The organism is Sphingomonas oligophenolica (assembly GCF_039522915.1).
Classification (GTDB): domain Bacteria; phylum Pseudomonadota; class Alphaproteobacteria; order Sphingomonadales; family Sphingomonadaceae; genus Sphingomonas; species Sphingomonas oligophenolica.
Genome location: NZ_BAAAEH010000002.1, coordinates 223206 through 317050, shown reverse-complemented (window position 1 = coordinate 317050; position 93845 = coordinate 223206). Strand labels below are relative to the sequence as shown.

Genomic DNA, 93845 nt, shown 5'->3' with positions numbered 1-93845 from the left:
CGTCGGACGGCTAAAGCCTCTTACCGGCTGAAGCCGGTGGTTTTGACCTCAAAAAATGACAATAAAACATCGCGAATAACAGCGGGGAACAGCGGGAATCGGGGTCGCGGCCGGGCTCGCGGAGGCAAAGCGGATGCGAGCATCACCGGCATCCTCCACTCGACCCGGCCTTCACCGGACAAGGCGAGCGGGAGGTGACGCCGGCCCGCCCGCCCGCTAACAGCCCCCGGATGAGCATCACCGCAACCATCATGAACACCGTCACCGGCCGGCCGATCCAGAAGATGGTCTTCGGCCGCATGCCGCAGACCGGGGCCGGCTTCGTCCTCGAATCCGGCGAGCGCGTCACCGCGCAGCGCATCGATGTCGGCAAGCCGGCGCCCGGCAAGTTCGTCGCGCCGGTCGATATCTGGGTGACGGCGAAGGGCTGAGCCCGCCCGGCTTACAGCGTGTGCCGGATCGCCCTGATCTGGTCGAGATGCCCCTGCACCTTGCCGACGATGTCGGCCGCCGCGTCCTTCAGCGGGCCAGCCTGGCCCTTGTCGGCATAGGTCTGCATCAGCGTCAACGCCGCCTCGTGCGCCGAGACCTGCCCATCGGCATAGCGGTCGTCGAACTCGCCGCCGGTGAGCGCGCCGAGATCCTGCAGCCTGTTGCGCTGGTCCTCGCTGAGCGTCGCCCTGGGGGTGAGCGCCGGAGCCGACGCCGCCGCTGCTTTCCTGATCTCGGCGGTCGTCGCTGTGTGCTCGGTGATCATCATCGCCGCGAAGCTGCGCACATCGGGCGATTTCGCCAGCTTGAGCGCGAGATTGGCGGCTGCGATCTCGAACGCGTCGCCGCTCGCTGCCTGGTCGACGAATTGCTGCGCGGTCGGCGCCGCCTCCGGCGCCTGCCGGGCCTCGGCGGCCACGTTGGTCGCCGCTGCGGCCGAGGTGCCGGTGTCAGTGCTTGTTTCGGTCGGTTGCCCGCCAAAATGCTTCCCGCAGCCCCCGATCAGGAGGGCGGCAGCGATCGCGATGGTCGAAACAGTCTTGCGCACGGGCATTCCCTTGAAGTGAGCGGCCCCTGTAAAGAAGCCGCCCATGAAAATGAAGCGCGCGCTGAACGCGCTGGCCGGCGGGGGCGTTCCGTGCCGTGGATGGTGTACGGTGCCCCTATTCCGACCGTTGCGCATTGTGGCGGATACCGAGCATGAAGACGGCTCGCCGTCGAACCATATCGGATGATATGGGGCGCGATCGTAAGTGAATGGCTCGAGACTTGCGAGAGCGTCGCGCGTCCAGACTATTCGAGCCATTCGGGTGGAACTGGCTTCTCGTCGGGCGTTCCCCAGGTCGCCAGCCACGCAGCGACATCTGCGTGGTCGACGACGCGGCCTGCCTTTATGTCAGCTTCCGCGCGCGCATCGGCCGCTGCCTCTGCCTCGAGGTCATGGTGGTCGTAGATCGCGCGTTCAGCGTTCATAGGCTCAGTCATAACAAAACAGCCCGCGAATTGCGCGCCGCGCGCTCCGCCAGGATTATTCGCACGCTTCCGGGAATAAACCCCGGCCCCCACCGGTCTTGCTCTCCGAACCACCCGACGGAGCCCTGCATGACCGACCATCCCGACACAGCCACCACCCGCCGCGAGGCGCTCAAATGCATGGCATGGGCGGGCACCGGCGCGCTCTGGGCGCTGAACGGCGGCATCGCCTCGAGCAGCATGCTCGGCGCGGGCCCGGCAAGGGCGGTCGGCTTCACTTTCCTCCAGCTCAGCGACAGCCATGTCGGCTTCGCCAAGCCGGCCAACCCCGATGCCCGCGCCACCCTGCGCGAAGCGGTCGCGAAGATCATCGCGATGCCGGTGAAGCCCGATTTCATCATCCATACCGGCGACATCACCCAGCTCTCGCGCGACAGCGAGTTCGACGATGCCGACCAGATCCTGCGCGAAGCCGGCCTGCCGGTCTTCTTCGTGCCCGGCGAGCACGACATGGTCGACGAGGGTGCCGGCAAGGCATTCCTCGCCCGCTACGGTAAGAACACGCTCGGCGCCGGCTGGTACAGCTTCGATCACAAGGGGGTGCATTTCGTCGGCCTGGTCAATGTCGCCGACCTGAAGCCCGGCGGCATGGGCCGGCTCGGCGCCGACCAGATCGCCTGGCTGGCGAAGGACCTTGCCGGCCGCCCGGCCTCGACCCCGATCATCGTGATGGCGCATATCCCGCTCTGGACTGTCTATGCCGATTGGGGCTGGGGCACTGACGATGCCGCCGAGGCGCTGAAGCTGCTCGCGCGGTTCGGCTCGGTCTCGATCCTCAACGGCCATATCCACCAGATCGCGCAGAAGGTCGAAGGCCGGATGGTCTTCCACACCGCCCGCTCGACCGCCTTCCCCCAGCCCGCCCCGGGCACCGCCCCCTCGCCCGGCCCGCAGACAGTGCCCGCCGGCCAGCTCCACGCGCTGCTCGGCATCACTGATGTCGCCTTCCGCCGCGGCGCCGAGCGCATCGCCCTGGTCGATTCAACCCTCGCCTGAACGAAAGGTCCTTCATGAAACGCCTGATCCTCGCGGCACTGCTCGCCGCCACCCTGCCCCTCGGCCTTTCGGCCCCGCTCGCTTTTTCACAACCGGCGGTCTCGGCGCCCGCCGCCGCCGCGCCGATGGTCCATATCTCGAACTTCACCTTCGGGCCCCAGGCGCTGAAGATCCGCGCCGGGCAGACGGTCACCTGGGTGAATGACGACGATATCCCGCACAGCGTCGTCGCGGTCGACAGGAGTTTCAGGTCGAAAGTGCTCGATACCGGCGAGCGCTTCTCCTTCACCTTCGCGCACGCCGGCTCTTTTGCCTATTTCTGCGGCCTTCATCCGCATATGACGGGCAGCGTCACCGTCACGGGATAGGCTGGGATGTGAGCGAGAGAGGCGGCCTGTTCAGACCGTATCTGGTGCGCGGCACGCAGCGCACCAGCCCCGCGCCCGACAGCGCGGCGCGCTTCCGCGCGACCATGCTCCCGCATCTCGACGCTGCCTGGAATCTCGCCCGCTGGCTCGCGGGCGACCCTGCCGTCGCCGAGGATGTGGTCCAGGAGACGTTCCTGCGCGCCTTCCGCGCCTTCGACACCTATCAGGGCGGCGCGCCGCGTGCCTGGCTGTTCGCGATCCTGCGCAATTGCTGGCGGGACCGCGCGGGCGGCGACCAGGCGCGCGGCCAGGTGATCGTCAGCCATGCGAGCCTCACCGAAACCCAGGCGGCCGCGATCGAGGCGATCCCCGACGACGCCGAGAGCGCCGAGGCAGCGCTGATCCGAACCCAGGAGAGCGAGGCCCTGCGCGCCACCATCGCCGCGATTCCCGAGCCGTTCCGCGAGGCGCTGGTGCTGCGCGAGATGGAACAGATGCCCTATCGCGAGATCGCCGCGATCACCGGCGTGCCGATCGGCACCGTCATGTCGCGGCTCGCCCGGGCGCGCGAGATGCTGGCGAAGCTGCTCCTGCCCGAAGCGGAGCGAGAGGAACGCGCATGACTGCCTGTGCCGACCGCGACCATCTCCTCCACGCACTGCTCGACGACGAGCTCGACGCAGCCAATGCGGCCGCCTGCGAAGCGCATCTCAAGAGCTGCGCGGGCTGCGCCGCCGAATATGAGCGGCTCCTCGCGCTCCGCGAGATGCTGGCCGATCCGGCGCTCAGGCAGCCCGCCCCCGAGGGCCTGCGCGAACGGATCGAGGCAGCGCTGCCGCGCGAGGCCCCGGCCGCTCACGCCGCCCCGCCGTCGCGCTTCGCCTGGGCGGCGCTCGGTGCCGGCCTGTCGGCGGCGGCGAGCCTGGTGCTGGTGGTGGTCACCCGGCCGCCCGCCGCGCCGGGCCTCGAGCAGCAGGTCGTGGCGAGCCATGTCCGCTCGCTGCTCGCGAACCATCTCGTCGATGTCGTGACCTCGGACCAGCATGTCGTGAAGCCCTGGTTCAACGGCCGGATCGATTTCGCGCCGCCGACCCCCGATCTCAAGGCGCAGGGCTTCCCGCTCGCCGGCGGCCGGCTCGATTATATCGGCGGGCGGGTCGTCCCGGCGATCGTCTATCGCCGCCGGCTCCACACCATCAACCTGTTCGCCTGGCCGGCAACCGCCCCCGCGAAGCCCGCGACGGCGCAGTTCGAGGGCTATAATCTGCGCCACTGGCAGCAGGGCGGGCTCGATCTCTGGGCTGTCTCCGACGTCTCGCAGGCCGATCTCGCCCTGTTCGAACGCGATTTCGAAGCGGCGCGCTGACCCTTTTCAGCAGACACCGCCACCCCTTGACTGGCCATCCCCCCTCAACTCGGCTAGCCGCCCGCAATGCCCCGCATCTTCATCCTCGGCGATATCCGGCGCGGCGGATTGCTCGCCATCGCCGCCGCCTTGCTGTTCGGGCTCTCCACCCCGGCCGCGAAGCTGATCGTCGGCAGCGTCGATCCGCTGCTGCTCGCCGGCCTGCTCTATCTCGGCTCGGGGCTCGGCCTCACATTGTTCAGGCTGTTCAGGCGCCGCGACGGGCTGCATCTCGCCCGCGCCGATTATCCCTGGCTCGCCTGCATGGTCCTGTTCGGCGGCGCGATCGGGCCCGCCTTGCTGATGCAGGGGCTGACCGCGACGACCGGATCGGCCGCCTCGCTGCTGCTCACGCTCGAGGGCGTGTTCACCGCGCTCATCGCCTGGATCGTGTTTCGCGAGCCGTTCAACCGCCGCATCGGGCTCGGCATGGCGGCGATCTTCCTCGGCGCGGTGCTGCTCGGGCTGCGCGGCTCGCCGGGCCATGCCGGCCTGCTCGGCGCGCTGGCGATCACCGGGGCGTGCCTCGCCTGGGCGATCGACAATAATTGCACGGCCAAGATCGCCGATGTCGACGCGCTCACCCTCGCCGCGATCAAGGGCGTGTGCGCCGGCATCTTCAACATCGCGATCGCGCTTGCGGTCGGAAGCCGGTTGCCGGCGCTGCCCGAGATCGGCGCCGCCGCGACGGTCGGCTTTCTCGGCTATGGCCTCAGCCTCGTCCTGTTCGTGCTGGCGCTGCGCGAGATCGGGGCGGCGCGCACCGGCGCCTATTTCTCGACCGCGCCCTTTATCGGCGCGCTGATCGGCCTGGTCGCGCTGCGCGAGCCGCTGACCGTCACCCTTGCCGTCGCCGGGCTGCTGATGACGATCGGCGTATGGCTCCACCTCACCGAGGCGCCGGCGGCCCCCGAGCCTACATCGCCGCCTTGATCGCCTTGATCTTGTCGAGATGCGCCTGCACCCTGGGCACGATATCGCCCGCCGCCTTCTTGAGCGAGGGGGTTTCGCCCTTGTCGGCATAGACCCGCATCAGCGACAGCGTTGCGTGGTGCGCGGCGATCTGCTGATCGGCATAGGCCTTGTCGAAATCCCTGCCCGTCAGCGTGCCGAGATCGTCGAGCTTGCCCTTCTGGTCGTCGGTCAGCATCGGGTCGGGCTTGAGCGCCGGCCTGGCCGCCGCGGCGGCCGCCTTGATCTTCGCGGTCGAGCCATTGTGGTCGGCGATCATCATCGCGGCGAAGCTCTTCAGGTCGGCCGAGCCCGCTTTCTCCTTCGCGAGCCTGGCCGAGGCGATCTCGAAGGCGTCGCTTCTGGCTGCCTTGTCGACGAATTCCTGCGCGGTCGGGGTCGGCAGCACCGCCACCTTCACATCGTCGGCCGCGTTCGACAGCAGGTCGCCGGTCTTGTCGGCGCGCTGCTCCGCCTTGGGGCCGCACGCCCCGAGCGCGAGCGCGGCCGAGATCGCGATGATCGAAACGGTGTTGCGCACGGTGTGTCTCCCTTGAAGCCCTTACGGCAGCGTGAGAAAAAACTGCGCCCTGAACGCGCCGCGCCGCACGGTCGTTCCGGCCGTTTCGGATCGCCGCTTGCCCATTGGCGCGATTGCGCCCATAGCGGTCGCATCGAGTTTCGGCCGAACGACCTGGCCCCGCCGCAAAATGCGCGCCTCTTCCCGAATCCAGATCTCGACCCGACCGCCGTGCACCCTGTGCGGCGGCACTATCACTATCAAGGAATACCCCATGGCTACGGGAACGGTAAAATGGTTCAATTCGCAAAAGGGCTTCGGCTTCATCCAGCCTGACGACAACAGCACTGACGTGTTCGTTCACATCAGCGCCGTCGAGCGCGCCGGCCTCAACGGCCTCGATGAGAACCAGAAGGTCTCCTACGAAGTCGTCGCGGACAGCCGCAGCGGCAAATCCTCGGCCGAGGAACTGCGCGCCCTCTGATCGGCGGTCAGCGGTAACGATACGCCCCGTGCCCGGTCAGCGGTCGCGGGGCGTTTTGCCGCCTATTTCACCGCCCGCACCGACCGCGGCGCCGTCGCCATGATGTCGCGCAGCGCGCCCAGGGAATGCCGGGTGCCCAGCATGTCGGCCACCGCATCGGCCGGCAGCGGCTCGCTCAGCAGGAAGCCCTGAATCTCCTCGCAATGCTGGCGCTCGAGATAGTCGAGCTGCGCCGTGGTCTCGACCCCCTCGGCGATGCAGCCAAGGTCGAGGCTCTGCGCGAGGTGAAGGATGCTCTGGACGACCGCGGCGGCGTTGGGATGCGTGATCACGTCGCGCATGAACGACCGGTCGATCTTGATCCGGTCGAGCGGAAAGCGCCTGACATAGGCAAGCGACGACCAGCCGGTGCCGAAATCGTCGAGCGACAGGCTGACGCCGAGCGCCTTCAGTCGCCGCATCGTCTGGATGGTGGTCTCGGTGTCGTCGAGCGTCAGGCTCTCGGTGAGCTCGAGCTCGAGCCATTTCGCCTCGAGCCCGGCCTCGTCGAGCGCGCGCCGGATGGTCTCGACGATATCGCCGCGATAGAATTGCTGCGCTGACAGGTTCACCGCCATCCGCACCGGCGGCAGGCCTTTCGCCTGCCATGCGGCATTCTGGCGGCAGGCGGACATCAGCACCCATTCGCCGACATCGACCATCAGCCCGAGTTCCTCGAGCAGCGGGACGAACAGCGTCGGCGAGATCTGCCCATGGACCGGGTGGTTCCAGCGGATCAGCGCCTCGACCGCGGTGATCTGGCCCGAGGCGAGCGCGAGCTGCGGCTGATAATGGAGCGTGAATTCGCCGCGGGCGCAGGCCTGATGGACGTCATTGACCAAGATGTGCCGGCGCTGCGCCGCCTCGTTCAGCGCGGGCGTGAAGAAACGGTGGCCGCCCCGGCCATTCTCCTTGGCGTCGTACATCGCCGTGTCGGCGGCGCGCAGCAGGGCGCCGGCATCCTCGCCATCGGCCGGGAACAGGCTGACGCCGATGCTGCCGCCGATATGCAGGCGATGCTGGTCGATCGGAAAGGGTTCGACCAGCGCCGCCTGGATCTTGCGCGCGACCACCGACGCATCCTCGCCGCCGGTGACGTCCGACAGCGTGATGACGAACTCGTCGCCGCCGACCCGTGCCGCCGTGTCGGTTTCGCGCAGGCACTGGCGCAGCCGCACCGCCACCGCTTCAAGCAGCTGGTCGCCGACATGGTGGCCGAGCGAATCGTTGATGTGCTTGAAATGGTCGAGATCGAGCATCAGCACCGCGACCTGCTTGCCGCAGCGGCGCGCCTGCGCGATCGCCATGGCGAGCCGGTCGGCGAGCATGATGCGGTTCGGCAGGCCGGTCAGCGCATCGTGCAGCGCCATGTAGCGGATCCGCGCCTCGGCCTCGCGACGATCGGTGATGTCGCGGATATTGCACTGGATGATGCCCTTGCCGCCCGCCTGGTAGAGCGTGCCGATCATCTCGACCTCGATCGACGACCCGTCGCCTCGTTCGATCACCCAGTCGTCATAGCGGATATGCTCGAGCAGCTTGATCTCGGCCACCAGCGCCTTGCAGGTGGAGACCTTGCGAAAGGGCGCGAGCTCCGGCAGCCGGTGGCCGATCAGCGCGGCATGGCCATGCCCCAGCATCGCGGTGATCGCCGGGTTGGCGTCGGTGACCTGCCCGGTCTCGCTGTCGAGCAGCAGGATGCCGTCGGTCGCCGTCTCGAACAGCCGCCGGTAGCGCAGCTCGGAGAAGCGCAGGGCGGTTTCCGCGCCGCGCCGCGCGACGATCTCCTCGCGCAGCTCCTGGTTCTGCGCGACCACCCGCAGCTGCGCCGCGCGAAGCGCGAGATGGGTGCGGACGCGCGCGAGCAGCTCCTCGATCTGGAAGGGCTTGCTCACATAGTCGATGCCGCCCGCCTCGAAGCCGGCCACCTTGTCGTCGATATCCGACAGGGCCGTCATGAAGATCACCGGGATATCGCGCGTCGCCGGATCGGCCTTCAACCGGCGGCAGGTCTCGAAGCCGTCGATGCCGGGCATCATCACGTCGAGCAGGATCAGGTCGGGCTGGCCGAACGCAGCGCGCTTCAGCGCTTCCTCGCCGCCCTGGGCGACCGTCACCTCGAAGCCGTGATCCTCGAGATGATCGACCACCACGGCAAGGTTCACCGGATTGTCGTCGACGATCAGGACCGTCCTGGACAGGAGGTCGACGACTGAAATCTTGCTCATGGTGCTCATGATGCCATCGCTTTTTCGGGGTCTAGATATTGTTCGACCAGGTCCTGGATCGCCTGGGCGTTGTAGATCCGCGCGAAGCGCTGCAGCGCGTCGGCGAAGGGGCGGTAACGCGGGTCGAGCGTCACCAGATAATCGGCATGCGTCCTGATCGCGCGGATGTTGCCCGCCTTGGCGAGCGCGTGGAGCACCGCGATCTCGGCCGCGGGCGGCGGCAGCAGCGCCTCCGCCGCGCGCGCGGGATCGTCGCGCGCCGCCTCGCCGCCGGTCCAGGTCACGCCGAGAAGCCGGCCGATCGCGGCGATCAGCTCCTCATGGTCGACCGGCTTGGTCAGGAAGCCGTCGGCGCCGGCGGCAAGGCTGCGCTCGCGGTCCTCGGGCGTGGCGCCCGCCGAAAAGGCGATGAGCGCGACCGCGCCGAGCGTGTCGTGCGCGCGGATCAGCCGCATCGCCTCGATCCCGTCCATCACCGGCATCCTGATGTCCATCAGGATCAGGTCGGGCCGCACCGCCTCGGCCTGGGCGATGCCCTCCAGGCCGTCCGCAGCCTGATGGGTGACAAAGCCGAGCGCGCCAAGCGTATCGGCCATCACGTCGCGGTTCTCGGCGATATCGTCGACGATCAGCACGCTGCGCCGCGCGCCTTCATATCCGGTCGCGGCGATCGCGCGCGGCACCGCGCCCGGCTCGGCCGCCAGCACCGGCATGTCGAGCGTGAAGCTGAACCGGCTGCCCTCGCCCTGCCGGCTCTCGACCTCGATCCTGCTCTTCATCAGCCCCACCAGCTGGCGGCTGATGCTGAGGCCGAGGCCGGTGCCGCCGGTACGGCGCGCGCGCGCGCCGACCTGCTCGAACGGCTGGAAGATGGCCGGCAGGTCATCGGCCGCGATGCCGACGCCGGTATCGCTCACCGCGAACAGGATCCGCGCCGCGGTCGCGGTCTTCGATGCCAGGCCGACATGCAGCACGATTTTCCCGCGATCAGTGAACTTCACTGCATTGCCGAGCAGGTTGAGCAGCACCTGGCGCAGCCTCTTCTCGTCGCCGAGCACGAAGGCCGGCAGGTCGTCGTCGATCTCGCAGGCGAAACCGAGCGCCTTCTCCTCGGTGCGCACGCGGATGATGTCGCTGGCCCCGCGCAGAAAGTCGCGCAGGTTGAACGCCGCCGGGGTGAGCTCGAACTTGCCGGCCTCGATCTTGGAGAGATCGAGGATGTCGGTGATCAGGGTCAGCAGATGCATCCCGCTCTGGTGGATCGTGCGGGCGGCATTTTCCTGGCGCTCGTTCAGGCTGTGGTCGCGGCCCAGCAGCTGGGCATAGCCGAGGATCGCATTCAGCGGCGTACGCAGCTCGTGGCTCATATTGGCGAGGAATTCGGATTTGGCTTCATTGGCCGTCTCGGCCGCCGCCTTGGCGAGCGAGAGGGCGCGGTTCTTCGCCTCGATCTGCCCGAGCCGCCGCGCTTCGAGCGCCTGGATGCGAAAGGTCTCGAGCGCGCTCACCACTGCGCCGAGCTCGTCGGCGCGGGCAAGGCGGGCAATATCGACGTCATAATCGGCCGCGGCGAAGCGGGCGGTGGCGTCGGCGATCGCCCTGATCGGCCTGACGGTTGCGAGGCCGATGCGCCAGGTCGCGAGCGGAACGCCGATCAGCGCGATCAGGATGACCAGCGCAAACGTCACCCGGCTCGCGGCGACATGCATACCGACCACCCGCACCCGCTCGTTCGTCTCGGCGATTCCCCGGCGGGCGACATGATTGATATTGGCGACGACGCGCTCGGCATTGGCGTGGAACGGCTTGAGCATCGCCTCGGTGGCGGCGAAATTGACGCCGAGCATCGTCGTGACGACACCGACGGCCTCCGAATATTGCTCGACGTCGCTGCGGGCGGCGCGGACATGGTCCAGATTCTGGCGGCCGATCTCGGTACCCTCGAACTCTTTCAGGTTGCGATCGACGACCGCCAGCGCGGCGCGGATGTCGCGGGCGCGCGCCGCGATGTCGTTCCGCCCCGGATGAAGCGCCTCGTCGCTCACCAACCGCCCGAAATTCGCATCGGCGCGTTCGAACCGCGCATCGGTATCGGCCAGCTTCGCTGCATCGGGCATGGCGACCTCGACGACATAGGCCGTGTTGTTGCGCACGTCCTGCAGCAGCCAGACCTCCATTGCCGCCGTCAGCATGAACATGGCGACGGTGAGCGCCGGGATGACGCCGAATTTGGCGAGCAGCGGCCAGTCGGCAAGCCGGCGCCACCGGCCCGCCGGCGCGGTCGCGAAGCGAAGCACCGAGCGCATCAGAAGTGCAGCCTCAGGCCGGCGCGCAGCCGCCGCTCGGCGGGGATCGGCGAGAGGCCGGCGCCGGCCGCATCATTGAGGTTCTCGCCGGCCAGCTCGAGCGTCACGCCGTGGCGAAGCTCGACCGCCAGCTTCGCGTCGAACGTGAGGGTTGCGGGAATATCGACCAGCGCAAAGGGCCCGTTGCTGCCCACGAGCTGCCGGATGCCGCTCCTGTAGCGCGCCGCGACGCTGGCGAGCCAGGGGCCGTGCTCATAGCTGATCTGCGCCTTGATCCTGTGCTCCGGCGTCGAGCGCGCGAGCGAGATCGGCCAGGCGAAGCTGCCGGGGCCGGCGCCGCCATTTCCCGAAATATCCTGCCGGGCATGAGTCCAGCCATAATTGGCCATCCAGGCGACATGCGTGCCGACATGGCCGGACAGCGACGCCTCGAGGCCGAAGGCAGTGAAGGAGCCGACATTCTGCGATGCCAGGGCGATGAAGGGATAGGCAGGCGGCCCGGCGAGCGGTGGCGACGGCGTGCCGGGCGAGCTGATCAGGTCGCTGCTGCGATTGTAGAAGCCGGTCAGCTCGAACCGGCTGCCGGAATCGCCGAGCGTGCGGGTATAGCCGATCTCGCCGCTCCACACCGGCGACGGATGGATGCCGGGATCGCCGAGGAAGACGAGCGGGATCGACAGGCCCGGAATCGGGAAGACGAGGCGCGAGGACAGATCGAACAGCGACGGCGCCTGGACGCCCCTGGCGAGGCTCGCCCGAACCGAGCCCGACGCGCCGATCTTGCCGACAAGCGCCCCGTTGAAGCTCAGCTCGTTGCTGATGCGCGCGAAATCGGCATTGGTGAAAAGGCTTGGCTGGTCGACCGGGCCCTCGCGGCCGAGCACGAGATGGTCGAACCGGCCGGCGACCGTCAGCGTGACCGCGTCGCTCAGCGCGCTCTCCCACATGCCGCTCAGCGCATAGACCTTGTAGAAGGTCGCGTCGGGATAGCCCGGCGTCTGCACCAGCGCGTTGTCGCGATATTCGATCCCGCCGCGCACCGTGTTCGACGTGCCGATCCGGACGAGCGCGTCGGCCGAGGCGACGAAGACATTGTTGTGGAACCGGAGCGGGTCAGCCAGCACGTCGACCGGTGCCGTGATGTCGGACTGGTTGCGATAGGCCCGGGCCGACAGCGCGCCCCAGCCGGTGTCATGCGAGATGCGCGCGCCGACCGAGGTGAAATAGTTGAGGCTCTTGCCCATCAGCAGCACATGGATGAATTCCTGCTGGCGGCTGTAGCTGTGGCTGGCGCTGAGCACTGCCTCGGTGCGGTCGTCGATCCTGGCATAGAGTTCGCCGGCGACCGCGACATGCACCGGGTCAAGGGCATATCCCCCCGGCACCGGGCTGACCGGCGCGCCCGCCAGCCCCTCGAGCTCGCGCGACCGGCCATAGCCGCCCGAAAGCCGGAGCCCGAGATGCGTGCCGAGCTTGAAGGCGGCGCCGGCCGAAAGCTGGCTATAGCCATGGTCGCCGGCCTCGACGGTCGCGGTGAGCTGCTGGGTCTGGAGCGGGTTGATCGTGATGATGTTGATCACGCCCGAGACGGCGTTGAACCCGAACAGCGCGCTGTTGGGCCCGCGCACGACCTCGATCTGCTGGATATCGTCGAGCTCGACGCCGAGCCCGGCCCAGTTGGTCATGCCATAATGGTCGAGATAGACCTGGTGGCCGTTCACCAGCACGAGCAGCCGGGCATTATAGGGCTGGACCCCGCCGCGGATGCTGACGTCGGACTGGCCGGCGGTCCAGCGGGCGACGTCGATCCCGGCATAGGCGCGGATCAGCCCGACAATGTCGCGCGCCGGCGAGCGCCTGATATCGTCGCGGGTGATGATGGTCAGCGCGGCCGGCGCTTCGGAGGCGCGCTGCGGCTTGCCGGTGACGCTGGTGGTGACCGGCTCGCCGAACAGCGCCTCGAGCTTTTCGTGATCGACGCTCTGCGCCGCCGCCACCCCGGGCAAGCCGGACAGGATCAGGCACGCCCCCATCAGGCGGCTGCGGGCTGCGGTGCGCGATCGGCGATGCTGGCTGGCGCGCGCCATGTCAGATTTCCTTGATGAGCATGAGAAAGGCCGAACTGAATTTGAGCTTCGCTGCCCGGGTGGCGGCTCGGCTGACGGTGATCTGGACCCGGTTGGCCGCGCTGATCGTCACCACGCACTGCGCGGCGCGGGTGCAGGCGGGATCGCCGCTGATCGTCAGGATCGAGCGCGATGCCGCCGCCGCGGCGACCTCCCGGTAGTCGGTGCCGACCGTGACGAAGGCGACCCTGGCGCCGGCGAGTTCGCCCAGCGCGGTCGAGGCCACCCGGCGCGGCCTGAGCGTCAGCGATCCGACCACGAGCCCGCTGCCGAGCGCACGTTCTATCCCGCGCGCTTCCCGTTCGGAGGCGCCGTCACCGGGTCTGTAGACGATGGCGGCGGTGACCGTCCCGCTGAGCGCCGGCTGCAGAAAGGACGCGACTCTTCCCGCGACGAGGACGGCGCTGCTCGCCATCTGCGCCGATGTTGCCTCGCCTGCCATCAGGCACATTGCGAGGGCGGTGGCATGCCCAAGCCAGAGGCGCGATTTCAGCACATATCTTCCCTCTCCCCATCGTCCGGACGGGGTCGGGAGGAGCTTGCGCCGGAAAGGTGAATAATTGCCGCGCTCCCCGCCTAGGTATAATTACTATGCGCAACCCTCTCTTTCCCCTCGGAAAATAGCGCTGTCGGCGTGCCCCCGGGGCGCGGCCCGTCCGCGGCCCCGGGATGGTGCGCGGGCCATCCGAAAAGCCGCTGGCGATAATATCCTATATGTGACACGATCCCGTTGGGACGAGGATCAAGAGGAGGGTGCCATGAGCATGAACAAGCGTGATTTCCTGACAGCGAGCGCGGGCCTGGGCGCCGCCTTCATGGCCACCGGCGCGCTCGCCCAGGCCGGGCCCGGCCCCCGCTCCGCCCCGCCGGTCAACAGCGGCGTTCAGCCCTCCTCGGTCGATCCCCATTACAAGCCGCGCCGCATCAACAAGGCGATCGAGCTGTGGGAGGATGGCCAGGCGGTCTATTATACCGGCACCGGAACCGGCCCCGGCGTCGATCCCTATGCCCAGGGCGTCAGGATGGCGCGGACCTGGGCTGATGCGCTCTGCTATGAATGCGAGCATGGCGCGCTCGATTTCACCGCGATCCGCGAGTTCATGCGGGGCCTGCGCGACGGCGGCCCGACCCGCAGCGGCCATCGCTTCCCCGCCGTGTTCGTCTCAACCCCGATCATCGGCCTCGACGAAGCCTATATGCGCGCCAATAGCTGGGTGCTCGGCCAGCTGCTCGATTGCGGCGTGATGGGCATCCATATCTGCCACGCGCGGGACCCCAAGGCGATCCAGGTCGCGGCGCAGATGGCGGTGCGCTATCCGTTCGATTATCCCGACACGCCGAAGGTGCCGATGCGCGGCCTGCGCGGGTCGAGCGCCGGCTATGCCGCCGAGATCTGGGGCGTGACCGGCAACAAATATTGCCACATCGCCGACACCTGGCCGCTCAACCCGCGCGGCGAGCTCTTCTTCGGCGTGAAGATCGAGGACACGATCGCCGACATGAACGTCGCGCAGACGCTCGCCGTGCCCGGCATCACCATGGCCGAATGGGGCCCGGGCGACCATAATTACTGGCTGAAGGGCCTCGACGCGATCCCCGAGGACGAACCGATGCCGCGCGACATCGGCGCCCGGCCGGACATGCAGGCGGTCCGCCAGCGCGTGCTCGACCTGTGCAGGAAGAACAATTTGAAGTTCCTCAACTCGGGCACGCCCGATGCGAGCATGTCCGACTATATTATCAAGCAGCTCCAGGACGGCGCGATGGTGATCGAAAGCCGCGAGGATACGGCAATCATCGGGCGGGAGTTCAGCAAGCGGAAAATGCCGGTCTAGCTCAGTTTAGAGCACCGAGCCTTAATATTACCCGTTCGTCCTGAGGTGCCATCGAGGTGACGCGTAGCGGCGTATCGAGAGGGCGTATCGAAGGACAGTTGTCGCGCGGGACCTGTCCTTCGATCCGCCTTCGGCACCTCGGTCCATACTCAGGACGAACGGATCATATTCAGCGGTCGCCGAATGGCCTGCAACGTGGCGTACCTGCCCGCCAGCTCGGAGCGCGAACCGCTACGACGTCGCCGGCAGCGCCAGCACCGGGCAGGTCACTTCGCGGACCACGCGATCGGTCGTGCTGCCGCGCACGAAGTCGAGCGGGCCGCGGCGCACGGCCATCGGCATCACCACCATGCTTGCCTGCCGCGCCTGGTCGAGCAGCGTCTCGACCACCGGCCCGTCGATCCGGCGCACCGAAAGCGGCTCCTTCTGACCGTCGAGCAGGATCGGCGCATCGGGCCCGACATGGAGGAAATCGATCGCGACATCGAGGCTTTCGACCAGCCCCTTCAGGTGCAGCACCGCTTCCTGCGGGGCCGGGGCATGATCGACCGGCACGAGGACCGATTCGATATGGACCCGGCCGGTCAACGAATCGACGAAGGGCCTGGAAAGCGGGCCGAGGATCAGCGTCGGCGTAATCGCCTCGCGCGCCACGCCGGTCGAGACAGACGGGTGAAGCCACCGGCTCGGGCCCGAGCGGCCATGGCTCGCGATGACGATCAGGTCGGGGCGGTGGGAATGGATGAAGCGCGACAGGCCATCGCCCGGCTCGATATCGCTGATCTCCACCTTGCGGACATCGACGCCGGTCTCCTTGAGGATATCCTCGGGCATGGCGTCCGGCGACAGGCGCCCCCAGCGCTGCAGCGTCTTGCGGACATGCGGGAAGCGATCCCATTCCTGCTTGGCGCTCGGGTCATGGACATGGAGCAGGTCGAGCCGGCAGCGATTGGCCAGCGCCAGGTACAGCGCATGTTCGAAGGCCGCCTGGCCCTCGGGCGAAAAGTCGGTCGGATGAGCGATTGAGTGGATCATGAAGAGAGTGTCCGCCTGTGTCGATGGCATCCGGATAAGGCGGATAGCGCGGGCGCCGATATGCGTACAACACCGTAGTCCGCGTGCCGGCTCGGCGGCAGCTTCCGGGCATTTGTGCCGAGCGACGTCGTGCACGGCACGGGTCTCGGCGGGCAGAAGATGGGAGAATGCCCGGGCGACCCGATTGCGGACCTTCGAATTTGTCGGCAGGATCGCTACATCAGGCCTGAAATGATCGAGCCGAGACCCGGCTGACCTGATCTATTTGCGGGATAGCGAGGAATGCGGCGCGTCAGGCAATTCATGAGCTTCAGCGGCCGATCAGGGCGAAGCGAATTTTGGGTCTTCCTTCTCGCCAAGCTTGTCGTGGATCTTGCCGTGGAGATTCTGCAAGCCACGGCCCCGACGGGAATCGGGTCTTCACGGGGGGACTATCCAAATGTCCCTCTGGGTTTTCGCCATCCCCCTCTTCGCGAGGCGGCTGCACGACCAAAACCGCTCGGGGCTGCTCGCGCTGATATTGCCGTCGGTGATTATCATGAAGCTGTACGCGCAAAGCCTCTACGACGCGGGCCAGCTTCCCGTTCCGACGCTCGGTCCTCCGCTGAACGCCGTCGAAATTGTGCTGGTCGTCGCCTTCTGGATATTGTTTCTCTGGCCCGGCACCAGGGGCGACAACCGGTTCGGACCGGACCCGCGCGCAGCGCCCCCGCCGGCGGTGGCGCCGTTGATTGCCCCATAGCAAAGCGGCATCCGGTCAATACGGGCGAGGGTGGTGTCTCAGTTTGAATTTTTGCGCTCATAAAGGAATCGCGAGATCATATCCGCCCGGAGCATGAAAAATAGCCCGATGGCCGAGAGCACGATGGCATCGATCATATCTTCTGCTGGAGTATATCGAACCAGCATCGGCAGTCCGGCAATTTTGGATACCCCTTGGCAGAGATCAAAAATCCCCAATTGAAGTAGATACAAACCGAGTAGTCGACAGCCGGCTCCAAACACATCTCGCGCAGTCATAACTTCCCCTTTTCTCGTTATGAGGCCCGCTTCTTGTGAGGCCCGCGCGGCTTGGCTGATGGGGCTATCATATCGATCCTAGCAACGACATGCTCAAGCGACCAGAGCCGATTGGTGACGCCTGCCGGCCGTCCGCACTGGCGGGATATTCACCCGAAGGCGCGAAGAGCGTGCCAATAAAGAATTGCCCGGATTCTTCTTAAAAAAACCGCGACTGGAGGAGGGAAATGCCCGCCCGGCGTGGGCCTCTTCGCGCCTTCGCGCCTTCGCGTGAATCCCCTTCTGCGAAACGAGCTGTCGCTCGGCCTGAGCGCCTGGGCACGCGTGCCCCATTCGCCGCTTCAGCACTGCCCCCCGGACGAATAGAACCGGACTGGCTGCATACCCGCCCGCAGCCCCTTGCGGCATCGCCCCGCGCGGCTACGCTGATGACCGTCCGGGGGTCGTCGGGCAATCGTTTATCGAAGATGCACGCCGGGCGACAATCGGCGGCATCCCGGGGGATGAAGATGATGGCTCGCCAGCGTGCAGGCCGCCGCGATCCTTGGTCGCGGTGGGCCGCCTCCCCCCTTTCATCAGACCGTCCCGCCGCGCGCAACGCGCCCATGCCGCGCGCCGCCGCGCGCGCGACGCCCGCCTGATCCGCCCCGAAAGGAAACCGCCTTGGCCTCCATTCTCTCCATCGGCACGAAATCGCTCGATCTGCTCGAGGATGCCGAACTGATCGTCGCCGCCGGCAAGCTGATCGCCAAATGGCCGGCAATGCCCGATGTCAATGACGGCCGCAGCCTGATCGCCTTTCTCGACGATGGCGGCGCGAAATTCCGGGCGCCGGCGATCAAGGCGGCGTTCGACGCAGCCGGCCTCGGCGCCGCGTACAAGACCGTGTCGGACGGTCTCGGCACCTTGCTCGGCAAGGTCGATGCGGCCGGCGCCAAGCCCATCGCCCGGCTGTTCGACCGCCTCGACCGCTTCCAGGACGACAGCGTCACCAACACGCCCTCGGATCCCGGCCTGGTCAGCTGGCAGCCGCTCGCCCTGTCGGAGAACGCGCCGGTCGCGACCGGTTTCGCCCTCGGTCTCGAGGCAAGCGCAGCGATCGAGTTCGAGGCCGGCGACCAATGGCCCTATGCGCAGGATTCGAAGGACGATCCGAGCCTCACCAACCTGTTGCGGATCGGCGCGAGGGGCTCGCTCAAGGGCACGGCCGACGCATCGATGCCCTTGCCGATCGGCTCGCTGAAGCTCGGCGCGAGCGCGAGCGGCAGCACCACCCTCGCCTGGTATTTCCGCCCCGCCAATGGCGGCGAACTGTTCGGCCTGGCGGTCGCCGAGAGCCTCCCCAAAATCCCGAGCCCGGTCGATTTCGACCAGGTCTGGAATGCGCTGGCCGCGACGGACGCGACCGGCGCCCGGCTGAGCGATCTCAAGGGAATCGATCTTCACCTCGATGGCTCGGTCGAGTTCGCCGCCGAGGTCGCGCTTGCGCTCGGCAGCAAGATCCAGGGCGTCGGCGCCGTGTCGGCCGGCCTCGGGGTCAGCGCGAGCGTCAGCCGGGCGTCGCGCCTCCAGCTCTCGATGCGCGCCATCGGCAAGGGCGGCTTCGCCATCACCCTCACCCGCGGCGCAACGCGCAGCTCGACCTTCGGCATGGATCTCTCGGTCACGCTCGATGCCACCGAGCTCGCCGAGAAGGTCGCCGGAATCGTCAACCAGGCGCTCGACAGCTGGGACAAGGCGCTCGACCCGCTGCGCCCCTATCTCTCGCCGGGCACGCTGCTGCGCACCCTGCTGGCCGACCGGCTCGAGGCGAGCATCGCCACGCTGACCGCCAATGCCGGGCTGCAGGCCGCCCTGCTCGGCGATGCGCAACGCGCGCTCGGCCTGTCCGCCGATGCGGCCGGCCTGGTCGACTGGGTGAGCAAGCAGATCACTGACGCGGTCAGCCGCAACGCGGCCGCCGTGCGCAAGGGCGGCGACACCGCGATCGACGCGATCGTCGCCGATCTCGGCCCGACACTGGCCGGCGCGCTCGCCCATGACACGGCGGCGATCAGGGCCGGGATCGGCACCCTGGTCAGCGCGGTCGAGACGAAAACCAACACGGCGATCAAGGAACTGTTCAACACGCCCGGCGTGAAGCTCGGCGATCTGCTCAACCGGATCGGCGTCCAGGTCTCGGGCGCGGTGACGAAGCTCGACGACGCGACCGCCGCCGTCCGCAAGCTGTTCGACCTGTTCGACGAGAAGGTCGCGCTGATCCGCGCGGCGACCGCAAAGGTCGCCGCCGCCAAGCTCCAGCTTTCGGTCACCGCCGAGACCAGCCTGACCGACAAGAGCGACTATCTCATCGCCGGCACCTTCACCCGCAACAGTGACGAGACGCGCGCGCTGTTCGCCGCGATCCTGGCCGGCAAGGGGCCCAGGATCGTCGATCTGCTGATGGGCGACACGCCGCTCCAGGGCTTCACGCTCGACAAGGATCGCTCCTTCCTCACCCGCTCCTCGGCCTGGCAGGACCGGACTGCCTATAGCCTGATCGTCTTCGGCTTCGGGATCAGCGGGTCGCTTCTGCTCAGCGCCAGGGCAGCGGTCACCATCAACGCCAGGAACGAGATCAGCGTCGTCGCCGAGGCCGATGCCGAGTCCGAGGCGAAGCGGGCCGACGGTTCGCAGATCCTCAGTTTCTCGAGCCCCTATGCCTGGTCCTCGGCCTCGGGCCCGAGCGAGCCGGTCATGACGGTCAATATCGGGGTCGACCGGTTCGAAAAGGACCTGCAGATCAGCGAACTGACCGGCTTTCTCGGCACGCTTCTCCCGCCGACCGATCCGAAGCCGGCCGATCCGGCCGCCGAACCGCCGCTGCCCTGGCCGAAGTTCATCGACCAGCAGGCGATCGACCTGGCGACGGCGAAGCTCGGCGAATGGGGCCTGGCGGCGGGCTCGAACCGCAAGGTGCCGGCGCGGGTCAAGCTCGGCATGGTGCTCGATTTCGCCGCGGTCAAACGGCTGATGCGGCTCAGCGCCCGCAACAATGGCGACCTGCCCGAAGCGACCAGGATCGAGATCGTCCATCTCTGCCTCCAGGCATTCGCCCGGGTCAGCCCGTTCTGGCGCCAGGAGCTCGCGATGGGGATCGCGGTCGTCAGGCCGGTTGTCCCCGGATCGCAGTCGATGAGCCAGGCCGAGATCGCCTATCGCTACGCCATCCTGCCGCGCAGCTCCGAGCTCATCCCGACCGGCACGGCCCAGACCGCCTTCCAGTTCCTGATCGCCCTGATCGGGGGTTTCGGCGTCGGCACCGATTTCACGACCTACAAGCCGACCGTCGGCAAGGCGTTCAAGCTGATCGACGCGCTCGCCGCGCTGGGCGATCTCTACGAGCATCGCCCGGTCCCGATCGGCACATGGACCGAGCGCGACTATCGCAAGGCCGAGCAGCGCGTGGCCGACGGCGTCGGCGCATGGCTGACCCAGAGCGATCTGCTCAAGGGCGTGTTCAAGCTCAACGACACGCTCAGCCGGGAAATGACCGCCTTCCTGCTGCTGGTGGCGACGCTCGGCGAGGTCAGGCCGGTCACGGGCGCCGGCGGGCTCATCCATATCGAGCTGTCCAATGGCGCCGACGGGCAGGACAACCGCACGATCATCGTCTGAGGGGGCGACAGCGATGTCGCGAGGGGGAGAAGGAAGATGTTCAATTCGGTATTTCTCGATGTCGTCATCGGGCTCGCGTTCCTGTTCTGCATGGTCAGCCTCGCTGCGACCTCGGTGCGCGAAATGATCGAAGGGCTGTTGAAGACGCGCGCGATCATGCTCGAGCGCGGCATTCGCGAGCTGCTCAACGAAGGCAAGACCGACAGCGCCGACTCAGTCACCAGGGCGCTGTTCGACAACCCGCAGATCGCCGGGCTCTTCGCCGGCGGATATCCCGACAAGCTTGCCCGCTACTGGACGAGCTGGTCAGCGAAACGGGCGCCGCTGTTCGGCAACCTGCCATCCTATATCCCGTCGCGAAACTTCGCGCTCGCCGTGCTCGATCATGTCGTGCGCGGCGCCGTGGCGCCCGCCGCGCCCAACACCACCGTGATCGACGTCGCGGCGGTTCGCGCGGCGATCGGCGGCGTGCCCAACCCGACGCTGCAGCGCATCCTGCTGACCGCGCTCGACGAGGGCGCCGACGATATCGAGCGGGTCAGGCAGAGCGTCGAGCAATGGTTCAACAACAGCATGGACCGGGTCTCGGGCTGGTATCGCCGCGAGACCCAGATGATCCTGTTCGCCATCGGGCTCGCCATCGCCGCCCTGCTCAACATCAACGCAATCTCGATCGGGCAGAGACTGCTGGTCGATGATACATGGCGCTCGTCGCTAGTCGCCAGCGCTGCGAACCAGGTTCCGGCGGGCTCGACCCAGGCCGTACCGGCTGCCGCCGACGCGAAGGCCGGCGGCCCCAGGGCGCCCGTCGCCGTCCCCGATCTCAAGTCTCTCGAAGAGACGCTGAACCGGAACGGCTTCATGATCGGCGCGCCGCTGGCGCCGGCAAAGCCATGGTCCTTCACGCTGTTCGGCCTGGTTCCGATCACGATCTGCGGGTGGCTGATGGCCTTTCTCGCTGCCCTGCCCGGCTATCTGATCGTCGCCTTCGCGACGACGCTCGGGGCGCCCTTCTGGTTCGATCTGCTCAATCGGCTCGTCGTGGTGCGCTCGACCGTGAAACCGCACGAAAAGAGCCCCGAAGAAGGCTCGAAGGACAATGGCCGCGCGCCGCCGGTGAAGCCGGGAGAACCCGGGAAGGAACCGCTGCCGGCCTGACGGGACCGTCGTTCCGGGTTCGGCAAGGGCTCTTTCACCCGAACCCGAAGAGACGCGAAATAAAATTCCGGCCAGCCGAACCGGTCCATGAAGGCATTGAACCGGTACGCAAAAGTGCCGAGCCGGTCTTCGCCCGAAATCAGCCTTACGCTCTTTTCATTAGCGAATAGAATTTCACTTGTGAATCTTGGCGAGGCAGTTATCCGTGGCGGCACGCAGTGCCTCCCCGGCCGTTTTCCGCGGTTCCAGGGTCCCGGGCACCCATAAGCACATGCCCAGGACGAGGGAGGAACGCGGATGAAAATGGGAAGGCGTCAATTCATGGCGTCGACGGTGGTGCTGGTCGCCGCCGGTTGCAGCGGGGGCGCGGGTTCGTCCTCCTCGTCGCCTGCTCCGTCCCCGGCGCCGTCCCCCTCCCCATCCCCGTCGCCGTCCCCCTCGCCCACCCCCACCCCGTCGGGCCTCTATCCAAGCTATAATGTCAGCCCGATCCCGGCGGATTCCTCGGGCATGGCGGGCACCGCGGTCGATATCGCCGGCCATATCGGGCTCGGCTGGAACGCCGGCAACACGCTTGAAGCCATCGGCGGCGAAACCGCCTGGGGAAACCCCCTCATCACCCAGGATCTGATGAACAAGGTCAAGGCCCTGGGCTTCGATGCGGTGCGCCTGCCCTGCTCCTGGGATCAATATGCCAACCAGGCGACGGCCAGGATTTCCGACACCTGGCTCAAGCGCGTGAAGGACGTGGTGCAATATTGCATCAACGCCGATCTCTACGTGCTGCTCAACATCCACTGGGACGGCGGCTGGCTCGATGGTCATATCGATACGGCCGACGAGAACGCTGTCATCGCCAAGCAAAGGGCGTTCTGGGAGCAGATCGCCACGCAGTTGCGCGACTTCGATGAGCGCCTCATGTTCGCCAGCGCGAACGAGCCCCCGGCCGACAAGGCGGACCAGGTCGACATCCTGCTTGCCTATCACCAGGCCTTCATCGACGCGGTGCGCTCGACCGGCGGCAGGAACGCCTATCGCGTGCTCGTCGTCCAGGCGCCGAGCACGAGCACGGAGGAGGCGGTTTCCCTCTGGAAGAAAATGCCCGTCGATTCAGCGGCAAACCGTCTCATGCTCGAAGTGCACTGGTACACGCCCTCCCAGTTCACGCTGATCACATCGGATCAGTCCTGGGGGAAGATGTTCTATTACTGGGGCAAGGACTATCACTCGACGATCGAGCCCGATCGCAACGCGACATGGGGCGAGGAGGATTATGTCGACCAGCAGATGCTGGCGATGAAGCAACATTATACCAGCATCGGCATTCCGGTGATCATGGGCGAGTTCGGCTGCATACGCCGCAGCGACCCCAGGGACCTGGCCCTGCACAACGCGTCCGTGACGCACTGGGTGAAATATATCACCCAGCAGGCGCGCGCCAACGGCGTCATGCCCTTCCAATGGGATACAGGCGGGCTTATCGACCGGCGCACCCTGGCGGTCCTCGACCAGGCCACACTGGACGCCCTGCTCGAAGGCGCCGGCAAGAAATAGGCCGGCCGGGGCACCGGACACGTCCGCCACCCTTCTCCTTCCCTTCTCCTTCCCCGGCGAAGAGTTCCGGGTCGGATCGTCCTTTCGCTCACCCCGGCTCAGGCCCTATGCTCGCGGCATGGCCCGCCTGATCCCCCTCGCTCTCGCCCTTGCCGGCATCGCCCTGCCCGCCGCCCGACCCGCCACCGCCGCCCCGATCTGGCCCAACACCCCGCTCGCCCGGGTCGAAGCGCTTGCGCTGCTGCAGAGCCTCAATGCGGCACTGCTCAGCAACGACAGCGCCACGCTGACGCTCGATCGCTGGTGCGCCGGCCACCATCTGGCGCCGCCCGGCACCACCATCGTCGCTGACCGGCTGCGCGACCAGGACAAGCCCGCCACCCCCGAGATCCGCGCCGCGCTCAACGTCGATCCGGCCGAGCCGATCCGCTATCGCCACGTCAGGCTGGCCTGTGGCGGGCATGTCCTGTCGGAAGCGGACAATTGGTACGTCCCCGCGCGCCTCACCCCGGCGATGAACGCCGCGCTCGACACGACTGACATCGCTTTCGGCCGCGCCGTCCAGCCGCTCCATTTCCGCCGCCGGACCCTCTCGGCAAGGCTGCTCTGGTCGCCTTTGCCCGAAGGCTGGGACGGCGGCGCCCCGGTCCCGGCCATGCCCGGCGACAGGCTCGCCATTCCCGACAGGCTGATCGAACACCGCGCCATCCTCGCCACGCCCGACGGCGTGCCGTTCAGCGAAGTCGTCGAGACCTATACCGGCGAGGTCCTCGCCTTCCCGCCGCCTGCCTTCGCGCGGCCGTGAGAAGGCTCTGTTTCGGCGCCGTTCGCTGCGGCTCCCTCAATGGGTTCCGGGCAGCTCATCGCCAGCAAGGGGCGGCCGTTCGGGCGCTCGCGCCAGGATCGCCAGCGCCGCAGCCGGATTGGCACGCTCAGCCCGGACCCGGATGTCAGCGATAGCCCTCAATTCTCCCACCCGCTCCGCGATCAGCGACGACAGAAACTGGTTGAGGGAGGTTCCGCTCAACTCGGCCAGGTGCTTGGCCTCAGCCATCACATGGTCGGGCAGCCGCAAAGGATAATTGCTCATTTCATCTCTCTTCGCTCGAGACGCAAATAGCTGATTGCAGCCGCCGGAGCGATTCAACCGTTCGGAAAATCGGTCCATCGTCATCGTGGACGAAGCGCATCTGCGCCAGATCCCGCTCTTTCTCAGCGTCGAACGATAGCCGGACAGGCGGCTCCCTGTTCCTCCCTGTTCCGGCCAGATCCCTCCCTGTTATGCGGAACAGGGAGGGTGCCGATAATGCATTGATTCAAAAGTGATAATATCCGCATATTCGGCGCTGAAGCGGTCAGGTGAAGGGCAAAAAAATATGCCTCCCTGTTCCTTCCCTGTTATCCGCCCGGAACAGGGAGCCGACGCATCCAAAGCCCGACACGAACGTTGCCGCAGGCCATGACTGCAAGCCGAGCAGAAACCCCGACCGCCCCGCGCCATGATCGCGCCTCGGGCGGGGTCGCGCTGCTGATCATCGACATGATCAACGGCTTCGATTTCGAGGGGGCCGAGCAGCTGAAGCCCGCCGCGACGAAAGCCGCCGGGGCGATCCTCGCCTTGCGCGCCGATGCCGAAGCGGCCGGCTGTCCGGTCATCCATGTGAACGACAATTTCGGCGAATGGCATTCGGACAAGGATCGGATCGTCGCCCGCGCGATGGAAACCGATCGCGAGATCACCCCGAGGCTGAAGCCGGGCGACGCCGATTATTTCGTGCTCAAGCCGCAATTTTCGGGCTTTTATGCGACCAGCCTGCCCGTATTGCTGCCGAAGCTCGGGGTGAGCCGGCTGATCCTCACCGGCGTCGCCACTGACATCTGCATCCTGTTCACCGCGGCCGACGCGCATATGCGCGACTATAGCCTGTGGATCCCCGAGGATTGCGTTGCGGCCGAAGACCCGGCGCGCGGCCGCTGGGCGCTGTCGGTCATGCGCGAGACGATGAACGCCGAGACCCGGCCGACCGGCGCGCTGGCGCTCGCCGACTGGCTGAAGCGATGATCCCGCTCACGTAACCGAGAACCCCGCATCCACCGCGATCACCTGGTTGGTGACGTAGCGCGCGGCCGGGCTCGCGAAGAAGGTGACGGCCGCGGCGATGTCGGCCGGTTCGCAGATCGGGCCGAGCGGCAGCGCGCGGCGCGCCGGGCCGTCGGGCGCCGGGCCCTTCGCATTGCGCGCGCCCGGCGTCGCGACGGCGCCCGGCATCACGGTGTTCACCGTGATGCCGTGCTCGGCCAGTTCATAGGCGCTGATCCCGCTCAGCGCGAGCAGCGACCCCTTCGATCCGACATAGGCGGCGAGCCCCTTCACCACCGAGCCGCGCAGGCCGGCGGTCGCGATATTGACGATCCGCCCGCCCTCGCCCTTCTCGACCATTGCCTTGCCGAGCTCGCGCGTCAGGAGAAAGGGGCCGCGCGCGTTGACGGCGTTCATCCGGTCCCACTCGGCGGCGCTCGCCTCGAGCAGCAGCGCGCGGTCCTGGATGCCCGCATTGTTGACCAGGATCCAGGGCGTGCCGAACCGCGCGATCGCCTCCGCGCACGCGGCGACGATCGAGGCCTCGTCGGCAAGGTCGACCGCGATCGCGGTTGCGATATGCCCCGCTGCGTTGAGACTCGCGGCAAGCGCCCGTGCCGCCGCTTCCTCCCGATCGGCGATGATCACCGCCGCGCCCGCCTCGGCCAGCATCGTCACGATCCCGACCCCGATCCCGCCCGCACCGCCGGTGACGAACGCCACCTTGCCGGCGAGACTGAAGGCGGAAAGGGGCGGCTGCGACATTGAGGAGGTCCTTGGGCCAGGCGCCACCATCGCCGCAATGAGGCGCCCCGGCAATCATCCTCTTGCGGCCGCCGGTCAGCCAGCGCTGGTGCGATATGGGCAGCGGGGCGACGCTGTATTCAGGCGAAAATCTCCGCCAGCGCGTCGGTCGGCGCCCCCTCCTTCCAGGTGCGCAGCTCGACATAAAGCGAGGCAAAGACGGAGCCCGAGATGATTGTCGTGATGGTGCCGACCAAGCCGCGCATGACGAGAATCTCGTTCCCGGCGCCGAGAGCCCGGCCTGTCAGCCGGGCCGCAGCATAGTTCAGTGCGCTGAAACCGACGGTGGTGGCGAGGACGATGCCGAGGATCTGGAAGCGCGCGCCTTTGGTCAGCATGCGGCTGCGGCCCAATGCCTCGAAAATGCCGGTTCGCTGGTCGACCAGCGCTGCCGACGCCACCACCCAAAAGAGCAAAAGCATGACCCCCGGCACGACCAGCGCGACCAGGCCGAGCGTGATGAGGATACCCTTGATCAGGCCGAGCATGAACAGCATCGGTGTGGCGCGCAGGCCGGCGCCGAGCAGCCCGCCCATGCCCATGCGCGTCCCGCTATCCTGCGCGACGGCAAGGGGCAGGAAAGCGCCCTGCGCCAGGGTGCCATGCACCGCGCCGACCACCAGGCCGACCAGCGGTGCGGCAATCGCGATCGCCGTCGGCTGGTCCACTGTCCGGAGAAGCGGCCCGCGGAACAGATAGTCATAGGCGGCGAGCGGGATTGCCCCGAACACGAGCCCCAATGCCAGAGCCGCGCCCGGATTCGCGCCGACCATCCCGACGGCACGCGAGAACACGCCGCCGATCGGGAAACCGCCCTGCGCGCCATTGGTTTCGCTGTACGTCATGACTTCCCCCCGGAACGGGAAGCTAGAGAATCAGCCGCTCGGCGGCAACGGCCTCAATCGACCTTCCACACCCCGTCTTCGCGGGTGAAATCATAGGCGCTGCCGTCGGATGTCACGACCGATAACGGTGGGGCGATTATCCTCCCGGCTCAGGCGAAAACCTCAGCCAGCGCATCGACCGGCGCGCCCTCCTTCCAGGCGCGCAGCTCGACATAGAGCGCGCCGTACAGTGCCGCCGAGAAGACAAGGGTTGCCGTATCGGTGACCAGCTTGGCCAGCACATATGCCGCCGGAAAGCCGCGCTCGAACAGGTGCACGAAAGCGACGTCGCCATAATATGTCGTCGCCAGCTGATCGACGAGCGCGCTGACGGCGATCGATACGGCACCGATCACAAGCATCAACCCGAAGATCCCGCCGCGCGCGCCCGAAGTCAGCGCCCGGCTTCGCGCGAGCGCGGCACGGATACCGCATCGTTCGGCGACCAGCGCCGGCCCGGCGACCGACCAGGCCAGCATGAGGATGATCCCGGGGATGATCAGGAAGAGCGACGCGATCATCGTGCCGATCCCCGTCACCAGGCCGAGCAGGATGAGCGGCAGCAGCGCGCCGAGCCCCGCCCGGGCGGCATCGGCAAACCCGGTCGGCCGTCCGGCCTGCTGCGCGACGACGAGCGGAACGAACGCGCCCTCCGCGATGACGTTCACGACGGTACTCAACACAGCGATGGCCGGGATCATGAAGAATGCCAGCCAGAACCCCGGCGGCAACCCGGGCTGGCCGACCGCTACCGTCGTGGGAAAGCTGTGCTCGAGATAATGATAGCCGATCATCGGCACGGCGCCGAACAGCAGGGCGATGCCGATCGCAGCGCCCGGGTCAGCGACGATGGCGGCAAAGGCGCGGTTGAAGACCCGGCCCACCGAAAAACTGTCGACCGGCTCGGCCCGGACCTCATATACCATGATTTCTTCTCCCCGAAGCACAGGCTAGGCGGTCGCGCGCGTGCCCGCAACCGGCGCCTCAATCGACCTTCCACACCCCGTCTTCGCGGGTGAAGTCATAGGCGCTGCCGTCGGGCGTCCTGATCGAGGCGGTGTCACCGCGCACCACCACCCGGTCGAGCTTCGGCATCGCGGCGAGCAGCGCCTTCATGTCGGGCCCGGCCTGGGCGGCAAGCTGGGCGCGCTCGGCGGCGCTGTAGCCGTCGATCTCGGCTTGTTTGCGGTGGGTCACGGTCGCCTTCACCGCGGCCAGGTCCCCCGCGATCCAGGCGTGGGCATTGGCCGTCAGCACCGCGAGCTGCGGGCTCGCCTGCGCCGCCGCGCCGTGGAGATCGGCGGTGATCGGGTTCTCGGCGATCGGCAGGTCGAAGCTGAAATGCGTCTCGCCCGAAAACAGCGTGCCGCTGATCCGCGTCGGCCCGACCACGAGCTTGTCCCACAGTTCGGGCGTCTTCGACAGGCTGAGCGTGCGGAACGAGCCCTGGTTGCGGTCGCGCGTCGCCAGCACGCTCACTGAAAGGTCAGTGCGGTTGCCCGGCTTGACGACGAACAGCACGCCTTGGAGCTTGCCCTGCTTCGCCATGTCATAGGCCGGCGGAAAGAGCCCGCCCGCCAGCGCCGACGGCCCGGCCTCGGTGTCGCTCAGCAGCACCCAGATGCCGGCCTCGTCGAACAGGATGCCCTCGCTGTCGTCCTTGCGCAGCGCGACGCCGTGGCTGAGCGGGATCGTCACGCCGTCCTCCGAATAGGTGCCGGACGCGGTCGCCCCGGCCCCGCTTTGCGCCATCAGCGGCGCCGGGCCGAGCGCGAGCAGGCAGGCCAGGATCACGGTACGCATCGATCGGTCTCCCCGTGGCGAAAGCGGGAGAATGGGCGCTTTCCGAAGAGGCAGATAGGATGAAAGCGCCGCCCGGCCCCGCTCAGTCGATGCCGGTCGCAAGGATCGGGATCAGCCCGGGCGACACCGAGGCGAAGCGCTGCGAGATCAGCGGCGGGGTCGCGGAACCGGTTGGCCGGTCGCCTGACTGGCGTCGTCAGACCTTGGCGGAAAAGAGCATCCGGTCCTGGCCGAGCCGGTCGAACACCTGGGCGAGATCGCCCTCGCCGACGGCGAAACAGCCCTCGCTGCGGCCGAGCTGGCCCCAGGTGGTGAGCATGTCCGGATTGGCGTACCAGGCCGAGTGGATCACGATCGCGCGATCGAGCGCGTTGCTGTTCGTCGCGTCGAGCCCGATCAGCCGCTGCGAGGTGCCGTGCTTGCCCTCATAATAATCGGCGGCGAGAAACGCGCCGTCGGACGAGGCGTAGGAGCCGGGGTCGTTCGAGAAGAGCTGCAACCAGCCGGTCCGCGCGGGATCCGACCCCTTGCCGTGCGAGACCAGGAAGGTCGTCGTCTCGAGCGTCGCGACGTCGACCAGATGGAACCGCCCGGCCGAGGAGGGCGCCGAGAAATCGGCGATGGCGATGCGATCCTGGCGGGGAACCCTGTCGACATGCCGGGCAAGCGCGACGAGCGCCGCGCGGAGCAGTTCGGGGCGAATCACGCGCGACGAGGTGAGCGGGCCATAGGGGCTCGCGAGCTGGGCCGCCGCGGCGCCGGAAAAGGTGCCGGCGACCGCCGCCGCGCCGGCAACGGCAAGCCCGGACTTGATCAGGGTGCGGCGCGAAAGCGCCCGATCATGATGTGCCATCGACCCCAATTGCTTGGTTTCCTTTGGAGCAACGATATCATGCTACGGACGATGTGCGATTAAGGCTTTCGCCGGAAGGTCCGCAGTTCGGCGCATTGCCGCACCATTTCACCGCAACGCGAGCCGTTTTCGGGACAGGTCGTGAAAGCATTTCCGACCCGCGAACGCGCCGGGCATGCCCGCTTCAATACAGCGTCGTCAGCACCACCCCGATCATCACCGCCCCGCCGGAGAGGATCTGGCGCAGGTGGAGGCGTTCGCTGAACAGCCGCCGGCCCGCCCAGGCGGCGATCGGCGCCTCGACCACGCCGAGCGCGCGCACCGGCGCCGCGGGCGACAGGGCAAGCGCGAAGAACCATCCCGCCGAGGCGCAGGCGCCGCACAGACCGGCGCCGAGCGATCCGCGCCAGCCGGCCATCACCGCCCTGAGCGCAGCCCGGTTCCACACCAGCAGCGCGAGGGTGAGCCCGGCCGCCTGCATGGCCTGGACGATCGCGACGCTCGCCAGCGCCGAGAAGACCGGATGCGCCGGGTTCAGCGCCAGCGCCGCATGGCGAAAGGCGTTGAGCGAGAAGCCGAAGCACAGCCCCGAGGCGAGCCCGAACGCAGCGCCCGACACCGGCCGCGGCCCGGTCGCTGCCTGGGCCGAGGGCCAGGTCAGGACGGCGAGGCCGGCCGTGGTGATCGCGACCCCGGCCCAGGCGATGCCGCTCATCCGGTCATGATAGACGACCAGCCCGAGCAGCGCCGCGAGCGGCAGCGAGCTTTGCTGGAGCGCGGTGCCGACCGCGAAGCCGGCGCGTTCCATCGCGATCAGCAGGCAGGCGGTCGCCGCCACCTGGCTCAACGCGCCGCCGCTCGCCGCCGTCCAGAAGGCCGGGCCGAAATGCGGCGCAAGCTGCGGCGTCCACCACCAGGCGAGCGCGACGAAGGCAAGCGCGAAGGGCAGGCCGAACAGGAAGCGCACCAGCGTCGCGCCCCATGGCCCGGCCGTCCCCATGATGCCGCGCTGGAGCGCATTGCGCCCGACCTGGAAGAAGGACGCGGCGACGGTGGCGGGGATCCAGAGCAGGGAGAACATCGCCGCGGCCCTCGGGGCGGAGAGGCGCGCGTGTCAAGGTCCGGGCCATGGGTGCCGACGGAGCTGTAGCTCGGGCGGGCTGCAGCGGACAGCGATCGGACCGGCCGGGGCGTGCCGGCCGCCGGCTTGACAAGGGCATGAAAGCCATCCCCCTTTCCTGCCATCATGCCGAGCCACGCCGGAGAGGAAGCGATGACCGACTCGACCCTGCCGGTGGAAGGAGGCTGCCGCTGCGGCCGGGTACGCTTCCGCGTGACCAGGCCCGCGCTCCTCACCGCTGCCTGCCATTGCACCGGCTGCCAGAAGATGAGCGCGAGCGCCTTTTCGCTGACGATGAGCGTGCCGACCGACGGTTTCGAGGTGATCGCGGGAACGCCGGTGATCGGCGGCCTCCACGGCGCCGAGGTGCGCCACCATCATTGCGACTGGTGCAAGAGCTGGGTCTTCACCCGGGTCGAGCCCGATATGGGCTTCGTCAATGTCCGCGCGACCATGCTGGACGACCATGCCGGGTTCGTGCCCTTTGTCGAATTCTGGACCCGGGAAAAGCTTCCCTGGGCGACGACGAGTGCAAGGCACAGCTTCGAATCCCAGCCTGACTCGATGGAAGCATTCGGCCCGTTGCTCGCCGAGTTCGCGGCACTCGGCGGGTGATGACGCGTTTTGTCGCCCCGCCGGCCCCTCCGCCCTGCCGATCCCCTGAACCGCCACCCGTTCGAACCAGGAACAATCGATGCTGATCGTCGCCCTCGCCCTCGAGGCAGTGCAGCCCCCGCCCGCCGATAATGGCTGGGCGCGTTTCTCGGCGCATCAGGCGCGCTCCCGCATTGCCGTCGACGTGGCGATCGGCACGACGCGCTCGGCCAGCGGCAAACCGGTCTACTGGGTTCGCCGCACGACGAAGCGCCCCGGCCAATGGGCTGAAGTCTCGCGCACCGACAGCGTCCGCTGCCCCGCGGTCCTGACGATGCTCCGCTCGATGCGCGACCTGCCAGCGCCGCGGCCGGCGCCGCCGCTGCTGGACAATGCCGATATCGTCGTGACGGCCGACGGCACCGGTTATGAGCTCCACGCGCCGGCCGCCTATCCGGGAAAGGGCGAGGGCGAGATGACGCTCAGCTCGAATATCGGGACGCCGCTGGCCGATTGGGTCGAACGGTCGCTGGCGGCATTGCGGCCGTGCCTGCCGCCCGTCCTGTAGCCGCAGGGGCGCCGGAGACGCCGGGCTCAGTAAACATCCGCATGGAGCCGCCCTCGCCGTCGCGGTAGAATCCGGCCTTATCCAGGGAGGCCGCGATGACGAAGGATACTGATGCCGCGCCGGGTTGCGACCCGGCCGTGCCGGGCGCGATGCTGTTTCCCATGTTTCCGCTATGGGAGATGCCGATGGCGTTCGGCACGGCGTGGTGGAATGCGATAACCGCCTACTACTGGCCGCCATCGCCGATGGAACGCCGCGCCGCGCATCATCTCGTGCATCACGAGCCGCATCACCAGCTCGTCGTGCCAGACCCGATCGAGGAGGAGGGCGAGCGCGCGCTGCTCGCCTAGAGCCGCCAGCGTAAAATCTGATCCGTTCGTCCTGAGTAGGGACCGAGGTGCCGAAGGCGTATCGAGGGCCCGTATCGAAGGACAGGTTGTCGCTCGGGGCCTGTCCTTCGATACGCCCTCTCGATACGCCGCTGCGCGGCTACTCGATGGCACCTCAGGACGAACGGGGTGGTGTTCCCGACTTAATGCTCTAGGGGCGTCGGCGCGCGCCTCAGGGCACCAGAACGGCCGCCCCTTCCAGCGCGCCTTCGCGCAGCGCGGCGAGCGCGTCATTGGCGCGCTCGAGCGGGAAGATGGTGGTGCTGGTGCGCACCGGCACCTGCGGCGCGATCTCCAGGAAATCGCGGCCGTCGGCACGGGTGAGGTTCGCGACCGAGAGCAGCGAGCGCTCGCCCCAGAGCAGGTCATAGGGAAAGCTCGGGATATCGCTCATATGGATGCCGGCGCAGACGACACGGCCGCCCTTGTGCACCGCCGCCAGCGCGAGCGGCACCAGCGCGCCGACCGCGGCGAAGATGATCGCCGCGTCCAGCGGCACCGGCGCCGGCGCGTCCGACCCGCCCGCCCAGGTGCAGCCCAGCGAACGCGCAAAGGCCTGCGCCTTGTCGTCGCCGGGGCGGGTGAAGGCAAAAACCTCCCTGCCCTGCCACAAAGCGACCTGAGCGACGATGTGCGCCGCGGCGCCGAAGCCGTACAGGCCGATCCGCTTCCCTTCCCCGGCCATTACCAGCGAGCGGTATCCGATCAGCCCGGCGCAGAGCAGCGGCGCCGCCTCGACATCGCCGAAACTGTCGGGGATGCGCAGGCAGAAGCGCGCGTCCGCCGCCATATGCGTTGCATAGCCGCCGTCGCGGGTTGCGCCGGTGAAGACCGGGCGATCGCAGAGATTCTCGCGGTCGGCGCGGCAATAGGGGCAGGTGCCGCAGGCGCCGCCGAGCCAGGGCACGCCGACCCGGTCGCCGATCCGGAAATCGGCCACGCTTTCGCCGATCGCGATGACGCGGCCGACCACCTCATGGCCGGGCACGATCGGATAGTGCGCTGCGATCTCGCCGTCGGCGACATGCAGGTCGGTCCGGCACACCCCGCAGGCAAGGACCTGCAGGACCAACTCCTCCGGGCCCGGGAGCGGCACCGGACGCCCGACGCGGCGGAGCGCCCCGTGGGGCTGGTCGAACTGCATCGCATAGCCTTGAGTCATGGCGCCTTCCTGGAACGGCCCGGGCGGGTGTTGAATAGGGGATTTTCCCAAGTCCGGCGTGCCCGCCATCTCGCTACGGTCCACGCGGCCGGTTCAATTCCATCGTCACCCCGGACTTGTTCCGGGGTCCACGGTCCCGCGTATTAGAGGCCGATGAGGGCGAGGGGCGGTGGAATGCCGGAACAAGTCCGGCATGACGATTGGGGTGTCGACCGGCGCCAGATGATGACGGGGAATCACGCAATGCCGATCGCCGCCGCACTCAAGGCAACCAGATGACCCCGCCCCGCCCCGCTCGATCGATGCGCCACCGTGTCGCCGTGCGGCGCAGCCACCCCACTCACCCGCAGCGCGAGCGCCCCGAAGGACGCTCGCCGCTCGCCGCCTGGCTGTTCGGCCTGGTCGGGATCGGCGCGCTCATCTTCGTCGTGTTGCGGTCGGGCGACCTGCACCGCTTCCAGCTGCTGGTCAGCCGCGCCCAGCCCCTGTGGCTGCTCGTCGCGCTCGCGCTTCAGGGCGGCACCTATGTCTTCGTGGCGCTCGGCTGGGGCGCGGTATTGCGCCGCGCCGGCGCGCGCCAGCCGCTCGGCAAGCTCATCCCGATCGCGGTCACCAAATTATTCGCCGACCAGGTCGTGCCGAGCGCCGGGATCGGCGGCAATCTGGTACTGGTCGACCGGCTGGTGGCGATCGGCACGCCGCGCGGCACCGCGGTCGCCGCGCTGCTGGTGTCGATGGTCGGCTTTTACGCTGCCTATGCCCTGCTCGCCATCGCGATGCTGCTCGTCCTGTGGCTGCACCACCAGGCGACCCCCTTGCTGGCCGGGCTGGTCACCGCCCTGCTGATGGTCGCGATCGCCATCCCGGCGCTTGCCCTGTGGCTGCGCCGGCGCGGCAGCCGGCCGCTGCCGCGGCGGATCGAGCGGATCGCGGTGGTGCGCAATCTCGTCCGGGCGGTCGGCGAGGCGCCCGCGGCGCTGGTCGCCGACCGCCGGCTGATCGCCCAGGTGGCGGGCTGGAACGCGCTCGTCTTCATCGCCGATGCCGCGACCCTGGAGGCGTGCCTCCTCGCGCTCGGCGCATCGCCATCGCCCGGCACGTCCTTCGTCGCGGTGATGGCGGCGTCGATCGTCGTCACGCTCGGGCCGATCCCGCTCGGCCTCGGCACTTTCGAGGCGACCTCGACCGCGATGCTCCGCCTGCTCGGCGTGCCTGTGGTGGCGGCGCTCGCCGGCACGCTGCTGCTGCGCAGCATGACCCTGTGGCTGCCGCTGATTCCCGGCCTGTTCCTGATGCGCCGCGCGGTCGCACACCCGGCGCACGGTCACAAAGAACATGCAAGGCACCATGGCGACAGGCCGGGCGATGCGAGATAGACAGGCGAGACGGCGCGCCCCGTTCGGAGGAGTGACGATGGACGATCCCTGCGCGACCTTCTGGGCCCAGCCCCCGGCGGCGCTGTACGCCGCGCTCGCCGGCAGCGAGACCGGCCTCACCAGCGCGGCCGCCGCGGAAAAGCTGGAGCTGCATGGCCCCAACATCGTCGGCGGCGCCGGCGAGACATCGGCGATCCGGCTGCTGCTCAAGCAATTCGCCAGCCCGCTGGTGCTGATCCTGCTGTTCGGCGCGGCGATCTCGCTCGCGCTGCGCGAATGGCTCGACGCCTCGATCATCCTCGCCATCGTGCTCGGCAGCGCGCTGCTGAGCTTCTTCCAGGAATATCGCGCCAGCCGCGCGGTCGAGGCGCTGCGCGGCCGGCTCGCGCTGATGACCCGCACGCTGCGCGACGGCGCCGAGACGCGCGTGCCGGCGACCGAGCTGGTGCCCGGCGACGTGGTGCTGCTCGCCGCGGGCAATCTCGTGCCCGCCGACGGGCTCGTGCTCGAGGCAAGCGACTTCCTCGTCACCGAGGCAGCGCTGACCGGCGAATCGCTGCCGGTCGAGAAGAGCCCGGGGATCGTCGCCGCCGCCACGCCGATCGCAGGGCGGACCAATGCGGTGTTCACCGGCTCCTCGGTGCGCAGCGGCACCGCGCGCGTGCTGATCGCCGTGACCGGCGACCATACCGCCTATGGCGCGATCGCCGCGACGCTCGGCGTGGCCGAGCCCGAGACCGAGTTCGCCAGCGGCATCCGCCGCTTCGGCCTGATGCTGCTCAGGGTGATGATCGTGATCGTCATCGCAGTGCTCGCGGTGAACCAGCTGCTCGGCCGCTCCTTCGCGGAATCGCTGCTGTTCGCGGTCGCGCTTGCCGTCGGGCTGTCGCCCGAGCTGCTGCCGGCGATCGTCAGCGTCACGCTGGCGGCGGGCGCGCGGCACCTGGCGAAAGGCGGCGTGATCGTCCGCCGGCTCGATGCGATCGAGAATCTCGGCAGCATGGACGTGCTGTGCACCGACAAGACCGGCACGCTGACCGAGGGCACCATCCTGCTCCACGACGCGGTCGACCCGGAGGGCCGTCCCGACCCGGCGGTGAAGCTGGCCGCCTTCATCAACGCCAGCTTCGAGACAGGCATCGCCAACCCGCTCGACGAGGCGATCGTCGCGATGGGCACGGCCGGGAAGCTGTCGACCGGCGCCCTCACGAAGGTCGCCGAAATCCCCTACGACTTCTCGCGCCGCTGCCTCTCGATCGTGGTCGAGGAGGCGGGCGCGCGGCGGATGGTCACCAAGGGCGCCTGCGCCGAGATGCTGGCGAACTGCACCCGGGTCAGGATCGGCGGGAAGGACCTGCCTTTCGACGCGGCGCACCGGGCGACCGTCGATGCGCTGTTCCGGGCGCAGGGCGAGGCCGGGTTCAGGACCCTCGCCATCGCTGAACGCGTGGTCGATGCGGCGCCGCGCTACAGCCGCGAGGACGAGCGGGACATGACCTTTATCGGCCTGTTGCTGTTCGCCGATCCGCCCAAGCCCGAAGCCGCGGCGACGATCCGCGATCTCGCCGCGCTGCAGATTTCGATCAAGGTGATCAGCGGCGACAATCGCCATGTGACGGCGCATGTCGCCCGCGCGGTCGGGCTCGATCCGGCGAAGATGCTGACCGGCGAGCAGATCGCCGCGATCAGCGACGATGCGCTGCCGCGCGCGGCGAGCCGGACGATCCTGTTCGCCGAGATCGAGCCGCAGCAGAAGGAAAGGCTGATCCGCGCGCTCCAGAAAGCCGGCCATGCCGTCGGCTATATGGGCGACGGGATCAACGACGCGCCGGCGCTCCATGCCGCCGATGTCGGCATCTCGGTCGACCAGGCAGTCGATGTCGCGCGCGAGAGCGCCGATATCGTGCTGCTGCGCCGCGATCTCGACATCCTGCGCCAGGGCGTGATCGACGGGCGCAGGACCTTCGCCAACACGCTCAAATATATCTCGATCACCACCAGCGCCAATTTCGGCAACATGGTGAGCATGGCGCTGGTCACGCCCTTCCTCCCCTTCCTGCCGCTGCTGCCCAAGCAGATCCTGCTCAACAATTTCCTCTCCGACCTGCCGTCGATGGCCATCTCGAGCGACCGGGTCGACGAGGAAAGGCTGGCCACGCCGCAGCGCTGGGACGTGCGCGAGGTGCAGCGTTTCATGATCGCCTTCGGGCTGATCAGCTCCTGCTTCGACGGGCTGACCTTCGCGCTGCTGCTTGTCGTCTTCCATGCCGATGCGGCGACCTTCCAGACGCTCTGGTTCGTCGTGTCGGTGCTGACCGAGCTCACCGTGGTGCTCGTGCTCCGCACCCATCGCCTCGCCTGGCGGAGCCGGCCGTCGACCCTGTTGCTGTGCAGCACCGCCGCGGTCGTCGCGGCGGTGATCACCCTGCCCTTTCTCGGCGAACTGAGCCGCGCCTTCAGCTTCGTGCCGGTCGACGCGGCCGAGCTCGGCGCCGGGGTGCTGGTGGTGCTCGGCTATGTGCTCGTCACCGAGCTGGCCAAGGCCTGGTGGTTCCGCCGGCCGGCGAAACCACGGCGCGTGCGCAGGAGAAGGCGGGTCTGAGAGTCCGTTTGATAATGGCTCAGGTATCGAAGGTGCGGCTGTAGATGAGGGTGCGATTGGTGGCGAAGGTCGGGTCGATGACGGCGTCGCGCCATTCCCGATTGAAGCCGGGCAAGTTTTCGAATTTGGCCATGGCGGCGTCAAAGCCGGATAGTTCCTCGTGGATAGTGCGTATCTGCTCACCGTCGCCTGCACCTGTCACGATGTCGCAGCAGACGAGATCGGTCGTGAGTTCATCGAGCTTGTAGGCGATGATCGCCCTCACCTCGTCGAGGGATACGTCATCGGTCCCTTTGGCGGTGACGATCGCGAAGCCGTCTGGGCTAGCGATGATCTCTGGCTTGCGCATCGGTTGTCCATTCAGGGAGTGAGCCGCCGGAGCAGGTTACTTGCCATCGCAAGATGGATCATCGCTTCCGACACGTCGAGGCGCTTCTCATAGTCGCGGACCAGCCTGCGCCAGCGCGTCGTCCAGCCAAAGGTGCGCTCGAAGTTGAACACGCTTGCCGTTGTTGCTCAACCCATTCTCAAACGGGCTCTGAGGCCCGGCGCCGCGACAGGCGCCCGACCGCGAGGCTCAGTGCGCCATCAGCACGGGAAGCTCGGTCTTCTCGATCAGCCCCTGGGTGACCCCGCCGAGCACGATATCGCGGACGCGGCTGTGCGCGAAGCCGCCGACCGCCAGCAGATCGGCGCCGCGATCGATCGCGAAGGCCGAGAGCTGGTCCGCCTCGACCCCGTCCTCGTCGAGCCGGTGCAGCTCGACCGCGAAGCCGTGGCGGGTCAGGTGCCGCACGATCCCGCTGCCCGGCACCACGCTGTCGGGCTCGGGTTCGACCGCGCGGCCGATCGTGACGATATCGATCCGCGCGCCCGGTTCGGCGAGCGCGACGAGATCATGGACGACCCGGTTGGCGTGCGCCGAGGGCTTCCAGCCGAGCATTGCGTGCCCGACCTTGCCCGACCATCCCGAAGGCGGCAGCAGCAGCAGCGGCGTGCCGGCGGAGAGGACCAGCGTCTCGATCATCCGCCGCCGCAGCCAGCCATGGAGCCAGGCATCGGAGGCGCCGATCACGATCAGGTCGGCGATCTGGCGGCTGTCGCGGACATCGGCGGCGAGCCAGCCGATACTGTCGTGAAACCCCCAGACATTCACGCGATCGGCCGCGGCGGCGACCTGCGCGCGCACCCGGCTGAGCTCGGCCTCGCCATCGTCGCGAAGCGCGATCTCGGGAAGGTAGAGGCTGGTATAGGGGGCGAGCGCGGGAAACATCATCGGGCCGGCGGTCAGCACGCCGAGCTCGAGCTGGGCATCGAAGCGCTCGGCAAGGCCGAGCAGCGCCTTGACATGGGCGGTGCCGGCTGCGGCGTCGTCGATGAACGAAAGAATGTCGCGGATCATGAATGCTCTCCTCGTCGGCTCGTCGGGGGTCGCGCCATCAAGCCGGGATGGGGCGCGATTGCATTGCGTTAATCTACGTATTCGGCGGAGCGAACTCAGTCGAAATCGAGGTTGATGATCCGGGTGATCAGATGCTCGTTTCTGGAACGGGGTGTCCCACGGTTGGCGGATAGCGCCAAATTTTAATCCGCGGTTCAGCTTCGCTTTCCTAATTTTATCCTCCCTCTTCAACACCCAAGCGGAGGATGAATCGATGAGGAAAACCCATATCGGCCTTCTCGCCGGTATCGCATCGCTCGCCCTGGCGGGGAGCGCGATGGCCGCGACCGCCAAGAACCATGTCCTGAACATCGCCCTGCCCGACGGATCGATCGAGCAGATCCATTACAGCGGCGACGTCGCCCCCAGGGTGGCGATCGCGCCGCCGCGCGAGATCGCGCTGCCGGTCGCCTTCGCGCCGTTCGAGATGGCGCCGTTCGCTGATTTCGACCGGATCGCCGCCGCCATGGACCGCCAGATGGACGCGATGATGCGTCAGGCATCGACGATGGCCGCGCTGCCGGTCTCGCCCGACGGCAGGATCGACACCGCTGCGTTCGGCAAGATGCCTGCCGGCACGGTGCAGTATTCCTTCGTCTCGACCAGCTCGGGCAAGGGCATGTGCAGCCGCAGCGTCCAGGTCACCTCGTTCGGGCCGAACCAGCAGCCCAAAATGGTGTCGCAAAGCTCGGGCGACTGCTCGGCCATGGGCGTGCAGCCGACACCGGCCAGCGGCACCCCCGCGGCCGCCGGAAAGACGATTCCGGTGAAGCAGGACGCGGCGCCGCCGGCGCCCAAGGGGCCGACGATCTGAACGCGACGGGGCGGCCGGTTCTTCCGGCCGCCCTATTCGGGCGCGTGGCAGACAGCCTCGACGTTGATCCCGTCGGGATCGAGCACGAAGGCGGCATAATAATTCGGGTGATAATGAACGCGCAGGCCGGGCGCCCCATGGTCCCGACCGCCCGCCGCCATGGCCGCTGCGTAAAAGGCGTCGACCTCGGCCCGGGTCGCGGCACCGAACGCGACATGCATCCCGGCGCCGCGCTGCCCGTCATTGCCGATCCAGAAGAACGGCTTGCCGTCCCTGCCCATGCCGAGCCCGTGATAGCCGCCGGTCTGCTCGGGGGTGACTTCCATCATTACGCCCAGGCCGAGCGGCGCCAACGCTGCCTCGTAGAAGCGCCGCGACGCCTCGAAATCGCCGGCGCCGATGCCGATATGATCGATCATGATTGCCCGCCTTGCTGCCAAAGGCCTTGATTTCCGCGAGGCACGGCCAGCGGGGAATCGGTAAAACCCCGTAGCGTCGCTTATCCACAGATAGTTCCTCGCTTCATCGGAACCAGAGCTCGTCTCCCCTCGTTTCAGGCCCAACGAAAAGGGGAAGAACGATGACGATGCGCGATCTGATGCCGCGGCCCTGGCAGCCCTATGCCGGCGCCGGCCTGTTTGCCGCTTCGCTCGCCGGGCTCGCGGCGGTGGCGCCCAATCTCGTCGCGATCGCCTGCGCGCTCGGCGGTGGCGCTGCCCTGCTGCTCTTCTGGTTCACCCGCTCGCGCTTCGCGCTGACCCTGATGACCCTGCTGATGCTGGCGATCGCCGGATGCGCGCTGCTCGCCGCGATGATCCTGCGCGATTTCTCGCTGCTGCCGGTGGGCGTGGCGCAGATCGTCGCCATCCTCATCCTCGAAGGCCGGGCGGCGCAATCCTGGGTCGAGGCAGCGCCTTCCTTCGCGCGAGACCGCCGGGCGGCAAACTGATCAGGCGCTAAAGGCTGGCGACAAACACAGTTGATCCATCCGTTATTGTTGCAATTTAACCTGCATCATATGTTGATTTCCATGATAAGAGGGTCTGGCTGATCGGAGAGGTGCCTGGAGGAAAGGCGACCGATCAAACCTTCATGCCGGGGATGGCTTTCGCGTTGCGAGCCTCCGGCCCCCTGAAGGGGGCCATATCGATGACTGAGCAGACGCACATTCACCCGGAAGCAGCAGGCAGCCTTGCGCTGGCGGTGATCGCGTCATCCAGGACGCCCCTGTTGCTGCTCGACGGCGACCTGACCGTGATCTCAGCGAGCGATTCCTTTTGCCGCGACTTCGAGATCGATCCCGCCGATGCGCGGGGGTGCAAGCTCGCCGAGCTCGGCGCCGGCGAATGGAATGGCCGCCAGTTGAACGCGATGCTGAAAGCGACCGTCGCCGGCAATACCGAAATCGGCGGCTATGAAATGGATCTCAAGCGCGAGGGCCGGCCGCCGCGATGCGTGGTGCTCGAGGCCCACAAGCTCGATTATGCCGATAGCGGCAATGTCCGCATCATCCTCTCGGTGCTCGATATCACCGAAGCCCGCCACGCCGAGAAGCTGAAGGAAGCCCTGCTGCGCGAAAAGGCGGTGCTGCTCAAGGAACTGCAGCACCGCGTCGCCAACAGCCTGCAGATCGTCGCCAGCGTGCTGATGCTCAGCGCGCGGCGCGTCCAGTCGGAGGAGACGCGGATTCACCTGCGCGATGCGCACCAGCGGGTGATGTCGATCGCCGCGGTGCAGCGCCACCTCGCCGTGTCCGATCTGAAGGATGTGCGGCTGCGCGGCTATCTCACTGAATTGTGCGACAGCCTGGCCGCGTCGATGATCCATGATCATGACCAGCTGTCGATCGTGGTGCAGGCTGACTTCAGCATCACCAGCGCCGAGGAATCGGTCAGTCTCGGGCTGATCGTCACTGAGCTCGTCATCAACGCGCTCAAACATGCCTTTCCGATGCATCGCAACGGCAGGATCGTCGTCGCCTATCAGGCGACGGGACCGGCATGGATCCTGTCGGTTGCCGATGACGGCGTCGGGATGCACGGCGGCGGCGTCGTGAAGCCGGGCCTGGGGACCGGCATCATCGAGGCGCTTGCCAGCCAGCTCGACGCAACGGTTCACACCGCGTCTTCCCATCCCGGCACCAGGATCTCGATCGTTCACGCGTGAACCCGCCCGCAATGTCGCGCGGGGCCGTATCGCGGCGATATCAGCCGCCCGCAGGCGAGGCCGGGTCGAGGTGGAGATAGAGCGCGCTGAAATCGGCCACCTGCCTGATCTCCTCCCAGTTCTCGAGCGAAATATGGCGGCGTTCGCGGCGGATCAGGCCGTCGGCGGCGAGCGCGCGCAGGGTGCGGTTGACATGGACCGGCGTGAGCCCGACGGCATCGCCGATCTGCTCCTGGGTCATCGGCAGCTCATAGCGGTGGTGCTCGGCGATGCCGGCGGCTTCCATCCGCAGCGCGAATTCGCACAGCAGATGCGCGACCCGCGCCCGGGCATCGCGGCGCCCGATATTCAGCACCCATTCGCGAAAGATCGAGGCATCGACCAGCGCATCGGTCCACATCGCGCGGCCCACCGCCGGGCGCTGCAACACCAGCTCATGAAGGGCGTCGCGATCGATCTCGGCGACATCCAGCCGGGTCAGCGCCTGGACGCTGTGGTCGGCATAGGTGAGGAACAGATGCTGCAGGTCAAGGAAATCGCCGGCCATATGGATCGAGACGATCTGCCGCGCCCCTTCGGAGGTCAGCTTCTGCCGATAGGCGAGGCCGGAAACGACGAAGTTGCAGACCTTCTTCGCGGGCTCGCCCTCGCGCAGCACATAAGCCGGCGCCTCATAGGCACGCCGGACATAAGGCAGCGCATGGATCGCCGCACGATCGCCGTCGTCCAGATCGCCCCTGGCACTGAGCTTTCGAACGATCTGGTCGAGAACAGCTTGGTCGGACACGAGAGAACTCCGCTGGGCGGGAGCTCACGCATCTCTCAGTCGCCTCGACCCGAATAATATGTCGGCGATCTTTTTACCTTATCACAGGCTTGGCCGAATAAATAAGTAAATGTTGTTGGATATATACTGATATATGTTAATTTAATTGTCGATCGCCTCGGTACCTGATATTTCAGTTCGATCGCCGAATAATGATTTCAGGCTTCGGCGGCTGAGAGTCGATGCGCTCCCGCCTGATGGGGCGCCGCATGACAAGAGTCTTTTTTCACTATCACGATGGCGTTGAACGCATTCTCGACCATGAAGGCGCCGACCTCGACGTGGCTGAAGCCAGGGCGCGGGCGCTGCGCGAGGTGCGCGCCCTGATCGCCCATGACGTGCTGGCTGGCCGCATCGACCTTCGCCAGCGGATCGATGTCGAGGATGCGGAGGGCATTATCCTGGACACGATTGCCTTTGCCGACGCAGTCGAGATCATCGGCCTGCCGGTGGCCCGGCTCTCCGGGAACGGTTCGGACGCTACGGAACCAGCGGGTTTTCCGAGACCACGACATTCGCGACTGCCTTGAGGTTCGCCACCCTGGCGCCGGCCTCGTCGTCGATCATGATCGTGAGATGCACGATGTCGCGGCCCGCCCCCACTTCATGGGCGATCAGCTCGCCGGCCGTCCGCCGCGCCACCGCGCAGGCCGCCTCGCGATTCGCCAGCTCCTGCCCCTCCTTGTCAGGGATGGACGAGCTGTCGTTCACGAGGTGGAAGAAATAGCGGCACATGCCGGCAGTTGAGCAGATGCCGGCCGTTCACGCCATAAAGTGGGTTATGTCGGATGCCGCCCGTCAGCCATTCCGGGGCGGCTCGGACGGAGGGCAATCACCGCCGCACCGCCCCGGAGCGGCGCACGGTCGCCAGGAACAGCAGGATCGCCATCACCATCAGCCCCGCCGCCGCCACGAACGGCGCGCCGGGAAAATAGACGCCGCTGGCATTGGCATAATGTTCGAAGATCCGCGTCATCGCGACCGGCCCGATGATCGCGGTGAGGCCGATCGTGCTGGCGATCGCGCCCTGCAGCTCGCCCTGGCATTTCTCGTCGATCCGCATCGTCATCAGGCTCTGCATGGCGGGAAAGGCAATGCCGGTCATCGCGCCGAGCATGATGCCGAGATACACCATCCACCCCGAGGTGGCGAAGGCGAGCACCGCATAGGCCGGGAGGCCGAAGGCGAGGCTCGCCGCGACGCTGCGCTTCTCGCCGAGCCGGGCGATGACCGGGCCGGTCAATATCCCCTGCGCGATCGCCATCAGGATGCCGAAGGTCGCGACCGAAAGACCGATCTGGAGCGGCGACCAGCCGAATTTCGCGATCAGGAAATAGGGCCAGGTCGCGAGCTGGGATTGCGCCGCGAGCTGCATCAGGAAGATCGTCACGAGGATGCCGAACACGAAGGGCAGCTTCGCCATGCGCGCCAGGGTGCCGAACGGATTGGCATGGGCCATGGTGAAGGGACGGCGGCGGTCGAGCGGCAGGGTCTCGCGAAAGGTCACGAAGCCGATCGCGGCGCCCGCCAGCGCAAGCCCGCTCGCCGCCATGAAGGGCAGGCGCAGGTCGATCGTGCCGAGCACCCCGCCGATCGCCGGGCCGAGCACGAAGCCCGAGGCGCCCGCGCCGCCGAGCAGCCCGAACTGCCGGCCGCGCTGCTCGGGCGGGAAGATGTCGGCGATGCAGCTGTTCGCCGCCGCCCAGGTCGCGCCCATCATCCCCGAGAGCAGCCGCCCGGCGAACAGCCAGCCGAGCGTCGGCGCCCAGGCCATCACGCCGTAATCGACGCCGAGCGCGGCCAGCGTGCCGAGCAGCACCGGCCGTCGCCCGAAATGGTCGCTGAGGCCGCCGATCACCGGCGAGAACAGGAACTGCATCGCCGCATAGGCGAACAGCAGCTCGCCGCCGATCACCGCGGCGCGATCGACGCTGGTATGGCCAAGGCTTTCGACGAGCGACGGCAGGATCGGGATGATCAGCCCGATCCCGGCCATGTCGATGAACACGATGAAGGCAATCAGCAATAACCGGTTATCGGCTTTGGGCATTTCTGGTTCAGGCTCCCCCGGGGACGGCGTTTTACGCATTGTTGCCGGCATTGGAAGGGCGGGCCGCGCACCCCTCCAGAAACCGGGCGCGCCGCCCCGGGGCTTGTTCCCATCGGCGCCTCGTTAGGGAATGATCGTGGTATCCCACCATCTTACCGTCATCCCGGACTTGTTCCGGGATCTACCGGGCCACATTCTCCACGCTTCGACCGTACGAGACGCCGGCTCCGTGGATGCCGGAACAAGTCCGGCATGACGGCTTTGGAAACAGATCACGATGATTTCACGCGAAGACGCGAAGACGCGAAGAGAAATTGGTGTCCGGCACCTCCTCCCAAATCTCTTCGCGCCTTCGCGGCTTCGCGTGCAGATTGGCAACGCCCGCGGCACCCACGCCCTATCTCAGCACATTGCTCCGCTCGGCCGCAGCGACGATCCGTGCCGCGTCGTCGGCCAGCAGCCACCCGGCCGCCCGCTGCCTTGCCACCGCCGCCCGGATCTTCATGACGAAGCCAGCATGGTTCCCGTACCGCTCCTCGAGCGACGGGCGCGGATCGTGCGTCGCGAAGCGCTCGGCCCGCGTCCGCGCGAAGGGGATGAAGCCGCCGTTGAAGCCGCAATTGCCGCCCTTGTCATGGCCCGTCGCCATCACGTTCCAGCCGGTATAGGTGCCGAGCGGCACCTGAAGCTGCACCGAGGGCACCCCGGCGGTCTCGTTGCCGTCGCCGTTCACCCGCGGCACCCGCGACGGCAGGATCCTGCGCACGGCCGGCGGCAGCAGCGTGACGACGCCGCTGAGATCCCGGCGCCGCAGTTGCGGGCCGAAATCATAATCGTCGAACGGGTTGAGCTTGCCGTCGGGCACCGGCGCACCGGGAATGCGCGGCCACCCCATCGCCGCTGCGTTGGGCGCGACGAGCTCGCCCCTGGCGATTGTCGGGTAGCGGCTCGGCGGTGGCGGCGTGCCCCGCTTCACCCAGGCGACCAGCATCTTCTGCGCGACCCGCAAGCTGTCGCTCGACGGATTGGGGTTGCCGCGCAGCACGCACGGACCGGGCACGCTGTCGCCGGCGACCGGGAAGCCGGTGCCGTTCGAACCACCATGCGTCACGCCCGGGAAATAGTAGCGGCGCACATTGGCCGGCAGCGGGATATCGGCCTTCGCATCGGTGCCGACCAGGCCCGGCGAGGCGCGCAGGCCCCAGAATTCGGCGGCGCCGAAGGTCTCGACCACCTTGGGGCAGGTGTTGCTTGCGGTGCAGCGATCGAGCAGGCTGGTCACGCCGAGGCCCCGCGCCGCATCGTCATAGCGGCCCCACCAGAGCGTGCCTTCGCTGCCCGGTTCGTCCGGGTCGGCGGCGCCCTCGGGCTGGCCGAAGCGGAGATTGAGGACGATCTGCCGCGCCGCGATGTTCGGGTTGATGCCGTCGAACACCCGCCTGCCGCCTTCGTCGGCGTTGAAGCCGAGGGTGGTGAAGCTGCGCAGGAAATTGCCCGATTGCGACGTGCCGCTCGCGACCGTCCAGCGCACCGCCCTTCCCGCCGGGTTCGGGGTGCCGGCATCGTCGGGCTTGCCGCTGCGCAGGAAGGAGACAAGATCCCGCGTCGCGGCAAAGCCGAGGCCGAGGACGAGCGGATCCTTCACCTCATAGACGATCGTATAGGCGGCCTCGGGGTCGAAGCCGTCGCGCAGGCAGAGCCTGGCCGGATCGGGCTTGCCGGGGAAGGGCGTGACCGAGCAATCGGCGAAGGCCCAGGCGCCCGGCGCGACGCGGACCGGCGCGGCGCCGCGCACTGCCTTCACCAGCCGCGCCCTGGTCGTGTCGAGCGCGATGGGCAGCGGGTGCTGCGCGGTGCGGCTGTACGCGCCGCCGATCACCACGCTCTTCGCCGTCGCCGGGATATTGGTCATGCGGGTGAGCAGTGCCCCCCTAATCGCGAGCCCGCCCTGGCCATGCGCGACCGGCACGGTCACGGTCTGCAGGGCGGGGCCTGGCGCGATATTGCCCTGCCACCCGCTGATCACGCGGATATGGCCATCCGGATCTGGCAAGGCCGCACCGTGCCCGCGATTGGGCACATCATAGAACAGGACACCGCTTGCCTTGGACAGGTCGATCGGCCGCGCGATCTCGAACGTGGCCGAATAGCCGACCCGGTGGCGGCGGTTGAGGGCCGCGAAGCCAATGTCGGTGATGATCGCATTGTGCCGGTCGCGGGGATCGACCTCGCCCGAAAAGGTCCCGCGGACGATCTCATAGGGCTGGATGCCCGGCCTTGCCGGTGCCGGCGTCACTGACGCGATCCTCACCCTGGTGAGCCGCGCCTCGGCCACCGTCGCCACCGCCAGCGCGGCCAGCGACACCAGTGTCAGATACCGCGTCCGCACCATCAGCTGTCCCCTGTCGATCCCGTTTCGGCCATGGTGACAGGGTTTGCGGGCCGGTCAATCGCCCCGGCGCGATGCCGCGATCGCCTGAAATTGACGGATTATTAGGATGTTCGGCATAGCCCTCGACCGGTAATGACCTGTTTCCCCCGGTGTCGATGAACCCCTATCCGCTGGCCCATAGCTGGCCATTGTTCGAGCGCGACCAGCGCTTCGATCTCGGACGCGTCTTCGATTGGGACGATGCGCCCGCGAGCGACCTCGCTATCGACGCCGCTGCGCTCGCAGCCCAGGGAATCGGGGTCTGGGACTGCGATCTGAGCGATGGTTCGCTCACCTGGTCGGCGGCGGTCTATGATCTGTTCGGCCTGCCGCAAGGGCGACGCGTCCCCAGGGTGATCCCGGTTTCGCTGTACGCCGAGCCCTCGCGCGCTGCGATGGAAAGGCTGCGCGCTTATGCCATCAAGCATCGCCGGGGCTTCACCCTCGATGTGGAGATCCTGCCGGCCAATGGCGGCCATCGCTGGTTACGGCTCGCCGCCGCCCCGCTATGCGTCGACCGCAAGCCGGTGCGGCTGCGCGGCTTCAAGCGCGACGTCAGCCACGACTATTCGTGAGGCGGGCGCCCCGCCTCTCCTCACTCCGCTGCCTCTTTCTCCTGCCCGGCCCCCTCGACCACTTGCGCGAGCGCGCCCGCCAGCTCGTTCTGGCGGAAAGGCTTGGCGAGCTTCGGGATATCGCCTGAAAAGCCGTCAGCGACATCGGCGAAACCCGAGATCAGCAGCACCGGCAGGCCGGGCACGATGCGGCGTGCGTCGGCGGCGAGATCGAGGCCGGTCATGCCGGGCATCAGATAGTCGCTGACCATCACGTCGTAGCGCGCCGTGCGGAGCAGCCGCAGCGCCTGCGCGCCCGAGGCTGCCTGGACGACGCCGTGGCCGAGGTCAGTGAGCATCTCGGCGGTGCCGCGGCGCACCAGCTCCTCGTCATCGACCAGCAGGACATGGAGCCGGGACATGCGCGGGATCGGCTCGTCGCGGTGCAGTGCGATCTGCTCGGCCGGCTGATGCGCGAGCGGCAGCAGCAGCTCGGCGGTCGTCCCCTCGCCCGGCGCTGATTGCAGGCGCAGCGCGCCGCCCGATTGCGCGGCAAGGCCATGGACCATCGACAGGCCCAGGCCGGTGCCCTTGCCGATGCCCTTGGTCGAATAAAAGGGCTCGATCGCGCGGCGCAGCGTCTCTTCGTCCATGCCGGTGCCGGTGTCGGCGATGCGCAGCGCGATATAGCCGCCGGGCGCGAGCGCCCAGGGGTTTGGCGCGCACAGCTGCTCGAGCGCGACCGAGATCGCCAGCCTCCCGCCCTCGGGCATTGCGTCGCGCGCATTGACCGAGAGGTTGAGCAGCGCGAGCTCGAGCTGGTTGGGATCGACCATCGCCGCCGGCAGGCCGTCGGGCACGTCGAGCGCGACATCGATATGCGGGCCGATCGTGCGGCGGATGAAATCGAGCATGCCGCCGATCACGGCTGCCGTATCGATCGGCCGGGCCTCGAGCGTCTGGCGCCGCGCGAAGGAAAGCAGGCGGGAGACAAGGGTCTTGGCGCGCTCGGCCGCCTCGAGCGCGCTGCCGAGCAGGCGCTGGCTGCGCTCGTCCTCGTGCAGGCGGCGCAGCATGTCGAGATTGCCGATGACCGGGGTCAGCAGGTTGTTGAAATCATGCGCGACGCCACCGGTGAGCTGGCCGAGCGTCTCGAGCTTCTGCGCCTCGTGGAGCTGGGCCGAGACTGCCTCGCGCTCGGCGGTGCGCTGCTCGACGCGTTCTTCCAGTTCCGCTGCGAACATGACCAGCGCATCCTCGGCATCGCGCCGCTCGGTGATGTCCTGCGACACGCCGACCATGCGCAGCGGCTCGCCGCCCGGCCCGCGCTCGACGCGGCCGCGGGTCTGGATCCAGTGTTCGCTGCCGTCGGGCCAGATGCAGCGATATTCGCCGAGATAATCCTCGCCCGTCTCCAGCGAGTGCCGGAGCGCGTGCTGGCGATGGTCGAGATCGTCGGGGTGGATGCTCGCGACCAGCACGTCATAATCGACCGGGTCGTCGGGGCGGCGGCCGAACTGCGCCCTGAACGTCTCGGAGCCGGAGATCGCCCGCGTGGCGATGTCGAACACCCAGGAGCCGAGCCCGCCGGCATCGAGCGCGAGGCGAAGCCGCTCCTCGCCTTCGCGGATCGCCTCGAGACGCGTGCGCGCCTCATATTGGCGACGCCGCGCCCTGAGCGCCGAGCGGGCGAGGCTGATCAGGGTGGTCGGGTGGAAAGGCCGTTCGAGGAAGGTGACGTTGCCGAGCGTCTCGAGCAGACGCACCGCAGCCGGGTTGCGCTCGATGCCGCCACCGCGCTCGGTCAGCAGGATGAAGGGGAAATCGGACCATTCGGCCTGGTCGGTGAGAAAGGCGGCGAGCTCGCGCAGGTCGGCGCCGCGCACTGCCTCCTCGGTGACGACCGCGAAGCCGGCGCCGCCGCGCAACAGGCGCACCAGCCCGGGAAGATCGGACGTGGTCGCAGCCTCGAGCCCGGCCTCGCGCAGCATCGACTGCGCCACGGCGGCGTCGCGGCCACGGGGCGCGAGGATGATCGCGCCTTCTGCGATGGTGCGGTTCAAGGCCCCGTCACGCTCGCTGCACGTCGAGCAGGCTCGCCGTTTCGCTCACCAGCGTCGGCACGCCGCGCAACACGCCCTGGAAAGCGGTCAGCGGCTCGCCGAGCGTGATGCCGTTCCCGCCGATCATGAACTCGCGGATCGTATCCTCATGCGCGCCGGTCCGCTTCTTGACCACCGAGATGGCGCGGCGGACGCGGCCAAGCGCCTCGAAATAGCGCAGCAGGATGACGGTGTCGGCGAGATAGGTCACGTCGACCGGCGATTTCATGTCGCCGACCAGCCCGTGCTGCGCGACGGTGAGGAAGGTCATCGTGCCCCGGCGGTTCAGATATTGCAGCAGCTCGTGCATGTGGAGGATCAGCGCCTGTTCCTCGGGCATCGCCGACTGGAATCCGTTGAGGCTGTCGATCACGACCGTCCGGGCATGGTGAGACTCGACGCATTTGCGCACGCGCTCGGAGAATTCGCCGGGGGTCAGCTCGGCTGCGTCGATCTGCTCGATCGCCAGCTTGTTGCTGTCGACCATTTCCTCGAGATCGATGCCGAGCCCCTTCGCGCGCTCGAACAGCAGCCCGAGCTCCTCGTCGAAGATGAACATCGCTGCATTCTCGCCGCGGCGGATCGCCGATTGCACGAAGCTCAGCGTCAGCAGCGACTTGCCGGTGCCCGCCGGGCCCAGGATCAGCGTGCTCGCGCCGCGCTCGAAGCCGCCGCCGATCAGGTCGTTGAGCGCCGGATTGTCGATCGGGATCGACTCGCGGGTGAAGCTGGTGCGATATTCGGCCGAGACGAGGCGCGGGAAGACGCGCACGCCGCCGGTATCGATCACGAAATCATGATAGCCGCCACGATAGCGCCGGCCGCGATATTTGAGCACGCGGATGCGCCGCCGCTCCGCGCCGTAATTGGGCGAGAGCTCCTCGAGCCGCAGCACCGCATGCGCGACGCTGTGGACTGTCTTGTCCATCATGTCGGCGGTGAGATCGTCGAGCATCAGCACGGTCGCGTCGTGGCGCGAGAAATAATGCTTCAGCGCGAGGATCTGGCGGCGATAGCGCAGCGAGCTTTGCGCGAGCAGGCGGATTTCGGACAGGCTGTCGAGCACCACGCGCGCCGGCCTGACCCGCTCGAACGCCTCGAAGATCCGCCGCGTCGTCTCGCCGAGCTCGAGATCGGAGGAATAGAGCAGGCTCTGCTGCTGGTCGTCGTTGAGCAGGCTTTCGGGCGGGACAAGCTCGAACACCTCGAAATTGTCGGGGAAGCTCCAGCCATGCGAGGCGGCGCCGTCCCGCAATTCCTCCTCGGTCTCCGAAAGCGTGATGTAGAGAACCTTTTCGCCCGCCTCGGCGCCGGCCATCAGGAACTGGCTGGCGATGGTCGTCTTGCCGGTGCCGGGGCTGCCTTCGAGCAGGAAGAGCCTGCCCGGGGAAAGGCCCCCGGCCAGGATCTCGTCGAGCCCGGATACGCCGGTCGCACTATCGGTCATTCACCCTCCGAAACCCGTTTCGCGACCGGTAGCATCGTTGCCCGGCCTTGCCCTTGAGGGAGGTCAATGCGGCAATCGGCAAAAGGTTTCGGCGACGTTACGGGTTGCCATGGAGCGCAGCGGACGGGAACCTCCGCCGGATCAGCGCCGCCAGGCCAGCCTGTGCGCGAGCCTCCGCAGCCGCGAGGCGACCGGGTGAGCGGGCTCCGGACGCGGCGCCAGTTTCCGCGCGATCTCGGCGCGCAGCCTGGCCGCCTCCTCGGCGCTGATCTCGCCCTGCACGCCGCGCCGGGCGGGCGGGAGGTGCGCGCCGGGCGCGCCGTCGTCGCCGAACACATAATGGCCGAACAGCGCGCGCCAGGCGTCGCGCCGGCTTTCCGGCAGGTTCTTGATCGCCATCATGGCGAGCAGCAATGCCTCCGACCCGAACTCATGGGTGCTGCCCGAGACCTTCCACCAGAAATTGACGAGCAGGTTGATCCGCTCGAGCGAACGGACATGGTGCCACCAGAGATAGGGGATGTAGAGCGCGTCGCCGGGCTCGAGCTCGGCCACCAGCGATGCCGCCATCGCCTCGGCGAACAGCGGAAAGCGATCGAGATCGGGCTTCTCGAAATCGACCATCGAGACGATCGGGCCGGCCGGCGTCAGCTCGAACGGCCCGGGATAGAGCCCGCGCGCCTGCGATGGCGGAAAGAGCGTGAACCGCCGCCGCCCGGCCACGCAGCAGGCGATGTTCTCGGTCGTGTCGTAATGCGCGGCGACGGTGACCGCGTTGCCGATCCACAGGCGCGCCGCGACGCTGTCGGGCAGGACGGGCAGCCGGTTCTCGCGCTGGAAGCCCGGGAAATAACGGCGCGCCCGGGCTGACTGGATCGCGAAGGCGGGCGGCGATTCCTCCGTCGACAGCGCGACCAGCCGGTCGAGCGCATCGCTGACCGTCATCCGCTCCTTGTGATAGTTGAACCCGGTCATCGCCGCGTCATAGGCGAAGCGCCCGTTGACCGCCGCTGGCGCCGTCTTGGTCGCGACCGGCAGGCCGCCGTCGAAGCGCTTGAGATAGGCAGCGAGCGCCTCGCCCCCCTCGGCCGCCGCGCGCGTCACCGGCCAGTCCCGCACGAGCCCGCGGATCACGACCGGGCGATAGGCCGGGACGATCTCGTCATGGAAAAGCGCGGCGTTGAAATCGCCGGCATTGATCTCGCGCACCTGGTGCCCCATTCACTCATCGCTCTCGACCAGACCTGAGCGCCCTGCCCGGCAAGGTCAACATCCCGGTGTGGCTGCGGCGCGGCGAGCCGCGTTGACGTGGCGCAAACCGGGCTGCACGATGATCCTCGACAGGGGGTTGTGATGAGACTGGGCGGACTGCTCGCGTTCCTGATGGCGGCACTGGGCGCGGCGGCTCCTGCCCGGCCGGCGCCCCAGCCTGCCGACCAGCACCCGGCTGCCCTGGTCGGCCATTATGACGGCCACCAGATGGAGATGGGCGCCGAGCTGCTGCTCAGGGCCGATGGTCGTTTCCAATATGGCGTCGCTTACGGCGCGCTCGACGAGGAGGCCGAGGGGACCTGGCTGGCCGAGGGCGGCCAGGTGCTGCTGACCAGCGACAAGGTCACCCCGCCGCGCTTCGTCTTTCTCGGCCAGAAGCCGGCCCCGGCCGGCGTGCTGACGCTCTCGGTCGAGGCGCCGCGCGGCATGTCGCTGCAATATTTCGACGCGGCGATCCGGCTCGCGAAGGGCGGGGATGCGGGGCGACAACTGACTGACGACGGGCTGACAGTGCCGTTCGCGGCGGGCGATCCGCCGGTGAAGGTCCAGCTGTTCCTGCCGATGTTCGAACAGAAGAGCGATGTGATCGCGATCGATCCGGCCAAAGGCTATTGGCTGAGCTTCCGCTTCGAGCCCAACGATCTCGGCAAGGCCGATTTCCGCGGCGAGGCGCTGGCGATCGACAAGGGCGATCTGCTGCTGCAGCGTTTTGGCCGGACGATCCGCTTTCATCGCGACGGGGACGGATCGGGCGGGTGAGGCGTGCGGCAATAATTGGAAGATCAGCAGAAAGATCCGGCGCAAAAGTCCTTGCACGCCATTCCGCGCAAAAACGAGGCCCGGCGCTGGCCGGGCCTCAGTTTCTAATCACGGGTCCGGGTCGCGGTGCCCGCCCGTCGCAAACTAGTTCCGCATACTCACGCCGATATACGTAATTTTCCCCATTCGTCGCGTTTGCCCTCAACGGGACCGCGGATATGGCAGGCGGCAATGTCGCCGTTATTTGCGCACCCCTGCCCGGGCGACCTTGGCGGCGGATTGCCGGAGCATAGGCGATATTTCAGCCGCCCTCCCCCGTGCCGGCGGCGATGAACATGCCTTCGCCAGCAGCACCGGGCCGATCGCAGCGGCGGCGGCATTTGTCGCGGCCGCGGATTCTCCGCTCAAGCGAGCCCGGCTCACCCCGCCGGCCCGTCGCTCGCCGGAAAGTCCAGCTGGCCGACCGTGAACCCGTCGTGGCGCGCAAGGCTGAACATGCCGCCGAGCTGCGAGGCTCGCGCCTTGATCAGCTTCTGGCCAAGCCCGGTGCCGACGCCCGCGTCGCTCAAGCCGACGCCGTCGTCGACCACCCTCAGCTGCCAGATGCCGGTCCGCGCCGGATGAGCGTGGAGCGATACCGTGATCGTGCCCGGGCGATCGTCGGGAAAGGCATATTTGGAGGCGTTGGTCAGCAGCTCGTTGACGACCAGCCCGATCAGCACCGCCCGCCCAGCCCTGACGCTCACCTCCATCACGTCGACCGTGAGCCCGATCGGCCTGACGCTCAGATGCGCGAAGCGGAGATCCTCGCACAGCCCCTCGATAAAGGCCCTGAGGCCGATCGTGGCGCTTGGGCTGCGCTTGGTATCGAGCCGGGCATAGACCGAGGCGAGCGCAGTGATGCGATCCCCCATCGCGCCGAGCGCGGCGCGCGTTTCGGGCAGCTCCGCAGTGGCCGAGCGCAGCTGGGCGGTCGCGATCAACCCGCTCAGGTCGTTGCGGAGCCGGTGGGAGAATTCGCTGGTGATCGCGCGAAGGCCGGCATTCTCCTCGCCGAGGAAAGCGGCATGGTCGCGAAAAAAGGCGGCGCGTTCGCGCGCGCGGCCGAGGCCGATCACGATCAGCAGGCCGGCCGCGATCAGCCCGACCAGGCCGGTCGCATCGTCGGGATCGGCCACCGCGAAGCCGGCGCCGCGCAGCGCGAACAACGCGACCGCAAGCGCGCCGAAGCCAAGCGCCGCATAGCCCGGGCCACGCCCGGCGATCATCGTCACGCACAGCCACGCGGCGAGCAGCCAGGGATAATATTGCGACGGCGCGTCGGGCACCTGGGCGACCATGCCCCACACGATCAACCCGGTCACGATCAACGACACGCCGTAGCGAGCCGCGACATCAAGCGCTTTTCTTCTCATCGACACCCACCCATCAGGAATGATGTGCTCCCGGGTGGGTCGCCGATGAACCGGGCAAGCTGAACGCCAGAGAAACGACCGCCGCCCGGCGCCGCGCATTAAAAATTCGTCATTTGATCTTTAGGGGCAGCGCTCGCATTTTGCCCGCGGATGTTCCCCCCCGGAAACATCCCCTTTGAGGGCCCGGCGAGCTCCCTTTTCTCGCCGGGCCTTTATTTGCCCGGCGCCGGTCGCCCGCCTCCCGGCAACCCGGATCGTGTCGTACATAAGCGACACTATTGCCGTCAGGTTACTGAAAGACAATGAGCTTCATCCTCGCGGCAATACTTGCGAGAAAAGAGACGCCCATGTCGTTTCCGAACAATACAGGATCATGAAGGCGCGATAGTGCCGCGATCCGAGGCGGATTGATCGAGTCGATACTTGATACCGCCTCCTTCCACAGGGTCGCATCCCAGGGCCGGGGTCATTTATCCTGAGGAACCAGACATGACTGACCATATGCAAGATATCGAAGTGCTGGGCGATCTGCTCGGCCAGTCCGACGCGATTGCCGATCTGCTCCAGGCCAAAGGCGCATTCGAGGCTGCCTATGCCGCGTTTCGCGCCGAGGACGCGAAACAGTTCCAGGCAGTGATCGGGCGCGCGAACCTGCAAATCCACTGCGAGCGGATCTGCCACTGGATCCGCACCAAGGAATGCGTCTTCCTGTGCCTCGAGCTGGCCGGCCCGCCGACGGCCGCGACCGGGCTCGATCCGCGCGTGCTGGCGAAGGCGATCGCCCGGATCGGCGACGATCCGAAGCTGGCGCAGCATCTCGCCGACATCCTGGTCAAGCGCGACCGCGCCGGCTTCGCCGAGGTGCTGAAGCAGCTCGACATCCAGCCCTATGCCCATCTCTTCTGCCATTGGCTGTGCATCATCCGCTACCGGCTGGTGTGCCGCTGGATCTGCCATGTCGGCGCGATCGAGCGGCCGGTGCTCGCCGCCGAGCTGCAGAATGCGGCGCGGGCGATCGCCGTGCTGTTCAGGGACGAAAAGTCCTTCCGCGCCGCGGTCGCCGCCTCGACGGCGGGGGATACGGCGAAGCTGGGCGCGGCGATCAGCGCGGCGCGGCTCGGGCTGCGGTGCCACTTCGTCTGCGAATTCTTCTGTTCGTGGCGCTGCGTGCTCGTCTGCCTGACGCTGGCGCGGCCCTGGCCGTTCAGGATGATCGAAGGGCCGGCCCAGATCCGCGAGGCGCATGCCTTCGCCGCCGCCTTGGTCAGGCTGGCGCAGAACCCGACTGACCTGATGCGCTTCAGCACCGCCGTCGGCACCGGCAATGCCGATGCCTGGGCCGCGCTGGTCAAGCAGGACAAGCTCGACGCCTTCGCGCTCCAGCTCTGCCACTGGATCTGCGGCTGGCGCTGCGTGCGCTTCTGCAAGCTGGTCTGCGTCAATGTCGATTATCATCCCTGGTTCACCCATATCGGCGATTTCGGCGTGATCGGCGGCGGCGATATCGATGCGGGGACCGGCCTTACCGTCGCCGCGCGCGGCGGCCATGGCGGGCCCGGTTTCGGCTTTTTCGGCGGGCTGAGCCTGCGCGGCTTCTGCCCGAAGAAAGACCCTGCCCATCCGGCCGAGAATATGGCGTATCGCTTCCTGTTCCAGCCGGCGGGCGCGGCGCAACCGACCCCGATCGGGCCCGGTTTCGTCTCCGAGGTGCTCGTCGGCACGCGCCACTGCCTGTGGAACGGCGATCCCAACACGCTGCAGACCATCCGCATCCGCGGCACAAACCCCACCCCGACGCCGCCAACGCCGACGCCCGATCCGACCCCGCCCGACCATTTCATCGTGCCCGATCCGCAGGGCTGGATCGCAGTGGATCAGGACGCCCTTGACGATGCCTTCAGCGGCTATCTGATGGGCTTCAACTCGGCTGCCGGGATCGTGCCCAACGGCCCCGCCCCGACCAGCGTGCTGGCCGGAACGGCGGTGCCGGTTGCCGAGCAGAAGAATGGCGTTGATTGCGCGATCATCTTCCAGGCGACGCGCGTCAGCACCATCGCCGCGGTCAATGGCGGGGCCGCGCCCGACTATACCAACCAGATCGGCAAGGTGCGGATCAACAACTGGAGCCAGGTCGCGTTGCTCGACCTGCTTCAGTTCCACAGCGGCGGCGGCACGCCCTGCTCGCCGCTCGGCACTGATCTCGACATCGAATATACCGTCGATCACGAGCTGATCGCCGGCTGGGGCATCAGCATGACGACCGCGTCGGGCGCCACGCTGACCAACCCGCCGCCGCCGCCCTCGACGCCGCGCGGCGGGGCCGGCACGCATCATGAGGACATTTCGGGCTGGCCGACCTGTTCCTACACGATAACGCTGACGACCAGGCGGCGGCTGACCAACGGCCTCAACGACGACACCGACTGGCCGGTGTCGAAGACCTTCTGCATCGGCCGGCGCGTGGTGAAGCCGGCGCCCTGAAGGTAACCCGACGCACCCCATCCTTCCGCCCGGCGCCATCGGGCGGGAGGATGGAAGCTGTGTCGCAGCGCGATCAGCGTGCGCTTATTCGATCAACCCCTTTTGCTTCCCCGGGGAGAAGAGACGGCCAGAGCGCCGAACGCTAAATCTCATCCGTTCGTCCTGAGGTGCCATCGAGGTGCCGCGCAGCGGCGTATCGAGAGGGCGTATCGAAGGACAGGCTCCGCGCGACAACCTGTCCTTTCGTCGAAGCACGCGTTTCACCATTCCCGGCCATCCCGAATAAATGCTCCCAAGCGACCACGATTCAGGTCAGTATGGAATGTCAAAAGGCGACCGGCAGAGGCGCGGCACCGCCATCGAGGAGAAATGCATGATCCGTTTCGCACCGACCCTCGCGATCATCGCGACCAGCCTCGCGATCGCAGGCACAGCGCATGCCGCCGCCCTGCAGGTCACCATCGCGACCGGCGCGCTCAAGGGGGTCGAGGCCGATCACATCGTCTCCTTCAGGGGAATCCCCTTCGCTGCCCCGCCCGTCGGCCCCCTGCGCTGGCGGGCGCCGCAGCCCGCCCGGCCCTGGAAAGGCGTCCGCGATGCGAGCGCCTATGCCAATGATTGCATGCAGCTCCCCTTCCCCAGCGACGCGGCCCCGCTCGGCACGCCGCCGGCCGAGGATTGCCTCTACGCCAATGTCTGGAAGCCGGCCGGCGCCCGGGGCAAGCTGCCGGTGCTGGTGTGGATCTATGGCGGCGGCTTCGTGAATGGCGGCTCCTCCCCGCCGACCTATTCGGGCGCCGAGCTCGCGAAGAAGGGCATCATGGTCGTCAGCTTCAACTATCGGCTCGGCCGGTTCGGCACCTTCGCCCACCCGCAACTGACCAAAGCTGATCCGGACCACGGATTGATCGGCAATTACGGCTATATGGACCAGCTCGCCGCGCTCAACTGGGTGAAGCGGAACATCGCTGCTTTCGGTGGCGATCCGGCGAAGGTGACGATCATCGGCGAAAGCGCCGGCGGCATGTCGGTGCACATGCTCCTCACCTCGCCCATGGCGAAAGGGCTGTTTGCCCGCGCGGTCATCCAGTCGGGCGGCGACGGCGCCGGCATGGGCGCAACCGATCTCGCGACGGTCGAGAAGATCGGCCTGGCCTTCGCCGCCTCCAAGGGCATCGCCGGGCAGGATCCGGCAGCGCTCGAGAAGCTGCGGGCGCTCCCAGCGCAGGAGGTGGTCGACGGCCTCAACCTGGCGACGATGCAGCGCCCCGGCCCGCGCACCGCGAGCGGGCCCTTTGCCGACGGCAAGCTCGCGGTCGATGTGAAGGCAGCCTATGCCTCGGGCCGCTTCGCCCCCGTGCCCGTGATGATCGGCGCGACCAGCGACGATATCGGCGGCAAGGACGGCTTCATGATCAAGGGCGCGCGAGACCTTGCCGGCGCGCTGGGCGCCAGGGGCGTGCCGGTCTTTTACTACCGCTTCTCCTATGTCGCCGATTCGCTGCGCGGGCCCGACACCCGGGGCGCGAGCCATGCCAGCGACATCCCCTATTTCTTCGACACCGTCGCCATCAAATACGGCGCGGCGACCACCGCGCGGGATCGCGCCGTCGGCACCTCGATCAGCGGCTATCTCGTCAACTTCGTGAAGACCGGTGACCCGAACGGCAAAGCCCTGCCCTCCTGGCCGCGTTTCACCCCGGGCGGCGGCGAGATGATGGATTTCACCGCCGACGGCGCGCCCGCGATACGGAGGGATGACGGCACGGGCGGGTGACTCATCAGCGTTGAAACGTCGCCCGGCGAGCCACTCCCTTCTTCTTCCTTCACTTCCCCTTCCCTGGCGAAGAGTTCCGGGTCGGATCGTCCCCCGGACGATCCTTGAACATGCGGGGCATGTTCAACCCGGAACTGGGCCCGGTTGGGGGACGACCGGGAACGGAGAAAAGGGGACACTATACTTAACTGAGCCGAAGCCACAGTCGAGCTTGGTCGCGAAAAGAGTTAAGTATAGTGTCCCCTTTTCTCCCCTTTTCTCCATGACGACGGAAATCCCAGAGATTTTAAGGCGCTTGCTTTCAAGAAGCTTGATACGGCGGTCCAAGGGCTGACAATCGCGGAGGCAAAAGCAGGGTTAGCGGTGGCGTTCGGCGTACCTGAGTCCGCGATCCAGATCACAATCCATGCTTAAGGCCCTGAACGTAGCATCCGCCGCGCCCCGGCAGCGTTCATCGCAATCCGCTCACCGGATTGACCCTGAAACGGCACAGGTGCGGGCCTTTCTTGCCGCCGGTCACCCGACGCCGCCTTCTGTGTTTTGGTTGTCAGACGTTTGCGGGCCTGCATTGTGATCATTTCGGCGATCCATTTCTTGCTATGACCACTAAGCCTGCCACGCGTTCGACGCCATCTTGATCGGCGCAATTTCCCGTTACAGCATCGCGTTTGGCGGCGCATGTATTTCTCAACGTATTAGTTGGGGCACAAACCTGACAGTAAACTACCGAGGGTTGCAAGGGAGCGCTTACTTGCCTCCCAGCCCTCCTGTGCGCCTGGATTCTTCCGTAGGGTTTCAGCGAAATCGGGTTGGTTTTCAATTTGAGGAAATGCCACCTCTGCCATGTCTCTGAGCCGGCAGGCTGCGGGCGGATGATCGCCAAAGTTATCAGGGTCCGGGTCAGTTTCACTGTAAGCGAATAAGGTCATTATTGGAATAGCACCCATCACTAGAGCGCCAGTCTTTGTGGTCACGTCGATTGCGTATTGATCTGCAGCGGCCTCCTCCCTGCGGATTAAAGAAATTCTTTCAGCTTTTGTCAATCCGGAGGGAAATTCCCGAGTTGTATCGCCATGAACATGATGAGCGAGCTCATGAGCAAAAATGAAAGTAAGATTATCGATCATCATTTGCACGGCGGGGCCGGATGTTTCGGCAACGGCTTGGGTAATTTGCTGAGTCGGTTCATGGAGGTAATTCAAAAATGGCGGGGTATCAATTATACTATCGCCCCTTACATAACGCTCCCCATTCTCCTCGGAAACTTGAACCGTGTCCGACAAGAACTGGCCAAAGGCATCCAATTCATTTAACTTATAAGCAACCAGATAGTCTTGGCACATAACGTAAGACAACATCATGAACCCATCCCCGAATTCAATCTCTCTGTTATCACTGTTATTGACAAAGGCATGCGCTAGCGCGAACTCGGAGCGATGCTCGGTTACTTCAACATCAATCGTTGCGAGCAAACGTCTTTCATTTTCTGGGATGACCTTGCTAATATTAGGGATCACTACCCTTTGCAGGGTTCGCCTGGCTGCGAGAGCGACCTGATGCCGATACGCAATTTCTTGATCTTTCGTCATCGGGCGCAATGTTTCAACTTGCGCGAAGGAAGGCGGCGCCAACACCACTGCTCCGAATAACACTAACGCCGTTATCGCTGACCGGACACCTGCGGTTCGGCGCTCATTGTATCCATCCACGGAGAAATCTCCTCAATCGCTTGGCGTTCTGTAGGAATTTCGGTTTTGGTGGGATCGCCGCCGGTTCGCTTCCAGGCTGCAAGTGCGGTCGCTTTCCCAGTTGCGCTAATGATCAGACTGTCGCGGTAGGCAGATAGTGGCGAGATCGCCCTTTGCGCGTCTTCCGCCGTTGCTGGATCAAGGCCTTGGAGCTTGAGAGCCAAAAACGTGTTGATTGCGCGAACTAACCGGCGAGTCTGGAGAATATTTCCCGTGTCGAGGTATCGCTCTGTGCGAGCCACATAAGCCTTAGGCACAGGTGCCTCATGCTGCGTGTCCGGCGCCGACATAGTGGCAGAGGAGGGAAAGACCGCAGGGTAGTATGGCTGAGCTTGGGGAACTGCAACCGGCTGGGCCGTTGGGGGTTCTTTGCCGCGTAGCTCCTTCTGATTTTGAACGGGGCTTGAACCAGTCGTCTGCGAGACCTCTAAAGGCATCGCTAGAGCAAGGCAGATGATAATCGATCCAAAGAGCGCAAAGAAAACACCGGGGCCAACCTTCTGCAACCGGACCTTCCAATTAAAAACTGATATGTCGCCTGCCTGTTCGGTTACAATCCCTTTCAAAAATAGATTTGAACCGAGATACAAAGACATTCCTGCGATCAGTATGATGCTGATTCTTTCGATTGCTCTCGCCCAGCTCGCGACTTCCATATCCATCATGCAGCCTCGATATTGTTGCAGAACTCGCTATCGATCTGGCCGCGCGATCGAAGAGGGGCTACCGCACCGTACGAAACGCAGCTCCAGATCACAATTATACGGGTTCGTAACATTTTCAAATTTTTGATATACATCCGAATTGGATCAATTTCCTCGTCCTGAACTTGATCACGGCCATGAACCCACAGTGACCGCCGGTAGTGTGAGGTTCGGGCATGTTAAGGTAGGTCCCGCGTAGGTCCGATTCTGGCGAGTGACCGAGCCAAGGCACCTTCGCTAGGCAATCCTCGATGCACGAGTTTGCTTTAATTTGGGTGGGGCTTCGAGGGATAAGGGAGGAGATAAGGGAGGAGATAAGGGGACACTATACTTAACTGGGAGATAAGGTGGGAGATAAGGGGACACTATACTTAACTGAGCGGAAGCCACGGTCGAACCTGGTCGCGAAAGCAGTTAAATGGAGTGTCCCCTTATCGTACGTAGCTTCCGACCTGGCGGTTGGCTAATTGACGGTCATTGCAATAGGTTCGTCCCAACGAAGGCCAGGCGAGTGGTTGGGCATGGAGTTCATATTTGAGATATTGCTCCAATTTTTGGGCGAGATTCTGCTTCAGGTGTTTTTCGAGTTTCTCGCTGAACTGGGCGTTCACAGTCTCGCTGACACTTTGAAGAAGCCAAAAAATGCGGTGCTGTCCACTATCGGCTTCGTCTTGTTGGGGGCGATGGCTGGCGGGGTCAGCCTGTTAATTCTTCCAAAATCGCTGATACCCAACCTCGTCTTCCGTAAAGTCAACCTTCTCGTAACCCCGTTGGCGGCCGGCGGGGTGATGATGCTGATCGGACGGCAGCGGGGCAAACGAGGGCAGAACCTGGTCAGGTTGGACCGATTTGGCTATGCCTTTGTCTTTGCCCTTGCGATGGCAGTTGTTCGCTACATTGGCGCGGAATGACCTGGCTTTTCGAGCATCATCTGGATTGTAGAATTTCCGCGTACGTCCTCGGCCATGGCGCCCGAGGCCCCCAGTGACGCCAACAGGGCGTTGGCGCTGACGGCCACGAGGCGGAAGCAGCTTTGCGGTCATCGCCCGATCCTGATTGCCCTCGCGCGACGCCGGATGGCGATATGCCGCTGCGACGATCAATCCGGCCGCCTCTTCGGCGGTATCCGTCATTGCCACCATAATGGTCACAATGTCGAATCAACATTAACCAGATAATGAGCTCGTCATGGCAGAGCAGCGACCGGGGGAGACCGCAATGCAGGCCGTACAGCACGTACAACAAGTGTCAGTCGAACAGAGCAAGCTGAGCCTTACTGACGAGGAGATCAGTTCACGGGCGGTGTTGTACAATTCGGATCCCGATTTCGGGGCTGACCTGCGCACCTTCTGGTCGCTGGGCAAGCCCGCGGCCGAGGAGATCATCCGGTCCTATTGGCACGACAAGGTCTGCGCCAGGATCCGCCCGGAAATCTGGCGGGACAATCCGCAACTGACCCCGGAGGGCGTCACCAACCGCGCTCTGGTCCGCTTCGATCGCCTGCTCGGCGGGCCGATCGACAGCGCCTGGGTGAAATATTCGGCTGAGCGCGCCCATCGCGTCAAGGTGCTCGGCCTCTCGCTGATGCAGTCGATGATTCAGCTCGCTGACCTGTATCGCGACATGGCCAGCCTTGCGCGCACCCTGTTTGCCGACGATCCGGCGCGCGGCGAACGCGTCGCCAGCGCGATCGGCAAGTTCGGCATCATCGAGACCGAGGTGACCGTCGCCGAGCTCGCCGCGACCGAGCGCGCCGGCGCCACTGCGCTGCGCTCGACGATCGGCGACAGGTTTCACGCCATGTCGCGCGACCTGCTGAGCGCGACCGTATCCGACGCGCATGATCTGCATAAGCGCGCGACGGCGACTGCCGCCTCGGCGCGCGGCATGCTCGGCCACACCGCCGACGTGGCCGCGGCGGCCGACCAGTCGGCCGTGGCGATGAACGACGCGGCGCGGACCGCCGCGATCCTGATCGACACCATCTCGGTGACCGAAAAGGAAGTCGCCGCGGCGACTGAAGTGGCCGCGCGCGCCGCCAACCAGTCGACCCGCGCGGTCGATGCCTCGCAGCTTCTGTCCGATCATGCCAAGTCGATCGAATCCATCCTCGGGCTGATCCGCGACATTGCCGGGCAGACCAACCTGCTCGCGCTCAACGCGACGATCGAGGCAGCGCGCGCCGGCGACGCAGGCCGCGGCTTTGCCGTGGTGGCGCAGGAAGTGAAGACCCTGGCCAGCCAGAGCGCCCGCGCGACCGACGACATCGCGCTCAAGATCGCGGCGATCCAGGCGGCGACCGGCGAAGTGGTCGACGCCAATGGCTCGATCCACCACACGATCGACGAGGTCCAGGCGCATGCCGGGCGCATCCAGGACGCAATGAACCGCCAGACCCAGACGGTGACGGCCATCACCAGCGCGGTCGATGAGACTGCGCTCGCGGCGCGGTCGATGGCCGAGAATGTCGCCGTCATCCGCTCGGCGACTCAGCATGTCGCGTCCGAGATCGAGGAGGTCGAGAATGGCTTCCGCCTGGTCGACGAGCGGCTGATCGCGCTCGAATCCGAGACGGCCACCTTCATCGAGCGCATCGCCGCCTGATCCGACCGGCGCCGGCGCGCCCTTTACGCGCCGGGGCGGGCCCGCAATAAAAAGAAGATACGGGGACAGACCGACGGGAAAGTCCCAGGGGCCGCCGATCCGCCCGATTGGCTGCTCACGACCACTTGTTGTCGTTCCCAGCTCATTTTCGGGGCCCTGAAAGCCGCGGGTCCGCTCTCACCCCTATCCTGCACTCCCGAGGGATTCCCAATCGGCGGGCTCTGGTGGTCACGCGTTACTGGGCTTTCCGGCGCACGGCCCTCGCATAACTGCCGTTCTCCAGGACGATTTGGGTTGGCAATCAGCGATCACCATAGCGCCGGGCTATGCGCTCGGTACGCTGAGCTATCCCCTTGGCAGGATCGAGCTGGACGATCTTCGCGCCCGTACGATTCATCGCGGCCAAGGCGGCTGGCCAATGTTGGTCGGACAGCGCGATGAAGACAGTCACCTTCGACAACGACCGATCAGGCAGCGTCGAGGCTATCTTCTTCAAAACAGTCAGAAGGTTCGGTTCGGAGAGCGATGCCAGCGCCACCTTGTCGGCGTAGCTTTCGGTCAGCGCGTCGTGGACCCATGTCTCCGATACGGCATAGTCATCCGCACTCGGGAGGCGGAGGACGGTGGTGGACGGCGTTTCATTGTCACCGATCAAACGACCGACCGCCTCGCGCAGATAGCCGTGCCATTCACGTTCGGTGTTGGTTTTTGGCCCGAACAGCGGAGCAAGAAACGCTGCCTTCGTGGCTGCTTCGTCGCCGATCTGCGCAGCGAGAACCTTGCGGCCCGTTGCCAATGCATCATCCCAAGAGATTGGATTGATTGGCGAAACCTTTCCATCGATGAGATCAACCGCAATGTCGATCGTGGCGGGATCGGACACAAAGTCCTCGGCAGGGATCACGACGGGAATTATTACCTGCTTGCCGGCGGGCGAGAAGCGTGGATCGCCCCGCCAATGGATGGAACTAACTGAATGGGGCAGCGCCTTGATGTAATCGACCGGGACGATATCGGACAGGGCGAGCGCACGAACCAGCTTGCCCCCCGCACCGTAAATTACCACGACGTTCGGCCCATAACCCGTGCCATGCCAGTCATCGAACGTGACGGCATACGCGCCATCGTCCCGAACGAGAGCCGATACCGGGGCGACGTCATTTGCAATTTGATGCTCCCAGGCCACCTGCCAGCGCTTGCCCACCAGTCGCTCCAGCCGCGCGTTCGCAACCGGTACGCCGCCCTTCCTCTGTCCGGCGGGATCGACGTTTTTGACCTTGTCCTGGAAATAACCGAGCTGGCTCTTGAGATCGCGCGGAGTGACGATGATGCGGGCGTGGCCAGCGCAGGAGGTATAGGTGGTAGTCGTCGGCAACATCCAGCTATCGGCACATGATGGTGCGGGCGTGATGGAAACCAAGATCGTAGCCAGGGCCAACAAACCCGGTGCGCGAGATATCCTCATTAGCTCACCCTTAAAGATACAATGTATCATTCCCGAGTGATGTCGCGCAATCCCTGCCCCGGTCGAAAACCATTGCCAGCGGCAGGGGATCGAACCCGCACCCGTTTTCGGGATCGCTGTAGCGATACGTCTACCAATTCCGTCACGCTGGCACGTCGATTGTGGCGAACCGGCCGGGGCATCGCAATAGCCGCCTTCGGCGCGTGCGTGGTGGAGACTTGTCGGGCAGCTTCAAGATGCAGAACGATGAAACACGCCGTTGAAGTACGATTTTTCATCCTACCCGGAGATAAGGGGACACTTTCACCCGGAGATAAGGGGACACTATACTTAACTGAGCCGAAGCCACAGTCGAGATTGGTCGCGAAAGCAGGTTAAGTATAGTGCCCCCTTATCTCCTGGGCCGCCTGCAGTCAGGCAGCTTTCCAACCGGATAACCTGCCGTTCGACTATTAGGCAGGCCGTATAGATCGATGGCGCCGGAGCGGCCAAAAGTGTCGGTTAGCTACCGTTCGCAGATGGGGGAGCCACCGGTCCAGTATATTTTTGTAGCGCGCCTTGTTCAACCAGCCCGTTAAGAGCTTCCGTGAATGCTCGGTTCCACATGCCGGTCAAGCCAACGCGCGAAAACTTTTCCTGAATGCCGTGGCCAGACGTCGTCAACGTTGCGACTACCGTATGAGTCGCACGGTCGTAAATCTGCCAATCGATCGAAAGTGTCACATCGCCCTTCTCGCCGTTCACTGACGAGCAGACGTTGAGCGTGTCGGGATGGACGACCGCACCGATGAGAAGGTCGGCCTTGTTCTTGTCGCTATCGTCGGCGAACAGGTTAGCCGAGACCGTCACAACGTGGAAACCAAGCGCGCTCATTTTCTCGGCAAAGAGCTGGTCGTATCGCTCGTAATCCTCAGACTTCTTTTGCTTGGGAAGGATTGCTTCGATCTTCGAGGGAAAGACACAGAGCGTGCCGCCCTTCAACTTGCCGGCGACGGGGCGCGATTCTGTGTCAAGGATAACCTTGCTCAGTTGAACCGTTTTTGCTCCGGGCGAGGGCTCCTCTGCCGAGCAAGGTGGTGCGGCAAAAGCCAGCGCCGAGCAGGACAGCGCGAATAGAAAAGACTTCATGTAAATTCCCCCCGGAAACTTGTTGTGTCGGCTTAGTCTCGCACGATTTCGCGATCAAGTACCGGGTGGGACTCGGCCGAAACGGCCCGACCGACCAGGCTGGGAACGACAAGGCGGGATAAGGGGACACTATCCTTAACTGAGCCGAAGCCACAGTCGAGATTGGTCGCGAAAGCAGTTAAGTATAGTGTCCCCTTATCTCCTCGATCGAGATTGGTCGCGAAAGCAGTCAAGTATAGTGTCCCCTTGTCATTGGTTTAGACCATGGGCCACCATCCGCATTCCGAAAACCCGACGCCATTCCAGAATAGCTAACCCATGCCGTTCATAAGTTCGCGGTTCGCCACATCCAGAAGACTGCAAACCCGACTATCAGTGCATCCCCAATCATGACGCCCCAGAAGTCATTGGGCTCTGCATTGCGCCAAACCTCGTGTCCACGAAACCTGGTATGACCTCGTCTCATCGCTTTGGCGATCCGCCAACAGGCCCATGCGCCCAGAGCGACATATACGATCTCAAGAAGGATGGTCTTGACCAGTTCGGCCTCCCCGACATGCGCACATACAGACCTGATTTAGCCAGTCATCCCGCCCCGCGCCATGCGGAACGGCGGCAATTGGGTCGGCTGCCGTCAGACCGATTTCCTCCGCAGCCTCCCGCCCCGCTGCCGGCGCATCGGGAAAGAGGCATCGGTCGGCGAACAAGCTGACGGCGCGATACCCTGATTCAACCTCATCGCCGCCCGTGCCACGGCGCGATCCGACGCAGCACCTCTCCGGCGCACCGCGTCGCCGCTCTTTCTCAGCTTGAATATCTTTCGATGACCGGCGCCGGCTGTCAGTCCGCCTAACGCCCGGCGCGCTGGCTGTTAGCTGGCTGATACCTGGCTGATACCTGGCTGATAACTGCCGGAACAGCCAGAAAGCTGGCTGATATGCTGGCTGTTACCTGGCTGTTACCTGGCTGTTATCGGGTAACAGCCAGCCCGGCCACAACCATCTGAAAATACGCCGGAAATCCCGTTCTGAAATCCAACATAACAGCCAGAAAAACAATGTTCGCGAATAACAGCCAGCTCGTCGCCGCTTTCCCGCGCGAGGGGCGCGCCTCAGATCCGGTTCGCCTTCGCAATCGCCCCGAGGTGAAGCGCGCTCGGCCGCGGCGTGCGGCTGAAGCTCTCGCGGTCGACCGCGACCAGACCGAACGGCACGCCATAGCCCGAGGTCCATTCGAAATTGTCGAGCAGCGACCAGTAGAGATAGGAGTGCACCGGAATGCCCTCGTCGATGCATTGCCGCACCCCGTCCAGCGCCTGGTCGATAAAGGCGATGCGGCGGGCATCGTCATTGGTCGCGATGCCGTTCTCGGTGACATAGATCGGCTTGCCGATCGCGGCATGCGCCCAGCGGATCGTCGCGGCGAGCGCCTGGGGGTAGAATTCATAGCCCGACAGGGTCAGCTCGGCGCCGGCGGGCGGCGGCACGAACCCGTTCGGGTCGACGCGGAAGCGGGTATAGGTCTGCACCCCGAAGAAATCGGCATGGCTGCGCGCGACCTTCACCCAGTCGCCATAGAGCCGGTCGCGATACTGGTCGGCGAGCGCGGCCGGGCCGACCGCCTGGATGTCCTGGGTGGTGAGCGTGATGCCGACGGGGAGGTCGGGCCGCGCCGCCTTGATCGCGTCATGGCCCTTGCGGTGCGCCTCGATCATCACCGGCGTGACGATCGCCGGATCGGCATAGGCAAGGCGCGAGAAGCGCGGTGAATCGATCGCCTTCGCCGCCGCGGCGATCGCCAGGCGCGCCTTGGGGATGCCGGCGGCGAATTGCGGGAAGAGGTTTACCAGCAGCGCGATATTGGCTTCGTTGAAGGTCGTCGCGAGGTACATCAGCCCGCCGAGATGCGCCGCCGCCCTGCCGCAATAGCGGGCGAACAGCTTGGGCGCGTCGCTTGCCTCGAAGCCGCCCCGCGCCGCGAACCAGAGCGGCACGGTGAAATGGTTGAAGGTGACGACCGGCCTCAGCCCATGCGCGCGGCAGGCCTCGAGCACGCGGGCATAATGGTCGAGCTCGGCGTTGGAGAAAAAACCCTCGCTCGGCTCGATCCGCGCCCATTCGATGCCCATCCGGTAGCAGTTGAAGCCGAGCCGGGCGGCGAGCGCGATATCCTCCTCATAGCGGTGATAGCTGTCGCAGGCGTCGCCCGAGCGCTCCTTGAACATGCTCGGCTTGAGATTCTCCATCAGCCAGGCATCGGTGTTGGTGTTGTTCCCCTCGCTCTGATAGCCCGAGATCGCGGTCCCCCAGAGGAAATCGCGCGGCGCGGGTCGCCGCTGCGCCGAAGGCATCGCCGCCGCCGGGGCCGCGACCCCCGCCGCCAGCGCGCCCGCCGTCACGATCAGCTCGCGCCGCGATACGTCACCCGTCTCGGCCATTCCTGCGTCCTCCCATGCCATGCTGAAGCCGGCCTCTGGCGGGCGGCTTTTTCCTCACTCACTCTATTGTTAATGTGAGCCAGCGCGAATGCAAAGCAAAGAGATGGCAGCGAAAATGCCGGGGCCGCTCTTGATATCTATTATCGGCGGGCTAACATTCCCTCCGGAGGTAGCCATGGCCAGCAGCGTCGATCTCGGTGAGAAGCTCGAAGCCATTGTCGGCCGGCTCGTCAAGTCGGGCCGCTACAATTCCCGCAGCGAAATCCTGCGGGAGGGCGTTCGGCTGATCGATGAGCGGGAAACCCGGCTTGCCGCGCTGGACGCATCGATCGCCCGCGGCCTCGACGATGCTGCGCGCGGTCGGGTCCACGACATCGATTCGGTCGCTGCCACGCTCGATGCCAGATATGCGGACGCGGCCAAGGCCGGCTGAACGCAGTGAAGGTCGTCCTGACGGCTGAAGCGCTTGGCGACCTCGAGCGGATCGGCGACTATATCGCACGGGACAATCCGATGCGCGCGCGCAGCTTCGTCGCGGAACTACTCGACAAGGCGCGCGGCCTCGCCACCATGCCCCAGGGCTTTCCGGTGGTGCCCCGCTTCGCCCATCTCGGCGTTCGTCGCCGGGTGCACGGCGGCTATCTGATCTTCTACCGGGTGGAGAAGGATCGCATCACCGTGCTTCATATCCTCCACGGCGCGCGGGATTATGAGGCGCTGCTGTTCCCGGACGAATAGGCGGGCGGCCTATTTGGCCGCATATTGCCCGGGCTCGGCGCCGAAATGCTCCTTGGCATGGGCGCGGGCGGCGGTGGCGGTCGGGAAGATCTCGTCCTGCAGGGTCGAGGTCACGATCGGGTAATGCTGCGAATTATAGCGGGTGTCGCGCACTGTCAGGCGATAGCTGCCTTCCTCGTTCTTCTGGATCAGGAAAGGCTTTACGGGGATTCTGGACATGGGAAGCTCGATTCTTCTGGCCCTCTCCCGCTGGCGAGAGGATCGGGATGGCGGCCTTGTCTTCCGACACAGGGACAAGCCCCCGACCATTGCGTCTCATCGCGGCTTATGTTCACAAGCGTAAAAGCCAGTGCTGCCGGACGCGATCCAGCGCTCGCGATGCGGGAGCGCCAACCCGGTTGATATCGGCGCTCGGGGCAAGCACGTCAAGGGCGGGCCCTGCGGGAAGAATGCCCGACGGGGTCGCCGGAGACGGCGTGCAGTTGAATCGCTTCCCGTTTGGCCGCGACGGCCGTAATGCAGAATATCGTTGTACGGCGACGAGACCAGTCAATCTGCCCGCGTTGGGCGTCGCCAGGTGATCCAGAGAGTCGGGGGGGGATTGTCCCGGATCGACTCGCCGCCGCACTTCGACATGATAGTCTTTCGTGATCCAATTTACTTTAACAATCTCAGCATTTACCATTAATATGGTTGCATCTTGATCGTTCCGTCAGTGTACTGCTTCACACCGCCCGCGAGCCACCTGCAAGCCATCGCGCGCAGACCGGGCCCAGCTCGGCCACGCTGCGCGTTTCATAGTCGGTGACGTCGCGCAGGGTGAGCGTATCGCGCCAGCGGCCGTTGATCCCCTTGTTGATGAAGGTCTCCGCGCCGCCATCCCAGAAGACGCCGCCGAGCGGCGCTGCCTTGCCGGCATTGGCCTTCATCCAGGCAAAGCCGCAATGCTCCACCATCGCCGGAAATCGGGCCGGGTCGACCTGGATGCCGAGGAAATCGGCGATGCGCCGCATCTCGCCCGGCAGGTCGCGCTTCAGGTCCTCATAATGGACGAGCAGCACATTCGGCAGCTCCTTGATCGCCCACCAGCTGCGGACATGGTCCCAGAAGGGCCAGAAGGGCGCGCCATCCTCGTCGAGCCAGGTGCGGAAATAGCGGCGCAGATCGGGGTCGGCGGGCGGGATCGGCGGGCCGACCCGGCCCGGGCTGTCGTTGATCGCGGCATACCAGGCCTGGTTGGCGTTGGCGTGGTGGTTGTGCATGCTCCAGATCACGTCGCGGCCGTCGCGGGCGACATAGATGTAGCGGGCGATATGGTCGACGACGAGCGCGTCGACCGGCAGATGGGTCTTGAGGAAACGCCGGTGCGTCTGCGCCTCGACCGCCGGCAGCTTCACTTCCTTGGGCGGCACGCGCAGGTCGAGCCAGGGCGAGAGCTCGGCGACGGTCACGTCGGGGTCGCCCGCGAAGATCAGCTGGCCGACGATCTGCTGCATCCAGGTGGTGCCGGACTTGCCGTAGGTCGCGATGATCACATCGTCGTCGCGAAAGGCGAAGTCGTTCCAGATCGTCGAATCCATGTGATGATTGTGCATCTCGCGGCGCTTCATCGGCGCGGCGGGCCACAGCTTCGTTGCCATTCTCACTTTGCTCCCTGGGCCTTGGGCCTTGGCTTTGTCTGAAGGGTACAGCGCGGCGAGCGGATCTAGGGGGGGCCGGGGGTCGCCGCGCTGTGCGATGATCCCTGCGCATGCGGCGCGAGTCGGGCAATTCGCCTGCGCCGAAGATGCGACGGGTGCGACGAAAAGGCAGCCGCCCTTGCCGGCGTCAGGCCTTCCCCTTCCCCTTCCCCGCGGCCCCGATATTCTTCAGCGCCTCGCGCCGGCTGAGCCCGCTCAGCCGCCCCGCATTCGCCGCCACATAGCGCGACACCTCAGCCGGATCGGTCCAGGCATATTGGCGCAGCGCCCAGCCGATCGCCTTGCGCAGGAAGAACTGTTCCGAGGCGATCGACGGTTCGATACAGGCGTAGAGCAGCTCGAGATCGGTATCCGCCTTCGCCTTGATCTGGACGAGGATCGCGCTGCGGCGTTTCCACATGTCGTCGTCCTGCGCCCAGGCGCGCATCAGCGGCTTCATCGCCGCCGGATCATGCCGCAGGATATCCCAGAGCCGCTGGGTGGCGATGGCATCGACATAATCCCACCAGGCGCCGGTGACGATCATCTCCTCGTAGAGCGGGAGCGCCTCGATCGTCTGGAAGGCCCGCGCGGCGCGGACGCCGGTCAGCTCGATCGCTGCGTAGCGCTCCTCGCGGAACCGTGCGCCGCGCCAGATCGCCAGCACGTCGCGCTGCCATCCGGCGGCGTCGCGCCAGGCGAGGTCGGCAAAGACCGCCTTGCAGGCGGCCCGCAGCGGCACCGTCGAGACGCCGAGATAGGGCATGGCCGACTTCATATAGGCCTGCATCGCCGGTGCCCGTGAGGGATCCGCGATGGCGGCAAGTCGGGCGTGGAGGGTTGCGGCGAGCTCAGTCATGGCATTGCCGGCGATAGCAGAAGCCGGCGGGCACGGCAGCAGGCAACGCCCCGACACGACATGGGCCGCCCCTTGCGGGACGGCCCATGCGCGTTGGCTTCGGAGGGGGATCAGAAGCGGAGGCGGACGCCGGCGCGGCCGCCATAGCCCTCATAATCGCCGCCGTCAGCGTAGCGGCCTTCGAAGAAGCCGCTGATCTTGCCCTGGTCGGAGCCGATGTTCATGCCGAGCGTGCCCTCGCCATAATCGCGGATCCGGTCGTTCGAGAACAGCACCGTCTGGCCACCGCTGACGAAGGCGACCTGGTCCCTGCCCTTGAACTCATGGACGTAATTGCCGCCGGCATAGAAGGACACCTTGGCCGGGCCGATATCGGCGACATAGCCGATCCGGGCGCCGCCCTTGCCGCGGACGCCATCCTGCTGGTCGAAGCCGAAGGTGCCTGAAGCGACGGTGAAGTCGTCCATGTCGGTGTGCGTGTAGGAGACGCTCGCCGCCGGCTCGATGAACAGGGTGGTGCCGAGGCGGAAGCCGATCTCCGCCTTGCCGCCATAGACCGAGCCCTGCAGGTCGCGGCTGTAGCGACCGGTCAGGCTGTTGTTGCTGCCCCAATAATGGTCATATTTGGCGAGCGCGTTGAGGAAGAAGCCGCCGGCCGAGTAATTGGCGTAGACGCCGCCGTTCACGTCGTCGAAGTTCATCCGGTCAGCTGAATTGGCGAAGTTCAGGTTCGAATTGAGATAGCCGCCGGTGATGCCGAAAGCGAAGCCGCCGCTGCCGAAATCAACGCCCATCTGGCCGCCGAAATAATCCTGCTTGTAGCCGAGATTGACCTGGTTGGTGATGCCGAAATTGGTCACCGTCCGGCTGCTCGTCCGCTGCTCGACCTGGCCGAGGGCCTGGGCCCAGACCCTGCCGCCGGCGCCACCGGTGCCGTTCGCTGCGATATTGTCGCGCAGCTCGCGCATATGGCCGGTCCAGGCATCGCCCGATTGCAGCCACAGGTTGCGCACCGCCTCGCCGAAGATGGCGGCACGGTACACGCCCACACCAGGAGCACCGACCAGATTATAGGCGAAGGTCGTCGGGTTGTAGACGATGCCGTACTGGATGAGGCCCTGGTCGACATTGCCGTTGGCGAGCGTGAAGGCATTGGCGCTGGATCCGGCACCGGCCTGGACCAGGGTTGCCGCCGTACCCAGCACCGCTGCGTTGGTGCCGAGGATGGTCAACCCGACCTGGGTCGAGCCGGTGGCGGCGCCGCCGATGCGAAGCTGATCGGTGTTGACGCCGGCACCGCCCGGAATAACGTCGAGGCCGAGTGCCGCCGCGCCGCCGCCGCTATAGGTGCCCGGCAGGACGAGCACGTCACCGACATGGCCGTTGCGCAGGTCGACCAGCCCGGAATTGTTGAAGGTCTCGAGCCCGGCCATCGTGATCGTGCCAGCCGTCGCAGCGTGGCCGAGCACGGTGAACGTCCCCGAATTGGTGAAGCTGTCAGTGCCCGCGCCGAAATCGGCATTGGCATTGGCAAGATAGGTGCCGCTGTTCGTGAACTGGTCGTTGCCGGCGCCGTAGAGGCTCACTGCGGTTGCGTTGAAGATGCCGCTGTTGGTCACGACATCGGCATTGTCGCTGAGCGCGATGCGCCCGTTGATCGTGCCGCTGTTGTTCAGCGTGACCGCACCGCCATTGGCGACGAGGGCGTAGCTGGCGCCGCCCAGCGTGCCGGCATTGTTCACCTTCGTGCTCGTGCCCGAGGTGATCGTCGCGCCATTGGCGCCGCCGGTGAGCGTGCCGCCCGCCGCCAGATTCACCACGGCGTCAGTCGCCGCGACCACAGTCACGCCGTCCGACGTCGCCGAATTGTTGGCGCCCGCCAGCAGGACGCGAACCGAGCCGCCCGTGCTGGTGGCGACGACACCCGTCGATGCCGCACCGGTAGTGGTCACGCCGTTCGTCGTCACATTCACTGCGCCGCCGCCATTGGCGACAACGCCGCGGCTGCCGGCGCCGGTGGTTGCGATCGTGCCCGTGGTCGCAACGGTGACGGCGTCGGTCGCATTGACGTTGATCGCATCGGCGTTCGCGCCGGCCGTGGTGATCGGGCCGGTGCCGGTGACGGTTGCGGTCGCCGAGGCGATCGGGCCTGCCGGGATCGAGATACCGGTCGAGCCGGCACCCAGCGTCGAGACGGTGTTATAGGTGACGTTGGCACCCTGGGCTCCGGTCGCGACAATGCCGCGCGCATTGTCACCGGCGGTCTGGACCCGCGTCGACGTCGTGCTGGCGATGCCGTCAGTCGACGTGACGAGGATGCCGTCGGCGCCGAGACCGCGGGTCTTGACGCTCGCCAGGTTGGCTGTCGCTGCACCGCCGGCCGCATTCACGATCGCGCCGGTCGCGCCGGCGCCCGTCGTCGAAATCGTTCCGCCGGTGACGGTGGCGGACCCGGTGCCGCCGGTCTGTGCGAGCACGCCGGTCGAGCCGGCACCGCCGGTGCCGATCGAGCCGACATTGACCAGCACGTTGCCGGTGCCCGACACTGCCGAGGCGCCAACGGCACCGACGCCGGTGGTGGTGATGTCGCCGGTCGTGGCGGCGATGTCGCCGCTGGTGGTCGTGAGCAGCGCACCGAACGCGCCGTCAGCGCTGGTGGTGATCGTCGACGTCGGCGAGCCCTGCAGCGTCAGCGACTGGGTGGTCGCCACAGCGCGCACACCGGGGTTGAGGCCGCCGGTCGTGTCGATCACCGTGTCGGGGTTGAGGACGATCGTGAGATCGGCCGGCGGCGCGACATAGGTGACGCCGTTCGCATAAGGATTGTTGGCTGCGACACAGGTGACGGTGCCGGCGGCAGCGCCGCCGCATTCGTCCTGGGCAAAAGCCGGCTGCGTTGCCGCCACCATGGCGAGCGCGCCGAGGCCTGAGCTGATGAGGAGCCGTGCCCTGGCGCCATGAGAAGAAGTGAAGGCGCGAACAGAGCGATGCGAAACGATCATTGTAACCGGTCTCCTGAGAAGGTCCCCCCGGTCGAATTTTGTCGCCCTAGATGCAACTCAACCACCACGCCACTCGTATGACTACTAGCGCAAGCGAATGTAACGCCTGCGAAATTTTCGACCGGCGCGTAAATCAGGCCGGTTCAGGAGGGGTAATGCTGCTCGACATTTCGAGACCGACCGAGCCCGATCATCTGCCGCCGGCGAACGATCGCGGGATGGACATGTCGCGGCGACTGATGGCCGCCGTGGCGCAGGCGCCGACTGCCTTTGCGATCTGTGACGACCGTTTCAGGCCAACCTTCGCCAATGACGCGGCCCGCCGCCTGATCGGGCTCACGGCGGCTGAGCCACTGCCCGATCATGGCCTGGGCGAGCTGGTTTCGGCCTGCTCGACCGGGCCCGAGACGATCCGCGCCGCCTTGACCGCGGGCGGACACTGGCAGGGCCGCTTGCGGCTCGCCGTGCCGAAACTGCTGGCCGGTGGCATCGATGTCCAGGCAACCATCTCGTGCTTCGGCGTGGCGGAGACCGGGATCCTGATCAGCGCGACCGTTCCGGAAGCGATTGCGCCGTCGGACGAGGAACTCATCCGCCGATCCCCGCGACTCAGCGAGCGCGAGCGCGAGGTGGTTCTCGGCCTGTTGCACGGCGGATCGAACAAGTCGGTCGGGCTCATGCTGAAGCTCAGCCCGCGCACGGTCGAGTTTCATCGCGCGAAACTGATGCTGCGGTTCGGGGCCAGGTCGCTCATGGGGCTGCGCACCGCGATTCTGGAAGAGGCAGCCGCGGCCACCGACCGCCGATAAAGCCCGCTCGGCGCCTCGGACCAATCGGGGCCCCAACACCTGTCAGCGTCACAAAGCATGAGACACTGCGCCCATTTGCCCGTCTCTCCGTTGAGTATTTGAATGGTCAGTATCCGTAAGTAATTCTACTTAAATGGTCGATCATATGAGGGTAAAGTCCCACGTTGCGCGAGCGGCGCATTCGATTTATTCACCGGAATGGTCGCATACTTTATCATTTCCGGAAGCACTCAATAGTTAATTACCCGTTAATATTTTTATTTTATTTAGAGCGGAACAATCGAAACAGTACGGAGTATTTACTGATTGAACCGTATCAACCGAGATATCGTGTTCTGACCACATCCGTTACCGGTAGAGGAGCAACCTCGCTGGACCGGCACTGACTGGCTGCCACTGCTCGCTGCGAGCGGCGGCCGGCGTACCCAGGTCTGCGGCGTTTCTTGCGAGGTAATTCTGTGAAATCGGGGATTTTCATCACGGCGGCGCTGCTGGCGTCAAGCCAGGGCGCGCAGGCGCAGGTCGTCACCGGCGGCGGGCAAATTCAGCAGATTCCGCCCGCGCCCGTCGCCCCCAAGCCAGTGCCCGACCTCCAGCTCACCCCGCGCGCGCCCGCGCCGGATACCGGCCCGGTCGGCGCCCCCATCCAGGTCAACGCGCTCCACATCACCGGCGCGACGCTGTTTCCCGAACCCGTACTGATCGCGGCGGGCCGTTTCGCGCCGGGCTCCTCGCTCACCCTGCGCGACCTGCGCGGCATCGCCGCACGGATCTCGGCCTATTACAACAGCCGCGGCTATTTCCTCGCCCAGGCCTATCTCCCCGAGCAGGACATCAAGGACGGCGTCGTCACCATCGCGGTGATCGAGGGCCGCTACGGCAAGGTCGGCGTGCAGAACCACACCAACCTGTCGCCGCGCGTCGCAAACGGCGTGCTGGCCGGGCTCGACAGCGGCGATGTCGTCACCAATGCCCCGCTCGAACGGCGCCTGCTGCTCTTGTCCGACATTCCCGGCGTGACGGTGCACTCGACACTCGCGCCCGGCACCGAGGTCGGCACCACCGACCTCATCGTCGATCTCGCGCCGTCGCCGCGCATCACCGGCAGCCTCGAGGCCGACAATGCCGGCAACCGCTATACCGGCGCCTATCGCTTCGGCGGATCGGTCAACCTCAATGATCCGACCGGGCTCGGCGACATGCTCTCGCTGCGCGTCCTCGCCTCGACCGAGGGCCTCGCCTATGGCCGCGCCGCCTATCAGGTGCCGATCGGCAACCTCACCCTCGGCGTCGCCTATGCGCATTTCCGCTATGATCTGAGCCACGAATTCGAGAGCCTCGATGCCCATGGCAAGGCCGATATCATCACCGCCTTCGCCAGCTATCCGCTGGTCCGCTCGCGCAGCACCAATCTCTATGCGGTCGCAGCCTTCGACGCGAAGAAGTTCGTCGACCGGGTCGACCTGACCGCAAGCGAATCCGACCGGCGGAGCCGGGTCGTCACGCTCGGCCTCAACGCCGACTGGCGCGACCGGCTCGGCGGCGCGACCACCGCGTCGATCGGCTGGAGCATCGGCCATCTCGATATCGAGAGCCCGGTCGAACGCGCGGTCGACGACATCACCGCGCACAGCAATGGCGGCTTCAACAAGATCGCGTTCAGCCTCGCGCGCCTCCAGCATGTCGCGGGCCCCTTGTCGCTCTACGGCGCGGTGCGCGGGCAGGCAGCCTTCAACAATCTCGACAGCTCGGAGAAGATGGAGCTGGGCGGGGCGTACGGCGTCCGCGCCTATCCCGAGGGCGAGGCTTATGGCGACCAGGGCTATATCGCCACCGCCGAAGCGCGGCTGCGCCTGTCGCCGCAGGGCGTGCCCGGCCAGTTCCAGCTCATCGGCTTCGTCGATGTCGGCGAGGTCGATTACGCCCATGATCCCTGGTTCGCCGGATCGAACAGCGCGCATCGCAGCGGCATCGGCGGCGGACTGAGCTGGGCGGGACCCGAGCGGATCCTGATCAGCGCCACCTATGCGACCAGGCTGGGCAGCCAGCGGGTCACCTCGCAACCCGACCGGGCCGGCCGCTTCTGGTTCCAGATCGTAAAGCTCTTCTGACGCCGCTTCCCGCACGCGCTGACCCGAATTCGAGGACCGACATCATGACCAGCATCACCCGCCGCCTTTCCACAAGCACCGCCCTTCCCCGCTTCAGCCGGCTCGCCCTGCTCGGCCTCGCCGGATCGCTTGCCGTCGCCAGCGCCGCCCAGGCGCAGGACCTGCCGACCGGCGGCAGCGTCGTCGCCGGCAGTGCGCGGATCATCAACACGACCAACAAGGTGACGATCGTCCAGGCGAGCCAGGCAACCGCGCTCAACTGGGACAGCTTCAACATCGGCCAGGGCAAGATCGTCCAGTTCATCCAGCCCAACGCCAGCGCGGTCGCGCTCAACCGGGTGACCGGCAATGACGGCTCGGTGATCCTCGGCAGCCTGACCAGCAACGGCAAGGTCTTCCTGGTCAACCCGAACGGCGTGATGTTCGGCCAGGGCGCTCAGGTCAGCGTCGGCGGCCTCGTCGCCTCGACGCGCGGCATCTCGAACGCCGACTTCATGGCCGGGCGCTACAGCTTCGCCGGCAGCGGCGGCGGCGCAGTGCTCAACCAGGGGACGATCACCGCGCATGACGGCGGCTATGTCGCCCTGCTCGGCGCGACGGTCAGCAACGACGGGCTGATCTCGGCGCGGTTCGGCACGGTGGCGCTCGCCGCCGGCAATGCGTTCACGCTCGACGTCGCCGGCGATGGCCTGCTCAACGTCGCGGTCGATGCCGGCGCGGTCAACGCGCTGGTCCGCAACGGCGGCATGATCCGTGCCGATGGCGGCAATGTCCTGCTCACCGCGCAGGCCGCCGGGCAGCTGCTCCATACCGTCGTCAACAATAGCGGCGTGATCGAGGCGCATACGCTCCAGAACCAAGGGGGCACGATCAGGCTGATGGGCGACATGGCCAGCGGCACGATCAACCAGAGCGGCACGCTCGACGCCGGCGCGCCGAACGGCGGCGATGGCGGCTTCATCGAGACGTCGGCGGCCCATGTGAACATCGCGGACAGCTCGAAGATCAGCACCGCGGCGCCCGGCGGCGTGACCGGCACCTGGCTGATCGATCCGCAGGACTTCACGATCGGCGCGGGCGGCAACATCTCGGGTGCGACGCTTTCGGCTTTGCTGGTGACCAACAGCGTCACGATCTCGACGCTTCCCGGCCCGGACATGACGACGCCCGGCACCCCGCCGGTGACCAATATGGGCACCTCGTCGCCCGGCAATGGCGACATCAACGTCAATGACAGCATTGCCTGGACGGCAACGCCGAGCACCACGACGCTGCGTCTGAACGCAGTCCGCGACGTCAACATCAACGCCTCGATCACCGCGACCAACGGCAATGTCGTCGCCTGTTGCGGCCGTGACGTGAACGTCAATGCGGCGATCACCACCACGAACGGCAGCGTCCTGCTCAACGCCGGCCACAATGTGAACGTCAGTGCGGCGATGACGACGACCGACGGCAATATCGCGCTGTGCGCCGGGCTCAACATCCTGATCGCGGGCGCCGTCACCCTGACGCGGGGCAGCACGATCCCGTCGCAGAGCCTCGGCCTTCAGGCCGGCCTGCTGATGATCGCCGGCGCCGCCGGCACCGGCCCGGGCATCGCCGGCGGCACGGTGACGTTCGCGCCACTCGTCCCGCCGATTACCGTCACCGGGCCGAACGCGCTGGTCAACATCAACTACAACCCGGTCTCCTATGCGGCGCCGACCGACTTCTCGAACCGCTTCACCCTCAGCCTCGGTGCAGCGATCGTCCAGCATATGCTGCTCTTCCCCAAGGGCGCAAAGACCGCCGACGGATCGACCGCGACCACCCTCAGCGGCTTCAACACCACCGCCGCCTCGGGGGTGCCGGCCGGCGTGACTCTGGTGGCCGGCCCGAACGCTGTCGCCACTTTCGACAGTGCCGGCGCGGGAACCGGGATCGGCATCACCTATACCGGCTACAGCCTGGCGGGCGCCAATGCCGGCCAATATGCGCTGGCCGGCTCGTGCTGCGTCTCGACCTTCCGGACGACCGGCGTGATCACCGCTGCGGTGGTGGTCATTCCGCCGGTGGATGTCCCGCCGGTCGTCGTCCCTCCTGTCGACGTGCCCCCGGTCGTCGTTCCTCCCGTCGTGGTGCCTCCAGTCGTGGTGCCGCCCGTCGTGGTGCCGCCGGTCGTGACGCCGCCCGGTTCCACGCCGGTTCCGGTGACCGAGACCCCGATCGGCCAGTACCCGATCGCCGGCGCGGCACCGATCGGCGCATCGGGCGGCTATGAGCTCGCCGTGGTCAATGGCGGCGTCCATCTGCCCGGCGGGCAGCTCCAGTCGACCCAGCCGCTGGTCGAGGTGCCACAACCGGTCGTCGAAGTCCTGGCGCCCGCCCCGGTGGGGCCGTTCATCCAGCCGCTGCCGCGCACGCCTTATGCGCCCAAGCAGGATCGCAACTGAGCATGAGGCGAGCGTTCGCGGTCGGCATCGGCCGGGTGATGCCGATCGTGGCGCTGGCGCTCGCCCATCAGGCGTGCGCCGGCGCACCCGCCCCCGCCCGGGCAAAGGTGACGATGGCGCAGGCCGCCGGCCGAAGCATGTCGGCCGACACGCAGCGGCTCGCCGACTGGGTGGTGGCTTCGGGCGATACGCATGGCCTGCCCTTCATCATCGTCGACAAGGTCGCGGCCCGGGCCTTCGCGTTCAGCGCGCATGGCCTGGCCCGCGGCAGCGCGCCGGTGCTGCTCGGCGCAGCCCGTGGCGACATCTCGCCGCCCGGGATCGGATCGCTCAGGCTTGCCGACATCACACCGGCCATGCGGATCACCCCGGCAGGCCGCTTCGAGGCAAGGCTCGGCCGTGACCTCGGCCCGCGCGACATTCTCTGGGTCGATTATGAGGCGGCGATCTCGCTCCACCGGGTGATCACCACCAACCCGGTCGAGCATCGTCTCGCGCGGCTGACGAGCGCGACGATCGACGACAATCGCATCTCCTATGGCTGCATCAACGTGCCGGTGCATTTCTATGAGGGAGTCGTCCTGCCCCTGTTCAAGCCGGCCAACGGCATTGTCTATATCCTGCCGGAAACCACTCCGATCGACGCGATGATCGCCGGCCTCTCGGCCAGCCCGAAGCAAGCTCGACAGGCCCGCCCGCCGCCTAGGTAACAATACGCATCGCGCCGTATCGCGCCGAAAGTCATGTGTCTGCCATCGCCCTCGATCGCGATCGACAATGGCAGAGCGGAGCTTCCACCATGGCTGAACCCAAGAAGATCGTCATCATCGGCGGCGGCATCGCCGGGCTGTGCGCCGGCGTCTATGCGCGCCGCTGCGGCTATGCGGTCGATCTGGTCGAGATGCATGACGTGCCGGGCGGCCTCGCCACGAGCTGGCACCGCCAGGGCTACACCTTCGAGACCTGCCTTCACTGGCTGCTCGGATCGAAGCGCGGCCGCCCGATGTTCGCGCATTGGCAGGAGGTGTTCGATATCGGCAAGCTCGACTTCGTCCATCCCGAGATCTTCGTCACGGTCGAAGGCGGCGGCAAGACGCTCACGATCTACACCGATGTCGACATGCTCGAGGCCGAGCTGCTGTGCGTCGCCCCCGAGGATGCCGAGGAGATCGGCAATTTCACCAGGGCGATCCGCAAGCTTACCGATTTCGAGATGCCCGATCTCGATGCCGAAGGCCTGCGCGGCTGGCTGAGCCTGGTGCCGATGCTGCGCCATGTGCCGACGCTCGAACATTGGTCGCACATCAGCATGCGGGATTATGGCGCGCGCTTCACCAACCCGCTGCTTCGCCAGTTCTTCACCGGCGGCAGCGCCGAGCTTTCAGCGCTGACCCTGATCCTCTCGCTCGCCTGGATGAACCAGCGGGATGCCGATTATCCGATCGGCGGCTCGCAGGCAGTGATCATGCCGATCGTCGAGACGTTCCGGAACCTTGGCGGGCGGCTGATCACCGGCACGCGGGTCGAGCGGATCCTGGTCGAGAACGGCGCCGCGGTCGGCGTCGCGCTGGCGGGCGGCGGGACGATCCGCGCCGATCAGGTGATCTCGGCCGCCGACGGCCATGCGACGATCTATGAGATGCTCGGCGGCGCCTGGCGCAGCGACGCGATCGACAGGATCTATGAGCAGTTCGAGCCCTTTCCCTCCTATCTCCAGGTTTCGTTCGGCGTCGCCTGCGACCTGGCCGACGAGCCCGGTTTCGTGACGCGGGTGCTCGACACGCCGATCGCGGTCGACCCCGGCACCGAGGCGGCGCAGGTCTCGTTCCGCATCTTCAACTATGACCCGAGCTTCGCGCCGATCGGCAAGACTGCCGTCACCGCCATGATCCCGACGCGCAACCACGCCTATTGGTGCGGGCTGCGCGACAGCGACCCGGCCTGCTATCGCCGCGAGAAGGACCGCATCGCCGCCGCCGTGCTCGACGTCTTCGAACAGCGGCTTCCCGGCATCAGCGCGGCGATCGAGGTGACTGACGTCTCCACCCCGGCGAGCGTCATCCGCTATACCGGCAACTGGCAGGGCAGCATGGAAGGCTGGCTGCTCACCCCCCGGACCGGGCTCACTGCGCTGGAGACCACCCTGCCCGGCCTGAAGAATTTCCGGATGATCGGCCAGTGGGTGATGCCCGGCGGCGGCCTGCCGACCGGCCTGCTCACCGCGCGCGCGGCGATCCATGCGCTGTGCCGCGAGGACGGGATTCCGTTCGACGTGGCTGAGCCGGTGGCGCATCACCACAGCGAAAGTGCCGGGGCGGCGGCCTAGAGGCGAGCGCTAAATCAGGATCGCCACCCCGTTCGTCTGAGTGGGGGCCGAGGTGCCGAAGGCGCATCGAGGGCTCATATCGAAGGACAGGTTGTCGCTCGGGACCTGTCCGTCGATACGCCCTCTCGATACGCCGCTACGCGGCACCTCGATGGCACCTCAGGACGAACGGATGAGATTTGACGCTCGGTGCTCTAGAAGCGTCGCGCGGGAAATCCGGATCGTCAATTCAAGGCAGGATGTTCAGGGCACTGCCCGCCCGAGCGCCCCACCAACCCCGGTTTCCCGCTGTTTTTCCGCTGTTATCGCGTTTTTATTTTTGCCGCTGTTATGTTGGATTTTTCACTCAATTTCAGCATTCGTTATCAGGTACTTACCCTCGATCCCGCTGTTATTGAAGAACAGCGGGATAACAGCGAGGAACAGCGACGATAACAGCGGCGGAACAGCGGCGGAACAGCGGGCCGGTTCGAAGGGCTGAGCTGCCGTCTGGAAAAAACAGTCATGTCAAAGAGCGGGGCGGAACCGGGACAGCATCCTGCCCGCTCGCGCTCGTGCCGCAATCTCCCCCGGAATTGAATCGCCCCGGTCCATTCCGATTGCGGATCAGGTCTCACGCAGGCAGCTCCGGAACGTGGTGCGGGCGGCACCGCGCCCGGGATCACACCCACACCTTGTCGAGCGCCATGCAGAACGCCTTCATCTCGGCCGCCGAGCCGACGGTGACGCGCGAGACGGTCGGCCAGATCGGCCAGGAGCGGCCGATCTCGACGCTCTGGGTGCGGAACGCAGCCTGCATGTCCTTGGCGGGCTTCGTCTTCCAGTCGATCATGAACATGTTGGCGTTGGTCGGCTTTACATCGAGCCCCCGCGCCTTGAGGTGATCGAGCGCAATGCCGCGCGCGGCCTGCATCTGCTCGCGCCGCGCGGCGATCAGCGGCGCCGCGGTCAGGCTCGCGGTGGCGCAGGCGAGCGACGGCAAGGGCAAGGCGCCCGATTGCATGCCGCCGTCATAGCGCATCATCCGCGCGATATTCGCCGGGTCAGTCATGATATAGCCCATCCGCATCCCCGCCATCCCGAAGATCTTCGAGAAAGTGCGCATCACCACCACATCCTTGCGCGCCGCCGCGAGATAGGAGGCGGTCGGGACGCCGGCGAAATGGGTATAGGCCTCGTCGATCAGCAGCACGGCGTCGGTCGGCTTGTTGTCGAGCAGCCATTCGATATCGGCAAGCGGGGTGATGGTGCCGGTCGGGTTGTTGGGGGTGCAGATATAATAGAGCCCGGCATTGGGATCGGCGGCGACCATGCCCTTCACGTCATGGACATAATCGGCGGTCAGCGGCACGCGCTTGACCGGTACCTTCAGCCATTCGGCGGTGCGGCCGGCAAGCTCGAAGGTCGGGTCGGCGGTGACCAGCCCGCGGGTCGGCGAGCAGAAGCTGACGACCGCACGCGACAGCGGGTCGCTCGAGCCGGGCCAGGGCGCGACATGATCATAGGGCACGCCCTCGACCGCCATCACTGCCTTGATGAAATCGCCGCGCTCGTCATGCGGCGCATAGCGGTTGCCGCTCGCGATGATCCGCGCGGCGGCCGCCTGGCCCGGCGCCAGCGGGCCCGCCCAGCATTCGTTCGCGCCGATCCGTATCTTTGCGTTGGGCGCCGGATCGGGTACGCCGCCCGAAGCCCAGGCGGGCCGTCCGACGCTCGCCGCGACCACGCCCGCCCCGAATATGGCGGCGATCCGCGCCAGATCGCGCCGGGCGAAGCCGCGCCCCAGAAGATCGTCGGTACGTTCCTCGATAATGGCCTGTTCCGTCATGATTTTTGTCCCCTGAAAGAGCCACTTGGAATCAATATTTCATACTATGCTTGAACATGAACATGGCGATGACGACGAGATAGATGCCGAACACGCGCTTGAGCAGCGCTGGCTCAAGGCTATGCGCCGCGGCGACGCCGAGCGGCGCGGTCAGCACTGACATCGAGGCGATCGCGACGGTCGCCGGCAGGTTGACATAGCCGAGCGATCCCCAGGGCAGGCCCGGCTCGTTCAGGCCGATCCAGGCGAAGCCGATCGCGCTCGGGATGGCGATCAGCGTGCCGATCCCCGAGGCGGTCGCGATCGCGCGGTGGATCGAGCGGCCGCACAAGGTCATCACCATGATCGCGACGGTGCCGCCGCCGATGCCGAGCAGCGAGGAGAAGGTGCCGAGCCCGCCGGCGATCGCCACCCTGCCCATGCCGCCCGGCATCTGATCCGACAGCACATGGTTGCCGAGCCGCGGCACGAGGAAATTGGCCGACATCAGCAGCACGCCGCTGGCGAAGACCAGGGTGAGGACAGAACCGTCGACATGCCCGGCGAGAATGACCCCGGCGATATCCCCGAGCACCACCCAGGGCGCCCAGTCGCGCAGGATCTGGAAATCGACCGCGCCGCGCTTCGCGTGCGACCTGAGCGAGCGGATCGAGGTGATGATGATCGTCGCCGCCGAGGTGCCGATCGCGACATGGGCATATTGGCTGCGGTCGCCGCCCAGCAGCGGCAGGACGAGGAACAGCGCCGGCACTACCACGAAGCCGCCGCCGATCCCGAAAATCCCGGCGGCGAAACCGGCGAGAAGCCCCGCGCCGAGCAGCGCGACGAGAGGAACGAACCACGATATCTGCAGCAGCGCCAAGACGAGTTCCCCCAACCGTGTAGGTCTGGTTCTCTCCTGACGCGGCATGCCCGGAACGCCCCGTTCCGGCTGCCTTGTCACGAAACTGCCTTTTCGCGGGGGCGAGCGCAATCGCTAATTAAGAAGGATGACCTTCTTCGTTTCGGGAAAGGATCGGCGGGCTGTCCAGCCCGTTACGACGCCTGATCGATCGGCTCGGCCAGCATCACCGCCGCCTGCGCGCGAAGCGTCGCCAGCGCCGTGCCGCGCCCCGCTTCGGGCACCCGCACCACATAGGCATGCGCCGCGGTCGGGCCGTCGACCAGCCGCGCGCCGCTGAGCGTCAGCACCCGGCGAAGGTCGTGCTCGCTCGTCTCCGGGCGAAACATCACGACGATATTGCCCGCGACAGGCTGAGCGGCCGCGCCGAGCGCGCGATAGGGTGCCGGGCGGCCGGCGGGGGGAGCGACCGGCATGGCGACGAGCAGCAGGGCGGCCTGCGCTGCGACCAGCCACCCCAGCGCAGCCGGCCTGCTCATCCGGCGGCGCAACGCCGCGCCCACTGCCCCGGCCAGGCGGGAATGCGGCCGGACGGCACGGGCGCGGCGGAACGCTGCCCAGTCGAGCTCCATATCGATCGCCAGCCTCGCGACACCGTCCCGCAGGCGACGCTCCGCCGCCAGCTCGGCGCGGCACGCGGGGCACATGGCGAGATGCGCGCCGACCCGGGCCTTGTCGGCCGGATCGAGCCGCCCGGTCATGTACCAGGGCAGCAGCTTCAGCGCCTCGTCATGCCGGTCGCGGCGCAGATGGACGACATTGCCCATCGCTACCACCAGTCAGCCAGCGCGCCCGCGCCCAGATCGCCCGACAGCGCGCGCTTGAGGTGGCGCCGGGCGTGGAACATGCGGGTCTTCACCGTGTCGACCGGACATTCCATGATCTCGGCGATCTCGCGATAGCCCATCTCGTGGAAATAGGTCAGGTCGACCACCGCGCGATGATCGGGCGAAAGCCGGCCGATCGCCGCCAGCAGCAGCGCCTGCGCGCGTTGCTGGCCCAATCGGCCGTCGGGGCCGGCATCGGGGCTGGCGCGGGTTTCGCTCTCCGTGTCCTCGACCGGCTCGTCCTGCCGCCGCACTGCCTTCATTGCCTTGCGCCAGGCGATGCCGAAGATCCAGGTCGAGAGCTTGCTCGCGCCGCGAAAGCTCTCCGGCCGGTCCCACACCACCATCATCGTGTCGTTGAGGACCTCCTCGACCAGATGCGGCTTGTGGATGAGATTGATGAGGAAGCGGGCAAGCCGGGGATGATAGTTGCGGTAAAGCTGCTCGAACGCGGCCTGGTCGCGGGCGCGGACGCGGGCCATCAGCCGCAGGTCATCGTCGCCCGAGAAGGCTGACGCCCGGCCCTGGCCGCCCGCCGCGCTGTATCCGCTCAAAAGCTGCTCCCTTTCGCGTCGTGAGTGCCCCCGCGGCCCGAAAAGGTTCACCGCGGGTCAGCACAGTTTGCGCCTCCCGATTCCAGTCAACAAGGGCTGTTGACATGCAACTATATGGTTGCCTATATGGCCACAGGGAACCGATTGGTTACGTATTATGAAAGCGGATGACGATGATGTTTTTCGAGCCCTGGCCGATCCGAGCCGGCGGCGCCTGCTCGATCGCCTGCACGCGGCCGACGGCCAGTCGCTCGGCGATCTGTGCGCCGGCCTCGACATGACCCGCCAGGCAGTCGCGAAGCATCTCGCGATCCTCGAAGGCGCCAATCTCGTCGTCTCGATGCGTCGGGGCCGCGAGAAGCTCCATTACATCAATCCGGTGCCCATCAACGGAATCGCCGAACGCTGGATCGGCAAATTCGAGCAACCGCGCCTCGCCGCGCTGTCGAGCCTCAAGAAAAGCCTGGAAGGAGAAAAGCCATGACCACCCCCAAGAGCAGCTTCGTTTACGTCACCTATATCAAGACGACGCCCGAACGCGCCTGGGAGGCGCTCATCAGCCCCGATTTCGCCGTTCAATATTGGCTCGGCACCCGGCCCGAGGCCGAGTGGAAGCTCGGCGGCGCCTGGAAGCTGATATCGAAGAACGGCAATGTCACCGACACGGGCGAGATCACTGCGTTCGACCCGCCCCGGCGCCTCGGCATCCGCTGGCGCAACGAATGGAGCCCCGAACTCAACGCCGAGGGCTGGTCGCTCTGCACGATGGAGATCGAGCCGGTGGGCGATGCCGTCAAGCTGACCGTGACGCACAGCATCGAGCGCGAGGAGTCGAAGCTCGTCGTCGCCGTCTCGGGTGGCTGGCCGCAGATCCTGTCGAACCTGAAATCGCTGCTCGAGACCGGCTCGGTCGTGCTGCCAGCAAAGGCCTGACCGGCCTTTACCGGCCCGCAAGCGGATCGGGCCGCTGCCGCCTCAACGCCACCACGATCGCCCGCGCCATCGCCAGATCGGCGCGGGCATCAGGGTGGCGGTCGCCGGCGATCCGCCAGGCCGGATCGAGCATCACCTGCACATAGGGGAGGCCCGCTTCGTCGAGCACGCGGCGGCGGATCACGCGCTCGGTCGGCTGTTCGGGCGCGAAGCACGGCACCAGGATCAGCACCGCGGCATGCCGCGCCCGCGCCGCGCGCACTGTCTCGGCGAGCACCGCGCGCGTCGCGGCGATCCCCCGGTCGATCGCGGCGCTGCTGCGGTAAAGCGCGACATTCTTCATCAGCCGCTGGAGCCGCCAGTAACGCCGGCCGTCATGCCAGCGGAGCGCGGCATCGAGATGCGGCCGGTCGTCATCGAGATTGCGCTCGAGCAGCGAGGGCGCGAACAGGGCGACCACCGCCACCGGCTGTGCGAAGCGGGGCAGCTCGGCGTGCAGCCGAAGGAAAGCCTGGTCAGTGCCATAGCCATTGACCGCGAGATTCGCCGCCTGGACGCCGGTCAGTGCCTCGACCTGCCCGGCGATCGTCTCGCGCCAGTTCAGCCTGAAGCCGAGCATGATCGATTCGCCGGTGAACAGGATCGCCGGCCGCGCTGCGTCGACCGGCCGCGCGGGATCGCCGACCCGGTGGCTGCCCGCGTCGATGTGATAAAGGATGGGCCGGCCCCGATAGAGCTCGCGTCCGGTGCGGCCGGGCACGAGGGTCCAGCCGAGCCTGGCATCGGCCCGGCGCAGCGGCTCCTCGGTCGCTGCCCAATGATCGATCCCGCGCCACCATGTGGCGCGGAGGATCAGCTCGCTGGCGCCGAGGCTGAGCAGGACCGCGGCGCCCGCGCCGAGGCACCAGGCCGCCAGCGCAGGGCCCTTCCCCTGCGCGACCGCGCGCACCACGCGCGGCCTGACCAGCGCGATCAGCGCCAGCCCGGCGACCAGCGCCGCGCCGCGCTCGAGCCACCACCACAGCAGCTGCTGGTCCCGGCTGAGGAACATGTGCGGCAGCACATGCCGGTCGAGCCAGGCGCGGTTGGCCGCCGCCGCGGGGGCGATCAGCGCGGCGCCGGCGCAGAACAGCAACGCATCGACGATCGCCGCCGCACGCTTCACCGGCCCCGGCCTATTGAACGGTGATCGTGCCGGTCATCCCGAAGGTGCTGTGCATGAAATGCGAGCAATGCAGCTTGTAGGTGCCCGGCGCGCCCGGGATCAGCCGGATATCGACTGATTCCCCTCCATCGACATCGACGCTGCCGCCCTTGACCCTGGCGCGATCCTCGGGCGCGATCGTGCTGCCGGCGAAGAACTCCTTCGCGACGAAATCATGCCCGCCCGACGAGGTGTTGACGAGATGGAGCCGGTACACCGTCCCATGCTCGAGGGTGGTGGCTGCGGGCGTGAATTTGAAGCTCGACAGCTCGATCGTCAGCGGGCGCGCCTGGCTCCAGTCGGGGCTCTGCGCGCTGCCGGACGCGGCCACCAGCAAGGCTGGCGCCAGCAAGGGGATCATGAAGGGGCGCATCTGTTTCTCCTGTCCGGTTGTCCGGGCTTGGTTCCCGCCCATCGCCGATCGGTTCATCGGGAACGGGCGGATTTGACCGGATCGCCCAAAAGCGCCCCCGAAACAGGGAGCCTCCCGGCATGATCGGGGGCAGAGATCGCGCTCCCGCGGCCCTTTGAACCTTTGCCTTTCGCCCCGGCACTTACCCGGCGAGACGAAAGGGGCTTGGGTGGAACCAGCGCGATGAACTGGATAACCGCAGGAGCAGGCCTGGCCTTTTCAGCATTCATGGTCCGCGCGTACGACGCCCCCCGTCGTGCCGCGGACCACCCGGACACGGCCCGATGACCGCCCTGCCGCGCCCGCTGGTCTGGCTGCTATGGGCGAATCCAAGGCGCCGCGCCCGCAAGCTGCTGCAATTCGCCCGGGTCGAGGCCGATGGCGGCCGGGACCTGGTCCGCGCGGCCGAGCTCACCGGCGATCCGCATCTGCGCCGCTGCTTCTTCGCCCATGCCCGCGACGAAGCGCGCCATGCCGAGATGTTCCGCATCCGCGGCATCGAGCTGTGGAAGACGATCGAAGGACCGGAAAGCCCCAGCCCGGCCACTGACCGGATTGCGCCGGGCGAGCATGGCCTCGACGATCTCCGCGTCGAGGACGAGGATGATCGCACGCTGCTCGCCTTCATCCATCTCTCCGAATCCGCCGCCGCGCGTGATTTCTCTGCCTATCGCAAGGTGCTCGGCCATGATCCGCGCACCCGCGCCGTGTTCGACCGAATCCTGCGCGACGAGGAATTCCATATGCGCTATTCGCTTGCCCAGCTCGACCGGGTCTCCGCGGGCCGCCGCCGCCGGCACCTCTGGATGGCGCGGGCGCGGCGGCTGTGGAAAAGCTATTTGCGGCTTGCGACCGGCATCGCGAACGTCATGGCCGCGATCATCCTGACCGCTCAATATTTCATCCTGCTCCCGCCCTTCGCCCTGCTCGCGAAGCGCGCGGCGCGGCGCGAACATCCCGGCTGGAGCGCCCGATGAAGATTCTCGGCATCTCGGCCCATTATCACGACGCGGCAGCGGCCCTGCTGATCGACGGCCTGCCGGTCGCCGCGGTGCAGGAGGAACGGCTGTCGCGGCGCAAGAACGACGCCGCCTTCCCGCTCGCCGCGATCGAATGGTGCCTCGGCCATGCCGGGATCGAGCCCGACGATCTCGACGCAGTGATCTTCTACGAAAAGCCCACGCTGAAGTTCGATCGGATCCTGACCAGCACTTTGCGCAGCTTCCCCGACAGCTGGCGCGCCTTTCCCAAGGCAATGAAGAATGCGCTCGGCGAGAAGCTCTGGGTGCGCGGCATCATCTCCTCGCAGCTCGGCGTGCCCGGCAACAAGGTGCATTTCTGCGAGCACCACCAGTCGCACGCCGCCGCCGCCTTCCTCACCGCGCCGACGCGCCACGCGGCGATCCTCACCGCCGACGGGGTCGGCGAATGGGCGACGCTGACCGTCGGCGAAGGGGTGAAGCATGCCGATGGCCGGGTCGAGATCCGCCTGCTGCGCGAGCTGCGCTTCCCGCATTCGCTCGGCCTCTTCTATTCGGCCTTCACTGCCTATCTCGGCTTCGCGGTCAACGAAGGCGAATATAAGGTAATGGGCCTCGCCGCTTATGGCGTGCCCAACCGGCTCGACGAGGTCCGCCGGGTCATCCGCCGCACCGGCGACGGCGCCTTCGCGCTCGATCTCTCCTTTTTCGATTTCCACAGCCAGGTCGAGACCAGCTTCTCGAAGCGCTTCGTCGAGCTGTTCGGCCCGGCGCGGCGCCCCGAGGACCCGATCGAATTCGGCACCGGCGAAGGGCGGCGCTTCGCCGATATCGCCGCCAGCGCCCAATATGTGCTCGAGGAGATATTGCTCGACATCGCCCGCTCGCTCCAGCGCGAGACCGGGCTCGACGATCTCTGCCTCGGCGGCGGGGTTGCCCTGAACGGCGTCGCCAATGCCCGCATGCTCGGTGAATCGGGGTTCAGGCGGATCTTCGTGCCGTCGGCGCCGGGCGATGCCGGCTGCGCGCTCGGTGCCGCGCTCCATGCCGATCGCATCCAGTTCGGCCGCCCGCACCGCGAGATGCCGGACCACCCCTTCTGGGGCCCGGCCGCAGACCCCGCCATGCTGCTCCGTCTCGCCGAGGAGGACGAGTATCGGGCCGAGCAGTTCGACGACGCGCGGCTCTTCGACATCCTGGCCGAGGACCTCGCCCGGGGCCGGGTGGTCGGCTGGATGGAGGGCGCGCTCGAATTCGGGCCGCGGGCGCTCGGCCATCGCAGTATCCTCGCCGCGCCGCATGACGCAGCCATGCGCGACCGGCTCAACCGCGAGATCAAATATCGCGAGGAATTCCGCCCCTTCGCGCCGATCGTCCCGGCCGAACATGCCGATCGTTTCTTCCTGCTGCCGCCCGGCGGCGCCCGGCTCGCGCGCTTCATGTCGGGCGTCTTCCCGGTGCGGCGCGAATGGCATGAGCGCCTTGCCGCCGTGACTCATGTCGACGGCACCGCCCGCGTGCAGGTCGTCGATGACGTCATGGCGCCACGCCTGAGCGCGCTGCTCGAAGCCTATGGCCGGCGGACCGGGGTGCCGGTGCTGCTCAACACCTCGTTCAACCTCGCCGGCGAGCCGATCGTGAACACCGTCGCCGAGGGATATTCGACCTTTCGCCGCAGCGGCATCGACCAATTGGTCGTCGGCAATGCCCGGCTCGGCAAACGCCACCATGCCCAGGAACCACGATTGGAGGATGTCGCATGATCAGGAAGCGGGGCCGCATGCGGCGGCAGTTGATCGTCTTCGGCAGCGCCTTCGGCACCACGGCCGAGCTCGCCCAGGGCATGTGGCGATCGAAATCGGGGCGATGGATGGTGCCGCTCACCATCTTTCTCTGCCTTACCGGCCTGGTGCTGACGCTTGCCGCCAGCGTCGAGGCCCTGGCGCCGTTCGTCTATTCGATCTTCTGAATGGATGGCCGGTTCCGCGCGCTGCTCGCCTGCCCGGCCTGTGGCGGCGCGCTGGACGCCGGCTGGCGCTGCGACGGCTGCGGCACGCGGTTCGACGCGCCGGGCGGTGTGCCGGCGCTGCGCCTGCCCGCCGACCACCGCACCGAGCGCGTTCGCGATTTCTACACGGCGGCGCCCTTCCCCGGCTATCCGCCGCGCGACAGCATCACCTGGCTGCGCGCCCGCGCCGACCGCAGCCGCTTCGCCCGCCTGCTCGACGACGCGATTCCCGGTGATGCCCGGATCGTCGAGATCGGCTGCGGCACCGGCCAGATGAGCCTTTATCTCGCGCGCGCCGACCGCCTCGTGATCGGCGCCGACCTGACCCGCGCGTCGCTCGAGCTGGGCGCGGAGGCGGCGGCACGTTTCGGCGTGAGCAAGGCGGCCTTTATCGAAATGGACCTTGCCCACCCGGCGCTGCGTCCGGCGGCATTCGACATGGTCTATTGCTCGGGCGTGCTTCACCACACCCCTGATCCGCGGCAATCCTTCCGCCGCATCGCCGGCCTGGCGCGCCCGGGCGGGATGATCGTGATCGGGCTATACAATGCGATCGCCCGGTTGCCGCTGCGCCTGCGCCGGGTCGCCGCGCGGCTGACGCGCGAGCGCTGGATCCCGGGCGACCCGGTCCTGCGCGACCGCGCGGCCGAGCCCGACCGCCGCGAGGCCTGGCTGCGCGACCAGTATCGCCACCCCGAGGAACACCGCCATACGCTGGGTGAAGTCCGTCGCTGGTTCGCGGAGAATGACGTCGACTATGTCCGCGCCTTCCCGAGCGCCCAGCTCGGCGGAGAGGAGACCGGCCTGTTCGAGCCCGAGCAGGATGGCTGGTGGCTCGAGGACTGGCTGGCACAGATCGCCTGGACCAGCGCGCTCGCCCATGAAGGCGGCCTGTTCATCGCCGTCGGGCGGCGGCGCCCGTTTCGGTGACGATCCGCCGAATCACGATCGCCCTCAGGCAGGCGCCGCGCCGGCGAAACCTCCCGACCCCACCGGCACCGGATGGCCGCGCGAATAGGTGCCGACCAGCAGGCCGGTCGCGAGCACCCTGCCCTCGATCGCGCCGACGATCGACGACCGGCCCGGATTCGCCTCAAGCCGCGGCGTCTCGGAAAGCGCGAAGAGCTGGAAGACATAGTCGTGCTCGCCATGCCCGGTCGGTGGATCGGGCGGCAGC

At 66.6% G+C, this 93845-nt stretch carries 87 protein-coding genes and 1 pseudogene (1 of these 88 only partly in view); 42 read left to right on the top strand and 46 right to left on the bottom strand.

Annotated elements, in window-relative coordinates:
- The first annotated feature begins 230 nt into the window (after nucleotides 1–230).
- Nucleotides 231–431 (top strand): hypothetical protein, encoded by a 201-nt coding sequence (locus ABD050_RS01855; protein WP_343887416.1) that lies wholly within the window; start codon nucleotides 231–233, stop codon nucleotides 429–431.
- A gap of 11 nt (nucleotides 432–442) precedes the next feature.
- On the opposite strand, the gene ABD050_RS01850 is transcribed toward ABD050_RS01855, so the two are convergent.
- Together ABD050_RS01850 and ABD050_RS01845 are read right to left on the bottom strand one after the other, a co-directional pair.
- Nucleotides 443–1039: a DUF4142 domain-containing protein gene (locus tag ABD050_RS01850; protein ID WP_343887415.1), complete on the bottom strand. Its 597-nt coding sequence runs from the start codon at nucleotides 1037–1039 to the stop codon at nucleotides 443–445.
- Between the two features lie 245 nt (nucleotides 1040–1284).
- On the bottom strand, nucleotides 1285–1464 hold the full coding sequence (locus tag ABD050_RS01845) for an antitoxin (protein WP_343887414.1): 180 nt from the start codon (nucleotides 1462–1464) through the stop codon (nucleotides 1285–1287).
- 129 nt (nucleotides 1465–1593) lie between these two features.
- Here ABD050_RS01845 and ABD050_RS01840 point away from each other — a divergent pair, with 129 nt between their 5' ends.
- The 5 genes from ABD050_RS01840 (at nucleotide 1594) to ABD050_RS01820 (ending at nucleotide 5226) form a co-directional block, all read left to right on the top strand.
- Nucleotides 1594–2520: a metallophosphoesterase family protein gene (locus ABD050_RS01840; protein ID WP_343887413.1), complete on the top strand. Its 927-nt coding sequence runs from the start codon at nucleotides 1594–1596 to the stop codon at nucleotides 2518–2520.
- Between the two features lie 14 nt (nucleotides 2521–2534).
- The gene (locus ABD050_RS01835) at nucleotides 2535–2888 is read left to right on the top strand and encodes a cupredoxin domain-containing protein (protein WP_343887412.1); all 354 of its coding nucleotides are present in this window, start codon (nucleotides 2535–2537) and stop codon (nucleotides 2886–2888) included.
- 8 nt (nucleotides 2889–2896) lie between these two features.
- Entirely contained in the window at nucleotides 2897–3511 is a 615-nt protein-coding gene (locus ABD050_RS01830) for a sigma-70 family RNA polymerase sigma factor (RefSeq protein ID WP_343887411.1), read from the top strand.
- Nucleotides 3508–4254, top strand: coding sequence for an anti-sigma factor family protein (locus ABD050_RS01825; protein ID WP_343887410.1), 747 nt, complete (start codon nucleotides 3508–3510; stop codon nucleotides 4252–4254). The genes ABD050_RS01830 and ABD050_RS01825 overlap by 4 nt, the downstream gene beginning before the upstream one ends.
- Before the next feature lie 66 nt (nucleotides 4255–4320).
- The gene (locus tag ABD050_RS01820; RefSeq protein ID WP_343887409.1) at nucleotides 4321–5226 is read left to right on the top strand and encodes a DMT family transporter; all 906 of its coding nucleotides are present in this window, start codon (nucleotides 4321–4323) and stop codon (nucleotides 5224–5226) included.
- On the opposite strand, the gene ABD050_RS01815 is transcribed toward ABD050_RS01820, so the two are convergent.
- Complete coding sequence (locus ABD050_RS01815; RefSeq protein ID WP_343887408.1) at nucleotides 5210–5785, bottom strand: DUF4142 domain-containing protein; 576 nt, start codon at nucleotides 5783–5785, stop codon at nucleotides 5210–5212. The two genes, ABD050_RS01820 and ABD050_RS01815, sit on opposite strands and share 17 nt — an antisense overlap.
- A 253-nt stretch (nucleotides 5786–6038) precedes the next feature.
- On the opposite strand from ABD050_RS01815, the gene ABD050_RS01810 reads away from it, so the two are divergent.
- Nucleotides 6039–6248, top strand: a complete 210-nt coding sequence (locus ABD050_RS01810; RefSeq protein WP_343887406.1) for a cold-shock protein — start codon at nucleotides 6039–6041, stop codon at nucleotides 6246–6248.
- A 62-nt stretch (nucleotides 6249–6310) separates the two neighbouring features.
- Here the strand turns inward: ABD050_RS01810 and ABD050_RS01805 are convergent, their stop codons facing one another.
- From ABD050_RS01805 to ABD050_RS01790, 4 genes are read right to left on the bottom strand one after another with little or no spacing between them, the layout of a single operon-like run.
- The gene (locus ABD050_RS01805; RefSeq protein WP_343887405.1) at nucleotides 6311–8515 is read right to left on the bottom strand and encodes a putative bifunctional diguanylate cyclase/phosphodiesterase; all 2205 of its coding nucleotides are present in this window, start codon (nucleotides 8513–8515) and stop codon (nucleotides 6311–6313) included.
- Nucleotides 8516–8520: 5 nt separating this feature from the next.
- Nucleotides 8521–10821: an ATP-binding protein gene (locus tag ABD050_RS01800; protein ID WP_343887404.1), complete on the bottom strand. Its 2301-nt coding sequence runs from the start codon at nucleotides 10819–10821 to the stop codon at nucleotides 8521–8523.
- On the bottom strand, nucleotides 10821–12908 hold the full coding sequence (locus ABD050_RS01795) for a TonB-dependent receptor plug domain-containing protein (protein WP_343887403.1): 2088 nt from the start codon (nucleotides 12906–12908) through the stop codon (nucleotides 10821–10823). Before ABD050_RS01795 ends, ABD050_RS01800 begins: the two co-directional genes overlap by 1 nt.
- Before the next feature lies 1 nt (nucleotide 12909).
- Nucleotides 12910–13443 carry a YfiR/HmsC family protein gene (locus tag ABD050_RS01790; RefSeq protein WP_343887402.1) on the bottom strand — a complete coding sequence of 178 codons (534 nt, stop codon included), beginning with the start codon at nucleotides 13441–13443 and terminating at the stop codon, nucleotides 12910–12912.
- Between the two features lie 262 nt (nucleotides 13444–13705).
- On the opposite strand from ABD050_RS01790, the gene ABD050_RS01785 reads away from it, so the two are divergent.
- Nucleotides 13706–14782 (top strand): HpcH/HpaI aldolase family protein, encoded by a 1077-nt coding sequence (locus ABD050_RS01785; RefSeq protein WP_343887401.1) that lies wholly within the window; start codon nucleotides 13706–13708, stop codon nucleotides 14780–14782.
- 231 nt (nucleotides 14783–15013) lie between these two features.
- Here the strand turns inward: ABD050_RS01785 and ABD050_RS01780 are convergent, their stop codons facing one another.
- A complete protein-coding gene (locus tag ABD050_RS01780) occupies nucleotides 15014–15817 on the bottom strand; it encodes a universal stress protein (protein ID WP_343887400.1) in 804 nt (267 codons plus the stop codon).
- 439 nt (nucleotides 15818–16256) lie between these two features.
- Here ABD050_RS01780 and ABD050_RS01775 point away from each other — a divergent pair, with 439 nt between their 5' ends.
- Nucleotides 16257–16559, top strand: coding sequence for a DUF805 domain-containing protein (locus tag ABD050_RS01775; protein WP_343887399.1), 303 nt, complete (start codon nucleotides 16257–16259; stop codon nucleotides 16557–16559).
- 38 nt (nucleotides 16560–16597) lie between these two features.
- Here ABD050_RS01775 and ABD050_RS01770 read toward each other — a convergent pair whose 3' ends face one another.
- Entirely contained in the window at nucleotides 16598–16837 is a 240-nt protein-coding gene (locus ABD050_RS01770; RefSeq protein ID WP_343887398.1) for a hypothetical protein, read from the bottom strand.
- Nucleotides 16838–17500: 663 nt separating this feature from the next.
- Between ABD050_RS01770 and ABD050_RS01765 the strand changes: the two genes are divergently transcribed.
- The 4 genes from ABD050_RS01765 to ABD050_RS01750 all read left to right on the top strand — a co-directional run bounded on the left by ABD050_RS01765 (nucleotide 17501) and on the right by ABD050_RS01750 (nucleotide 24011).
- On the top strand, nucleotides 17501–20494 hold the full coding sequence (locus tag ABD050_RS01765) for a hypothetical protein (RefSeq protein WP_343887397.1): 2994 nt from the start codon (nucleotides 17501–17503) through the stop codon (nucleotides 20492–20494).
- Between the two features lie 36 nt (nucleotides 20495–20530).
- A complete protein-coding gene (locus ABD050_RS01760; RefSeq protein ID WP_343887396.1) occupies nucleotides 20531–21652 on the top strand; it encodes a hypothetical protein in 1122 nt (373 codons plus the stop codon).
- 321 nt (nucleotides 21653–21973) lie between these two features.
- The gene (locus ABD050_RS01755) at nucleotides 21974–23206 is read left to right on the top strand and encodes a glycoside hydrolase family 5 protein (protein WP_343887395.1); all 1233 of its coding nucleotides are present in this window, start codon (nucleotides 21974–21976) and stop codon (nucleotides 23204–23206) included.
- A 118-nt stretch (nucleotides 23207–23324) separates the two neighbouring features.
- Entirely contained in the window at nucleotides 23325–24011 is a 687-nt protein-coding gene (locus ABD050_RS01750; RefSeq protein ID WP_343887394.1) for a hypothetical protein, read from the top strand.
- 36 nt (nucleotides 24012–24047) lie between these two features.
- Here the strand turns inward: ABD050_RS01750 and ABD050_RS01745 are convergent, their stop codons facing one another.
- Complete coding sequence (locus ABD050_RS01745; RefSeq protein WP_343887393.1) at nucleotides 24048–24380, bottom strand: hypothetical protein; 333 nt, start codon at nucleotides 24378–24380, stop codon at nucleotides 24048–24050.
- Nucleotides 24381–24665: 285 nt separating this feature from the next.
- On the opposite strand from ABD050_RS01745, the gene ABD050_RS01740 reads away from it, so the two are divergent.
- Nucleotides 24666–25268 carry a cysteine hydrolase family protein gene (locus tag ABD050_RS01740; RefSeq protein ID WP_343887392.1) on the top strand — a complete coding sequence of 201 codons (603 nt, stop codon included), beginning with the start codon at nucleotides 24666–24668 and terminating at the stop codon, nucleotides 25266–25268.
- 6 nt (nucleotides 25269–25274) lie between these two features.
- Here the strand turns inward: ABD050_RS01740 and ABD050_RS01735 are convergent, their stop codons facing one another.
- The 6 genes from ABD050_RS01735 to ABD050_RS01710 form a co-directional block, all read right to left on the bottom strand.
- Entirely contained in the window at nucleotides 25275–26051 is a 777-nt protein-coding gene (locus ABD050_RS01735) for an SDR family NAD(P)-dependent oxidoreductase (protein WP_343887391.1), read from the bottom strand.
- Nucleotides 26052–26170: 119 nt separating this feature from the next.
- Nucleotides 26171–26935 (bottom strand): hypothetical protein, encoded by a 765-nt coding sequence (locus tag ABD050_RS01730; RefSeq protein WP_343887390.1) that lies wholly within the window; start codon nucleotides 26933–26935, stop codon nucleotides 26171–26173.
- Nucleotides 26936–27084: 149 nt separating this feature from the next.
- A complete protein-coding gene (locus ABD050_RS01725) occupies nucleotides 27085–27900 on the bottom strand; it encodes a hypothetical protein (RefSeq protein ID WP_343887389.1) in 816 nt (271 codons plus the stop codon).
- A gap of 58 nt (nucleotides 27901–27958) precedes the next feature.
- A complete protein-coding gene (locus ABD050_RS01720; RefSeq protein WP_343887388.1) occupies nucleotides 27959–28777 on the bottom strand; it encodes a hypothetical protein in 819 nt (272 codons plus the stop codon).
- A 196-nt stretch (nucleotides 28778–28973) separates the two neighbouring features.
- Complete coding sequence (locus ABD050_RS01715) at nucleotides 28974–29630, bottom strand: murein L,D-transpeptidase catalytic domain-containing protein (protein ID WP_343887387.1); 657 nt, start codon at nucleotides 29628–29630, stop codon at nucleotides 28974–28976.
- A gap of 184 nt (nucleotides 29631–29814) precedes the next feature.
- Nucleotides 29815–30711 (bottom strand): DMT family transporter, encoded by an 897-nt coding sequence (locus ABD050_RS01710; RefSeq protein WP_343887386.1) that lies wholly within the window; start codon nucleotides 30709–30711, stop codon nucleotides 29815–29817.
- A gap of 192 nt (nucleotides 30712–30903) precedes the next feature.
- Here ABD050_RS01710 and ABD050_RS01705 point away from each other — a divergent pair, with 192 nt between their 5' ends.
- The 3 genes from ABD050_RS01705 to ABD050_RS01695 all read left to right on the top strand — a co-directional run bounded on the left by ABD050_RS01705 (nucleotide 30904) and on the right by ABD050_RS01695 (nucleotide 32262).
- Nucleotides 30904–31365: a GFA family protein gene (locus tag ABD050_RS01705; protein WP_343887385.1), complete on the top strand. Its 462-nt coding sequence runs from the start codon at nucleotides 30904–30906 to the stop codon at nucleotides 31363–31365.
- 79 nt (nucleotides 31366–31444) lie between these two features.
- Complete coding sequence (locus ABD050_RS01700) at nucleotides 31445–31912, top strand: hypothetical protein (RefSeq protein ID WP_343887384.1); 468 nt, start codon at nucleotides 31445–31447, stop codon at nucleotides 31910–31912.
- 95 nt (nucleotides 31913–32007) lie between these two features.
- Entirely contained in the window at nucleotides 32008–32262 is a 255-nt protein-coding gene (locus tag ABD050_RS01695; protein ID WP_343887383.1) for a hypothetical protein, read from the top strand.
- Between the two features lie 211 nt (nucleotides 32263–32473).
- Here ABD050_RS01695 and ABD050_RS01690 read toward each other — a convergent pair whose 3' ends face one another.
- Nucleotides 32474–33463: a zinc-dependent alcohol dehydrogenase family protein gene (locus tag ABD050_RS01690; RefSeq protein ID WP_343887382.1), complete on the bottom strand. Its 990-nt coding sequence runs from the start codon at nucleotides 33461–33463 to the stop codon at nucleotides 32474–32476.
- 275 nt (nucleotides 33464–33738) lie between these two features.
- On the opposite strand from ABD050_RS01690, the gene ABD050_RS01685 reads away from it, so the two are divergent.
- Both ABD050_RS01685 and mgtA read left to right on the top strand, forming a co-directional pair.
- The gene (locus ABD050_RS01685) at nucleotides 33739–34839 is read left to right on the top strand and encodes a lysylphosphatidylglycerol synthase transmembrane domain-containing protein (protein WP_343887381.1); all 1101 of its coding nucleotides are present in this window, start codon (nucleotides 33739–33741) and stop codon (nucleotides 34837–34839) included.
- 37 nt (nucleotides 34840–34876) lie between these two features.
- A complete protein-coding gene (gene mgtA / locus ABD050_RS01680; protein WP_343887380.1) occupies nucleotides 34877–37441 on the top strand; it encodes a magnesium-translocating P-type ATPase in 2565 nt (854 codons plus the stop codon).
- 19 nt (nucleotides 37442–37460) lie between these two features.
- Here mgtA and ABD050_RS01675 read toward each other — a convergent pair whose 3' ends face one another.
- From ABD050_RS01675 to ABD050_RS01665, 3 genes are all read right to left on the bottom strand, one after another.
- A complete protein-coding gene (locus ABD050_RS01675) occupies nucleotides 37461–37790 on the bottom strand; it encodes a hypothetical protein (protein ID WP_343887379.1) in 330 nt (109 codons plus the stop codon).
- 11 nt (nucleotides 37791–37801) lie between these two features.
- Entirely contained in the window at nucleotides 37802–37942 is a 141-nt protein-coding gene (locus tag ABD050_RS01670; protein ID WP_425542396.1) for a hypothetical protein, read from the bottom strand.
- A 76-nt stretch (nucleotides 37943–38018) separates the two neighbouring features.
- Complete coding sequence (locus tag ABD050_RS01665) at nucleotides 38019–38843, bottom strand: universal stress protein (RefSeq protein ID WP_343887378.1); 825 nt, start codon at nucleotides 38841–38843, stop codon at nucleotides 38019–38021.
- A gap of 253 nt (nucleotides 38844–39096) precedes the next feature.
- On the opposite strand from ABD050_RS01665, the gene ABD050_RS01660 reads away from it, so the two are divergent.
- Nucleotides 39097–39696, top strand: coding sequence for a hypothetical protein (locus ABD050_RS01660; RefSeq protein ID WP_343887377.1), 600 nt, complete (start codon nucleotides 39097–39099; stop codon nucleotides 39694–39696).
- 32 nt (nucleotides 39697–39728) lie between these two features.
- On the opposite strand, the gene ABD050_RS01655 is transcribed toward ABD050_RS01660, so the two are convergent.
- On the bottom strand, nucleotides 39729–40115 hold the full coding sequence (locus tag ABD050_RS01655; protein ID WP_343887376.1) for a VOC family protein: 387 nt from the start codon (nucleotides 40113–40115) through the stop codon (nucleotides 39729–39731).
- A gap of 161 nt (nucleotides 40116–40276) precedes the next feature.
- On the opposite strand from ABD050_RS01655, the gene ABD050_RS01650 reads away from it, so the two are divergent.
- Both ABD050_RS01650 and ABD050_RS01645 read left to right on the top strand, forming a co-directional pair.
- A complete protein-coding gene (locus tag ABD050_RS01650; RefSeq protein ID WP_343887375.1) occupies nucleotides 40277–40645 on the top strand; it encodes a hypothetical protein in 369 nt (122 codons plus the stop codon).
- 200 nt (nucleotides 40646–40845) lie between these two features.
- Nucleotides 40846–41862, top strand: a complete 1017-nt coding sequence (locus tag ABD050_RS01645; RefSeq protein WP_343887374.1) for a sensor histidine kinase — start codon at nucleotides 40846–40848, stop codon at nucleotides 41860–41862.
- A 40-nt stretch (nucleotides 41863–41902) separates the two neighbouring features.
- On the opposite strand, the gene ABD050_RS01640 is transcribed toward ABD050_RS01645, so the two are convergent.
- Complete coding sequence (locus tag ABD050_RS01640) at nucleotides 41903–42649, bottom strand: Crp/Fnr family transcriptional regulator (protein WP_343887373.1); 747 nt, start codon at nucleotides 42647–42649, stop codon at nucleotides 41903–41905.
- Nucleotides 42650–42870: 221 nt separating this feature from the next.
- Here ABD050_RS01640 and ABD050_RS28990 point away from each other — a divergent pair, with 221 nt between their 5' ends.
- A complete protein-coding gene (locus tag ABD050_RS28990) occupies nucleotides 42871–43218 on the top strand; it encodes a DUF6894 family protein (protein WP_425542394.1) in 348 nt (115 codons plus the stop codon).
- Here the strand turns inward: ABD050_RS28990 and ABD050_RS01630 are convergent.
- The 3 genes from ABD050_RS01630 to ABD050_RS01620 all read right to left on the bottom strand — a co-directional run bounded on the left by ABD050_RS01630 (nucleotide 43169) and on the right by ABD050_RS01620 (nucleotide 47130).
- Nucleotides 43169–43423, bottom strand: a complete 255-nt coding sequence (locus tag ABD050_RS01630) for a DUF6894 family protein (protein ID WP_343887371.1) — start codon at nucleotides 43421–43423, stop codon at nucleotides 43169–43171. The two genes, ABD050_RS28990 and ABD050_RS01630, sit on opposite strands and share 50 nt — an antisense overlap.
- Nucleotides 43424–43520: 97 nt before the next feature.
- Nucleotides 43521–44738 carry a TCR/Tet family MFS transporter gene (locus tag ABD050_RS01625; RefSeq protein WP_343887370.1) on the bottom strand — a complete coding sequence of 406 codons (1218 nt, stop codon included), beginning with the start codon at nucleotides 44736–44738 and terminating at the stop codon, nucleotides 43521–43523.
- Between the two features lie 397 nt (nucleotides 44739–45135).
- Entirely contained in the window at nucleotides 45136–47130 is a 1995-nt protein-coding gene (locus ABD050_RS01620) for an alpha/beta hydrolase domain-containing protein (protein ID WP_343887369.1), read from the bottom strand.
- Between the two features lie 155 nt (nucleotides 47131–47285).
- Here ABD050_RS01620 and ABD050_RS01615 point away from each other — a divergent pair, with 155 nt between their 5' ends.
- Nucleotides 47286–47744, top strand: coding sequence for a hypothetical protein (locus ABD050_RS01615; RefSeq protein WP_343887368.1), 459 nt, complete (start codon nucleotides 47286–47288; stop codon nucleotides 47742–47744).
- 20 nt (nucleotides 47745–47764) lie between these two features.
- Here ABD050_RS01615 and ABD050_RS01610 read toward each other — a convergent pair whose 3' ends face one another.
- The 3 genes from ABD050_RS01610 to ABD050_RS01600 form a co-directional block, all read right to left on the bottom strand.
- The gene (locus tag ABD050_RS01610) at nucleotides 47765–49786 is read right to left on the bottom strand and encodes a PAS domain-containing hybrid sensor histidine kinase/response regulator (protein WP_343887367.1); all 2022 of its coding nucleotides are present in this window, start codon (nucleotides 49784–49786) and stop codon (nucleotides 47765–47767) included.
- A gap of 7 nt (nucleotides 49787–49793) precedes the next feature.
- Nucleotides 49794–51272, bottom strand: a complete 1479-nt coding sequence (locus ABD050_RS01605) for an ATPase domain-containing protein (protein ID WP_343887365.1) — start codon at nucleotides 51270–51272, stop codon at nucleotides 49794–49796.
- A 141-nt stretch (nucleotides 51273–51413) separates the two neighbouring features.
- Nucleotides 51414–52481: a cupin-like domain-containing protein gene (locus ABD050_RS01600; RefSeq protein WP_343887364.1), complete on the bottom strand. Its 1068-nt coding sequence runs from the start codon at nucleotides 52479–52481 to the stop codon at nucleotides 51414–51416.
- A gap of 144 nt (nucleotides 52482–52625) precedes the next feature.
- Here ABD050_RS01600 and ABD050_RS01595 point away from each other — a divergent pair, with 144 nt between their 5' ends.
- Nucleotides 52626–53303 (top strand): hypothetical protein, encoded by a 678-nt coding sequence (locus tag ABD050_RS01595; protein ID WP_343887363.1) that lies wholly within the window; start codon nucleotides 52626–52628, stop codon nucleotides 53301–53303.
- A gap of 419 nt (nucleotides 53304–53722) precedes the next feature.
- On the opposite strand, the gene ABD050_RS01590 is transcribed toward ABD050_RS01595, so the two are convergent.
- Nucleotides 53723–54667 carry a sensor histidine kinase gene (locus ABD050_RS01590; RefSeq protein WP_343887362.1) on the bottom strand — a complete coding sequence of 315 codons (945 nt, stop codon included), beginning with the start codon at nucleotides 54665–54667 and terminating at the stop codon, nucleotides 53723–53725.
- A gap of 540 nt (nucleotides 54668–55207) precedes the next feature.
- On the opposite strand from ABD050_RS01590, the gene ABD050_RS01585 reads away from it, so the two are divergent.
- On the top strand, nucleotides 55208–57199 hold the full coding sequence (locus ABD050_RS01585; protein WP_343887361.1) for a hypothetical protein: 1992 nt from the start codon (nucleotides 55208–55210) through the stop codon (nucleotides 57197–57199).
- 373 nt (nucleotides 57200–57572) lie between these two features.
- A complete protein-coding gene (locus ABD050_RS01580; RefSeq protein ID WP_343887360.1) occupies nucleotides 57573–58976 on the top strand; it encodes a carboxylesterase/lipase family protein in 1404 nt (467 codons plus the stop codon).
- Nucleotides 58977–59671: 695 nt separating this feature from the next.
- On the opposite strand, the gene ABD050_RS01575 is transcribed toward ABD050_RS01580, so the two are convergent.
- Nucleotides 59672–60685 (bottom strand): M48 family metalloprotease, encoded by a 1014-nt coding sequence (locus tag ABD050_RS01575; RefSeq protein ID WP_343887359.1) that lies wholly within the window; start codon nucleotides 60683–60685, stop codon nucleotides 59672–59674.
- Complete coding sequence (locus tag ABD050_RS01570; RefSeq protein WP_343887358.1) at nucleotides 60637–61389, bottom strand: hypothetical protein; 753 nt, start codon at nucleotides 61387–61389, stop codon at nucleotides 60637–60639. The genes ABD050_RS01575 and ABD050_RS01570 overlap by 49 nt, the downstream gene beginning before the upstream one ends.
- Nucleotides 61390–61949: 560 nt before the next feature.
- Here ABD050_RS01570 and ABD050_RS01565 point away from each other — a divergent pair.
- Nucleotides 61950–62339, top strand: coding sequence for a hypothetical protein (locus tag ABD050_RS01565; protein WP_343887357.1), 390 nt, complete (start codon nucleotides 61950–61952; stop codon nucleotides 62337–62339).
- 307 nt (nucleotides 62340–62646) lie between these two features.
- Entirely contained in the window at nucleotides 62647–64032 is a 1386-nt protein-coding gene (locus tag ABD050_RS01560; RefSeq protein ID WP_343887356.1) for a methyl-accepting chemotaxis protein, read from the top strand.
- A gap of 301 nt (nucleotides 64033–64333) precedes the next feature.
- On the opposite strand, the gene ABD050_RS01555 is transcribed toward ABD050_RS01560, so the two are convergent.
- The 4 genes and pseudogenes from ABD050_RS01555 to ABD050_RS01540 all read right to left on the bottom strand — a co-directional run bounded on the left by ABD050_RS01555 (nucleotide 64334) and on the right by ABD050_RS01540 (nucleotide 69062).
- The gene (locus tag ABD050_RS01555) at nucleotides 64334–65410 is read right to left on the bottom strand and encodes a YajG family lipoprotein (RefSeq protein ID WP_343887355.1); all 1077 of its coding nucleotides are present in this window, start codon (nucleotides 65408–65410) and stop codon (nucleotides 64334–64336) included.
- A 160-nt stretch (nucleotides 65411–65570) separates the two neighbouring features.
- A pseudogene (locus ABD050_RS01550) lies at nucleotides 65571–65649 on the bottom strand.
- Nucleotides 65650–65998: 349 nt separating this feature from the next.
- Nucleotides 65999–66625 (bottom strand): hypothetical protein, encoded by a 627-nt coding sequence (locus ABD050_RS01545; protein WP_343887354.1) that lies wholly within the window; start codon nucleotides 66623–66625, stop codon nucleotides 65999–66001.
- A 1111-nt stretch (nucleotides 66626–67736) separates the two neighbouring features.
- Nucleotides 67737–69062 (bottom strand): glycoside hydrolase family 1 protein, encoded by a 1326-nt coding sequence (locus tag ABD050_RS01540; RefSeq protein WP_343887353.1) that lies wholly within the window; start codon nucleotides 69060–69062, stop codon nucleotides 67737–67739.
- Nucleotides 69063–69165: 103 nt separating this feature from the next.
- Here ABD050_RS01540 and ABD050_RS01535 point away from each other — a divergent pair, with 103 nt between their 5' ends.
- Together ABD050_RS01535 and ABD050_RS01530 are read left to right on the top strand one after the other, a co-directional pair.
- Nucleotides 69166–69495: a type II toxin-antitoxin system ParD family antitoxin gene (locus tag ABD050_RS01535; protein WP_343887352.1), complete on the top strand. Its 330-nt coding sequence runs from the start codon at nucleotides 69166–69168 to the stop codon at nucleotides 69493–69495.
- A 5-nt stretch (nucleotides 69496–69500) separates the two neighbouring features.
- A complete protein-coding gene (locus ABD050_RS01530; RefSeq protein ID WP_343887351.1) occupies nucleotides 69501–69800 on the top strand; it encodes a type II toxin-antitoxin system RelE/ParE family toxin in 300 nt (99 codons plus the stop codon).
- A gap of 9 nt (nucleotides 69801–69809) precedes the next feature.
- Here the strand turns inward: ABD050_RS01530 and ABD050_RS01525 are convergent, their stop codons facing one another.
- The 4 genes from ABD050_RS01525 to ABD050_RS01510 form a co-directional block, all read right to left on the bottom strand.
- The gene (locus tag ABD050_RS01525; RefSeq protein WP_343887350.1) at nucleotides 69810–70019 is read right to left on the bottom strand and encodes a hypothetical protein; all 210 of its coding nucleotides are present in this window, start codon (nucleotides 70017–70019) and stop codon (nucleotides 69810–69812) included.
- A gap of 506 nt (nucleotides 70020–70525) precedes the next feature.
- The gene (locus ABD050_RS01520) at nucleotides 70526–71440 is read right to left on the bottom strand and encodes a sulfotransferase domain-containing protein (RefSeq protein ID WP_343887349.1); all 915 of its coding nucleotides are present in this window, start codon (nucleotides 71438–71440) and stop codon (nucleotides 70526–70528) included.
- A 187-nt stretch (nucleotides 71441–71627) separates the two neighbouring features.
- Nucleotides 71628–72338, bottom strand: a complete 711-nt coding sequence (locus ABD050_RS01515) for a DNA alkylation repair protein (RefSeq protein WP_343887348.1) — start codon at nucleotides 72336–72338, stop codon at nucleotides 71628–71630.
- Between the two features lie 110 nt (nucleotides 72339–72448).
- Nucleotides 72449–75340 carry an autotransporter outer membrane beta-barrel domain-containing protein gene (locus tag ABD050_RS01510; protein WP_343887347.1) on the bottom strand — a complete coding sequence of 964 codons (2892 nt, stop codon included), beginning with the start codon at nucleotides 75338–75340 and terminating at the stop codon, nucleotides 72449–72451.
- Nucleotides 75341–75495: 155 nt separating this feature from the next.
- Between ABD050_RS01510 and ABD050_RS01505 the strand changes: the two genes are divergently transcribed.
- The 5 genes from ABD050_RS01505 (at nucleotide 75496) to ABD050_RS01485 (ending at nucleotide 83021) form a co-directional block, all read left to right on the top strand.
- Nucleotides 75496–76149, top strand: coding sequence for a LuxR C-terminal-related transcriptional regulator (locus tag ABD050_RS01505; protein WP_343887346.1), 654 nt, complete (start codon nucleotides 75496–75498; stop codon nucleotides 76147–76149).
- A gap of 458 nt (nucleotides 76150–76607) precedes the next feature.
- Nucleotides 76608–78260, top strand: a complete 1653-nt coding sequence (locus ABD050_RS01500; RefSeq protein ID WP_343887345.1) for a ShlB/FhaC/HecB family hemolysin secretion/activation protein — start codon at nucleotides 76608–76610, stop codon at nucleotides 78258–78260.
- Between the two features lie 44 nt (nucleotides 78261–78304).
- The gene (locus ABD050_RS01495) at nucleotides 78305–80695 is read left to right on the top strand and encodes a two-partner secretion domain-containing protein (RefSeq protein ID WP_343887344.1); all 2391 of its coding nucleotides are present in this window, start codon (nucleotides 78305–78307) and stop codon (nucleotides 80693–80695) included.
- A gap of 2 nt (nucleotides 80696–80697) precedes the next feature.
- Nucleotides 80698–81405, top strand: a complete 708-nt coding sequence (locus tag ABD050_RS01490) for a L,D-transpeptidase (RefSeq protein WP_343887343.1) — start codon at nucleotides 80698–80700, stop codon at nucleotides 81403–81405.
- Nucleotides 81406–81494: 89 nt separating this feature from the next.
- A complete protein-coding gene (locus ABD050_RS01485) occupies nucleotides 81495–83021 on the top strand; it encodes a phytoene desaturase family protein (RefSeq protein WP_343887342.1) in 1527 nt (508 codons plus the stop codon).
- A 661-nt stretch (nucleotides 83022–83682) separates the two neighbouring features.
- On the opposite strand, the gene ABD050_RS01480 is transcribed toward ABD050_RS01485, so the two are convergent.
- The 4 genes from ABD050_RS01480 to ABD050_RS01465 all read right to left on the bottom strand — a co-directional run bounded on the left by ABD050_RS01480 (nucleotide 83683) and on the right by ABD050_RS01465 (nucleotide 87131).
- Nucleotides 83683–84849 (bottom strand): pyridoxal phosphate-dependent aminotransferase, encoded by a 1167-nt coding sequence (locus ABD050_RS01480; protein WP_343887341.1) that lies wholly within the window; start codon nucleotides 84847–84849, stop codon nucleotides 83683–83685.
- A gap of 31 nt (nucleotides 84850–84880) precedes the next feature.
- Nucleotides 84881–85711, bottom strand: coding sequence for a sulfite exporter TauE/SafE family protein (locus tag ABD050_RS01475; RefSeq protein ID WP_343887340.1), 831 nt, complete (start codon nucleotides 85709–85711; stop codon nucleotides 84881–84883).
- 173 nt (nucleotides 85712–85884) lie between these two features.
- Nucleotides 85885–86517 (bottom strand): zf-HC2 domain-containing protein, encoded by a 633-nt coding sequence (locus ABD050_RS01470; protein ID WP_343887429.1) that lies wholly within the window; start codon nucleotides 86515–86517, stop codon nucleotides 85885–85887.
- Nucleotides 86518–86519: 2 nt separating this feature from the next.
- A complete protein-coding gene (locus ABD050_RS01465) occupies nucleotides 86520–87131 on the bottom strand; it encodes an RNA polymerase sigma factor (RefSeq protein WP_343887339.1) in 612 nt (203 codons plus the stop codon).
- 157 nt (nucleotides 87132–87288) lie between these two features.
- Between ABD050_RS01465 and ABD050_RS01460 the strand changes: the two genes are divergently transcribed.
- Nucleotides 87289–87615: an ArsR/SmtB family transcription factor gene (locus ABD050_RS01460; protein WP_343887338.1), complete on the top strand. Its 327-nt coding sequence runs from the start codon at nucleotides 87289–87291 to the stop codon at nucleotides 87613–87615.
- Nucleotides 87612–88064: an SRPBCC family protein gene (locus tag ABD050_RS01455; RefSeq protein WP_343887337.1), complete on the top strand. Its 453-nt coding sequence runs from the start codon at nucleotides 87612–87614 to the stop codon at nucleotides 88062–88064. Before ABD050_RS01460 ends, ABD050_RS01455 begins: the two co-directional genes overlap by 4 nt.
- Nucleotides 88065–88071: 7 nt before the next feature.
- On the opposite strand, the gene ABD050_RS01450 is transcribed toward ABD050_RS01455, so the two are convergent.
- Together ABD050_RS01450 and ABD050_RS01445 are read right to left on the bottom strand one after the other, a co-directional pair.
- Complete coding sequence (locus ABD050_RS01450; protein WP_343887336.1) at nucleotides 88072–89229, bottom strand: SGNH/GDSL hydrolase family protein; 1158 nt, start codon at nucleotides 89227–89229, stop codon at nucleotides 88072–88074.
- Nucleotides 89230–89239: 10 nt separating this feature from the next.
- Nucleotides 89240–89641 carry a cupredoxin domain-containing protein gene (locus ABD050_RS01445; RefSeq protein ID WP_343887335.1) on the bottom strand — a complete coding sequence of 134 codons (402 nt, stop codon included), beginning with the start codon at nucleotides 89639–89641 and terminating at the stop codon, nucleotides 89240–89242.
- Nucleotides 89642–89964: 323 nt separating this feature from the next.
- Between ABD050_RS01445 and ABD050_RS01440 the strand changes: the two genes are divergently transcribed.
- From ABD050_RS01440 to ABD050_RS01425, 4 genes are read left to right on the top strand one after another with little or no spacing between them, the layout of a single operon-like run.
- On the top strand, nucleotides 89965–90657 hold the full coding sequence (locus ABD050_RS01440; protein WP_343887334.1) for a ferritin-like domain-containing protein: 693 nt from the start codon (nucleotides 89965–89967) through the stop codon (nucleotides 90655–90657).
- Nucleotides 90654–92423: a carbamoyltransferase family protein gene (locus ABD050_RS01435; protein WP_343887333.1), complete on the top strand. Its 1770-nt coding sequence runs from the start codon at nucleotides 90654–90656 to the stop codon at nucleotides 92421–92423. Before ABD050_RS01440 ends, ABD050_RS01435 begins: the two co-directional genes overlap by 4 nt.
- The gene (locus tag ABD050_RS01430; protein ID WP_343887332.1) at nucleotides 92420–92629 is read left to right on the top strand and encodes a DUF5989 family protein; all 210 of its coding nucleotides are present in this window, start codon (nucleotides 92420–92422) and stop codon (nucleotides 92627–92629) included. Before ABD050_RS01435 ends, ABD050_RS01430 begins: the two co-directional genes overlap by 4 nt.
- Nucleotides 92630–93598, top strand: a complete 969-nt coding sequence (locus ABD050_RS01425) for a methyltransferase domain-containing protein (protein WP_343887331.1) — start codon at nucleotides 92630–92632, stop codon at nucleotides 93596–93598.
- 24 nt (nucleotides 93599–93622) lie between these two features.
- Here the strand turns inward: ABD050_RS01425 and ABD050_RS01420 are convergent, their stop codons facing one another.
- Nucleotides 93623–93845, bottom strand: the 3' end of a protein-coding gene (locus ABD050_RS01420) for a YbhB/YbcL family Raf kinase inhibitor-like protein (RefSeq protein ID WP_343887329.1). It continues 401 nt past the right edge of the window; the window shows 223 of its 624 coding nt (coding positions 402–624); its start codon lies beyond the right edge, outside the window; its stop codon occupies nucleotides 93623–93625.

Coding starts and splice junctions, on each gene's coding strand:
- ABD050_RS01710 (WP_343887386.1), bottom strand. CDS start 30,711: ATGTTCTCCCTGCTCTGGATCCCCGCCACCGTCGCCGCGTCCTTCTTC.
- ABD050_RS01730 (WP_343887390.1), bottom strand. CDS start 26,935: ATGACGTACAGCGAAACCAATGGCGCGCAGGGCGGTTTCCCGATCGGC.
- ABD050_RS01675 (WP_343887379.1), bottom strand. CDS start 37,790: ATGCGCAAGCCAGAGATCATCGCTAGCCCAGACGGCTTCGCGATCGTC.
- ABD050_RS01825 (WP_343887410.1), top strand. CDS start 3,508: ATGACTGCCTGTGCCGACCGCGACCATCTCCTCCACGCACTGCTCGAC.
- ABD050_RS01650 (WP_343887375.1), top strand. CDS start 40,277: ATGACGATGCGCGATCTGATGCCGCGGCCCTGGCAGCCCTATGCCGGC.
- ABD050_RS01735 (WP_343887391.1), bottom strand. CDS start 26,051: ATGTCGCAGCCGCCCCTTTCCGCCTTCAGTCTCGCCGGCAAGGTGGCG.
- ABD050_RS01750 (WP_343887394.1), top strand. CDS start 23,325: ATGGCCCGCCTGATCCCCCTCGCTCTCGCCCTTGCCGGCATCGCCCTG.
- ABD050_RS01835 (WP_343887412.1), top strand. CDS start 2,535: ATGAAACGCCTGATCCTCGCGGCACTGCTCGCCGCCACCCTGCCCCTC.
- ABD050_RS01510 (WP_343887347.1), bottom strand. CDS start 75,340: ATGATCGTTTCGCATCGCTCTGTTCGCGCCTTCACTTCTTCTCATGGC.
- ABD050_RS01760 (WP_343887396.1), top strand. CDS start 20,531: ATGTTCAATTCGGTATTTCTCGATGTCGTCATCGGGCTCGCGTTCCTG.
- ABD050_RS01565 (WP_343887357.1), top strand. CDS start 61,950: ATGGAGTTCATATTTGAGATATTGCTCCAATTTTTGGGCGAGATTCTG.
- ABD050_RS01660 (WP_343887377.1), top strand. CDS start 39,097: ATGAGGAAAACCCATATCGGCCTTCTCGCCGGTATCGCATCGCTCGCC.
- ABD050_RS01845 (WP_343887414.1), bottom strand. CDS start 1,464: ATGAACGCTGAACGCGCGATCTACGACCACCATGACCTCGAGGCAGAG.
- ABD050_RS01805 (WP_343887405.1), bottom strand. CDS start 8,515: ATGAGCAAGATTTCAGTCGTCGACCTCCTGTCCAGGACGGTCCTGATC.
- ABD050_RS01690 (WP_343887382.1), bottom strand. CDS start 33,463: ATGACTCAAGGCTATGCGATGCAGTTCGACCAGCCCCACGGGGCGCTC.
- ABD050_RS01485 (WP_343887342.1), top strand. CDS start 81,495: ATGGCTGAACCCAAGAAGATCGTCATCATCGGCGGCGGCATCGCCGGG.
- ABD050_RS01495 (WP_343887344.1), top strand. CDS start 78,305: ATGACCAGCATCACCCGCCGCCTTTCCACAAGCACCGCCCTTCCCCGC.
- ABD050_RS01725 (WP_343887389.1), bottom strand. CDS start 27,900: ATGGTATATGAGGTCCGGGCCGAGCCGGTCGACAGTTTTTCGGTGGGC.
- ABD050_RS01800 (WP_343887404.1), bottom strand. CDS start 10,821: ATGCGCTCGGTGCTTCGCTTCGCGACCGCGCCGGCGGGCCGGTGGCGC.
- ABD050_RS01685 (WP_343887381.1), top strand. CDS start 33,739: ATGACCCCGCCCCGCCCCGCTCGATCGATGCGCCACCGTGTCGCCGTG.
- ABD050_RS01440 (WP_343887334.1), top strand. CDS start 89,965: ATGACCGCCCTGCCGCGCCCGCTGGTCTGGCTGCTATGGGCGAATCCA.
- ABD050_RS01775 (WP_343887399.1), top strand. CDS start 16,257: ATGTCCCTCTGGGTTTTCGCCATCCCCCTCTTCGCGAGGCGGCTGCAC.
- ABD050_RS01665 (WP_343887378.1), bottom strand. CDS start 38,843: ATGATCCGCGACATTCTTTCGTTCATCGACGACGCCGCAGCCGGCACC.
- ABD050_RS01560 (WP_343887356.1), top strand. CDS start 62,647: ATGCAGGCCGTACAGCACGTACAACAAGTGTCAGTCGAACAGAGCAAG.
- ABD050_RS01795 (WP_343887403.1), bottom strand. CDS start 12,908: ATGGCGCGCGCCAGCCAGCATCGCCGATCGCGCACCGCAGCCCGCAGC.
- ABD050_RS01655 (WP_343887376.1), bottom strand. CDS start 40,115: ATGATCGATCATATCGGCATCGGCGCCGGCGATTTCGAGGCGTCGCGG.
- ABD050_RS01630 (WP_343887371.1), bottom strand. CDS start 43,423: ATGTGCCGCTATTTCTTCCACCTCGTGAACGACAGCTCGTCCATCCCT.
- ABD050_RS01605 (WP_343887365.1), bottom strand. CDS start 51,272: ATGACCGATAGTGCGACCGGCGTATCCGGGCTCGACGAGATCCTGGCC.
- ABD050_RS01620 (WP_343887369.1), bottom strand. CDS start 47,130: ATGGTGCGGACGCGGTATCTGACACTGGTGTCGCTGGCCGCGCTGGCG.
- ABD050_RS01715 (WP_343887387.1), bottom strand. CDS start 29,630: ATGGCACATCATGATCGGGCGCTTTCGCGCCGCACCCTGATCAAGTCC.
- ABD050_RS01520 (WP_343887349.1), bottom strand. CDS start 71,440: ATGGCAACGAAGCTGTGGCCCGCCGCGCCGATGAAGCGCCGCGAGATG.
- ABD050_RS01470 (WP_343887429.1), bottom strand. CDS start 86,517: ATGGGCAATGTCGTCCATCTGCGCCGCGACCGGCATGACGAGGCGCTG.
- ABD050_RS01810 (WP_343887406.1), top strand. CDS start 6,039: ATGGCTACGGGAACGGTAAAATGGTTCAATTCGCAAAAGGGCTTCGGC.
- ABD050_RS01570 (WP_343887358.1), bottom strand. CDS start 61,389: ATGATGGATATGGAAGTCGCGAGCTGGGCGAGAGCAATCGAAAGAATC.
- ABD050_RS01720 (WP_343887388.1), bottom strand. CDS start 28,777: ATGCGTACCGTGATCCTGGCCTGCCTGCTCGCGCTCGGCCCGGCGCCG.
- ABD050_RS01480 (WP_343887341.1), bottom strand. CDS start 84,849: ATGACGGAACAGGCCATTATCGAGGAACGTACCGACGATCTTCTGGGG.
- ABD050_RS01585 (WP_343887361.1), top strand. CDS start 55,208: ATGACTGACCATATGCAAGATATCGAAGTGCTGGGCGATCTGCTCGGC.
- ABD050_RS01490 (WP_343887343.1), top strand. CDS start 80,698: ATGAGGCGAGCGTTCGCGGTCGGCATCGGCCGGGTGATGCCGATCGTG.
- ABD050_RS01840 (WP_343887413.1), top strand. CDS start 1,594: ATGACCGACCATCCCGACACAGCCACCACCCGCCGCGAGGCGCTCAAA.
- ABD050_RS01785 (WP_343887401.1), top strand. CDS start 13,706: ATGAGCATGAACAAGCGTGATTTCCTGACAGCGAGCGCGGGCCTGGGC.
- ABD050_RS01435 (WP_343887333.1), top strand. CDS start 90,654: ATGAAGATTCTCGGCATCTCGGCCCATTATCACGACGCGGCAGCGGCC.
- ABD050_RS01425 (WP_343887331.1), top strand. CDS start 92,630: ATGGATGGCCGGTTCCGCGCGCTGCTCGCCTGCCCGGCCTGTGGCGGC.
- ABD050_RS01625 (WP_343887370.1), bottom strand. CDS start 44,738: ATGCCCAAAGCCGATAACCGGTTATTGCTGATTGCCTTCATCGTGTTC.
- mgtA (WP_343887380.1), top strand. CDS start 34,877: ATGGACGATCCCTGCGCGACCTTCTGGGCCCAGCCCCCGGCGGCGCTG.
- ABD050_RS01780 (WP_343887400.1), bottom strand. CDS start 15,817: ATGATCCACTCAATCGCTCATCCGACCGACTTTTCGCCCGAGGGCCAG.
- ABD050_RS01770 (WP_343887398.1), bottom strand. CDS start 16,837: ATGACTGCGCGAGATGTGTTTGGAGCCGGCTGTCGACTACTCGGTTTG.
- ABD050_RS01705 (WP_343887385.1), top strand. CDS start 30,904: ATGACCGACTCGACCCTGCCGGTGGAAGGAGGCTGCCGCTGCGGCCGG.
- ABD050_RS01645 (WP_343887374.1), top strand. CDS start 40,846: ATGACTGAGCAGACGCACATTCACCCGGAAGCAGCAGGCAGCCTTGCG.
- ABD050_RS01615 (WP_343887368.1), top strand. CDS start 47,286: ATGAACCCCTATCCGCTGGCCCATAGCTGGCCATTGTTCGAGCGCGAC.
- ABD050_RS01460 (WP_343887338.1), top strand. CDS start 87,289: ATGAAAGCGGATGACGATGATGTTTTTCGAGCCCTGGCCGATCCGAGC.
- ABD050_RS01745 (WP_343887393.1), bottom strand. CDS start 24,380: ATGACGATGGACCGATTTTCCGAACGGTTGAATCGCTCCGGCGGCTGC.
- ABD050_RS01700 (WP_343887384.1), top strand. CDS start 31,445: ATGCTGATCGTCGCCCTCGCCCTCGAGGCAGTGCAGCCCCCGCCCGCC.
- ABD050_RS01545 (WP_343887354.1), bottom strand. CDS start 66,625: ATGAAGTCTTTTCTATTCGCGCTGTCCTGCTCGGCGCTGGCTTTTGCC.
- ABD050_RS01540 (WP_343887353.1), bottom strand. CDS start 69,062: ATGGCCGAGACGGGTGACGTATCGCGGCGCGAGCTGATCGTGACGGCG.
- ABD050_RS01455 (WP_343887337.1), top strand. CDS start 87,612: ATGACCACCCCCAAGAGCAGCTTCGTTTACGTCACCTATATCAAGACG.
- ABD050_RS01755 (WP_343887395.1), top strand. CDS start 21,974: ATGGCGTCGACGGTGGTGCTGGTCGCCGCCGGTTGCAGCGGGGGCGCG.
- ABD050_RS01855 (WP_343887416.1), top strand. CDS start 231: ATGAGCATCACCGCAACCATCATGAACACCGTCACCGGCCGGCCGATC.
- ABD050_RS01820 (WP_343887409.1), top strand. CDS start 4,321: ATGCCCCGCATCTTCATCCTCGGCGATATCCGGCGCGGCGGATTGCTC.
- ABD050_RS01525 (WP_343887350.1), bottom strand. CDS start 70,019: ATGTCCAGAATCCCCGTAAAGCCTTTCCTGATCCAGAAGAACGAGGAA.
- ABD050_RS01505 (WP_343887346.1), top strand. CDS start 75,496: ATGCTGCTCGACATTTCGAGACCGACCGAGCCCGATCATCTGCCGCCG.
- ABD050_RS01445 (WP_343887335.1), bottom strand. CDS start 89,641: ATGCGCCCCTTCATGATCCCCTTGCTGGCGCCAGCCTTGCTGGTGGCC.
- ABD050_RS01595 (WP_343887363.1), top strand. CDS start 52,626: ATGAGACTGGGCGGACTGCTCGCGTTCCTGATGGCGGCACTGGGCGCG.
- ABD050_RS01695 (WP_343887383.1), top strand. CDS start 32,008: ATGACGAAGGATACTGATGCCGCGCCGGGTTGCGACCCGGCCGTGCCG.
- ABD050_RS28990 (WP_425542394.1), top strand. CDS start 42,871: ATGCGCTCCCGCCTGATGGGGCGCCGCATGACAAGAGTCTTTTTTCAC.
- ABD050_RS01580 (WP_343887360.1), top strand. CDS start 57,573: ATGATCCGTTTCGCACCGACCCTCGCGATCATCGCGACCAGCCTCGCG.
- ABD050_RS01515 (WP_343887348.1), bottom strand. CDS start 72,338: ATGACTGAGCTCGCCGCAACCCTCCACGCCCGACTTGCCGCCATCGCG.
- ABD050_RS01535 (WP_343887352.1), top strand. CDS start 69,166: ATGGCAGCGAAAATGCCGGGGCCGCTCTTGATATCTATTATCGGCGGG.
- ABD050_RS01555 (WP_343887355.1), bottom strand. CDS start 65,410: ATGTTGCCGACGACTACCACCTATACCTCCTGCGCTGGCCACGCCCGC.
- ABD050_RS01430 (WP_343887332.1), top strand. CDS start 92,420: ATGATCAGGAAGCGGGGCCGCATGCGGCGGCAGTTGATCGTCTTCGGC.
- ABD050_RS01740 (WP_343887392.1), top strand. CDS start 24,666: ATGACTGCAAGCCGAGCAGAAACCCCGACCGCCCCGCGCCATGATCGC.